The sequence below is a fragment of the Pseudidiomarina tainanensis genome (assembly GCF_004214835.1).
Taxonomy (GTDB): domain Bacteria; phylum Pseudomonadota; class Gammaproteobacteria; order Enterobacterales; family Alteromonadaceae; genus Pseudidiomarina; species Pseudidiomarina tainanensis.
The window spans coordinates 115,344-223,408 of record NZ_PIQJ01000003.1 but is presented as its reverse complement, the minus strand read 5'-3'; the positions used below and the strand labels follow the sequence as shown (position 1 = coordinate 223,408).

Annotated in this window: 86 protein-coding genes, 1 tRNA gene, 1 rRNA gene, 1 other RNA gene and 1 pseudogene (1 of these 90 only partly in view); 30 read left to right on the top strand and 60 right to left on the bottom strand. The window is 47.8% G+C overall.

The window, feature by feature from the left end; genetic code table 11:
- The 5 genes from CWI82_RS11075 to rluD form a co-directional block, all read right to left on the bottom strand.
- Positions 1–87: ribosomal RNA gene (locus tag CWI82_RS11075) — 16S ribosomal RNA — on the bottom strand; the annotation flags it as partial.
- Between the two features lie 369 nt (positions 88–456).
- Complete coding sequence (gene pssA, locus CWI82_RS11070) at positions 457–1,305, bottom strand: CDP-diacylglycerol--serine O-phosphatidyltransferase (protein ID WP_092858271.1); 849 nt, start codon at positions 1,303–1,305, stop codon at positions 457–459.
- Between the two features lie 100 nt (positions 1,306–1,405).
- Positions 1,406–3,979, bottom strand: coding sequence for an ATP-dependent chaperone ClpB (gene clpB / locus CWI82_RS11065; protein WP_130203578.1), 2,574 nt, complete (start codon positions 3,977–3,979; stop codon positions 1,406–1,408).
- A gap of 76 nt (positions 3,980–4,055) precedes the next feature.
- On the bottom strand, positions 4,056–4,751 hold the full coding sequence (pgeF, locus tag CWI82_RS11060) for a peptidoglycan editing factor PgeF (protein WP_199286270.1): 696 nt from the start codon (positions 4,749–4,751) through the stop codon (positions 4,056–4,058).
- A 1-nt stretch (position 4,752) separates the two neighbouring features.
- A complete protein-coding gene (gene rluD / locus CWI82_RS11055) occupies positions 4,753–5,721 on the bottom strand; it encodes a 23S rRNA pseudouridine(1911/1915/1917) synthase RluD (RefSeq protein ID WP_130203577.1) in 969 nt (322 codons plus the stop codon).
- Between the two features lie 120 nt (positions 5,722–5,841).
- Here rluD and CWI82_RS11050 point away from each other — a divergent pair, with 120 nt between their 5' ends.
- Complete coding sequence (locus CWI82_RS11050; RefSeq protein ID WP_130203576.1) at positions 5,842–6,603, top strand: outer membrane protein assembly factor BamD; 762 nt, start codon at positions 5,842–5,844, stop codon at positions 6,601–6,603.
- A 19-nt stretch (positions 6,604–6,622) separates the two neighbouring features.
- On the opposite strand, the gene glnB is transcribed toward CWI82_RS11050, so the two are convergent.
- From glnB to CWI82_RS11030, 4 genes are all read right to left on the bottom strand, one after another.
- On the bottom strand, positions 6,623–6,961 hold the full coding sequence (gene glnB, locus CWI82_RS11045) for a nitrogen regulatory protein P-II (protein WP_092858279.1): 339 nt from the start codon (positions 6,959–6,961) through the stop codon (positions 6,623–6,625).
- Positions 6,948–8,603, bottom strand: a complete 1,656-nt coding sequence (locus CWI82_RS11040; RefSeq protein ID WP_130203575.1) for an NAD+ synthase — start codon at positions 8,601–8,603, stop codon at positions 6,948–6,950. Before CWI82_RS11040 ends, glnB begins: the two co-directional genes overlap by 14 nt.
- Before the next feature lie 79 nt (positions 8,604–8,682).
- Positions 8,683–9,204, bottom strand: a complete 522-nt coding sequence (locus CWI82_RS11035; RefSeq protein WP_092858283.1) for a DUF1285 domain-containing protein — start codon at positions 9,202–9,204, stop codon at positions 8,683–8,685.
- The gene (locus CWI82_RS11030) at positions 9,205–9,831 is read right to left on the bottom strand and encodes a LuxR C-terminal-related transcriptional regulator (RefSeq protein ID WP_092858285.1); all 627 of its coding nucleotides are present in this window, start codon (positions 9,829–9,831) and stop codon (positions 9,205–9,207) included.
- A gap of 190 nt (positions 9,832–10,021) precedes the next feature.
- Here CWI82_RS11030 and CWI82_RS11025 point away from each other — a divergent pair, with 190 nt between their 5' ends.
- Positions 10,022–11,701 carry an amidohydrolase gene (locus CWI82_RS11025; RefSeq protein WP_177203836.1) on the top strand — a complete coding sequence of 560 codons (1,680 nt, stop codon included), beginning with the start codon at positions 10,022–10,024 and terminating at the stop codon, positions 11,699–11,701.
- Between the two features lie 33 nt (positions 11,702–11,734).
- Positions 11,735–12,373, top strand: coding sequence for a pyridoxamine 5'-phosphate oxidase (pdxH, locus tag CWI82_RS11020; RefSeq protein ID WP_130203574.1), 639 nt, complete (start codon positions 11,735–11,737; stop codon positions 12,371–12,373).
- Here the strand turns inward: pdxH and CWI82_RS11015 are convergent.
- Positions 12,370–13,440 carry an Ldh family oxidoreductase gene (locus CWI82_RS11015; RefSeq protein WP_092858289.1) on the bottom strand — a complete coding sequence of 357 codons (1,071 nt, stop codon included), beginning with the start codon at positions 13,438–13,440 and terminating at the stop codon, positions 12,370–12,372. The genes pdxH and CWI82_RS11015 overlap by 4 nt on opposite strands.
- Before the next feature lie 68 nt (positions 13,441–13,508).
- Here CWI82_RS11015 and CWI82_RS11010 point away from each other — a divergent pair, with 68 nt between their 5' ends.
- From CWI82_RS11010 to CWI82_RS10995, 4 genes are all read left to right on the top strand, one after another.
- Positions 13,509–14,534, top strand: coding sequence for an ATP-dependent 6-phosphofructokinase (locus tag CWI82_RS11010; protein ID WP_092858291.1), 1,026 nt, complete (start codon positions 13,509–13,511; stop codon positions 14,532–14,534).
- A 94-nt stretch (positions 14,535–14,628) separates the two neighbouring features.
- The gene (speB, locus tag CWI82_RS11005; protein WP_233340261.1) at positions 14,629–15,579 is read left to right on the top strand and encodes an agmatinase; all 951 of its coding nucleotides are present in this window, start codon (positions 14,629–14,631) and stop codon (positions 15,577–15,579) included.
- Positions 15,579–17,486, top strand: a complete 1,908-nt coding sequence (gene speA, locus CWI82_RS11000) for a biosynthetic arginine decarboxylase (RefSeq protein ID WP_092858293.1) — start codon at positions 15,579–15,581, stop codon at positions 17,484–17,486. Before speB ends, speA begins: the two co-directional genes overlap by 1 nt.
- Positions 17,487–17,591: 105 nt before the next feature.
- Positions 17,592–17,667: transfer RNA gene (locus CWI82_RS10995), tRNA-Phe, on the top strand.
- Between the two features lie 130 nt (positions 17,668–17,797).
- Here the strand turns inward: CWI82_RS10995 and CWI82_RS10990 are convergent.
- The gene (locus CWI82_RS10990) at positions 17,798–20,515 is read right to left on the bottom strand and encodes a TonB-dependent receptor plug domain-containing protein (RefSeq protein ID WP_130203573.1); all 2,718 of its coding nucleotides are present in this window, start codon (positions 20,513–20,515) and stop codon (positions 17,798–17,800) included.
- Between the two features lie 77 nt (positions 20,516–20,592).
- Positions 20,593–22,182 carry a hypothetical protein gene (locus tag CWI82_RS10985; protein ID WP_130203572.1) on the bottom strand — a complete coding sequence of 530 codons (1,590 nt, stop codon included), beginning with the start codon at positions 22,180–22,182 and terminating at the stop codon, positions 20,593–20,595.
- A 233-nt stretch (positions 22,183–22,415) separates the two neighbouring features.
- Here CWI82_RS10985 and CWI82_RS10980 point away from each other — a divergent pair, with 233 nt between their 5' ends.
- From CWI82_RS10980 to nhaD, 5 genes are all read left to right on the top strand, one after another.
- Positions 22,416–23,696 carry a hypothetical protein gene (locus CWI82_RS10980; RefSeq protein WP_130203571.1) on the top strand — a complete coding sequence of 427 codons (1,281 nt, stop codon included), beginning with the start codon at positions 22,416–22,418 and terminating at the stop codon, positions 23,694–23,696.
- Between the two features lie 24 nt (positions 23,697–23,720).
- A complete protein-coding gene (locus tag CWI82_RS10975) occupies positions 23,721–24,512 on the top strand; it encodes an SDR family oxidoreductase (RefSeq protein ID WP_130203570.1) in 792 nt (263 codons plus the stop codon).
- Positions 24,513–24,735: 223 nt separating this feature from the next.
- Positions 24,736–26,313, top strand: a complete 1,578-nt coding sequence (aceB, locus tag CWI82_RS10970) for a malate synthase A (protein ID WP_130203569.1) — start codon at positions 24,736–24,738, stop codon at positions 26,311–26,313.
- 29 nt (positions 26,314–26,342) lie between these two features.
- Positions 26,343–27,677 (top strand): isocitrate lyase, encoded by a 1,335-nt coding sequence (aceA, locus tag CWI82_RS10965; protein ID WP_130203568.1) that lies wholly within the window; start codon positions 26,343–26,345, stop codon positions 27,675–27,677.
- Between the two features lie 175 nt (positions 27,678–27,852).
- The gene (gene nhaD, locus CWI82_RS10960) at positions 27,853–29,292 is read left to right on the top strand and encodes a sodium:proton antiporter NhaD (RefSeq protein ID WP_130203567.1); all 1,440 of its coding nucleotides are present in this window, start codon (positions 27,853–27,855) and stop codon (positions 29,290–29,292) included.
- Positions 29,293–29,316: 24 nt separating this feature from the next.
- Here the strand turns inward: nhaD and aceK are convergent, their stop codons facing one another.
- From aceK to CWI82_RS10930, 6 genes and pseudogenes are all read right to left on the bottom strand, one after another.
- Positions 29,317–31,059 carry a bifunctional isocitrate dehydrogenase kinase/phosphatase gene (aceK, locus tag CWI82_RS10955; RefSeq protein WP_130203566.1) on the bottom strand — a complete coding sequence of 581 codons (1,743 nt, stop codon included), beginning with the start codon at positions 31,057–31,059 and terminating at the stop codon, positions 29,317–29,319.
- Positions 31,060–31,061: 2 nt separating this feature from the next.
- The gene (locus CWI82_RS10950; protein ID WP_130203565.1) at positions 31,062–31,997 is read right to left on the bottom strand and encodes a LysR family transcriptional regulator; all 936 of its coding nucleotides are present in this window, start codon (positions 31,995–31,997) and stop codon (positions 31,062–31,064) included.
- An 87-nt stretch (positions 31,998–32,084) separates the two neighbouring features.
- On the bottom strand, positions 32,085–35,252 hold the full coding sequence (locus tag CWI82_RS10945) for an amidohydrolase family protein (protein ID WP_130203564.1): 3,168 nt from the start codon (positions 35,250–35,252) through the stop codon (positions 32,085–32,087).
- A gap of 15 nt (positions 35,253–35,267) precedes the next feature.
- On the bottom strand, positions 35,268–35,426 hold the full coding sequence (locus tag CWI82_RS10940) for a YqaE/Pmp3 family membrane protein (RefSeq protein ID WP_092858317.1): 159 nt from the start codon (positions 35,424–35,426) through the stop codon (positions 35,268–35,270).
- A gap of 18 nt (positions 35,427–35,444) precedes the next feature.
- Positions 35,445–36,956: pseudogene (locus CWI82_RS10935) on the bottom strand (S10 family peptidase).
- Positions 36,957–37,059: 103 nt separating this feature from the next.
- Positions 37,060–38,304 carry an NRAMP family divalent metal transporter gene (locus tag CWI82_RS10930; protein ID WP_130203563.1) on the bottom strand — a complete coding sequence of 415 codons (1,245 nt, stop codon included), beginning with the start codon at positions 38,302–38,304 and terminating at the stop codon, positions 37,060–37,062.
- Positions 38,305–38,430: 126 nt separating this feature from the next.
- Here CWI82_RS10930 and CWI82_RS10925 point away from each other — a divergent pair, with 126 nt between their 5' ends.
- Both CWI82_RS10925 and CWI82_RS10920 read left to right on the top strand, forming a co-directional pair.
- The gene (locus CWI82_RS10925; protein ID WP_233340260.1) at positions 38,431–40,299 is read left to right on the top strand and encodes a GNAT family N-acetyltransferase; all 1,869 of its coding nucleotides are present in this window, start codon (positions 38,431–38,433) and stop codon (positions 40,297–40,299) included.
- Positions 40,300–40,302: 3 nt separating this feature from the next.
- Positions 40,303–41,226, top strand: coding sequence for a histone deacetylase family protein (locus CWI82_RS10920; protein WP_130203562.1), 924 nt, complete (start codon positions 40,303–40,305; stop codon positions 41,224–41,226).
- Between the two features lie 7 nt (positions 41,227–41,233).
- Here CWI82_RS10920 and vapC read toward each other — a convergent pair whose 3' ends face one another.
- From vapC to gcvT, 11 genes are all read right to left on the bottom strand, one after another.
- The gene (gene vapC / locus CWI82_RS10915; RefSeq protein ID WP_130203561.1) at positions 41,234–41,683 is read right to left on the bottom strand and encodes a type II toxin-antitoxin system tRNA(fMet)-specific endonuclease VapC; all 450 of its coding nucleotides are present in this window, start codon (positions 41,681–41,683) and stop codon (positions 41,234–41,236) included.
- Positions 41,680–41,922: a type II toxin-antitoxin system VapB family antitoxin gene (gene vapB, locus CWI82_RS10910; protein WP_130203560.1), complete on the bottom strand. Its 243-nt coding sequence runs from the start codon at positions 41,920–41,922 to the stop codon at positions 41,680–41,682. The genes vapC and vapB overlap by 4 nt, the downstream gene beginning before the upstream one ends.
- A 74-nt stretch (positions 41,923–41,996) precedes the next feature.
- Complete coding sequence (locus tag CWI82_RS10905) at positions 41,997–43,940, bottom strand: cytochrome c/FTR1 family iron permease (protein ID WP_130203559.1); 1,944 nt, start codon at positions 43,938–43,940, stop codon at positions 41,997–41,999.
- A 110-nt stretch (positions 43,941–44,050) separates the two neighbouring features.
- Positions 44,051–44,560, bottom strand: a complete 510-nt coding sequence (locus tag CWI82_RS10900; protein WP_130203558.1) for a hypothetical protein — start codon at positions 44,558–44,560, stop codon at positions 44,051–44,053.
- 202 nt (positions 44,561–44,762) lie between these two features.
- A complete protein-coding gene (locus tag CWI82_RS10895; protein ID WP_130203557.1) occupies positions 44,763–46,232 on the bottom strand; it encodes an AAA family ATPase in 1,470 nt (489 codons plus the stop codon).
- A gap of 450 nt (positions 46,233–46,682) precedes the next feature.
- Positions 46,683–47,921: an IS110 family RNA-guided transposase gene (locus CWI82_RS10890; protein ID WP_130203556.1), complete on the bottom strand. Its 1,239-nt coding sequence runs from the start codon at positions 47,919–47,921 to the stop codon at positions 46,683–46,685.
- 324 nt (positions 47,922–48,245) lie between these two features.
- The gene (locus CWI82_RS10885) at positions 48,246–48,653 is read right to left on the bottom strand and encodes a hypothetical protein (RefSeq protein ID WP_130203555.1); all 408 of its coding nucleotides are present in this window, start codon (positions 48,651–48,653) and stop codon (positions 48,246–48,248) included.
- Between the two features lie 22 nt (positions 48,654–48,675).
- Positions 48,676–49,494 (bottom strand): NERD domain-containing protein, encoded by an 819-nt coding sequence (locus CWI82_RS10880; protein WP_233340259.1) that lies wholly within the window; start codon positions 49,492–49,494, stop codon positions 48,676–48,678.
- A 104-nt stretch (positions 49,495–49,598) separates the two neighbouring features.
- A complete protein-coding gene (gene gcvP, locus CWI82_RS10875; protein WP_130203554.1) occupies positions 49,599–52,484 on the bottom strand; it encodes an aminomethyl-transferring glycine dehydrogenase in 2,886 nt (961 codons plus the stop codon).
- A 94-nt stretch (positions 52,485–52,578) separates the two neighbouring features.
- Positions 52,579–52,968 carry a glycine cleavage system protein GcvH gene (gene gcvH / locus CWI82_RS10870; protein ID WP_092858340.1) on the bottom strand — a complete coding sequence of 130 codons (390 nt, stop codon included), beginning with the start codon at positions 52,966–52,968 and terminating at the stop codon, positions 52,579–52,581.
- A 38-nt stretch (positions 52,969–53,006) separates the two neighbouring features.
- Positions 53,007–54,089 carry a glycine cleavage system aminomethyltransferase GcvT gene (gene gcvT, locus CWI82_RS10865; RefSeq protein WP_130203553.1) on the bottom strand — a complete coding sequence of 361 codons (1,083 nt, stop codon included), beginning with the start codon at positions 54,087–54,089 and terminating at the stop codon, positions 53,007–53,009.
- A 184-nt stretch (positions 54,090–54,273) separates the two neighbouring features.
- Between gcvT and CWI82_RS10860 the strand changes: the two genes are divergently transcribed.
- Positions 54,274–55,131, top strand: a complete 858-nt coding sequence (locus tag CWI82_RS10860) for a LysR family transcriptional regulator (RefSeq protein ID WP_130203552.1) — start codon at positions 54,274–54,276, stop codon at positions 55,129–55,131.
- A 1-nt stretch (position 55,132) separates the two neighbouring features.
- Here the strand turns inward: CWI82_RS10860 and CWI82_RS10855 are convergent, their stop codons facing one another.
- The 4 genes from CWI82_RS10855 to CWI82_RS10840 are packed head-to-tail and all read right to left on the bottom strand — an operon-like array spanning position 55,133 to position 59,392.
- Positions 55,133–56,293 carry a UbiH/UbiF/VisC/COQ6 family ubiquinone biosynthesis hydroxylase gene (locus tag CWI82_RS10855; RefSeq protein ID WP_130203551.1) on the bottom strand — a complete coding sequence of 387 codons (1,161 nt, stop codon included), beginning with the start codon at positions 56,291–56,293 and terminating at the stop codon, positions 55,133–55,135.
- Positions 56,290–57,468, bottom strand: coding sequence for a 2-octaprenyl-6-methoxyphenyl hydroxylase (ubiH, locus tag CWI82_RS10850; RefSeq protein ID WP_130203550.1), 1,179 nt, complete (start codon positions 57,466–57,468; stop codon positions 56,290–56,292). Before ubiH ends, CWI82_RS10855 begins: the two co-directional genes overlap by 4 nt.
- Positions 57,453–58,775: a Xaa-Pro aminopeptidase gene (gene pepP / locus CWI82_RS10845; protein WP_130203549.1), complete on the bottom strand. Its 1,323-nt coding sequence runs from the start codon at positions 58,773–58,775 to the stop codon at positions 57,453–57,455. Before pepP ends, ubiH begins: the two co-directional genes overlap by 16 nt.
- 29 nt (positions 58,776–58,804) lie before the next feature.
- Positions 58,805–59,392, bottom strand: a complete 588-nt coding sequence (locus CWI82_RS10840) for a UPF0149 family protein (RefSeq protein WP_130203548.1) — start codon at positions 59,390–59,392, stop codon at positions 58,805–58,807.
- A 138-nt stretch (positions 59,393–59,530) separates the two neighbouring features.
- On the opposite strand from CWI82_RS10840, the gene CWI82_RS10835 reads away from it, so the two are divergent.
- Positions 59,531–59,836 carry a cell division protein ZapA gene (locus CWI82_RS10835; protein ID WP_092858354.1) on the top strand — a complete coding sequence of 102 codons (306 nt, stop codon included), beginning with the start codon at positions 59,531–59,533 and terminating at the stop codon, positions 59,834–59,836.
- Positions 59,837–59,850: 14 nt separating this feature from the next.
- A non-coding RNA gene (gene ssrS, locus CWI82_RS10830) (6S RNA) lies at positions 59,851–60,034 on the top strand.
- A gap of 117 nt (positions 60,035–60,151) precedes the next feature.
- On the opposite strand, the gene CWI82_RS10825 is transcribed toward ssrS, so the two are convergent.
- Entirely contained in the window at positions 60,152–61,711 is a 1,560-nt protein-coding gene (locus tag CWI82_RS10825) for an amidohydrolase family protein (protein WP_130203547.1), read from the bottom strand.
- A gap of 53 nt (positions 61,712–61,764) precedes the next feature.
- Here CWI82_RS10825 and CWI82_RS10820 point away from each other — a divergent pair, with 53 nt between their 5' ends.
- From CWI82_RS10820 to serA, 3 genes are read left to right on the top strand one after another with little or no spacing between them, the layout of a single operon-like run.
- On the top strand, positions 61,765–62,349 hold the full coding sequence (locus CWI82_RS10820) for a 5-formyltetrahydrofolate cyclo-ligase (RefSeq protein ID WP_165383927.1): 585 nt from the start codon (positions 61,765–61,767) through the stop codon (positions 62,347–62,349).
- Positions 62,350–62,394: 45 nt separating this feature from the next.
- Positions 62,395–63,057, top strand: a complete 663-nt coding sequence (rpiA, locus tag CWI82_RS10815) for a ribose-5-phosphate isomerase RpiA (RefSeq protein ID WP_130203545.1) — start codon at positions 62,395–62,397, stop codon at positions 63,055–63,057.
- A gap of 2 nt (positions 63,058–63,059) precedes the next feature.
- Entirely contained in the window at positions 63,060–64,316 is a 1,257-nt protein-coding gene (serA, locus tag CWI82_RS10810; protein ID WP_130203544.1) for a phosphoglycerate dehydrogenase, read from the top strand.
- Positions 64,317–64,324: 8 nt separating this feature from the next.
- Here the strand turns inward: serA and phoU are convergent, their stop codons facing one another.
- The 5 genes from phoU to asnA form a co-directional block, all read right to left on the bottom strand.
- The gene (gene phoU / locus CWI82_RS10805) at positions 64,325–65,041 is read right to left on the bottom strand and encodes a phosphate signaling complex protein PhoU (protein WP_130203543.1); all 717 of its coding nucleotides are present in this window, start codon (positions 65,039–65,041) and stop codon (positions 64,325–64,327) included.
- A gap of 14 nt (positions 65,042–65,055) precedes the next feature.
- Positions 65,056–65,874 (bottom strand): phosphate ABC transporter ATP-binding protein PstB, encoded by an 819-nt coding sequence (gene pstB, locus CWI82_RS10800; protein WP_092858366.1) that lies wholly within the window; start codon positions 65,872–65,874, stop codon positions 65,056–65,058.
- Between the two features lie 11 nt (positions 65,875–65,885).
- Positions 65,886–67,541 carry a phosphate ABC transporter permease PstA gene (gene pstA / locus CWI82_RS10795; protein ID WP_130203542.1) on the bottom strand — a complete coding sequence of 552 codons (1,656 nt, stop codon included), beginning with the start codon at positions 67,539–67,541 and terminating at the stop codon, positions 65,886–65,888.
- A gap of 14 nt (positions 67,542–67,555) precedes the next feature.
- The gene (locus CWI82_RS10790) at positions 67,556–69,799 is read right to left on the bottom strand and encodes an ABC transporter permease subunit (RefSeq protein ID WP_130203541.1); all 2,244 of its coding nucleotides are present in this window, start codon (positions 69,797–69,799) and stop codon (positions 67,556–67,558) included.
- 111 nt (positions 69,800–69,910) lie between these two features.
- Entirely contained in the window at positions 69,911–70,900 is a 990-nt protein-coding gene (gene asnA / locus CWI82_RS10785) for an aspartate--ammonia ligase (RefSeq protein WP_130203540.1), read from the bottom strand.
- A gap of 295 nt (positions 70,901–71,195) precedes the next feature.
- Between asnA and asnC the strand changes: the two genes are divergently transcribed.
- Positions 71,196–71,642 carry a transcriptional regulator AsnC gene (asnC, locus tag CWI82_RS10775; RefSeq protein ID WP_130203538.1) on the top strand — a complete coding sequence of 149 codons (447 nt, stop codon included), beginning with the start codon at positions 71,196–71,198 and terminating at the stop codon, positions 71,640–71,642.
- Between the two features lie 40 nt (positions 71,643–71,682).
- Here asnC and CWI82_RS10770 read toward each other — a convergent pair whose 3' ends face one another.
- The 4 genes from CWI82_RS10770 to CWI82_RS10755 all read right to left on the bottom strand — a co-directional run bounded on the left by CWI82_RS10770 (position 71,683) and on the right by CWI82_RS10755 (position 76,005).
- Positions 71,683–72,654 carry a PstS family phosphate ABC transporter substrate-binding protein gene (locus tag CWI82_RS10770; RefSeq protein ID WP_130203537.1) on the bottom strand — a complete coding sequence of 324 codons (972 nt, stop codon included), beginning with the start codon at positions 72,652–72,654 and terminating at the stop codon, positions 71,683–71,685.
- 122 nt (positions 72,655–72,776) lie between these two features.
- Positions 72,777–74,078 carry a phosphate regulon sensor histidine kinase PhoR gene (phoR, locus tag CWI82_RS10765; protein ID WP_130203536.1) on the bottom strand — a complete coding sequence of 434 codons (1,302 nt, stop codon included), beginning with the start codon at positions 74,076–74,078 and terminating at the stop codon, positions 72,777–72,779.
- Positions 74,079–74,096: 18 nt separating this feature from the next.
- Positions 74,097–74,783: a phosphate regulon transcriptional regulator PhoB gene (phoB, locus tag CWI82_RS10760; RefSeq protein ID WP_130203535.1), complete on the bottom strand. Its 687-nt coding sequence runs from the start codon at positions 74,781–74,783 to the stop codon at positions 74,097–74,099.
- 85 nt (positions 74,784–74,868) lie between these two features.
- Positions 74,869–76,005, bottom strand: a complete 1,137-nt coding sequence (locus CWI82_RS10755) for an endonuclease/exonuclease/phosphatase family protein (RefSeq protein ID WP_233340258.1) — start codon at positions 76,003–76,005, stop codon at positions 74,869–74,871.
- A gap of 496 nt (positions 76,006–76,501) precedes the next feature.
- Here CWI82_RS10755 and CWI82_RS10750 point away from each other — a divergent pair, with 496 nt between their 5' ends.
- On the top strand, positions 76,502–79,666 hold the full coding sequence (locus CWI82_RS10750; RefSeq protein WP_130203533.1) for a TonB-dependent receptor: 3,165 nt from the start codon (positions 76,502–76,504) through the stop codon (positions 79,664–79,666).
- Between the two features lie 84 nt (positions 79,667–79,750).
- A complete protein-coding gene (gene tadA / locus CWI82_RS10745; RefSeq protein WP_130203532.1) occupies positions 79,751–80,200 on the top strand; it encodes a tRNA adenosine(34) deaminase TadA in 450 nt (149 codons plus the stop codon).
- 67 nt (positions 80,201–80,267) lie between these two features.
- Here tadA and purL read toward each other — a convergent pair whose 3' ends face one another.
- From purL to guaB, 5 genes are read right to left on the bottom strand one after another with little or no spacing between them, the layout of a single operon-like run.
- Positions 80,268–84,164: a phosphoribosylformylglycinamidine synthase gene (purL, locus tag CWI82_RS10740; protein WP_130203531.1), complete on the bottom strand. Its 3,897-nt coding sequence runs from the start codon at positions 84,162–84,164 to the stop codon at positions 80,268–80,270.
- Between the two features lie 28 nt (positions 84,165–84,192).
- The gene (locus CWI82_RS11515) at positions 84,193–84,315 is read right to left on the bottom strand and encodes a hypothetical protein (protein ID WP_267899179.1); all 123 of its coding nucleotides are present in this window, start codon (positions 84,313–84,315) and stop codon (positions 84,193–84,195) included.
- Positions 84,315–85,718 (bottom strand): membrane-bound lytic murein transglycosylase MltF, encoded by a 1,404-nt coding sequence (gene mltF, locus CWI82_RS10735; RefSeq protein ID WP_130203530.1) that lies wholly within the window; start codon positions 85,716–85,718, stop codon positions 84,315–84,317. The genes CWI82_RS11515 and mltF overlap by 1 nt, the downstream gene beginning before the upstream one ends.
- A 3-nt stretch (positions 85,719–85,721) precedes the next feature.
- Positions 85,722–87,296 (bottom strand): glutamine-hydrolyzing GMP synthase, encoded by a 1,575-nt coding sequence (gene guaA, locus CWI82_RS10730; protein WP_092858394.1) that lies wholly within the window; start codon positions 87,294–87,296, stop codon positions 85,722–85,724.
- A 6-nt stretch (positions 87,297–87,302) separates the two neighbouring features.
- Positions 87,303–88,772: an IMP dehydrogenase gene (gene guaB / locus CWI82_RS10725; protein WP_092858396.1), complete on the bottom strand. Its 1,470-nt coding sequence runs from the start codon at positions 88,770–88,772 to the stop codon at positions 87,303–87,305.
- 98 nt (positions 88,773–88,870) lie between these two features.
- Here guaB and xseA point away from each other — a divergent pair, with 98 nt between their 5' ends.
- Entirely contained in the window at positions 88,871–90,196 is a 1,326-nt protein-coding gene (xseA, locus tag CWI82_RS10720) for an exodeoxyribonuclease VII large subunit (RefSeq protein ID WP_092858398.1), read from the top strand.
- On the opposite strand, the gene CWI82_RS10715 is transcribed toward xseA, so the two are convergent.
- The 9 genes from CWI82_RS10715 to CWI82_RS10675 all read right to left on the bottom strand — a co-directional run bounded on the left by CWI82_RS10715 (position 90,174) and on the right by CWI82_RS10675 (position 98,599).
- Positions 90,174–91,100 (bottom strand): AEC family transporter, encoded by a 927-nt coding sequence (locus tag CWI82_RS10715; RefSeq protein WP_092858400.1) that lies wholly within the window; start codon positions 91,098–91,100, stop codon positions 90,174–90,176. The two genes, xseA and CWI82_RS10715, sit on opposite strands and share 23 nt — an antisense overlap.
- A gap of 51 nt (positions 91,101–91,151) precedes the next feature.
- A complete protein-coding gene (locus CWI82_RS10710) occupies positions 91,152–92,096 on the bottom strand; it encodes a porin (protein WP_092858402.1) in 945 nt (314 codons plus the stop codon).
- A 129-nt stretch (positions 92,097–92,225) separates the two neighbouring features.
- Positions 92,226–93,497: a tetratricopeptide repeat protein gene (locus tag CWI82_RS10705; RefSeq protein ID WP_130203529.1), complete on the bottom strand. Its 1,272-nt coding sequence runs from the start codon at positions 93,495–93,497 to the stop codon at positions 92,226–92,228.
- A gap of 11 nt (positions 93,498–93,508) precedes the next feature.
- On the bottom strand, positions 93,509–94,117 hold the full coding sequence (locus CWI82_RS10700; protein WP_130203528.1) for an energy transducer TonB: 609 nt from the start codon (positions 94,115–94,117) through the stop codon (positions 93,509–93,511).
- Positions 94,118–94,119: 2 nt separating this feature from the next.
- Entirely contained in the window at positions 94,120–94,527 is a 408-nt protein-coding gene (locus tag CWI82_RS10695) for an ExbD/TolR family protein (RefSeq protein WP_055439561.1), read from the bottom strand.
- Positions 94,528–94,539: 12 nt separating this feature from the next.
- Positions 94,540–95,085 (bottom strand): MotA/TolQ/ExbB proton channel family protein, encoded by a 546-nt coding sequence (locus CWI82_RS10690; protein ID WP_177203841.1) that lies wholly within the window; start codon positions 95,083–95,085, stop codon positions 94,540–94,542.
- Between the two features lie 8 nt (positions 95,086–95,093).
- Complete coding sequence (locus tag CWI82_RS10685) at positions 95,094–96,461, bottom strand: MotA/TolQ/ExbB proton channel family protein (protein ID WP_130203527.1); 1,368 nt, start codon at positions 96,459–96,461, stop codon at positions 95,094–95,096.
- A gap of 2 nt (positions 96,462–96,463) precedes the next feature.
- Positions 96,464–97,237 carry a DUF3450 domain-containing protein gene (locus tag CWI82_RS10680; RefSeq protein WP_130203526.1) on the bottom strand — a complete coding sequence of 258 codons (774 nt, stop codon included), beginning with the start codon at positions 97,235–97,237 and terminating at the stop codon, positions 96,464–96,466.
- Between the two features lie 81 nt (positions 97,238–97,318).
- On the bottom strand, positions 97,319–98,599 hold the full coding sequence (locus tag CWI82_RS10675; RefSeq protein ID WP_233340256.1) for a mechanosensitive ion channel family protein: 1,281 nt from the start codon (positions 98,597–98,599) through the stop codon (positions 97,319–97,321).
- A gap of 128 nt (positions 98,600–98,727) precedes the next feature.
- Between CWI82_RS10675 and CWI82_RS10670 the strand changes: the two genes are divergently transcribed.
- Genes CWI82_RS10670 through CWI82_RS10660 form a run of 3 tightly spaced genes read left to right on the top strand, consistent with a single transcriptional unit; the run spans position 98,728 to position 103,074 of the window.
- Positions 98,728–100,458, top strand: a complete 1,731-nt coding sequence (locus tag CWI82_RS10670) for a sensor histidine kinase (RefSeq protein ID WP_130203525.1) — start codon at positions 98,728–98,730, stop codon at positions 100,456–100,458.
- 40 nt (positions 100,459–100,498) lie between these two features.
- The gene (gene rdgC / locus CWI82_RS10665) at positions 100,499–101,404 is read left to right on the top strand and encodes a recombination-associated protein RdgC (protein WP_130203524.1); all 906 of its coding nucleotides are present in this window, start codon (positions 100,499–100,501) and stop codon (positions 101,402–101,404) included.
- Entirely contained in the window at positions 101,401–103,074 is a 1,674-nt protein-coding gene (locus tag CWI82_RS10660) for a dipeptidyl-peptidase 3 family protein (protein WP_130203523.1), read from the top strand. The genes rdgC and CWI82_RS10660 overlap by 4 nt, the downstream gene beginning before the upstream one ends.
- 71 nt (positions 103,075–103,145) lie before the next feature.
- Here the strand turns inward: CWI82_RS10660 and CWI82_RS10655 are convergent, their stop codons facing one another.
- Complete coding sequence (locus CWI82_RS10655) at positions 103,146–103,853, bottom strand: tRNA1(Val) (adenine(37)-N6)-methyltransferase (protein ID WP_165383926.1); 708 nt, start codon at positions 103,851–103,853, stop codon at positions 103,146–103,148.
- 55 nt (positions 103,854–103,908) lie between these two features.
- Between CWI82_RS10655 and srmB the strand changes: the two genes are divergently transcribed.
- The gene (gene srmB, locus CWI82_RS10650) at positions 103,909–105,126 is read left to right on the top strand and encodes an ATP-dependent RNA helicase SrmB (protein WP_092858422.1); all 1,218 of its coding nucleotides are present in this window, start codon (positions 103,909–103,911) and stop codon (positions 105,124–105,126) included.
- Here the strand turns inward: srmB and CWI82_RS10645 are convergent, their stop codons facing one another.
- Positions 105,127–105,480, bottom strand: a complete 354-nt coding sequence (locus tag CWI82_RS10645; protein WP_233340255.1) for a VanZ family protein — start codon at positions 105,478–105,480, stop codon at positions 105,127–105,129.
- 39 nt (positions 105,481–105,519) lie between these two features.
- Positions 105,520–107,007: a tRNA uracil 4-sulfurtransferase ThiI gene (gene thiI / locus CWI82_RS10640; protein ID WP_130203521.1), complete on the bottom strand. Its 1,488-nt coding sequence runs from the start codon at positions 107,005–107,007 to the stop codon at positions 105,520–105,522.
- Between the two features lie 126 nt (positions 107,008–107,133).
- Here thiI and CWI82_RS10635 point away from each other — a divergent pair, with 126 nt between their 5' ends.
- Together CWI82_RS10635 and ispA are read left to right on the top strand one after the other, a co-directional pair.
- Positions 107,134–107,370 (top strand): exodeoxyribonuclease VII small subunit, encoded by a 237-nt coding sequence (locus CWI82_RS10635; protein ID WP_130203520.1) that lies wholly within the window; start codon positions 107,134–107,136, stop codon positions 107,368–107,370.
- Positions 107,367–108,065, top strand: partial view of a (2E,6E)-farnesyl diphosphate synthase gene (gene ispA / locus CWI82_RS10630; RefSeq protein WP_130203519.1) — the 5' portion only. 189 nt of this gene lie beyond the right edge of the window; only the first 699 of its 888 coding nucleotides appear in the window; it begins with the start codon at positions 107,367–107,369; its stop codon lies beyond the right edge, outside the window. The genes CWI82_RS10635 and ispA overlap by 4 nt, the downstream gene beginning before the upstream one ends.

Here is a 108,065-nt window from a genome sequence, read left to right as displayed (position 1 = left end):
GCAAGCTACTCCCCGCTGCCGCTCGACTTGCATGTGTTAGGCCTGCCGCCAGCGTTCAATCTGAGCCATGATCAAACTCTTCAGTTTAAAGTGTTTAATCGACCCATTGAATCAATGACTTAATAAAATCTAATTTGTTAAGCACTTTTCCAATCAGTCAGGTGTATCCGAAGATACTTTTTTGCATCCGAAGATGCTTCTCTGCCTGAATCCGGTAAGTGCCCACACAGTTTGCTTGGCTTGGTATATTGTTAAAGAACATTCGCTTCTTCGTGAAGCGGGATGCGTATTTTACGCCATCCTTGGTTCAGGTCAAGATCCTTTTGGATCTTTTTTTTTGACTTGCGTCACTTCCTAAACCCGCGTCATCACTCGGTGACAACGGCGGCGAATTATAAGGATCGCCGCCAGCTGTGCAAGATCTTTTTTGACGTTTTTGAACTGACTGCTGAGTTTTTAATCGGTTGTGCTTTTAGCACTCGATTTCGGCTCAGTTTCTGAACTATTTTGTTGCTTTTTGGTTGGTTCTTCACTTTCTTCGCAATCTGAGTCACCGACCACATGTTCCAACTTTATTTTCTTTACGGTTCTGAAAGTCGTAATTGGACCTGAAATCGCATAAAGAAGGAAAATCGAGAACAACACCAACGAAGGTTCAGTTGCGACGACGACAAATGCCAACACAATTAAAAGAATGGCGATAAACGGAACACGGTCACGCCAGTCGACATCTTTAAATGAGTGATAGCGGAAGTTACTCACCATCAGTAAGCCCGCAGCTATAGTTAGAACAGCTGCAATATAACTGACATTTGACGGGTCAATTTCGTATTTACTACCAACCCAGACAAACCCGGACACAATGGCTGCCGCACTTGGAATCGCTAAGCCTTGGAAGTAGCGCTTGTCAGATGTACCAAGATTGGTATTGAAACGTGCTAAACGTAATGCGCCACCCGCAACAAAGATGAACGCTGCTAACCAACCGAGTTTACCCAAATCAGAAAGGCCCCAGTTATACATGACCAATGCAGGCGCCATACCGAACGAAACAATGTCGGCCATGCTGTCATATTCGGCACCAAAGGCACTTTCAGTATTCGTCATTCGAGCAACGCGTCCGTCAAGACCATCAAAGACCATCGCAATAAAGATTGCGACAGCAGCTGACTCAAAGAGGCCATTCATAGACGCAACAATTGCGAAGAAGCCGGAAAACAGTCCCGCAGTTGTCAACAAGTTGGGCAACAGGAATATTCCGCGGTTCTTTGCGGTAGCTAATGACTGTTCTGTTTTATTCGGCATAGTTTGATTCCCTAATCATAGTGGCCGCACAGCATAACATAGCTTATTCATAGCAATAAATAGCCGAACTTTGGCTTAGCTCGGCTATTACACTTCATCATTACTGCGAAATCACCAATTCATTATCTTGGTAGTCAACATGAATGACCTGCTTTGGAATCAGCTTGCCAGCTAATATCTGCTGCGCCAGTGGGTTCTCAAGCTCTTGCTGAATCGCACGTTTTAGCGGACGAGCACCAAATACCGGATCGAAGCCAGCGGCAGCCAAATGTTCTAACGCAGCATTTGAAAGCTCAAGAGCGTAATCGCGTTCAGCTAAGCGTTGATACAAGCGTTGTAACTGTATCTTCGCAATATTTTTAATATGTTCCTTCGCGAGCGGATGGAACACGACAGTCTCATCAACTCGATTCAAGAACTCTGGACGGAAATAATGAGAGAGAATTTCCATCACCTCGTCTTTCATTTCATTATAGGTTTGTTGATGCGCTTTTTCTTGTATCACATCGGAACCTAAGTTGGACGTCATGATGATCACAGTGTTTCTAAAATCGACTGTTCGCCCTTGGCCATCCGTTAAACGGCCGTCATCCAACACCTGTAATAGGATGTTAAAGACATCAGGGTGAGCCTTTTCCACCTCATCCAACAGAATCACTGAATACGGACGGCGGCGAACCGCTTCGGTAAGATAGCCGCCCTCTTCATAGCCAACATAACCTGGAGGTGCGCCAACGAGCCGAGCAACCGAATGCTTCTCCATAAACTCCGACATGTCGATACGAACCATCGCTTCATCGGTGTCAAACATAAAATGCGCTAAAGCTTTGCACAGCTCTGTTTTACCGACACCTGTTGGCCCCAAAAACAGGAATGACCCAATCGGACGTTGCGGGTCGGATAATCCGGCGCGTGATCGACGAATGGCATTGGCAACAGAAGTTACCGCTTCGTCTTGACCAACAACGCGGCTGTGCAATTGCTCTTCCATTTTCAGTAGTTTGTCACGTTCACCTTCAAGCATCTTGCTCACCGGGATTCCAGTCCAACGTGATAACACATCGGCAATTTGCTCTTCGGTGACTTTATTTTTGAGCAATGACATACCTTGTTCATCAGCTTCTGAGGCAGCTTTTAGCTGACGCTCTAATTCCGGAATTTTGCCGTACTGAAGTTCCGACATGCGATTTAAGTCACTTGCTCGGCGCGCAATTTCCAAGTCTGTTTTGGCTTGCTCAAGCTGAGCTTTAATATTTTGCTCACCTTGCACCACGGCTTTCTCGGCTAACCAAACTTCCTCAAGTTCAGCGTACTTGCGTTGCTGATCTTTCAGCTCTTCTTCTAACAACTCAAGACGCTTCTTACTCGCTTCGTCCTTTTCTTTTTGCAGTGCTTTTTGTTCCAGCTGCAACTGAATGATGCGGCGTTCTAACCGATCTAAATCTTCCGGTTTTGAATCAATTTGCATGCGAATACTTGATGCCGCCTCGTCAATAAGGTCAATCGCCTTATCCGGTAACTGACGATCGCTGATATATCGATGCGACAATGATGCCGCAGCAACAATAGCTGGGTCAGTAATTTGCACTGAGTGATGTACTTCGTAACGTTCTTTTAAGCCACGTAAGATTGCAATGGTATCTTCCACCGATGGCTCATCAACCAATACTTTTTGGAAACGACGCTCTAAAGCAGCATCTTTCTCTATATATTGACGGTACTCGTCTAAAGTCGTTGCACCAACACAGTGCAATTCACCGCGCGCTAGAGCAGGTTTCAACATATTCCCGGCATCCATTGCGCCATCGGCTTTACCGGCACCCACCATCGTATGCAACTCATCAATAAACAGAATAATGCGGCCTTCTTCTTTACCCAGCTCATTCAAAACAGCTTTTAAACGCTCTTCAAATTCACCGCGATATTTCGCACCAGCAAGAAGTGCGCCTAGATCTAAAGAAAGCACACGTTTGTGCTTAAGACCTTCAGGCACCTCGCCGTTAACAATGCGCTGCGCCAATCCCTCAACAATGGCTGTTTTACCTACACCAGGCTCACCAATCAGTACAGGGTTATTTTTAGTCCGACGTTGCAACACTTGAATCGTACGGCGAATTTCATCGTCACGACCTATAACCGGATCAAGTTTGCCGAGCTCTGCACGTTCGGTCAGATCAATCGTATATTTCGACAACGCTTCGCGTTTGTCTTCGGCATTTTGGTCATCCACAGCTTCACCGCCTCGTACTTTTTCAATTGCTTGTTCAACTTTCTCGCGAGTCACACCCAGTTTCTTCAAGATCTCGCCAAGTGCGCCTTTATCTTCGGTTGCTGCTAACACAAACAGCTCAGATGAAATGAATTGGTCATTGCGCTTTTGAGCGAACTTATCGCAGAGATTTAGCAGCGTTCCAGTTGCCGCCGAAACTTGCACATCACCACCAGTGCCTTCAACTTGCGGTAGTTTTTCCAAAGCGGCCGATAACTGCGTTTTTAAATCATTTGAATTGACCTGAAGCAAGGTCAATAAAGGACGAATTGAACCACCGTCTTGCGTCATCAACGCATGCATTACGTGAACTGGTTCAATAAATTGATGGTCGCGACCCAACGCCAAAGACTGTGCGTCTGCAATCGCCATTTGGAATTTGTTGGTTAATTTATCGAATCGCATGGTTACCCCTTAAAAAATCTCTAATATCCTGATTCTTTATGTGGGTATTACTGAACGAATTTCAAGCGCCAGTGAATTATTTTTTCCAAATCAATGACGCAATGCGACCACAACTTGAATCACGACGATAAGAATACCAGCGCGAATCAGTGTAAGTGCAATGAGCGCTTTGCTGAACAGATAGACAACCTTGCTGTTCAAGGATGCGTTGCGCCAACAAAGGAAGATTCGCGTGCCATTTCCCTTGAATATGGGAGCGAAAAGTATCGGAATCAACTGCCTCAGTGGATAAAAATGCTTCACGCACTTCGTCGCCAACTTCAAAAGCTGGCATCGAGATTGCTGGGCCTATATAGGCTAACAATTCGCGGGGCTTGGCTTGAAAACGCGCCAGTGCATTTTGGATAATACCGCCAGCCAGACCGCGCCAGCCGGCATGCACTGCGGCAATTTCTTGACCATCTTGGCTACACAAAAGAATAGGTAAACAATCGGCGGTGAGCACCGCGCATACTGTTTGGCCACGATTCGCATACACTGCATCGGCTTCGACGGTTGGATAGGCCGCATCGAAATCAACAATGTGCGTGCTATGCACTTGTCGAAGCCAACGCGGTGAAGCTGGAAGATTTAATTCGCGCTGTAATTGGCGTCGATGGCGGATAACCGTCGCCGGCTCATCATTCACATGCACAGCTAAATTGCCCGGTTCAGCCACTGAAGTGACAGCGGCGAAAACGCCTTCGGGTAATTTCCAATCGAGCTGTTTCATATTAATCGATTGGATGTTCTTTTCTATCAGCGCGCAAGGCCGCAATTAATTCGACCATGTCATCTGGTGTTGGCGCATCCCAACTCATCCATTCACCTGTAATCGGGTGGTGCAGAGACAAACGTGCGGCATGCAAGGCTTGCCGACGAAAGTTTCGCAGCGTTTCGAGCAGCTCAGGGCTGGCTTTCTGCGGTGGTCGCGGACGCCCGCCATACGTAAAGTCACCCACCAACGGATGACGCAAGTGTGCCATATGCACGCGAATCTGATGCGTGCGCCCGGTTTCTAATCGTAAGCGCAAATGGGTATGTGCGCGGAAGCGCTCAACTACACGATAATGGGTTACTGCTGGCTTACCTAATGCAACAACCGCCATATGCGTGCGCTTCGTTGGGTGACGCGCAATAGGTTCGTCAATCATACCGCCGGCAGTCATTGGCCCATTGCAAACAGCTTCGTACTCGCGGGTAATCTCGCGCTCTTGCATGGCGGCAACCAAATGGGTTTGCGCTGGAACCGTTTTCGCTACTACCATCAAACCCGTCGTGTCTTTATCTAAACGATGAATAATGCCCGCACGCGGCACTTGATCAATGGCAGGGAAATGATGCAATAAAGCGTTTAACAACGTGCCATCAGGTGTGCCTGCGCCTGGATGAACAACCAAACCGGCAGGTTTATTGATGACGAGAATATCATCATCTTCATACACAATATTTAATTCAATGGGTTGCGCTTCAAAGCGTTGTTCTTCCACCAATTCCGCGGCGACTTCAATAACCATACCTGCGAGAACTTTCTCGCGCGGCTTATCAACAACCTGCCCTTCCACCTTCACTTGGCCATCGGTAATCCAACTTTTTAACCGAGAACGTGAATAGTCAGGGAACATCTCTGCGAGAGTTTGGTCCAATCGCTTGCCGTTCGCTGAAGGGGGGACATTTCCTGTTAGTGAAATCTGTTCGCTCATAAATTCGTATTCGGACCTGTGAAAGCAGCCAGTGCTGCGCTAGAATGCGTGAATATGTATAGTGTACCTGTTTGGGACGCTGCACCAAAGTTAAATCAACAGAGATAAATAAAACACATTATGAAATTTCGTCTAATTGTAGCCTGTGTAACCCTCATGACCTTGAGCGCTTGTTCAAGTTCGCCGGATGAATTTGAAAATACGCGCATGACCGATATCGAAGTCGGCTACGAGCGGGCACAACAAGCAATTCAAGCTGGTAACTTCAGTAGTGCATTGCAAACGTTAGAAGCCCTGAATACGCGCTTCCCGTTCGGTCCGTTGACCCATCAAATTCAGCTCGACTTAATTTATGTGTACTACAAAACTGGTGATATTGATAAATCACTCGCTGCAATCGACCGTTTTACGCGTTTGAATCCGAATCATCAGTCGATTGATTACGCACTTTACATGCGTGGATTAACAAATGAACGTGCCTCTGAGAATTTGTTCCAAGATTTAGTTGGCATCGACCGCTCAGATCGTGACCCAACCAAAGCGCGTGAAGCATTCGATGATTATGCAGAACTCGTCCGCCGCTTCCCAGATAGTAAATACTCAGCCGATGCGCGCCAGCGTATGATTGGTATTAAGAGTCGTTTGGCGCGTCATGAACTTGCAGTTGCGCAATATTACATGAAGCGTGAAGCGTTTCTGGCAGCGGCGAATCGCGGTAAATATGTACTTGAGAACTTTAGTGATACGCCTGAAGCTGAACACGCATTGGCAATTATGGCGGAAGCCTACCGAAGCCTAGAGTTGACTGAGCTGTATGCTGACGCAGTAGCTACGCTCAAAACTAACTTCCCGCGTAGCGACTATCTGTCACAACTTGACTAATCAATACAGACGCGGTGACTTACACCGCGTCTTCGTTTTCCTCACCTGTACGAATTCGAATAACACGCTCAACATTAGTGACGAAGATTTTGCCGTCGCCGATTTTACCTGTTTGTGCTGTTTCTAAAATCGTATCGATGCAACGCTCAACTTGATCGTCTGCAACAACAATCTCAAGTTTCACCTTTGGTAGAAAATCAACCATGTATTCTGCACCGCGATAGAGTTCGGTGTGGCCCTTTTGTCGACCAAAGCCCTTAACCTCGGCCACTGTCATACCCGCAATACCGATTTCCGATAGTGCTTCACGTACATCATCCAGTTTAAATGGCTTAATGATGGCTTCAATTTTCTTCATGCGAACTCCGAGCTTGCACTTGTCGTTCTAGTTCGTAACGAAAGTGATTGGTAATTGGAAAACGACGATCTTTGCCAAAATTGCGAGCTGTAATCTTCGGCCCAACGGCACCTTGGCGCCGCTTATATTCATTAATATCAACCAAGCGCACAACACGCAAGACATCCGCCTTATCAAATCCGCAATCGATAATGGCACTGGGTGACCAATCTTGTTCAACATAAAGTGTTAAAATTCGATCAAGCACATCATACGGCGGTAAACTGTCCTGATCTTTTTGATCTGGTGCCAGCTCGGCAGATGGTGGACGCGTGATCACTCGCTCCGGAATCACTTCTTGCTCTAAATTACGGAAGCGTGCCAGCTCAAACACAAGTGTTTTAGGCACGTCTTTTAACGGCGCAAAACCACCGTTCATGTCACCATAGAGCGTACAATAGCCCACCGCCAGCTCGCTTTTGTTTCCCGTTGTGAGTACCAGTGACCGGGTTTTATTCGACACCGCCATTAACAACGTACCGCGTGCGCGAGCTTGTAAGTTCTCTTCCGTCGTGTCTTTTTCAGTACCCGAAAATAGTGGATCAAGCTGCTGCATAAAAGCATCGTACATCGGCTCAATTGCTACCACGTCATACTTCACACCCATGCGGCGTGCTTGTTCGGCGGCATCATCTTGACTCATTTGTGAGGTATAACGAAACGGCATCATAATGGCGTGAACTTTATCAGCACCTAACGCGTCAACCGCAACCGCCATCGTAACAGCAGAATCAATACCGCCCGATAAGCCAAGTGTTACGCCCTGAAAACCATTTTTGTTTACATAATCGCGCACAGCCAGAACGAGTGCTTGATAAATTTCTGCCAACAACGATTGTTGACGTGGTGTGAATGCTGTATCGATGAGCTGTATGCCGTTACTATCAGCACGAATACTTGCACAGGCTGTTTGGCAGTGCGGCAGCTCCGCAATGAGCTCACCCTTGGCGTCCATGACTAACGAATGACCATCGAAAACTAACTCGTCTTGACCGCCACAATTATTCACGTAAAGAATTGGAATGTGCGCTTCACTTGCGCGTTGCTGCAAAATATGTAGGCGTTGTTGGTGCTTTTCTACTTCATACGGCGATGCGTTCAGAGAAATAACCAAGTCGACATTCTCGGCAGCTAAGCTCGCTAAAGGCGCTGCGTGCCAAAGGTCTTCACAAATTAGCAAACCAATCCGATGGCCTTGCCATGTGAAAATGCCATTGTCATGACCAGGAATAAAATAGCGCTGTTCGTCGAATACGCCATATTGCGGTAGGCGTTGCTTGTGGTAGCGCGCAAGGCACTTCCCTTTATGTAACACCGAGACACTATTATAAAGCTCATCGCCGACTCGCTGCGGATGTCCGACAATCGCAAGATTAGTATCTGCCGCGACGGCAATTTTATCTAATGCTTGGTAAACCAGCGTTTCGAAATCGTCTCGGAATAGCAGATCTTCTGGCGGGTAACCGGTGATCGCGAGCTCGGGGAATATGACTAAGTCACTATCAGCGTACTGCTGTAACGTTGCGATAATCGACTCGGTATTTCGAGTGATAGCACCCACCGTAAAATCAAGTTGGGCAAGCGTTATCGTTATAGGCTTCATGAACGGTATCTCAAGCTCGGCTACAAATAGGATGCGTATGATAGAGCAGCGTTATGTTTCGCGCAAATTCAGAACAACATTACTGATTTAAATCAAATCGAGTGCCGGCACTTTCAATAGTATAAATATCGCGGCCATTCCGTTGCTGCACTTGAGCAATCTCTGCCCACTGGTACACCACGTTACGGTGCACCTTAGCCCAAAGCTCTCGACCGCAGTCTACATAAAGTTGTTCGTTGCGAACCACAAGTGGATGTTGTTCGGACAGGGCGAACCTCTGATCAATATTGGTGGTAACCTGAATAACAGGTGGCGTTAACTCGTCGACTTTGGCCCAAGTCACCACTATAAACGGCACATCAGCGACACTTATTTTGACCTTCTCGGCAGGTGTTACTAAAAAGTAGTTACCCTGTTCGTGCACTAACACGCTAGCAAAGAGCTTTACCAGCCGATCTCGTTTGATCGGCGAGCCCTGATAATGCCATTGGCCATGCTCATCGATATGAATCGGAATCTCACCACAATAAGGTGGATTCCAACGTTCAGTTGGAGCATGCTTCCCCTGCTCTAGCGAGCTTAGGATTTGCTCCAAACTCATTTAACCCACCAAACGTTTTTGGCGCAGCAAGTACCAAAGCGTGGCTTCCGTTCGGTTCGATACTTTAATCGCCTTAAATATGGCAGAAAGGTGAACCCGAATTGTTCCTTCAGTAATGCCAAGGATGGTGGCGATTTCTTTATTCGACAAACCTTGCGCCAACAACTGCATGATCTCTAATTGACGCGGTGACAAAAAGTGTTCTGCACTCCCTTGTCGATTCATATTGTCATTTAGTCGCGACTCTTCTGGTAAATAGCGATCGTTTTGCAACAAGATGCGTATGGCTTGTTTAGCCTCTTCTGCACTGGCGTCTTTCGGCAGATAGCTGCGCACACCATTACTTAGTGCCTGGCGCACTTCAGATAGCGGACGAGGCCAACTAAACAGCACGATATGCGAACTTGGCGCCATCTTTTTTAAGGTCTGTAAGGTCGGACGGATTTCCGCGTCGGGGATATCCATATCAAGGAAAATTAGGTTATAGTCATTTTGGTGGCGCAGATATTCTTGCGCAATATCAAAGCTCGGGGCTTCGTAAATAGCGAGCTGGTCAGAAAAGCTAGTTAGTACTTGGATTAGCCCAGCACGTACAAAAAATTGCGAATCTATTATTAATATTTTCATCTAAAACCACGCGCTTTAATTGATTACTAACATTTAGCGTATTGTACACGCTTTAACGAATGTTTGAAGTTATGGTGTTACTAAATTGTAAATTTATGTAAAAAAGCCAAATTTTCAGTATCTGATATAAACAATGGTTCAAGCTAAGAGTGTGCTATAGCGCATAAAATTCAATAAAAAAGAGAAATTTATGAGAATTTTACGTTTAATTGGTATTGTTTTATTAATGTTGCATTCTGCCACCGTGTTTGCGCAGACTGTTTTCTTTCATAATTTTAACGGCTATACCTTAACCGGAAACCCTGGAAACGAAGCTGTTTTGGTGAAGTTTGACGCCATGTTGATTCGTGATGGCAAAGTTGCGGCGATTGGTACACTGGCTGAATTAGAAAGCGTTTACGGCGCACTAACAAAAGAACAACGTGTCAACTTAAACGGCAAGTTCGTGTTACCGGGCCTTATTGATGCACACGGTCACGTGCTTGGGCTTGGTCAAAACCTGATGCTGGCCGATTTACGAGATGCAACATCACAAAGCGATGCAGTAGCAATGGTCGCGAAGTTTGCGCAAGGTACACCCGGCGCAGACTGGATTTTAGGCCGCGGATGGAACCAAGAAAATTGGACTGTCAAACAGTTCCCAAGTGCTGAATCACTTGATGAAATCTCTTCGGATAAACCAATTTATTTAACCCGCGTTGACGGCCATGCGGCATGGGCGAATAGTAAAGCATTGGAAATTGCCGGTATTACCGCAGACACTGTTAGTCCCGACGGTGGCGAGATCATTCGCGATGCGCAAGGTAATCCAACCGGCGTACTTATCGATAATGCGATGAACTTAGTCGAGCAAAAAATTCCTGCAACGTCAGCGCAACAGCAAGAAGAAGCATTAAAGCTAGCCTTTAATCATCTGTTAGAACGCGGCATTACCGGTGTTCACGATGCTGGCGTTGATGCACTCACCTTGAGCGTTTATAAAGACTTAGCGGCCAAACAGAACATGCCATTACGCATTTATGCCATGCTCTCGGCAACTGAACCCAAGCTACCTGAACTGCTCGACGCTGGCCACTATGTATCAGCTGATGACAAGCTGACCGTGCGCAGTGTAAAAATCTACGGTGACGGTGCACTCGGTAGCCGCGGTGCCGCTTTGCTGAAGCCTTATCACGATGCGCCTGATCAGCACGGCTTAATGGTGACTTCGCAAGAACGTATTCGTGAGTTATATGAGTTGATTATTCCGCACGGTTTCCAAATTAATACACACGCTATTGGCGACCGCGCCAACCGTATTGTTTTGGATGAATATGAGCATGCTTTTGAAACGATTGGTGGGCGTAATTTACGTCATCGGATTGAGCATTCTCAGATTGTCCATCCAGATGATATTCCACGATTCAAAGAATTGAACATTATTGCTTCAATGCAACCAACGCATGCAACCAGCGACAAAAACATGGCAGAAGATCGTCTGGGCAAAGCGCGCATGAAAGGTGCTTATGCTTGGCAAACTTTTGAAAAACAAGGAACGATTATTGCTGCCGGCTCGGATTTCCCAGTTGAACTTGCTGACCCGTTCTTTGGTTTGCACGCAGCGGTAACGCGTCAAGATCGTGAAAATCAACCTGAGGGTGGCTGGTACGCGCATGAAAAACTAAGCCTAGAGCAAGCTCTGCGCGCCTTTACCCTTGATGCCGCTTATGCTGCTGGTCAGGAACAAATTCTAGGCACCTTAGAGCCTGGAAAATGGGCTGATTTCATTGTGTTAGATCATGATCCGTTTGCGCGTGAGGCCGCTATACTATGGCAGAATACAGTCAACGCAACCTATGTTGCCGGTAAAGCTGAATATCAATCGAAATAAGAAAACAGGATTAACCTAAGGAAACAACGCAGTATGGATTTAAAAAACGTTCGACGTGATTATGAGCAAGGTAAATTGTGCCGCGATTCTCTTGCGAATGACCCGATGCAACAGTTTGCACAGTGGTTTGCTGCTGCTAAAGATCATCCGTCGCAAACCGATCCAACTGCGTTTACGCTAGCAACGGTCGGTGCGGACAATCAGCCGCACCAACGTATTGTATTGCTTAAAGAACTCCGCGACAACGGCTTCGTATTTTACACCAACTACGACAGCCAAAAAGGTCACGACATTAGCAACAATAGTCGTGTCGCGATGCATTTTTCGTGGTTAGCCATTGAGCAGCAAGTTCGAGTTGAGGGCTTTGCAAGAAAAATCTCACGTGAGGATAGCGAAGCGTATTTCTACAGTCGGCCACGCGAGAGTCAATTAGGTGCCTTAGCGTCAGCGCAAAGCCACCCGATTGCTAGTCGTAGCGAATTAGAAGCGCGTTACCACCAACTCACTGAGCAATACAACGACCAACAAGTACCTATGCCGGCAACTTGGGGTGGTTACCTGATTGTGCCAGAGCGATTTGAGTTCTGGCAAGGCGGTCGCTATCGCTTACACGACCGCTTCACATTCACCAAAGCAAATGATGCTTGGGCAATTGAGCGCCTCCAACCTTAGTTAGTTGATGTAGGTAAAGGTTGCTGCATTAGATCAGCAACCTTTTCTAACTGACGCCACAATTCTGGACTGTACTCAACGCCAAGCTGCAGCTGTCGCGCACGAGTTGTCATAGCTCCCTCACCCGGTATCCGAACCGGATAATTTTTATCAATGGGTGTCGCGGCTTTCATCCCATCAACGAGTGCTTGAGCCTGCGCCTTAAATTCCTCAGCATCACCAAACGCACTTGGGTCAATCACTTGAATCCATACCGTATTCGCATCAAGGCCTGGTTGCTCTTGATGGCGACCCAATTGGCTCAATGCTAGGGTCCACAATTCGCTAAACAAACATAAGCCCGAACCTTTGTAGCCCAACTGCTGCCCACCTAACGGCGCCAAAACACTGGCAGGATCGTTTAGAAATGTAGTGGCGTCGGTCGTATAATCGCCATCAGCAGTAATCAATGCGGGATACGGCAACGGTTGTTGTTCGGCAATCGCTTTACGGACTTTACCGGCAGCGGTCATCGAGAAGCTAATATCAAATAAAATCGGTTGTGACTGCGTTGGCGCGCCAATGGCAAACGGATTTGGTGAGAACCAAGCTGACTTCGCACCGTGCGGAGCAACAACTTGCTGCCCCGGCGTTGCGCACATCAATTGGATGAGCATGCCGGCATTCACCGCTTGCTCAAGATAAACCGCGAGCGCAGCGACATGCTGAGCTCGTTTGATAATCACAGTTCCGGTACCGCATTCGCGTGCCATCTGCATGGCTGCATTAACTGCTTTAGGCACCACGTAAAGCCCAGATAGCAAATCTGCATCCCACAGCTGCACTGCTGCACGCTGCCTCAATACCTGATAATCGCCGCTTGGCCGTGAGCTACCATCACGCAAGCAGTTAATGTTATAGCGCAGCCGCATTAAACCATGCGTTCGGAATCCCATTAAGTCGGCAGCAACCAAGTTTTCAGCCATAGCAGCGGCAACCGCTGCATCAGCACCGGCGTGCTGTAAGCAGTTTTGTGCCCACTGGCGGATTAAATCATCGGAAATATGAATATTTTTTTGCTCTGACATGTGCGCTTCGTTGTAAATTGAGTTAAGTTCGATAAGCTTATCAGACAATAGGAAAGAGGAGTATAGAGGTGTCTGAAACATCGACAAAGCAACGGATTGGTGTGTTAACCAGCGGTGGTGATGCTCCTGGTATGAATGCCGCTTTGCGTGCAGTGGTATTAGCCGCTGAACATTATGGAATGGAAGTTGTAGCATTTAAACATGGCTACGAAGGCCTTTTAAATAACGAACATCTGCCGCTTAAGGCCGCAGACGTGCTACACGTTTTACAGTATTCAGGAACAATCATTAAGAGTGCACGCTGCCCACGTTTCAAAGAAGTTGAAAGTGCGCAATTAGCAGCTAAAAATTTGACGGAGCTTGGCATTAGCGCTCTTGTTGTCATTGGTGGCGATGGCTCGTTTCGTGGCGCGCACCACTTAAGCCAACACTGGAACGGCCAAATTATTGGGGTGCCGGGCACCATCGACAACGACTTATATGGCACCGACGCAACTATTGGCTACTCAACGGCCGTCGCGATTGCGATGGATGCGCTCGATAAAATTCGTGACACCGCTGATGCGATGGACCGGGTGTTCATAGTTGAAGTGATGGGACGTCATGCTGGTTTTATCGGTTTAAAAAGCGCGATGGCCGCAGGTGCCGAACGCATGATTTTGCCAGAATTACAGAAAGACAAACCGTTGACCATTGCCGCTCTAGTGAAACATATCAAACGCGTTGAAGAAGTTCGCGGCGCGGGAAGTTACGTCATGGTATTGAGCGAGCATCAATGGCCAGGCGGTGCCGTGGCACTCTCTGAGCAACTTGAAGCAGAGTACAGTATGCCGTGTCGTCCGTGCTTACTAGGCCATATTCAACGCGGCGGACCGCCAACAGCGACCGACCGTGTGCTCGCCTCAGAACTTGGGGTACACGCTATAGAGCTTATTTTGCAAGGCAAAACAGCGGTAATGACGGGAATTAAAGCCGGTCAAATGGTTGAAGTGCCACTCGTTGATACATGGACCAAAAAGAACCCTCTCGATGCGAATCTTTTACGTATTCAACATGAGATTTTTAATCCAGTAAAAAAGTCGGCGCGTAGTTAATGAGATAGTGGCAATTGGGGGCAATTATAAGGATAATATGCCCCTTTTTAATTTGCCGAAATCAACCCTGTTGAACGAACGGAGGTGAGTCACCTTGAGTCAACAAAATCCAAATCAACATACCGCTCAGACCAAAGTTGCTGAAGCTATCAAAACCGACGCCCCTGTGCGCGAGTTTTTTGGTGCAACAACCGATAACACTGTGTATGCCAATGGCACGCATATTATCGGTTTTGGATTTGATGGTACTGCCTGTTTTCGTAAAGGAACCCGCAACGGTCCTGATGGCTTGCGCGCGGTTTCAGAAGATATCGAAAGCTATTCGCCATATTTAGATGCGGATCTGTTTGATCACGCGTTTTATGATTTGGGTAATTTATCGCTTGGCTCAAGTGATGATGTGGAAGCGCAATGGCAACACGCCAGCGATCAGTTTGATGAAATTTTTCAACCACTCGATTTGCAAGCGAACAATGTGCGCGTGCTCACGCTTGGCGGCGAACACTCTATTTCGTATGCGCCAATTCGCAAATATTTGCAGCAGTACCCTGACTTAGTGCTACTGCATCTTGATGCACACGCTGACTTACGTGACGGCTTTTTGGGTTATCACTATTCGCATGCGTCGATTATTCGTCGCTCGCTTGACCATTTTGGTCCGGGCCATGAATTGATTCAGTACGGCATTCGCTCAGGAACCCGCGAAGAATATCAGTACATGAACGAGCACGGAACGGTGCGTAAATCACGTAAAGATTTCTTAGATAGCGTGGCGGCTATTGCCGACGACCGTCCAATCTATTTGACGCTTGATTTAGATTACTTTGACCCGGCGTTTTTACCGGGCACCGGCACACCTGAACCAGGTGGCGAAGATTTTCATTCGTACGTGAGCTTAATGAAGTTGTTGCGCGGCAAAAACCTTGTTGGCGCCGACGTCGTTGAGCTATCGCCGGAAATCGATCCAACCGGCAACTCAGACGTGTTTGCAGCAAAAATTGTGCGCGAACTGTTGATCATTTTGAACGAAAAAGGGGCTCGCTGATGGCTCAGAACTGGACAATCGACGACGCCGAAGAACTCTACGGTGTGAACCGCTGGGGCGCAGGATATTTCTCAATTGGAGCGAACGGTAATATCCAAATCGCTCCGAATCATCGTCTGCCGGATGTCACCATCGATATGCAGGAAGTTGTCGACGAAATCTTAGCTGAAGGTATTCAATTGCCGGCGGTTATTCGTTTTCACGACATTTTGCGCTCGCAAGTTGAAATCCTCAACGAAACCTTCGCCAAGACGATTGCCGATGCGGACTACCAAGCTCGCTATGTCGGCGTGTTCCCAATTAAAGTAAACCAAATGCGCGAAGTGGTTGAAGAAATCATCGATGCTGGCGAGCCATATGACTACGGCCTTGAGGCTGGCTCAAAGCCAGAGCTGATGGCGGTGCTTGCGTACAACGAAAATCCGAACGCGCTAACCGTTTTGAATGGCTACAAAGACGAAGATTATCTCACGCTTGCCCTACTCGGCCGTCAATTGCGTCGTAAGATGATCATCGTGATTGAGAAATTCAGTGAACTTGAAATGCTAATTCCATTGGCGAAAAAGCTCGGCGTAGAGCCAATGATTGGTTTGCGTAGCAAAATGATGGTACGTAGCGCCGGCAAATGGGCCGGTTCTAGTGGTGATCGCGCGAAATTCGGCTTAAGCATCACTGAAATTCTGAATATTGTTGAGTTGCTGAAAAAAGAAGACATGTTGCACTGTGCGAAGTTATTACACTTCCATATCGGCAGCCAAATGTCGGATATCCGCAAAGTCAAAGAAGCGGTATCAGAAGGCGCGCGTTTGTACGCCAAACTGATTCAAATTGGTGTACCACTTGAGTATTTAGACATCGGTGGTGGTCTTGGTATCGACTACGACGGCACCAGCTCAACAACCGACTCGTCACGTAATTACTCTACCGAAGAATACGTGGCTGACGTGGTTTATGGCGTCAAACAGATTTGCGACCTCGAAGAAGTGCCACACCCAAATTTGGTGAGCGAAAGTGGCCGTGCCATTACCGCGCACCATAGTTGTGTGGTAACCAACATTGTTGGTGAAATCAAAAATACCGGTGCAAAATTTGATATCAGCGCCAGCGAAGGTGAGCACATTCTCGTAAGCAACATGCGCGAGCTCGTGAACGCAGCTGACATGCATCCGCAAGAACGATACAACGATGCCGCCTCATTCAAACAGAGCGCGTATGAAGCGTTTAAGCTCGGTATTTTGTCATTGGAAGAGATGGCGAAGCTCGACACCATGTACTGGCGCATTTTGAGCGATATTCATCAATCGCTTGATCGCGAAAGCTTCGTGTTCCAAGAACTCGAGGAGCTCGAAGACATGTTGGCAAGTCAGTACTTGTGTAACTTCTCAATTTTCCAATCGGCCGCCGATACTTGGGCTATTGGGCAAGTACTGCCGATTGTGCCAATTAGCCGCTTAAACGAGAAGCCGGAAGTGCGTTGCTCTATTGTCGATATTACCTGTGATAGTGACGGTAAGCTGAGCAAATACATCGAAGGCACCGAAATCAGCGATAACATTCCAATGCATGCGTTGCGCAAAGGCGATGACTATCATGTGGGTATGTTCCTAACCGGCGCTTACCAAGACGTGATGGGCGATATGCACAACCTATTCGGTCGTTTAACCGAAGTGCATATTTATTGCCACGACGACGAACCAGGCGATTTTTATATCGAAGAAGTCGTTCCAGGCACCGCCGCAGAGAAAGTGCTTGAAACCATGCAGTACAACACCGATTTCATGGCGAAAACGGTGAAGAAGTCGATTGATCGTGAAGTTCGTAAAGGTCACATCGCACCACGTGAAGGTGTGAAGTGGACCGACTATTACGAGAAGTGTTTGGCGGGTAGCACCTACTTAAAGGTGTAAAACCAACCAAATTGCGTATTTACTGAGCAAACGGTCTGAATTCACCGATTTTCCTTAAAAAAGCGGTTGACTCAGACCCGAAAAACTCGTTTAATACGCCCCGACGCCCAGATAGCTCAGTCGGTAGAGCAGGGGATTGAAAATCCCCGTGTCGGTGGTTCGATTCCGCCTCTGGGCACCATTATTGATAAGGCCTCGCTAGCAATAGCGGGGCTTTTCTTTTTGTGGCTTTGTGCCAGATTTGTGCCAGCAACAAACACAAAAAAAGGGCGCATCCTGCGCCCTCTCCTTTCGTCATGTCGTGCTGCGAATTAGAACTCGTAGCTGTAGCTTAAGCTGAACACTTGCCCTACTTCACGGGTTTGAACAATCACGCCAGACTGCGTCACTTCTTGGTCTTCGCCAAGTAAGTTTTGCACTTTAAAACTGATTTTCGAATTAAAGTCTGGGTAATAGTTATAAACCAAATCAAGTGAGTGGAACGGTTGTTCATAAGCATCACCGCGGCCACCGATACCAGCAGCCAAGATACGCTCACCAAACACGTTATACACTAACGAGCTTGAGTGATTGCCGTTCAGTGAATCGTAACCTAACTGGAAGTTAGCAACGTACTTTGAATGGCCAGTCATACGCTTGGTTGGGTTCGTTAAGTTACCCGCTAGCGCTGGGTCAATCACTGCTTCGGAATCACTCAAAGTAAGGTTACCAGCGGTGAAGAAGCCGTCAGCTAAGTAGGTCAAATCATGCAACCACTCGAACTCAACGCCGTATACTTCAGCTGAAATACCGTTCACGTAGTTCAACGTGTACTCTTCATCACCCACACTTAAAACGGACTCAATTGGCTTTTCAATATCCTTGTAGAAAGCCGAGATGGTGTAGTTATCACCGTTATCAGCGAAGTACTCGAAACGCGCGTCAAAGTTCGTCATTGGGCTGCTTTCAAGGCCCGCACGACCGATAGTACGGATATCGGTGATTGGGTCATAGTAAGCAACTGGCACGGTTTCACGAAGATCAGGGCGAACCACCGTTTCAGAGAAGCCGAAACGAAGCTGATAGTTATCATCACTGATATAAGTGAGTGACAACGCTGGATAGAAATCGTCTTCAATGGTGGTGCCGTTCATGATGCGGTCCACTGAATAGAAGGTTTCTAAATCTTCACGGGTGAAGATCAAGCTCGAGGTTGCCAATGATACTTGCTTGAACTCTTCCCAACGTACACCGCCGGCTAAACGCCAGTTTTTAGTCAGGAACGCATCAAATGTTCCGTAAAACGCATCGATTTTCTGCACTGCCAAATAATCGTCTGCATCTGGCGACGTTGGCTCGCGATAAGACAACAAGAAGTTGTTCTCTGCAATGCGCTCGTCGGTTAAGTAATCCGTTACGCCCAGAACATCGTTCGCGTCTTCATTGACGGTTACACGCAGGCCAGAGCCGTTATCCATGGCAAAGCGGTCAGTAGTGTAATAACGAGCTTTGTCAGTAAAGTCGTAACCGGCTTTCAATTCGATATCCATGCCGCCGACATTGGTCGGCAAACTGAAGTTACCGCTGTACGATTTCACGTTATCTTGCATATCAACGTACTGATAAACCGCTCGGTTATCGTCACCAGTCACAACAGTACTAAGGTAATTACCCTGACTGTCATACAAATCATCAAAACGATACGAAATATCGGTAGGAATATCCGTTTCAGCTTTTGACTCCGTGTATTGCCAGTCAAAACCGATACCCCAGTAATCTAGGAACGTGTGCTGACCACGAATTTGATCAATATCAAGCGTACGCTCTTCGTATTTAAATTCGTGTTCACGATTCGCCAAGCCAGAGCCAAAGATAGTCTTTAAGTTACTTCCGTTCGGGCTTTGCATAATGCCGAATTCAGATTCGTCTTCTGAGTCGGTCAAATATAGTTTGGTATAGCTGACACGATGCGTATCAAGCTCATAACCAACGCTAAATACGCCATTTAAACGTTCGGTTTCAGTGGTAAGCGTGGTCTCACTCAACGTGTTGTAACACGAGTTTGAGACTTCTTCGGCGTTGTTGAGTGTCGTCGCACAGCCCTCAGTCGCATTCTCACTCAAAACCGCATTGGTACGCTCTGAAACATCCCATTTGGTATCATACGCGCCAGCTAATAAGAAACCGATGTTGCCACCGAACAACTCTTCATCAAAGCTGTTACCAATGCTGGCTTTGATGCTGTAGTTCTGGTTGAGCGAGTCTTCTTGCAGGGCGATATCACGTGGTAGCGATTGTGCTAAACCAGAATTTATCGCGCGCGCTTGGTCACTTGCTGAGCCCGTTTCATTGGCAACAAGCCCTTCGCGGCTGACAATGTTTCGCAAGCTGAAGTCGCCACGATATTTCACAATTGCTTCGCGAATGTTTTGCGGCACGCCTGCTTCGTTACGGCTATATGTGTAACCATCAGAAGCATTGGTGTTTTGACCGACTCCAACTTCAAGATTAACCTGAAAATCAGACGGTAAGGATTTGGTACGGATATCGATATTACCGCCGCCAAAGGCTGCTGGCATAGCTGGTGAAAATACTTTCTGTACCGCTAAGCTTTCGATAATCGTTGAAGGAATAATATCAAGCGGAATAACGTTGCGGGTTAAGTCTGGGCTTGGAATACTTGCGCCATTTAAACGAGCGCTTGAGTAACGCTCACCCAGGCCACGAACGTAAACATATTTGCCGTCAACCAAAGTTAAGCCGGTTACTCGGCGCAATGCCGAAGCCGCATCGCTATCGCCGGTTCTTGATAACTGTTCAGCACCAAGAATATCTGCCACGAACGCTTGGTTTTTACGCTCATCAACAACTGCAGCGGCACTGCCTTGTAAACGCGTACCTGTGGTCACAACTTCTTCAATAGCTGTATCTGTGGCGGTTTCGGTTGCTGTTTGCTCGGCCTCTTGCTGCTGCGCGTAAGCTTGACTACTCGCAAGAAGGGCAATACTGACCGCTAGAGCTAGCGGCTTGAGTTTATAATTGGTGCTCATCGTCAACTCCTGCGTTATCGGTAATAGCAGGCGTGCCACCAGCACGCCTGCCATAGATTGCTATGCAACAAGTGTGATTAATCTTGTTCTGCAGCAGCTAACGCAGTTTCAACCCACTGGTACCATTCAGATGATGTATCCGTGCTTGATACCGCACCAATGTAATCAACTGCTTCAAAGAAGCTGTTACCTAAAGCGCTCAAGTCATTTGCAGTCACCGTGATATCAGACGATGACATATCCGTTGCGAAGCCATCAGTGCCGAATACAGTTGCATTTCCGCCTAAACGTGCGTTCACACCGCTGTTGTCGAACCAAGCTTGACGGCTGGTGCCGTTGGCAAACAAATCAGCTGAAGTGAATTCGTTTTCAGCAACACACGCCATCGCTGAGTTGAAGAAGTTCAAGTCACCATCGGTTACACCCAGTTCGCCGTCACCAGTAAAGAGGATGCAGCGGGTGTCGTTGGTTGTAACGTCGGTTTTAACTAACAAGAAGTTATACAGTTGGCCTTGGAAGTTATCGTCAAACTTCATAGCGGTTGATGGATCGTTATCACGAGTTGATAAGCCGTCAGTTGTCACAACAGTCACGTTCGCGATGTTTGGACGTGATGTTGGTGCTTGTGAGTATTCTGCGCCTGAGTTTTTCTCACCGTCAGCTTCAAAACCGCCGTTACCCATGTATACGTCAGTACCGTCAACGTTAACGGTGCCGTGCTTGATATATAGGAATTGTGCGTTACCTTGCCAACCCGCATCGATATCCATTGAATCGTCTTGGGTGTCAGTGAATACAACGCGTTTCACATCAGCTGCACCACCGAAGAATTCGATACCGTCGTCGTAGCCTTGGTGAATGTGAATAAACTCATAAGAAGAGCCTGAACCAACTGCGTTTAATGTCAGTGAGTTCAAGTCATCGCCGTCGCCGCCTGCACGTGGGCCTGAACCGGCATACCAGATTTTCGCATACTTCATCGAGCCGCTATCATCCGCGTTATCGTTACCGCCGTAGTAGCTCACGATGCCTTCAGAAGCAACATTACAGGTGCCTGCATCACGCTGCGCATCAGTACACTGGTTGGTGATACCTTCACCATTAATGATAATACCGCCCCAATCTGCAAAACGTGGGCCGTTGCCAACCACATCAAAACGTGTAAAAGCGTTTGCTGAAGTGAAGGTTACTGGCTTGTCGAAGGTACCGATTGCATTTAATTTTGCACCGCGAGCAACGCGAATGATTGCTTCACCGCTGGTAAATGCCAAAGTCGCACCTGGCTCAACTGTCATCACAGGACCATCTTGATTGATAGTACACGAGGTGGTGGTATCACAATCTTCACCAATTAATAGTGCGCCATCGAATACGTGCACACCGCCATCTGGCAATTCAGCAAATGTGATGTCTTCAGTGATTTCGATATTACGGCTTGCAAACTCAAGGTTGTATTCACAGTCACGACCGTCAAATGCACCTTGCACACCGTTGTTGGTTGCACACAGGTTATCGGCGGTAGTGTCGCCACCTGAGCTACCACCAGAACCGTTATTTACAACGCTGTTGTCATTCACGGTTGGTGAAATTTCAATATCACCGCCACAACCGGCGAGAGCTAATGCTGAAGCAACAGCGGTAACTTGGAAAAGAGTTTGCAATTTCATTGTGTTCTCCTGGAAGGAACGAATGTAGGTAATTAAACGACGCAGGCAGATTAGTGAGTTGACATGACAAATTTGTGACAAAACCGGTTTGTCACGAAAGATTCACTGAACCGAAACAGAACTGTCACAGTAAAAATAGAGAAAGGGTCATCCAAGCAAGTCAAAGATCATGGAGCCAATGCAACACTGGTGCTACATTGATAACAGAGGTTACATAACGAGGCTTAAATAACGTGCGCTATTTCATTGCTATTGCGGCTGTGGTTCTTGTGCTGTTGCTGTGGTTTGCACCGGCAGACTCGCAGATACGATTGATTACGCTCAGTAAATCCGATCTCGGCTGGACGGTGACCTATCAATTAAATGAACCGGTCACGCGACTTGAGTTTGTGCGTTCACCGAATCAATCGCGGGCTGAGCGTTGGCAACCGCTTACCGACAACATTCAGATTGGTTGGCAAAATGGTTCTGAAGTGATCCTCAGTAAAAACGGCCAACCATTTTCCGAAGCGGCTTTTGTGCTCGACGCCAGTTACACCCCACTTCCCAAAGATTATGCGCCGTTTTCTCCGTTTAGTGACGGTGGCATGCTGATTCACACTGCACGCTTTTTTGCCTGCGCCGACACGTGTGGCGCTGCGCATCATGAATGGCCAATGGCGGTCAATTTAACCACCAATGATTATTTGTTAGTCGACGGGCAATTACGTCTTGGCTTTCACGAATGGCTTGATCGAGACAGTGGCCGTGCGATTTATGTTGGTTCACAACCGCCAGAGACCTTTGCCGCTTTGGTTGCCATCATTGATCCGGTGTTGCCACAATCGTTACAACACGACATGGTGACCGAGTTACCGATGATGATGAGTTATTACACCAAGCAACTGGGTGCACTGACTCAAACGCCGACATTGTTTGCGTCTTATAGTGACTACGAAGGCGGCTATTTTGGTCATCAAGGCGGCGTTTTACCCAATCAAGTGTTTATGCATTGGTATGGCGAGCAAGCGCTACAAAACGTTGACGAGAAGAATACCCTTTGGTTTTTTGCGCATGAAATAGCTCACTTGTTTCAAGGCGCGGGGCTCAAGTACTCAAGTTCTGATGAGGCATGGATTCACGAAGGTGCCGCAGAGCTGATGTCATATTTGTATACCGATACGAAGCTGAATCAAAGTAATCAACTGGTACAAGAAGCCGTGCGTAAAGCGCAACAAGAGTGTATTGCTTCGTGGCCGGCGAGCGAGCCATTTATCAATGTGGGTCGTGTTAATTTTCGCGCACACTATAGCTGTGGGTTAGTCGCTAATGCCGATTTACATGCTCAGTTACAAGCCAATGGCGTTCGTGCTGGTATCTTCGCCTTATGGGAAACCTATTCACGACTGGTGAAAGACGGTGCCGCCGCGAACTCTGAAACCTATTTTGCGGCGTTTGAGGAGCTCACCGGTTATCAGTCGATGTCACTTCGGCAATTGATTGATCGCCCCGTATCTGCTTCTATAGCCCCCTAAGTTTAATTTATTCAGGAACAGTTCATGAAACCGCAGCGAATTTTCATCACCGGCGGCGCCAGCGGCCTTGGTTTTGCTCTTGCGCAAATCTGCGCAAAAGGAGGTTGGCGCGTATGTATCGGTGATCGGGACATTGAACGCGGCGAAGCCGTGATTGGTAGCTTGCAAAAAATTCAACCGCAAGCCATGTTCATGCCGTGCGATGTAACACGCGTGAGCGACCTTGAGCAGGTTGCCAAAACCCTCGAAGAAAAATGGGGCGGCGTAGATGTCGTGGTTAATAATGCCGGTGTGGCGCAAGTTGGCCAACTCACGCAAACCACACTCAATGACTGGCAGTGGATTATCGATATCAACTTATTAGGTGTGGTGCGCGGTTGTAAGGTATTTACGCCAATGTTTAAACGCCAAGGTCACGGTCATTTTATTAATGTTGCGTCGATGGCGGGACTTTTAGATGTGCCAAATATGACCGCTTATAATGCGACGAAAGCTGCGGTCGTCAGCTTGTCAGAGACGCTGCAAAACGAACTTAAGAAAGATAATATTCATGTCACGGTGGTGTGTCCGAGCTTCTTTAAAACCAATTTAGGGCAAGGCATGCGTACTTCCATTGATGGTATGGAGCAAAAACTCGATAAGTTAATGCGCTCGAGTAAATTAAATGCGGTTGATATTGCTCGTCTGATTATGAAAGCAGTCGAGAAGAAGAAAAGCCACGTACTCCCGCACCGTCAGGGCCGTATGGCATGGTATATGAAGCGCTTCTTACCACGCAGCTGGTATCAAAAATTGCTTTATTCACGAATGAAATAGTCAACACATCCGTTTTGATATAACGCCCTCTCGATGAGGGCGTTATTGTTTAAAAATCCTCCAACATGCGGTTATTGGCGCATTGTTTGATTAAATCCGTTCGTTTGATTTAATTAATCATTCATTCGATGAATGATTGCAATCAACTTCATTCATTTGTTGTATTCGATCAATTCAGTCTAGCCTTGAGTTCGTTAACACACGAACAACAACTGGATAGATTATGAACGGACTAAAGCTCCCAAAACTTGAGCAACCTGCTGCAGGTTTGATGGATCAAAACTGCCAACAATTTTTGGTCGAATTGGTACGCAAATTTCGCCCACAATTACACAACCTATTGGTTAATCGACAACAGCGTCAGCAACAAATCGATGCCGGTGCCCTACCCGACTTCGCTCCTGAGACAGCGTCGATTCGTGATAGTGACTGGCAAGTAGCCACACTTCCTAAAGATCTCACCAAACGTCGTTTGGAAATCACCGGCCCCGTTGATCGGAAGATGGTCATTAACGCGCTCAATGCAAATGTCGATTGTTATATGGCCGACTTTGAGGATTCCCAATCACCAACTTGGGAAGGTGTGTTGCAAGGACAAATCAACTTGTTCGATGCCAATACGGGCCAAATGACCTATACCGACCCCGTTTCGAATAAACATTACAAGTTGCAAGAAAATCCGGCACTTCTGATTGCACGTGTGCGCGGCTTACATTTGCCGGAGAAGCACGTGATGCTAGATGGCGACGTGGTTCCAGGAAGCTTATTTGATTTCGCCCTATATTTTTATCTCAACTACCAACAACGTGTGGCACGTGGTACCGGTGTCTATTACTACCTGCCGAAACTTGAGCATAGCAGCGAAGCACAGTGGTGGGCGGATGTCTTCACGTTTACCGAGGACTATTTTCAACAGCCGCGCGGCACCATTCGCGCCACCGTATTGATTGAAACCTTACCGGCGGTGTTCCAGATGGATGAAATTCTTTATGCCATGCGCGAACACATCGTTGCCCTCAACTGTGGCCGCTGGGATTACATTTTTAGTTACATCAAAACCTTAAAAAATCATCCCGATCGGGTTCTTCCCGACCGTCAAGTGGTCACCATGAACCAACCGTTTTTGAACGCCTATTCACGCTTGTTAGTAAAAACCTGTCACAAGCGCGGGGCTCTAGCGATGGGCGGTATGGCCGCATTTATTCCAAGCAAAGATCCAACCGAAAACGCCGCTATTCTTGCCAAGGTTAAAGCTGACAAAGAACTTGAGCGTGCCAATGGACATGACGGCACCTGGATTGCTCATCCAGGTTTAGCTGACACGGTTCGAGAAGTCTTTGTGGCGGGTCTCCAAGGCGATAATCAATCGCACATTTTACGTGAGGATGATGCCCCAGTTAATGCTGCCGATTTACTTGAACCCAGCGTCGGTGAGCGCACCGAAGCTGGCATGCGCACCAATATTCGGGTGGCGCTGCAATACATCGCAGCCTGGATATCCGGCAAAGGTTGTGTGCCTATTTACGGCCTCATGGAAGACGCGGCAACAGCGGAAATCTCGCGCACCTCTATATGGCAGTGGATCAAGCACGGAAAAACCCTCGATAACGGCGAAGTGGTTACCAAAGAGCTGTTCCGTACTTACCTCGAGCAAGAAGCACAGATTGTTCGCAGTGAAGTCGGTGATGAACGTTGGGCTGCCGAGAATTTCCCAAAAGCGATGCAGTTGCTCGAACAAATTACCACCGCCGATGAGCTAGTGGCGTTTCTCACGCTGCCTGGCTACGACCTTATTCAATAATAAATCAATCACTTAACAGGACAACAACCATGACAACTTCAATTCACCAAGCAGAAGCCGCGAAACAACTTGAACAAGATTGGCAACAAAACCCACGCTGGACCGGCGTTGAACGCACCTATTCAGCGCTGGATGTGGTGCGCCTGCGCGGCAGTGTTCAGCCTGAATGTACCTATGCACAAAACGGTGCGGCGAAACTTTGGCGTTTAGTCAACGGTGCCGCGCAAGAGAAATTTGGCAAAGACTATGTGAATGCACTCGGTGCGCTCACCGGCGGGCAAGCCGTTCAGCAAGTAAAAGCTGGCTTACAAGCTATCTATTTATCCGGCTGGCAAGTCGCCGCTGACAACAATACCTCGCTCAGCATGTACCCTGATCAATCACTGTATCCGGTCGACTCCGTGCCAACGGTGGTAGAGCGTATTAACAATAGCTTCGCACGCGCTGATCAAATTCAATGGTCAAAAGGTATCGGTCCAGAACAAGAAAGTTATGTGGATTACTTCGCACCGATTGTTGCGGATGCCGAAGCTGGGTTTGGCGGCGTATTGAACGCCTACGAACTAATGCAGGCGATGATTCGTGCCGGCGCTGCGGGCGTACATTTTGAAGACCAGTTAGCGTCGGTAAAAAAATGTGGTCACATGGGCGGGAAGGTATTAGTGCCTACCCAAGAAGCCGTGCAGAAATTAATTGCAGCGCGCCTCGCGGCAGACGTTGCCGGTGTGCCAACGCTCATTCTCGCTCGCACTGATGCGAACGCCGCTGATTTGCTCACGTCAGATGTTGACCCGAATGACCAACCGTTTTGCACCGGCGAGCGCACGGCCGAAGGTTTTTATCGTGTAAATGCTGGTATCGATCAAGCCATTTCACGCGGTTTAGCTTATGCGCCGTATGCTGACTTACTTTGGTGTGAAACTGCCAAGCCCGACTTAGAAGAAGCACGTAAGTTCGCCGAAGCAATTCATGCACAGTATCCTGGTAAATTATTGGCGTACAACTGCTCGCCGAGCTTCAACTGGAAACGTAATCTGGATGACGCAACTATTGCCAAATTCCAACGCGAGCTCGCCGCTATGGGCTATAAGTTCCAGTTCATCACTCTAGCTGGCGTGCACAACATGTGGTATCACATGTTCGAACTTGCGCATGATTACGCGCGCAACGATATGTCAGCATACGTGAAACTGCAGCAACAAGAATTTGCAGCCGCCGACAAAGGCTATACGTTTGTTGCGCATCAACAGGAAGTTGGTACTGGATACTTCGATGACGTGACGAATGTGATTCAAGGAGGGAAGTCGTCGGTAACAGCACTTACCGGCTCGACTGAAGAAGAACAGTTCAAAAAACCGGCGTAAGCAAAGGTTTACGAATACCTCTTTAGCATTACCTCGGAAAATACTGGGTATAAGCCGCCAAGCACAGGTGTTTGGCGGCTTTTTTGTGGTAGTATGCGCGCGCCTGAACAGACGATTCATCTTAAAAATTGTGCTGTTCACCCCTGAAGCCTCGCATGTTGAAGGAATAACAATCATGTGGAAAGTACTGCTGTTGTTGTTGGGCGCGAGCCTATTCTCCCCCGCCGCTTTCGCGGCCGCTGGTCAACTCGACTTGACCTCCGCTAACGTTGGTATTGCCGCCATCATTATTTTCACCGTTGCTTATATTTTGGTGATGGGTGAAGAAAAGCTACACATGCGCAAATCAAAGCCCGTGCTGCTGGCCGCCGGCTTAATTTGGATCATGATCGGTTTTGTCTACATGCAAAACGATCTGCCAGGAGTAGCCGAAGAAGCGTTCCGCCATAACTTGCTCGAATTTGCGGAATTGATGTTGTTCTTGTTAGTGGCAATGACCTACATCAATGCCATGGAAGAGCGCCGGCTATTTGATGGTTTACGCGCATGGATGATTAAAAAGGGCTTCACGTACAAGCAACTGTTTTGGCTTTCAGGATTTCTCGCATTCTTTATTTCACCCGTTGCCGATAACCTCACCACCGCGTTGTTAATGTGTGCGGTCGTCATGAAGGTCGCCGACGGTGATAAGAAGTTCATTAGTGTATCGTGTATCAGTATTGTCATTGCCGCGAATGCTGGCGGTGCCTTTAGTCCGTTTGGTGACATCACCACGTTGATGGTTTGGCAAGCTGGCATGGTCGAATTCCACGAGTTCTTTGTGCTGTTTATTCCATCGTTGCTGAACTACTTGGTGCCGGCGGTTATCATGAGTTTCTTCATCGAAAATCGTAAGCCAACAGCAATTTATGAAGAAGTTGAACTCAAGCGCGGAGCGTTGCGCATCACTGCCCTATTCTTGCTGACGATAGCAACAGCGGTTGCTTGCCATATGTGGCTACACTTACCGCCAGTGCTAGGTATGATGATGGGCCTTGGTTATCTGCAATTCTTCGGTTACTTTTTGCGTATGACATTGCCGGGCTCATTGGCACGCAAACGTGCCATGGCCGAACGTGCTGGCGATATGGCCCGCCTTGAGCGCTTGGGTGGCGTGGTGCCGTTCGACGTATTTAACCGCGTGCAACGCGCCGAGTGGGATACGCTCCTATTCTTCTACGGTATCGTCATTTCGGTCGGCGGCCTTGGCTTTATGGGCTACCTATCGTTGCTCTCAAATACCTTGTATCTCGACATGAGCCCAACCTTTGCCAACGTTGCCTTAGGCTTAATGTCAGCCATTATTGATAACATTCCAGTGATGTTTGCGGTGCTATCCATGCAACCTGAGATGTCGCACGGTCAGTGGTTATTGATTACCCTAACAGCGGGTACCGGTGGTAGCTTGTTATCAATTGGTTCAGCTGCAGGTGTGGCACTTATGGGGCAAGCGCGTGGTTATTACACCTTCGCTAGCCATCTCAAATGGACCCCAGTCATCGCTCTTGGTTATATCGTCAGTATCCTGGCCCACATGTGGCTAAACGATAGTTTATTCACCGTGTTTAATCACTAACGAGTAACGAATAACCAAAAACGCTTATTCCGAGGTCGTGCGCACACAACGCATAAAGCGCACGGCTTCTGGATACGGAAATACATCCGTAATCACCCCACGCGCTAAATTATCTTGTTGTTGACGCCAAAACTCTGCATCGATTAACTCTGGATGATATTTCAGTAGGATATCTCGTAGCTTCGGTTGTGGTACTGCATAAGTTGCGAGTTGTTCAGGAAATACGTCGTTGGGGCCAACAGCATACCAAGGCTCGGGCGCTATCATTTGCTCATAAGTTTCCGGTTTTGGTAGCTTCCGAAAATTCATTTCGGTGAGGTACTGAACTTCGTCGTAATCGTAGAATACCACCCGTTTGTGGCGCGTGAGACCGAAGTTTTTCAGCAGCATATCGCCGGGGAAAATATTCGCAGCCAACATGTCTTTAATAGCTTGCCCGTAATCTTTCATCACCAGCTCAATTTCAGCGTCAGTGCCGTATTCCAAGAAGATATTCAGCGGCATCATCCGCCGCTCAACGAATAATTGGCTGATCACGAGCTGACCGTCTTCAATCGTTAAACTGCCAGCCACGGTGGTTTTCAGCTCTTCAAGTAAATCCGGCGAAATGCGGTCTAACGGAATCGCCACGTTGGCAAACTCATAAGTATCAGCCATACGCCCCGCACGATCATGGCGTTTAACCATGCGATAACGGTCAATGACCGTTTGTCGGCTCATTTGTTTGCCGCCACCGAACTGGTCTTTGATTACTTTAAATACATAAGGATACGACGGTAGCGTGAATACCGTCATCACCATCCCTTTAATACCTGCAGCGGCCACTAACTTGTCGTCACTAGCATCTAAATGGTGCAGAAAATCGCGATAAAATTCGGTTTTACTTTGCTTATGTAAACCAATTGCTGAGTATAACTCTGCAATCGTTTTCTTCGGCATCAGGCCTTTTAAGAAGCGCACTAACGCCGATGGCGCACGGGTATGCACCATAAAATACGAGCGCGCGAAGGCAAAAATAATCGCCATCTGATCGGTATCAGTTATCAGGGCGTCCAAATAAAGTCGCCCTGCGCTATTGCGTAGCACCGGCACGATAAACGGGAAAATGCGATTGGCACTCACAATTCGGCCCACCACATAGGCCGCTTTGTTACGGAAGAATGGCTCTTTCAGCACATCAATGCGTAACTGATAGGTTGATAACTCCCCGGCTGCTGTTTGCTCGCGAAAGGCTTTGCGTAGCAAGCGAATGTCTTCTGATAAGTCGTCATATTCGGCGCCAAAATCGATATCGCCCATGATGCGCGCTAACGTGCGGCGCATGCCCTGCACCACCGGGAAATACGAACGGAATTCGGTTTCCAGCGCCAGCGGAATGCTGTCGCTTAACGTGGTTTCGACAAAAATATAGGCGTTGTTGAAATAGCGCCGATGAAAGAGATTACAAAATACCGAGTTATAGAAGGTTTCAGCCAGCTCGGCCTGCGGATGGAACTGTAAGAATTGTTGGTAGATTTTGCGGGTTTCTAACCAAAGCGCTTCGTTGAGTTCACCGCCGGTAAGCTGATTCAACACAGCGGTGGTTTCGCGCACGCGTTGGTCATAAAAGCTAATGCGCACAGTGGCTGCATACTGGCCGGCATGCCAATCGCCATGGGCAAAACGATCGCGAGCTTGGCGAGTCACGTCCTGAAATAATGCATAGTGCTTGTGAAAGCCTTGCAGTATTTTTCGAGCGAACATGCCCGCGCGCTTCGCATCACTCATAACTAATGATGCGCGGCTGTGTCGGTAATCAATTGGCGGAACCAGCGATGACCAGCGTCATGCTGCAGGAGTGGACTCCAAATCATAGTCAGCTCCAGCGCCGGAATCGTGAACGGTGGTTGTAGCATCACCAGCTCATCATCATCTTGGTATAATGCCGCGGCCTGACTTGGCAATGTGGCGATAAGCCCTTGCCGGGCTAAGTGCATGGCTACATGGTAGTTACGGGTAAACACGCGGATTTCACGTTTGTGGCCGAGCTTACCGAGAGCTTCATCAACCCAACCAAGTTTCTGAACATCGTGCGGATCCATCCCCACCCCGACACCAAAACCGGTTTTACTCACCCACACATGTTCGCCTTTAAGGTAATTCTCAAGCGTGTAGTTTTGCACGAGTGGGTGGTCTTTGCGCACTAAACAACTGAAGTCATCTTCCCATAAGTTCTTTTGGTGAAACGACTGCGGTAATTTTTCAAAGCGGTTAATGGCAAGGTCAACTTTACCGTTTTCAACGTCATGAAAGCTGATGTCACTCGGTGTCATGATGTCCAAGGCGACATGAGGCGCTTGCTGTTTCAGCTTTTCGAGTAATCGCGGCATCAATGTCGATGCGGCATAGTCTGACGCCATAATACGAAATACGCGGTCACTGGTGGCGGCATCGAACTCACGGGCCGGTTGCACCATTTCTTCCACGGAATACAGGATTTGGCGCACCGGTTCTTGCATACGCAAGGCGGTTTCAGTTGGTAGCATACCTTCACTGGTACGCACTAGAATCGGATCATTGAGCAAGGTGCGTAAACGCTTTAAGCCATTGCTCATGGCGGGCTGAGTTATATTGAGTTGCGCGGCGGCTTTGGTCACATTTCGCTCGCGCAATAACACGTCGAGGTAGACCAATAAGTTGAGGTCGATATCTTTAATGTTATTCATAAAAAAAATAAATCCCGCTATAAGAATATAGCGGGATTATAGACATAATTTTTCTGAGATACATCAATTGTGTGATGCGACTATGGTCTATTCCCAGAAAAACGGCTTGCGTGGTTCGGCTTTTGGCACCAGTTGGTTCATGGTTTCCGCATCAAACAAGCGGCCATTCACCATGGTATGCGTCACGCGATCAGTGACTGAGATATCCGCTAACGGATTACCATCAATCACAATAATGTCAGCCAATTTACCCTCTTTCAGCGAGCCGATATATTTGTCCATACCGAACTCTTTGGCTGGGTTAATGGTTGATGTTGCCAATGCTTGCAGTGGTGTCATGCCACCTTGCGCCATCATCCAAATTTCCCAATGCTGCGCTAAACCTTCACGCTGACCGTGCGCACCAGCTACTACATCCACACCCAAGTCTTGTAGCTTTTTAGCTACATCGGCATTGTTAAAGTGGTTGTAGTGGTTATGTGGTGCTTTTTCGCGGCGCACAGAACCGACTAATGCATCGTCTGGTACAAACTTCGATAGCTTCGGATGCTTCCATACGTCGGTTTCGGCATACCAGTAGTTTTCACCCCAGATGCCGCCATATGCAACGCCCAACGTTGGCGTATAGTTCACGTCGGTTTGGCTCCAGAACTGTTCGATGTCATCGTAGATTTTCGCCACTGGAATCGAGTGTTCAATCGTCGTGTGACCGTCGGCAACCATGCTCAAGTTATGTTGCAGCAATGAACCACCTTCTGGTACCACCATCATGCCTAACTCACGACCGGCTTGAATAATCTGCTGACGCTGATTACGACGCGGTTGGTTGTAGCTCTTCACCGAGAATGCACCCACTTTTTGCAGACGTTCAAGGTGGAACTTAGCATCGTCTAAGTCATCCACGTGCGCGGTGTAACCCGGGCCATTCGCACCGTACAAAATCGTACCGGTTGAGAAAGTACGTGGCGCAGCAATTAAACCAGCCTTTTGCAATTCACTGGCGGCAAAGATTTCAGTCGTGTCATTTGACGGATCATGAATCGAGGTAACACCAAACGCCAAGGTGGCATAAGTTTTCCAGTTTTGCTCTGGAATAATCTCGTTGTCACCTTGCGGGCCATGCGCGTGACCATCAAACAAGCCAGGCATCACGGTTTTACCGTTGGTATCTATCACCGTTGCGCCGCTTGGTACGGTCACGTCATCGACACTGCCGACCGCAACAATTTTGTTGCCTTTGACAACCACGGTGCCACGTTCAATGACCTGCTCGCCTTCCATGGTAATCACCTGACCACCAACAAAAGCGACGGTTTCATCATGCATGCCGGCATCGGCTGTGAAGCTGATATCCAAACCATTCGCCACTTTCTCGAACTCTGAATCGCCATCAATGCCGAACAAGCCATTAACTGACGCATGATAAAGCTCTGGGCCAAGTGACCAATATAGCGCTTGCCCATCACCGCTCCATGAGATGTTTTCGCCGGCACGCACTGACAATTGCTCAATAGGGAACTGTTTGTCAGTTGGGCTGATACGAATTGGCGCACCGCGCTCAACAAATGGCGTCACAAATACTTTAAAGCGCTCAGCAAACGCCAAGTGCTCACCATCCGGAGAAACACGGAACTCGGTTGCGTGCTCAGCGGTGTACAACGTACGTGATTCTTTGGTGACCAAATCAACGCTCATTAACGACGGTGAACCATTGAATGCCATCAAATAAACGCGATCGCTGCGTGCACCAAATTGTGGCGAGCTGCCGCTTTCACTGATCAAACGCGGTTTCGCGCCTTTGTTCAGCGATAAATGATAAACACCTGGGTTTAAACCATAAGTATCTGAGGTGATATAGCCACCACGAATTTTACGATACACCACAGCGTTACCATCTGGGCTAAATACCGGCTCAACGAATTTACCTTCGCCTGTCGCCAATACGGTTTCTTTGCCTGACTTCACATCACGGACAATCAGCTGACCCAGCTTTTGGTCATCCCATGTGGCATAAACTAATTTATTGCCGTCGCGTGAATAGCTTGGATAAAGCTCCCATGCACCTTCACGCTTGGTGAGACGTTTCGGTTCGCCATTTGGCAAGCTACGTACATAAAGCTTACCCAGTGCCTCGAACACAACTTGCTTGGCGTTTGGTGCAACTTGCACCATACGTAGCATTTTCACCTTAAACTGGTCTTCATCTAGGTTGGTTTCGAAGTGCAACGCAGTTTGGACTTTCTTGGTGGTTTCCACGCTAAACGGAATCACGCGAGTACTGCGGCTAGCAACATCGAGTTGCATGATTTTACCGTCAGCCCAGAAAATCATTTTCTTGCTATCTGGGCTCCAATCCATGGTCGGATACACGCCATGAATAGCCCACGTTTCTTGCATGTCGCGATCAAGCTGATTGTACAGACGTGTTTTTTCGCCTGACTCTAAGTCGTACAAATACAGTACGCTGTTGAAGTCTTCACGCTTGATGTAAGCCAAATACTTACCATCAGGCGAAGGCGTTGGACGAATCGCACCACCGGCACCGCTTAAAATCACATCGATATCACCGGTTTCGCGATCATAACGTTTGATTTTGTAAATGCCTTCCAGAGAATCTTTGCTATAGTGGAAGGTTTTGCCTGGGGTATCGTCTTGCGAGAAATAGATATAGCGCCCATCTGGCGAAAACGCTGGCTCACCTAAATCTTTTTGATCATTCGGGCGCTCGGTTAACATCACACCCGAACCGCCTGAACGGTGGTACATCCATACTTCACCTGCGCCTAGAGAACGACTTGCGGTAAAATGTTTGCGGGCGACGATAAATTCGCTGTCTGGGCTCCATGCTGGGCTGTTCAACAAACGAAAGGTTTCGTCGGTTACTTGGCGCGGGTTGCTACCATCCGCATCCATAATCCAAATATTGTCGCCGCCGTCAGCATCTGAGGTATAAGCAATATATTTGCCGTCCGGTGAATAAACCGGCTGCATGCTCCAAGCAATACCACCAACCAATAATTCAGCATCGCCGCCGCTAGCAGGAATACGATAAATATCACCAAGCATATCGAAAACAATGAACTTGCCGTCTGGGCTCATGTCCACGTTCATCCAAGTACCTTCAGAGGTTTTGATCTGAATGTCTTTGAACTCACCTTGAGGATTATTGACGTCCCAGCCGTTTTCGGTTTGGGCTTGCGCAGAAAAAGAGAGTGCGACGCTGACCGCAAGGGCCAGCGTAGATAATTTTTTCATGGGTAAACCTTATTGTTATTTTTTGGCGATAACCCAAACCGCATGCACGATGCCAGGAATATAGCCGAGCAACGTCAGTACAATGTTTATCCAAAAATGCTTACCAATACCGACCTGCAAAAACACGCCCAGCGGTGGTAACAAAATTGCGATAATAATCCGGATTAAATCCATGGGTTATCTCCTTGGTCGTTAGTATTTCGCTGCTTCGTCCTTAGCAGGAATAGTCGCTTTTATGAATTCACGCAAGTCGTTGTTCGACAATTTCAAATCTTCTGCGCGCAAATACATCATGTGACCACTACGATAACCTTTGAAGCCAATACGGTCAGCCATACGACCGCTTGGATCGATGTGCCACATATTGTATTTCGCATCAAAATAATTGGTTGCGCCGTCGTAGTAACCTGACTGAATTAACACATTCAAGTAAGGGTTCTGTGCCATTGCTTGGCGCAGATTTTCACCAGTATTGTCGTTGCTGCGATCCCATGGGTGTACAGGGCCAAACATGTTGTATTTCACGTCAGTTTTGTAGCCAAGTTCTTCGCGCAAGTAATAATTGATCGCTGGAGTAAACGAATGTAACCAAGAGGTCAGCTCAGAGTTGTAATCTGGGCGTGAACCCACGTCATCACGGTCAATACCGAGGTAGCGCGAATCTAAACGACCAATGGTTTGACCGCGATCACGCAATAACTCTTTCCAGAAAAACGAGGTGCTGATATCAAGGTTGGCACGCATTACAGTTTGCTTGTCTAAACCTGAATACTTCGCTACTTGCTCAGCAATTTGCTCTTTCTCAGCGGCAGGCAACATGGCGCCTTTTGCTAAAGCTGGCAAGTAAACGTCAAGCGTATACTTCTCAACTTCCGGCAATAGCTCGAGTAAGTCTTTGCTTTGCAGATCAGAACTCAATGCATCGTGATACCACGCTGCCGCAGCAAAATACGGTAAGCGGTTCGCTGCTTTTACTGGGCCGTTACGCTCAATGCCGATATCCGTTGGCGATACCAAGATGACACCGTTCAAATACATCCACTGACGGTTTTGCAGCTCAAGCGCTAAACCTGATACACGCGTGGTACCGTAGCTTTCACCAATCAGGTACTTCGGTGAGCGCCAGCGTTCATGACGGGTCACAAAGGTGTTGATCCAATCAGCTAAATATTTCACATCGGCATTCACACCAAAGAACATTTTTTGCAGTTCATCACGCGAATACTGTGAGCCGTCTTTCTTTGGCAACGGGCGTGAATAGCCGGTGTTCACTGGGTTCACAAACACAATATCAGCGACATCGAGTACTGAATGCGGGTTGTCTTTCACGCCGTACGGCATGAGTGGGAAACCTTCGTCATCAACACGAAGTGATTTTGGACCGGTGTAAGCCACATGCATCCAAACAGACGCAGAGCCAGGGCCACCATTAAATCAAATTAATAGCGGACGTTCTTCACGGTTCTTAACGCCTTGGCGTTCGTAGTACGTGAAAAACAACGCGGCGGTTGCTTCGCCGTTTTCGTTAAACACTGGCTGGGTGCCGGTGGTTGCGGTGTATTTAAAACGCTGACCGTTGATGGTGGTGCTGTGCTCAGTCACAACCGTTTCGTCTGCGGCGATTTTTGCTTCTGGGAGTTCTGTTGCGGTTGCAGTTACAACCAAGCTTGACCCCATCATCACTGCGAAAATGAGATGTTTCATGCCCTTCATGATTACTTCCTCTGGTTTTATTGTTGTTCCATTTAATGCAATCGCTTGGTAAAGCTCAAGGCGAGTGAGCCAAACGTACTGATTTTCAAGATGGTCACGAGCCCATGAACAGCAAAAAGTACAAATAACCTAACGCGAAGACAATTAAGTAGGTTAATCCGATCCAGCCATAGGCTCGCATGCGCTTCGACATGGCATTTTTTCGCGCCAGCTTAAAGTTGAGCCAAGCGAAAAACGGCGTGGTTAAGAACGCTAACGTCATCGCAAATGTCAGCATTGGCCCGAGCGCGCTTTGAAAGTAAATAATCACTAGCATACCGGCGATTGACTGTCCGATGACCCACCAAGTGAGGCTGTCAGACTTAGCTTGAGACTCGCTCTTCTTCTTTGACGGTGCTAGAAGCGAACGGCATTCTTTGAGGGTTCGTGCGTAGCCATCGAGTACAGCCAGTGTGGTACCAAACATACACAAGAAAGCGATACCGCCGACTAGATATTCCGACCAAGCGCCAATGGTATTGCCATACATGCTGACAAATTGCTGCGCAAACTGCGTACCGGCTAATGCAATCGGTTGGTCACTACCGAATTGCACCAAGGCTCCAAGCGAAAGGAACACGACTGCCAAAGCCGCGGTTACCCAATAGCCTAAATTGAAGTCGAATAACCCGTGCTTCAAGCTGATTCGGGTGAGCTTTTGCTTGCTTTGCAACCACAGCGAATTAATTGCTGACAGCTCAATGGGAACAGGCATCCAGCCCATCATCGCTACTAAAAACGCCAGTGCTGAGAGTTGCCATGGAGATGGCGCAACAAAGTCGGCTGGTGGCGGCGGTGCGCTTCCCCATGCGATGATTACGGCCACCACAGTGGCTAAACTCAAGCTTGCCATAATCCATTTCGAAAGGGTGTCGAGCAGGCGATATTGGCCACCTAAAATAACCAACAGACAACCGAGCAAAATCAGCCAGCACAGGGCTAACAGTGACAATTCAGGAATAAATAACCTTAATAAGCTCGCAGTCAGCAACAACACGCCGGCCGTATTCACCACCGCCGCAATGGTATTCAAAATCGTGAAGAGCCACAGGTAAATCTTGCCTTCACCGTAGTATCCAGCAATTAAGTTTTGCTTACTTTCGAGTGTGTAGGTAACGGCAAAGCGGAAGAACGGATACTTCAGCACATTCACCAAAACAATCACCCACCAAAGTTGCCAACCGAATAAAGCGCCCGCTTGGGTTGAGGCGACAAGATGTGACGCGCCGACAGCTGCTGCCGCTAAAATAATGCCTGGACCAAGAGCGTGTCGCCGGGACGATTCTGTGAGTTGTGTCATAGGTTTATTCTTATTGTTTGAAAAATGACGCCCCACAGCATAGCGCCAATTTCGTCGAAGCCAAAATTATGTTTATACTGCCTTAGTAACTCATTGCAGTATTAGTACGGCATAAGGAATGAGACCATGGGTAGCAATGAACGACAGTTGATGGTTGATGGCCAACCGGCAAAGTGGCAACAGCTACTAAAGTCTGGTGACCGTATTTTTATTGGCACCCACGCAGGCGTTCCTCACGCATTGCTGCACGACCTTGCCGATCACAGTCAACACTTTCACGATATCGAAATTGTGCAGATTTATGCGCTTGGCGATAACCACTGGGTGAACCCCGAATACAACCAGACCTTCAAGGTCAACTCGCTGTTTATTGGTGGCGAGAAAGTACGCAAAGCCGTTGCCGAAGGCCGTGCCGATTACACCCCTGCATTCATGTCTGATATTCCGTCGTTATTTAGCGAAGAGATTCTGCCTCTTGATGCGGCGCTCATCATGGTGAGCCCGCCCGACCAATACGGTTACCATTCGCTTGGCGTGTCCGTAGATATTGTGTCCTCGGCCTTGCGTTCAGCGAAAAAGGTTATTGCCCAAGTGAATCCGAAAATGCCCGTCACTTTTGGCCAAGCATTCGTTCACAAAGGCCAAATTGATGCCTTTTTTGAAGCCGAGCAAGACCTGCCAGAAATTACCGCGCCTGAGCTCGATGCCGTGACCGAGCGGATTGGCCAGTATGTATCGTTGTTGGTGGAAGATGGCGCCACCATTCAAATTGGCTTTGGCAAAATTTGCGATGCCGTTTTGCGCTACTTGAGCAATCACAAAGACTTAGGCGTACACAGCGAGCTGATTACTGACGGAATTATGGAACTGATGCTTAGCGGCGTGATCAACAACCGCAAGAAGACCTATCACCAGCACAAAGCGGTGACTAGCTTTTGCATTGGTAGCAAGAAGCTCTATGACTTTGTGAACAACAACCCGCACATCGGCTTTTATCCATCGGAATATGTGAACTCACCAGCGAACATAGCCCGCAACGAAAAAATGGTCTCGATTAACAGCGCCATTGAGGTGGATTTAACCGGGCAAGTGGTGTCGGATTCCATTGGTCATCATTTTTATAGTGGAATTGGCGGGCATGTGGACTTTAGCCGTGGCGCCAGCATGAGTCCTGGCGGTAAACCAGTGATCGCCCTGCCCTCAACCGCCAAAAACGGGACCGTCTCACGGATTGTGCCATTTATTAGCGAAGGCAGTGGCGTCGCCACCTCGCGCGCGCATGTGTACTACGTGGTCACCGAGTTTGGCGTGGCATCGCTGCGCGGTAAAAGTATTCGTGAACGTGCGTTGGAATTAATTCGTGTTGCGCATCCAAAATTCCGCCAGCAATTATTAGAAGAAGTGCGTAAGCATTACTATGTGCCCCACTATCAAATTCTGCACTCGGTTGAAGTGCCTGAGCTTGGCCCGGTTGGCTTTAAAGAGATCTCCATTAATGGTGAGTTCTTTGACTTGCGTCCCCTGAATCCGAGTGACGAGCGCCGCCTGCAAGAGTTCTTCTATTCGCACACCAAAGAAACCCTGCAGATGCGCTATAACACGGTGCCTACCAGCATGAGCCGGGAAAAATCATGCACCTTGGTGAGTGTCGATCAGTCGCGTGATTTGGCGTTATGTATTGTGCGACAAAAAGGCTCAATGGCGCAGATTCAAGCCGTTGGTCGCTATTATCTGCTACACGACGAAAAAAGCTGTGAAGTGGCCTTTGTAACGCGAGAAACTCAGCACGGTAAAGGCATGGCAACCCGCCTGTTGGAAGAAATGAAGCGAATTGCCCGCGAGCGTGGCCTTGAGCGCATGCTTGCTTACGTGCGCTCAGAAAACGGCAAAATGTTGGCGGTGTTTGAACGCGCCGGATTTGTGCGTAAGCCTTCAGAAGAGCCTGGCGAAGTGTATTTGGAGTTGGTGCTTAGCGCACCCGCAGACAGTGAGTGATGTATGTCGATAACCGTATTTAGTCATCAATATTGCAGCTTGCATCGCGTTTCTGAGGTGCACCCAGAAGAGCCGGCGCGTATCGCCGCCATTAACGATCAGATTATTCGCTCGGGCATGGAATTTGCGCTTACGCAAAAAGACGCCAAACCAGCAACACGTGAGGACTTACTCCGCGTGCACGCCGCAAACTATGTCGATGACGTGTTCGAACGTGCGCCCACTGAACCCGACCAACATATTTGGCTCGACCCCGACACCATGATGACCGCCGGTACCCTGCGTGCAGCTTTGTATGCTGCCGGCAGCGGGATTTGCGCCGTTGACGAAGTGTTTACCGCCGAGAATCGCCGAGCATTTTGCTCGGTACGCCCGCCCGGTCACCATGCCACATGGGATGCCGCCATGGGCTTTTGTATATTCAACAATATCGCCGTGGCCACTGCTTACGCTATGCATGCTTACGGCATTGAGCGCGTGGCAATTGTTGACTTTGACGTGCATCACGGTAACGGCACCGAAGACATTTTTCTAAATGACGAACGCGTGCTGTTTTGTAGCTCGTTTCAACACCCGCTGTACCCGAATTCAGGTACCGAAACCATTAGTCACGAAGTGATCAATATTCCGTTGCCAGCCGGCTGCGATGGCCCAACGTGGCAAGCAGCCGTGCGCGAACGCTGGTTCCCTGCCATTGATGCCTTTGAGCCGCAACTGATCATGGTTTCCGCGGGTTTTGATGGTCATTTAGAAGATGACATGGCGCAGTTTAAGCTCACCGAAACGGACTATCACTGGATAGGACGTGAACTGAAGGAGTTGGCTGAACGCTACTGTGAAGGCCGCATTGTTGCGACTTTAGAAGGTGGTTACGACCACAGCTCGCTGGGGCGAAGTGTGGTCGCATTTTTGAAAGGCATGCAGTGACGTCAGGCTAGCGGTAAGCTGGTAGAGGTTCGTTAACCGTTGATTGTGGCGATTGCTGTAGCCAATTTTCGATCATTAGCCCAGGTACACGAATAAACTCACTGACATTATTGGTGACTACCGTTAATGAATGAGATCTTGCGTGTCCGGCTATCATCCCATCATATGAACCGATTGGTGTTCCTAATCGACGCAGCTCAGCACGAATAATCGCAGTTTGGTAGGCTGCCGCCGTGTCGTAATCCAGTACTTGAAGGCGCGACAAAAAGCTCTCTAGTTTATCTGCGTTGCTGACACGCTGCGCAGAACATTCAACGCCATAATACAGTTCCATGACGGTAACAGAACTAACGCATAACTCTCGTGCGTGGGCATCAAATAAATCGGCCAAAAACTCAGGTCGATTTTTCATGACATAGATACAAATATTCGTGTCGAGCATGTAACGCAGATTCACAGCGTTTCTCGCTGTTGTTCATCTGGTTGATCTCGTTCAGTCATGAAATCTGAGCTTGCCGGTTCTCCTGAAAACCAACTACGCCAACTCGATTTTGCTGGCGTTATGATACGACTTTCTCCAACCACTAAGACTTCCACTTCCCTAACATCTTCAGGGAAGGCGACATCTTTCGGCAATCGCACCGCCTGGGTTTGATTACTTTTAAATATTTTGGTTTTAGCTTTCGTTGATTTCATACGCGCCTCCTTTATCCAATTGTATATTCAAAATGGATATACCTAAGTATAGGCCGTAATTCAAATCCCGCTAGCTAAATTTTTCTTTGTTTAAGAAAGAACACGCTAAACACAATCAGCACAAGCACCTGCGCACCAAGACTCTCCCACGTGGCGGTCATACCGAGCCAGTCGATATTCAACGACACAGGGAATGGTGTGGCGCTAAGCCAACCTGCCTCTTGGAATGCGATCATTGCTTTACCGGCTAACACGAACGCAAGTATCAGCAGCAAGTACGTGGTGTAAGCAAAGAACTTGGCAATTGGCAGTTTCACGCTAAAGCGTAAGATAACCCACGTGATCATTGCCAATACCACGGCGGCTGCGATAAATCCGCCCCAAACGCTGGTGTGCTGCGCGCTTTGCGCTTGAGTCAGTAATGACTGATAGAACAGCACGGTTTCAAACACTTCGCGATACACGGCAATAAAGCTCAACAGGGCAATACCCCACAACGTCCCGGCCGCTAAATGAGCATTGAGATTTTGCTTGATGTATCGCTGCCATGCCTGTGCATTGGTTTTGCTGTGCATCCATATACCGACGTACACCAACACCACTGCGGCAATACCCGCAGCCACACCTTCCATGATCTCGCGGCTCGCACCACTAATTGAAATCAGTGACTGCGCCGCCCACCAGGTCAAACCGCCGAGCACAAGCGCAGCAAGCCAACCTGAGTGCACATATTTCACGGCATCGTTCCGCTCAGTACGACGCAGTACGGTAATCAGCGCCAGCACCACCAACAACGCTTCTAAGCCTTCACGCAGCAAAATCACAAAGCTCGCTGTTGCTAACGCAGTATTTGAAAGCTGCTGCTCATTCATGGTGGCTTGGGCACGCTCCAGGGCCGCTAGGGTGTCACTAATCGCGGCGCTCACTTGTGTTTGCTGATTCGGCGTTGCAATAATGCGACGCAAGTCCATCATTTGCGCTTCAATGGCTTTGGTTTGTGCGGCATCGTATGCACTCAAACCGTTCTCCATTAATTCAAAGCCATCTAAGTAAGCACTGACTGCGAGGTGGTTTGCACGCTTTAATTCACCTGCTTTGTAGGCCTCTTCCGCCGCTTGTAGGCGCGCTTTTGCCACCGCAAATGGCGATATTTCAGCTTGGAAAATTTGTTGCGGATTCGCCCGTAAAATAGTGACCAAATTCGCTTGAGAACTCGGTAGCTCAGCACGTAATTGTGCTGGGCTCGTATTAACCATTTGCTGTAAATCAATCACATCCATGCTGGCTTGCGGCGCAACCACGGTACCGTGTTGAAACGCGAGCGAGCCCACATAAAATGCCAGCGACCAACGCTGCTGCTCGGTCAAATCGGTGAAGGCCATCATGGCGGTGTCGTCAATGCCCTTCGTAATAGCATCGTATAGACCAAGTAGCGAGCGGTTTTCAGCGCGCTCCAAATCAGTAAAGTTGGTTGGCGCAGGTTCTAGGTTTTGCCCTGCAGGGCCGTCACCTTGACCTTGCTGGCCATGACATGCACTACATTGCGCTTGATATATCTCTTTGGTTTGCGCCGTTGGCAACAATGCTTTTGGCAGTTCCACTTTCGGTAACAGCTGCAAAATTTGCGCGCGTAACTGCGAGGTTGCACCGCGCACCTCAGCCAAATTCGCTTTACTCATGATTAATTCGCGTAGCTGTTGCGCCGGCTGGATTAACGTTTGTAGCGCTGGATTGTCAGTTGCGAGGGTGTTGATATTGCGCAGAATAATTGACGAGAACTCTTCCATTTCGGCATATTCGCCAGCGTTAACTACTTCGCCGTTGGCAACCGCCTCGCTGTAATCCACTCCAACATATTCCACCAACTGCGCAATTTGACGCATGTATTCTTGTTGCAGTTCTGGTTGATTGGCTGTTTGATTCGCTAAGGACTGGGCTTGTATCTGCGGGCTTAATACAGCCAGCGTGGCAAAAACAACAACCGCCAACGCGGCACGAGTAATGGCTTGAAGCGTCATGAGGTTCGCTCGTCAATTTGAAACGTTTAAAAGATAGAAACAAAGTGCATGTTATGACGAGCGATGTTACTACTAATGCGAATGATTCGCAATAATGCTGACGAGTATTTTTAGCCTATTCCTACATAGCAATAGACATCGTCATTCGATATTTCTTTGAACGTGTGTGACTCAGTGTCGATAATGAATACTTGTGTCGCTTTTAACCATAGCTTGTTGTCTTTATCTTTCTCAGATGCGGAACTAATTAAAGCGACAAAGTTGTCGCTCGATGGCATCACGTCTGGCATGCTCCCATATAATTGTTTAAATGAAGAATAATTTTCCGTACAGTTTGATACAGCTGCGCGCCCCTGAGGACCTTCTAGTACGTCGACTATTTCCCATCGTTTAGAGCCCTGCGTTTTTTTGGATAAAATAATCAGGCGCTCTTCGGTACTGAGATCTTTAACGCTGCCAAGTGAATACATGCAGCCTAAAAGACAACTTCCGGATAACTTCTTAAACCCAGGAAAATCTTTCTGAAAGTCCTGATAACGCTGACCAATTAAGTCCGTTGCTCCAGCTATGCAAGTTACATTGGCTAGAGAGAGTAACGCTGCAATCCATTTGGTTTTCATGTCATTTCCTTATTCAAGGCGTGTCTACGAATTACAATATTGAATAGCCCCTTGAAATACAAAATACTATGCTTGGGAAATGACTCGGAGCGGGACTGCTTTGTGCCAACAGCGGACGTTAACGCCGCGCTCTGCGGTAATTTTGGAGCGCAGCGGAGAAATTGTCCGACAGCAGCGCCTTGTTAGTTGCCTCATTCTAGGCTTATTTCATAACTGACAAACACCGGCTTAGAATCTGTCTATTTCCTATTATTATTAGTTTTAGCTTTTTTCTAGTTCTAGTTATATTTTGAAATAACATTTTCACTGAATCATAGTATGTTCTTGAGGTATAGATTAGCTTTCCATCAGCTCCATAAGAGAAGTATTCATCTATTACCACTGCAACATTGTCAAACTCTTGGCCAATGACCCGATGTGAATTCTTACTAGTAACTTCAGAATATGACTCATGGTGTTCATTGTTATATTGAGATGGCGTCAACCGTAGAACCTCCCAGCCCTCACTACTTATCAGGGAGATATAATTTTTAACATTTGATGAGTCGGTAAAGTAATCGAAGTCAATATTCCCACAATTCGATACAGCTATATTGTTTCTTTTATTGTCGAATAGCACTTTAATGAAATTCGCAATCTCTTTGTTTGTCCTTATTTTGTCCGACAAGCTATATTTGTAAGCACCAACAATAGAATTAATCTTGCCTTCAATATTTGTATGCGCTTCGGACCTTGATAGTGTTTGCTGCCTGTCATATGAAAAAATACAATGGGTATTTTTCGACGCTGCTTCTGCTATTAACTTGTCGAACTGATTTGCGTATATTCGTTGTGTTTCATCGACTACAACTAGATCGACATTGGTCAAGTCGTAATTTCTAAAATCTCTTATGGAGACGATATGCCAGCCTGAGTTGATTAGCCTTTGGTGCCCATCATTCAACTGCCCACAATGCACAACTACGGTTTTCATAGCCCCCATACGAGACTTTACAATATCGTATGTCAACAAAGTTTTTCCTGTGCCTGCTCCTCCAGTTAGTGAAATAACAGAGGCTGAAGAGCTCGTGATGTTTTTAGTAATTTGATTTTTTATTGTCTCTTGCTGTCCAGTCAGAAAATACTGTCCAGCTAGAAACTTGGTCGTTGAATTAAATGGAGAGACCAGATAGTCAGAAGGGTTGAAAAGAACATCAGGGCTTTCGAGCTTAATTAAGTTTTGACTAGTCAACAACTGGACTAGCGATTCTAATGGTACGGTTTCGATATCACCCGAAGAGTTCAATTGATATAAAACCTTGCTTGTAGCAACAAAACAATAGTTGTGGATGACTTTATTAATATGGTGAAGATAATATTTGTTTCTCGTTAACTGATTTTTTATCTTTTCTTCAGTGCTTTCATTCTTAATCTCAACATTTACTATGTAATTTGACCCAAAGCGGAGCAAGTCAAACTCTTTGCTTATGTGTTGTATTTTATAGCCAACATAAAAATCATTGTAAATATTGACAAATGACAACAGAGATAACATCTCGTTTATCAATACTTTTATATCACCCAACTCTGCATCATCAATATCTATTTCATAGTGCTCTCTGAATGACTTGTACTCGTCAGGAGCTAATGATTCATGAGCCTGAGAAAGAGATAATAAGTTAATACTTTTCATAAAATTTAATAAATTTCCAACACCGAATTTAGATATTTGAATTCTCAGAACCCTGTGAGATAGTCAGATAGCTTGCCTTAGCAACTAACATTTGTATATTGTGCGTGCGCACTTGGAAACTCGTCCCATTGATAGTTTTCGGATGTTAACTTACTGATCAAGCAGGCATTCCTGACTTGAAAGATTTCGAGTTAGGAAAGGCAATTTGAGCATGATCAGTTATACTCTACCGAGCGCATAATATCCAACCTTTATTTTTTGTTATGTCATTGACAGTAAACGACTTAAATACACAACAGAACAACAAAACGGGCATTATTCCCCAAGTGAATGTGCCGTGCATCGCTAAGGATACCCAAAACTATTAGTAACGGGACGGCTATTAACTAGTTGGAAAAGACTGAAAGTGAGAGGGTCCGCTTCACGCCCTGAGACTTTCAACAAGCTTTTTTATACCATTAGTAGCGGCGAATTTCGCTCTCGCAATGCCTTTAAATATTTTGCTTCATCGTAAGGTGTTTTGTTCTTCCAACAACGGTAAATAATGCGTATCCACTTAAATGCCAATGCTCTAACGGCAGACTGATGAGATTTACCCTTTTCTCTTTGCTGTTGGTAATATAGCTCAGCCCAATAAGATGAATACACCGTCTTAGCAGCCCACTCCACGAACGTCTGCCTCACGAACTTGGCACACTGCCATCGCCAATGCACCCATGATTTCTGTCCGCTCCGCTCGGTAACAGGAGCAATACCTGCGTAATTTTGTATCTCTTCGGCACTGTTAAAACGATTTCGATCATCACCAATTGCCGCCAGCATCCTCGGCCCCATGCAAGGTCCCATACTCGGTAATGATTTGAATAAGTTAGCATCCGGCAATGTGTCAAATAGCGCTTCAATTCGTTCGTCATAAGCTTTGATATTTGAAGCCACGAGTTTGATTTGTTTAGCTAGAGCGACCGCCATCAGCGCGTTAGCTTCGATGACACTGACGTCCGTAGTCAGTGGAACCGCATCTGCAATGTGCTTAATACGCTGCTCAGTATGAGCAACTGCTGTCCCACCTTTTGAATTGAGAAATATTCTAACCGTTTGAGCTCGCGCCCGTTTTAGTTGCTGGAGACTAGGCCATCGTATAACCAGATCACAAAACAGCTCACTGTCCCGATGGGAGAACCATTCCAGAGGTTGGGGATAATACTGTTTCAGTGTATTGATAATACGGTTCACAAAACGACGTTTATCTTCCACCAACAGACGGCGTTGCTCGACAAGCTGCTGTAATAACCGGATCTCGCTATTGCTCGGCTCAATAGCTTTTATCTTATTGGGATAGCGCAGCATCAAATCGAGAGCTAACTCAGCATCAAGTGGATCATCTTTAGCGCCACTGGGCCAAAAAGTTTGTCGATAACGGGCTAAAGATAACGCATGAACAGGAAATACAGTCACATAGGGATACTTTTGCAGTGCGTAAACAATCGGCCCTTTCTTCAGCTCAAGAGCAACCGCAATCGTTCCCTTTACCTGCTTGTGCAACTCTCTGAGCCAAGTATCAAGAGCTTCTGGCGTGTGTTTTATTACTTGGAAGCGACGTTCGCCACTCTCATATTGAATACACACATCGTGTTTTTTATCTGCCCAATCCAATCCGACATGGGCAGCAAACTGATTAATCGCAGTCATAACCAACTCCTACTTACTGAAGATTGGTATGCTTTCCACGCTCTTCGAAAGAAATATAGCCAGCAATTTGTATGCATGCCCTGAGTATTCGTTAGCGAGCTGTGGAGCACTTATTGGATCGAAAGAAAAGCGGTGATCGTCGAGTGATTCTCGCTCAATATTCGTATCCAATAAGCGCATACCCTGAAGCATATTTGATTGTAGCCCCCAGGGTGGGAATGACTATAGATCGCTCAAAGCTGACATTAATTCCAGCGCGAATTTTTTCCAAAAAAATGCAAATGCCTTTTGCCCCCAAGAAAATTTCGGCCAGGTACTAGAAACCTAAACCTTTACATCCATGAGGTGGAATGCCTTTAGAAAGCTCTTTTTGTTTTGCTCGAATATATTATGGTCTGGATGATTTATTGAGCGTTTATCTTCAAGAAATGCTGGTGCGACACAACCCCAGTTCGAATTTCTAGCGAAGTAGACAACACAATCGACATTACTTTCTTTCCATTGGTTCGAGACGTCGTGTTTGAGATCAGAAGCGGCGACTGTTTTAACTTGAATTCGATAGTAGTTTGGTCCATCAGAAATCAATAAATCAGTTTGATGTCCGTGATCTAAAATAGGTAAGAATACTTGCCATCCATCCTGCATTAGCCATGAAACCACCATGCTTTCAAATGATGTATTTTTTAGAGTTTGATGCGTACCTTTTTGCGTTTTCGTTAGTCGACGTGGCATTTCACTATCCTCTGTAAGCCTTTCAAGCGACCACACCTCGGCACTTAGGAAATGCCGAACATCCCCAGAACTGTCGCCCTTGATGTTCACCTCGTTTTACCAATCGCTTTACCATCTGTGCTCCACATTTTGGGCACTGAACGCCCTCATCAGCGGAATTTGATTTATTGGTCTTCTGCTCAATAATTTCTTTAACGTGCTGGCGATGCGCACGAGAAGTTTGAATTGAACGTGTTAGCGCATTTGATTCAATCTTATCCCGAATTACACGCACTTCCTCAGTGCTCAAGACAGGCATTTTCTTGGCTTGGATAAAATTAATATAACGTGCACCAAAGAAAACATTATCCGGCATTTGTGACTTAAATTGGCTATCACCGATAAATACAATCAGCGAGTAAATTTGTTCATCGGTTAGTTGCAGTATTTCTTTGAGTACTTGAGTATGTTTGTAGTTTTGATGCAACGGATTTTGAAAGTTATATTTATTCCGATAAATAACCTGAGTCCATGTCTTTTGCTTCTCAGAACCGAAAATCCAACCGCGGAAGTACTTCGTCTCGACAACAAATACGCCATAAATCGAGACAATAATATGATCAATTTGTGTGGTGCCGTCATCAGTAGGTAACGTCACATCTTTTATGAGGTGGTATTGGTCTTTATCTAAATGAATTTTCGCGGCAAGGTTCACTAAAAACTCACCGAGCTTTCCTTTGAACCACGATGTATTGAAGATTTTGATAACAACAAGCAGCAACGCCATAGCACCAAGATACTTAAACATATCGGTGTTTTGCTGAAACGCTGACAGCAGAATATCCATATTAATTTTCTCCATTTTCGTCTCGTGACTGGCTAATATATCGCCATAGAACCGCTAAGCAGTCAAACATAAAAAAAGGCGAGCTAAAAAGCTCGCCTTTTTCATCACATCAATACCAATTAACGATACGTATCAACCGCAGGGCAGCTACACATCAAATTCCGGTCGCCGTATACGTCATCAATACGGTTGACGCTTGGCCAGAACTTGTTGATTTTAACCGCAGCGACTGGGTATGCAGCCACTTCACGGCTGTATGGGCGTTCCCAGTTGGCGTCAACAATGTCTGCCAACGTGTGTGGTGCGTTGTGCAGTGGGTTGTTGTCTTCAGCCCACTCACCCGCTTCGACGCGCTTGGCTTCTTCACGAATGCTAATCATGGCTTCAATGAAGCGATCTAGCTCAGCTTTCGATTCCGACTCGGTTGGCTCAACCATTAACGTACCCGCTACTGGGAAGCTCATGGTTGGGCTGTGGAAGCCGTAGTCTTGTAAGCGTTTTGCCACGTCCATTTCGGTCACGCCACAAGCGTCTTTTAATGGGCGCAAATCGATAATACATTCGTGTGCAACGCGGTCGTTACGGCCTTTGTACAGAATTGGGTAGTGCTTGCTTAAGTGCTTCGCAATGTAGTTGGCGTTCATTATCGCCACTTCCGTTGCTTCGCGTAAGCCGCGTGAACCCATCATCACAATGTACATCCACGAAATTGGCAGAATGCTCGCGCTACCAAATGGTGCTGCTGAAACCGCACCGTTGTCGGCACCAGTACCGTCAATTTTCACCACGCTGTGGTTTGGCAAGAATGGCGCTAAGTGTTGTTTCACGCCAATTGGTCCCATACCTGGGCCGCCGCCACCGTGTGGAATACAGAAGGTTTTGTGCAAGTTTAAGTGCGATACGTCAGCGCCGATGTAGCCTGGTGAGGTGACACCCACTTGGGCGTTCATGTTGGCACCGTCAAGGTACACTTGGCCACCATGCGCGTGCACGATCTCACAAATTTCCTTAATGCCTTCTTCGTACACACCGTGAGTCGACGGGTACGTGACCATGATGCACGACAAATTGTCGCCGGCTTCGGCAGCTTTGGCTTTCAAGTCAGCCAAATCAACGTTACCGTTCTTGTCACAATCAACTACGACCACGTTCATGCTCATCATCTGTGCTGACGCTGGGTTAGTACCGTGTGCAGAACTTGGAATCAAGCAGATGTTACGGTGCGCATCGCCACGGCTTTGGTGATATTTCTGAATCGCTAACAAGCCGGCGTATTCGCCTTGTGCACCTGAGTTTGGTTGCATTGACATCACGTCGTAACCGGTGATGTCCACCAGCCACTCTGACAAGGTGCTGAGTAGTTCAGCGTAGCCTTGTGCTTGGTCTGCTGGGCAGAACGGGTGCAATTGACCGAACTCTGGCCAAGTCACTGGAATCATTTCAGCGGTGGCGTTGAGTTTCATGGTACATGAGCCCAACGAGATCATGCTGTGGTTCAACGACAAGTCTTTGTTTTCTAGCTGCTTGATGTAACGCAGCATTTCGGTTTCTGAGTGATAGCTGTTGAACACTGGGTGTTCCAAAATCGCGCTTTCACGGCGCAATGCAGCTGGAATTGATTCAACCTCGCCTGATGCAGCGCGTGAATCCAGTACGTCGATTTCTAAGCCGTGGTCGTCACCGAAAATTGCAGCGAACAACGCATCAACGTCGTGGCGAGTTTTGGCTTCGTCTAAGCTCACACCGAATTGGCCGTTACCATCAACGCGCAGGTTTAGCTCAAGCTTGTCAGCGCGCGCTAATACGTCAGAAGTGTCACGTTCAAGTTGGAAGGTTAAGGTATCGAACCAATGGTTGTTCAATACTTTAACGCCTTTCTCTTTCAAGCCAAGCGCAACGATATCGGTCAGGCGGTTAATGCGCGACGCGATGGTTTTCAGACCCTGTGGGCCATGGTATACCGCGTAGAACGATGCCATGTTGGCAAGTAATACCTGCGCGGTACAGATGTTTGAGTTGGCTTTTTCACGGCGAATGTGCTGCTCGCGCGTTTGCATTGCCATACGCAATGCTTGGTTGCCGCGGGTGTCTTTTGACACGCCAATAATACGGCCTGGCAGTGAACGCTTGTACTTGTCGCGGGTTGCGAAGAAAGCAGCGTGTGGACCGCCGTAGCCCATTGGTACACCGAAGCGCTGGGCTGAACCGAAGACCATGTCAGCGCCCATTTCGCCTGGCGATTTCAACAACACTAAGCTCATGATATCCGCAGCTACTGCAACGATACCTTTGTTGGCTTGAATGTCGGCAATCAGTTTTTCGATGTTGTGGATTTCACCGTTGCGATCTGGGTATTGCAACAAGGCACCGAATACATCGTGATTGTCCGCTTCACGCGCTGGCCCAACAATTACGTCAAAGCCAAACTGCTCGGCGCGCGTTTTCACTACGTCGATCGTTTGTGGGTAGACGTTGTCAGCCACGTAGTAAGTATTTGATTTGCTCTTGCTCACGCGCTTCGACATGGCCATCGCTTCAGCTGCGGCAGTTGCTTCGTCTAACAACGACGCGCTCGCAAGCTCAAGACCAGTTAAGTCCATGGTCATTTGTTGGAAGTTCAGAATCGCTTCCAAACGACCTTGCGCGATCTCTGGCTGATATGGCGTGTAAGCGGTGTACCAACCTGGATTTTCCAGCACGTTACGCAAAATAACGTTCGGGACTAGGGTGTCGTAGTAACCCATACCGATAAATGACTTATACACTTTGTTTTTGCTCGCGATACCTTTGAGCTTAGCCAACGCTTCGCGCTCGTTCATTGGTTCGCCAATAGACAAAAATGGGTCGCGACGAATCGCGCCAGGAACGGTGTCGCGCGTTAGCTCTTCAAGGGTGTTCACACCCAATTCAGCTAACATAGCTTTGGTTTCATCAGCGCTTGGGCCAATGTGGCGCGCAATGAATTCACCGTGATTTTCTAACTGTTTCAGTGTAGTAGTCGTCATTTACTTCAGGTCCCCTAGCTTCCGGGTGGATACAAGACATTTGAAACACAAAACCCCGGTGCGAGTGACCGGGGCTTAGCAACAAAACGAGCTGTTATTCTTCGTCGATAACTGCTTGATAACCTTCAGCATCAAGCAAGCTTTCAACTTCACTTGGGTCTTCGGCTTTAATTTTAAACAACCAGCCGTCACCAAATGGGTCATTGTTTACAGTTTCTGGTGCGTCTTCTAAGTCTTCGTTGACTTCAACAATTTCACCAGCAATTGGTGCGTAGATGTCAGACGCTGCTTTTACCGATTCACACACGGCTACGTCATCACCTGCGGCTACGTTGGCGCCAACTTCTGGCAACTCAACGAATACCATGTCGCCCAACAAATCTTGTGCGTGCTCAGTAATGCCTACCGTAAAAATGCCGTCACCTTCGTTGCGCACCCATTCATGCGTTGATGCGTACTTAAGTTCCTTTGGGATAGTGCTCATGTTCTGTTCCTCGTAATCTCATTCTAAAAAGTGATTGCTTAGGCAAGTACTGATTTGCCTTGACGCACGAAGCTTGGTTTGACCACGCTTACTGTAACTAATTTCTTGCGAATTTCCACCTCTGCAGTATCACCCACAGATGCTGGCACGCGTGCCATGGCAATAGAGAAGCCCAGCGTTGGTGAGAACGTACCTGAGGTGATCTCGCCTTCACCGCCTTCTACGATAACTTTTTGGCCGTGGCGCAATACGCCTTTGTCTTTCATGACCAAGCCAACAAGCTTCGCATGGCCAGCAGCTTTTTGCTGCTCAAGGGCTTCGCGACCGATGAATTTGCGATCTGCAGGCTCAAACGCCACGCTCCAACCCATGTTCGATTCAAGTGGTGTCACTGATTCGTCCATGTCTTGGCCGTACAAGTTCATGCCGGCTTCTAAGCGCAGAGTATCACGAGCGCCCAAACCACATGGCTGCACGCCAACATTTAAGAGGTCGTCCCAAAGTTTCTCAACTTTGTCGCCTGGTACAACGATTTCGTAGCCTTTTTCGCCGGTGTAGCCCGTTGTAGCGATGAAGTAATCGCCCACTTGCTCAGACATAAACGGCTTCATACCCGCAACCGGGGCAAATGCGTCATCGCCTAGCACCAATTTCAGCTTTTCTTCGGCTTTTGGACCTTGCAAGGCGACCATGCCAAGGCTTGGTTGTTCGGTAATTGTGACTTTGAAGTCACTCGCAACGCTGTGAATCCATGCCATGTCGCGCTCACGCGTCGCTGAGTTCACCACTAAGCGATACGATTCGTCAGTGAAGAAATATACGATCAGGTCATCAATCACGCCGCCCTTTTCATTCAGCATGCCGCTGTAAAGCGCTTTGCCAGGAACAGTTAACTTAGCGACGTCGTTGGCTAATAGGTAACGTAAGAAAGCTTTGGCGTCGATGCCTGCAACATCAACGATGGTCATGTGCGATACATCAAACACACCTGAATCATTACGCACAGCATTGTGCTCTTCAATCTGTGAGCCGTAGTTCAGCGGCATGTCCCAGCCGTGGAAGTCCACCATTTTCGCGCCAGCTTTTACGTGCGCGTCATACAAAGGAGTGCGATTTGCCATGACCTAGTTATCCTTTTTTGTTGTCGAGATGCGAGTTTGCTCACATTCAAAAAATTACGCGAATTATAGAACTCAAAGCGCCTTGCAACAAATGAATATTACTTATACATTTATAAAAATATTAAATACGAATTTATAATGTATTAAATTAAATTATGAATTCGGTGATTTACAGGAGCTCAAGATGCAACATTTACCCTTGGAAGCCTTACGCGCTTTCGTCAGCATTTATGAGCTTCAGAGCTACACTGCTGCTGCACAGCAACTAAACCGTTCACAACCGGCCATTAGTCTACAGTTACGTCGCCTCGAAGAGTTACTCGATACCTCACTGCTGACACGCAGTGGCGGGCGTATTCATTTAACACCGAGCGGTACTGAGTTGCTCGAACAAGCGCGAACGTTGTTGGGCTTGAACGATCAAATTATTGCGCGCTTCACCGAGCCTGCCGTATCTGGACAAGTTCGCCTTGGGATTCCCAGTGAGTTTGCGAGTAAATTATTACCGCAGGTTCTCGGCCAATTTGCGCATGCGTATCCGAACGTATCGCTTTCAGTGACATCGGCGCTTAGCAAAGACTTGTTGAAAGACGAGCAAGCGCATTTTGATTTGGTGATTGCGCTCAAAGAGCCAGATAAGCGGATTACCCGCCCCGGTTTAGTCATTCTCAAACAAGAGCCTCTCGTATGGGTTGGTGCAACAGCGGAGTTGAGCTATCTACAAGAAGATTTGTCGCTGGTGGTCGCACCTGAGGGCTGTATTTACCGCCGCCGCGCATTAGGTGCTTTACGGCAGGCGAATATTCCTGCGCGCATCAGTTATACGAATGCGGACTTTTCAGGGTTAACCGCCGCGATAGAAAGTGGGCTTGGTTTGACGGTTCTGGCACAAAGCACCGTACCCGATAACTTGTCGCGCCAGCAGCGTATTGGTCAAATTACGTTGCCCGAACTTGGTGAAGTCAGCGTGGCGATGTGGCAAGCCGATACCACCAATCAGGCGGCGCGGCAGTTAGCGCAGTTTATTCAGGAACGTATTTAGCTTATTCGCCCAGCGCGGCTTTAATCAATTGGCGTTTTAATGGCTGAATGCTGTTGGCAGCTTTAAAGCCAATGCCACGCACCAGTTTTGCCAGTGGATTCGCGGTGCCAAAACCACGTTTGAAAGCTTCCATGGCGCCAATCATCGTTACCGCCGCGGCCTTACGCTTGCGCTCCCACGCACGCAACTCGCGGTGATTCGGGTTAGCGGCAAACACCGGCAGCAAATCAACCACGTCGCCGAAGCCAAGGTTTGCCCCCTGCCCAGCTAGCGGATGAATGCTGTGCGCAGCATCACCAATCAGTATGAGACGTTGCTCTAGCCAACGCTGAGCGTATTGCATGCGCAGCGGAAAACCGGCTCGTACCGAATCTAATTCCAATTTACCGAGACACTGATCACTGGCTGCCTGCAGTTGGTTCATAAAAGCGTGTTCATCCAGCGCTAATAATTGCTGCGCCTTTTCGGTATCCGCTGACCATACCAACGATACCAAATGCGCATCGTTCAGCGGTAGCCACGCAATCGGTCCGGTTGGCAAAAACACTTGGCGGGCAATGCCATCGTGGAGCTTTTCGGTTTTAATCACCGCCACAATGCCAGTTTGTTCGTAATCCCAAAAGCTTAGCGGAAGCTTGGCGCGTTCACGGGTAGGTGAACGGTTGCCATCTGCAGCAATCAGATAATCCGCTTGCAATTGTTGCTGTGACCGCAGTTTCACGGTGACTTGGCTCTCGGTAACCTGATGCTCGACCACTTCGTCGTCGGCAATAATCTGCACGCCTTGTGCAATGGCGGCGTCCCACAAGGCTTGCTCAAGCACTTTGTTTTCAACAATAGCGCCCAAATCATCAGCACCCACTTCAGCAGCTTTAAATTCAATTTCTCCGAAGCTGTCATGATCCCACACCTGCATACCGGTATACGGGCCCAGACGCTGTTGCGGTAATTGTTGCCACACGCCCAATTCACACAATAACTTGCGGCTGTGGTGCGCTAAAGCGCTGACTCGTAGCTCAGGTGACTCGCTATATTCTGGGCGCCCACTGCGCTCGATGACAAACAAACGATGCCCTTGTAACCGCAGACCCAACGCGGCGCTGAGGCCAATCATGCCGCCGCCGACAATCACAATTGTTTGCGCTTTAAATGGTCCACTCATGCGTTACGAAACCCCATGGTTTGACGTGCGAAAAGATGACGTATGGGTGGTAGGTTATCTAACCCAAACAACGCTAGATTACGACCAATGAGAAGCGGTACATATTGATTTGAGAACCCACGCACCAAGCTATCCGTTAGCCCAATAATGCGCTGATAGTCACTTTGGCGCTGCTGGTTATACTCGCTTAATAGGCGGTAACTGCCTGGGTCATCTGCCACAATCAACAACGCACTCAATTCAATCGCATCACGCACGCCGAGGTTAAAACCTTGGCCGGCAATCGGGTGCAATGTATGCGAAGCGTTGCCGATGATCACGCTTCGGTGGCAAATGTTGGATTCAGCTAAATGCAATTGCAAGGGATATTGCACCCGGTCTCGCACCGCAGTAAAACGCCCGGCGCGATACCCAAATGCACGCTGACATGCTACTAAGAATTCGGCGTTTGAGAGTTGCATGGTTTGCTCGGCTTGCTCAGGGCTTAAGCTCCACACCAGCGAGGCTTGTTGATCGGGTAATGGCAACAACGCGATTGGTCCGGTGTCAGTGAAGCGCTCATAGGCCCAACCACCGAGATCATCGGATAGCCTTAAAGTCGCAATAATCCCCACTTGCTGATAGTCAGTGTGCTTCATAACAATGCCGGCGTCTTCGCGCACTTGCGAGCGTTGTCCGTCGGCACCAATCAGTAACTGCGTGGTTAATTCGGTGGCGCTATCATGCTGTTTAAAATGAACGGTAACAGCGTCACGCGTGCGTTCGGCATGCTCAAACCACGCACCACCAAGCCACTCGATGTTTGCCTGTTGTAAACAGGCGTCATACAGCGCCCGATTTAATAGTGCTGCGGATATCACTTGTCCCATTGCGGCAACGCCATGCTGAGTAGCATGCAAACGGGTCATACCCAGATGTCCGCGATCACTGACATGAATATGTTCAATTGGGCTGGCTTCGGTAGCTAGATTCTGCCACACGCCAATTTGTTCCAGCAGGGCAACTGTCGCCGCCGCTAACGCAATGGTGCGTTTGTCTTGCGCAGGCCCTTGAGCCTGCGGTTCTAATACCGCAATCCGCCAATCCGGCCGACCGCGCGCCAATAATAATGCGGTGAGCGCGCCGACTAGCCCGCCCCCAGCAATGGCGATTGGATAGTTTACTGTGCCATCCATGCTTCAATCTCTGCCACGGTTTTCGGAACAGCGCTGGTCATGTTTTCATGGCCATCTTCGGTAATAATCACATCATCTTCAATACGAATACCAATACCGTGCCATCTCTCATCCACATTCGGCATGCCTTGTGGAATATAAATTCCTGGTTCGATGGTTAGCACCATACCTGGCTCGAACTTACGCTTTTTGCCTTCTTGGGTGTACGTGCCCACATCGTGCACGTCTAAGCCAAGCCAATGTCCTAAACCGTGAATCATAAATGGGCGGAAGGCTTCATCAGCAACCAGCTTGCTCAGGTTGCCTTTTAAGATTCCCAGCGCATGCAAACCTTCGGTTAGTGCTTTACCTGCAGCTTTCATGGCGGTGGGTAAATTACTGCCGGGCTTCAAGGTCGCCAATGCAGCTTCTTGAGCCGCGAGCACCACATTGTAGAGCTCTTTTTGCGGCTCAGAAAAGCGCCCATTCACGGGGAATGTGCGCGTGATATCACCGGCGAAGCCTTGATACTCAGCGCCTGCGTCAATCAACAGCAAATCGCCGTCGCGGAGCTCTGATTCATTTTCGGTGTAGTGCAAAATGCAGGCGTTTTCGCCACTGCCACAAATGGTGCCGTAAGCTGGGGACAGCGCGCCATGCATCGCAAATTCATGATGAATTTCAGCGGCGACCTGATATTCGAACTTACCTGGCTTCGCAAATAACATGGCTCGCTTGTGCGCTAACACGCTGATTCGTGCAGCTTCGCGCATTAAGTCCAGCTCTGCGTTACTTTTAATAATGCGCATATCGGCCAACCACGGATTGATATCCACCCAAGCTTGTGGTGCCTGATGACCTTGCTTCGATGACGCCCGCAATTCATCCGCAATGCTATATAACTGAGCAGCTAAATCAGGCTTATCATGTGAATGATAAACCTGCTCGACTCCATCGAGTAAGGCATACAAATGGTCGTCGACATCGTCAATGCTGGCAGCAAAGTCAACACCTAGCTTTTCGACAGCTCGGTCAACGCCTAAACGACGCCCGTGCCACACTTCTTCTTGCGGACTAGTTGGCTGGCAATAGAGTTGTACCGGCATATCAGCATGGGGTGCCAACACCAATAACGCGTTCGGCTCGTTGAATCCGGTCAAATAAAAGAAATCACTGTCTTGTCGAAATGGAAATTCGGTATCACGGCTGCGCGTTTGCAATTGGGCACTTGGAATAACGGCGACAGCATGCGCGGATACTTTTTTGAGGCGCGCCAACAGGTGCGCGCGGCGCTTTTGGTACTCTTCAATAGCAATAGCGTGAGACATGTGAACCTACAGCAGATTAAGGTGATGAATTAATGCAATACTTTGTTGGTTGTGCAACTTGCGCCGACCTTTCGGCCCAGCTCGTTGAAGCATAACATAGCGGAGATTCGCAAATACTCGACGACCTCAAAGTATGCGCGTTCGCCTTCTTCGTCTTCATCAACGGCAAAATCTAGCTTAGCAATTTCAACCATATCGTCGATGACTTCGCGGACATCGTCTGAGAGCCCCGTCAGGTTAGTTTGATTGACACCGAAACCAACGAGAAAGGATTGCACCCAATTAATCATACTGGTTAAACGTTCCAACAATGATTCATGATCACTTGGCAGTAATAAATTAAAACCGAGGTCGGGATCGCGCATGCTGGCACAAATGTCGTTGGCCATTTCGATCATGCGTTCGCGCACCGCGGGTTTAAATGACTGTCCTTCATGAATTAAATCACTTAATAGCAATAACCAGTCATCACCCTCAATACTTGCACCACCCGCTATCATGCCGGTGAGAATGCCGTGTACTTCGGCGGCGTTGGATAAAATTCCGTTTTGTTCAAAAAATTCTGATAAACGGTCGTAACTCAATGGGTTAGCTGAACTGCTACCTAAGTCTGACATAAGCGTTGTACTCTTTACGTTCTTTACGCACATCCTACCATTGCAAAGCTGTTCAGGCTAGCTGACAAAGCCCCGTAGGACGTGCCATAATATGGTTAGTTCTAAACATAAGAATAGTACAAGCACAGAGGAAGCGGCATGAGTCAACGCGCCATGGACATAAGATTGATGGAACGTCACTACAAAGTGAATTGCCCACCGGGGCAAGAGGTTGCTTTGCAGCAGGCTGCTGATCGCTTGAATAATAAGCTAGAAACGATTCGTACCAACACCAAGTTGTCGAATCCCGAGCAAATTGCAGTGATGGCCGGGTTGAATTTGTGCCATGAATTTGCCCAAGACGAGAAGCGTCAGCAACAACGCATCGCTGATCTCGAAGAAAAATTGAAACTACTGCAAGAAACCCTCGAACAAGTCATGGCAGAACAACGCCCCGGACGTTAAAATAGTCAGATTATGACTGCCTGGGATGTGCGCCAGCACGCCGATGTCCCTGAGCCGATGCTAGCAGTAAAGGGGCTCACTGGGCGGCTATTGAGCAAGCTCGACTAGTATCGAGAAGCCTGCGGCCGTTTCAATTGCGCCCCGCCTTGAACCAGTGGGTTCAAGGGCCAAGGCACGCAGCGGCATTCCGGGTAGTCACCCTTTCAAAAAACGTTATTCGTTATTCGTGCGCTCACTTCGTTCGCTGTTAGTACGTTCGCTACGCTCACTATTCGAACAGCGAAGCGGACGAACAGCGAAGCGCACGAAACACGATTAACGCTTTTGCTTTTCGCTTTTCACTATTTCGCGGACGTCGGCGAGGAGTTGTTGGGCGTCGTAGACAATGCCATCTTTGATGGTGTAGCGGATGCCTTTGGTGCGCATCGGCTGATTATTGTCGTCAAGCCTATAATGACCTGTGCCGTATAACACTTTGAAATTGGCCAAAGGATTTTCGTCGACGATGATCATGTCGGCCTTTTTGCCGGGCACTACGCTACCAATTTGGTCATCGAGACCAAGCGCTTCAGCGCCATTTAACGTTGCTGATTGAATCACTTCCAATGCGTTAAAGCCGGCTTCACGCAATAATTCCAGCTCGCGAATATAGGCAAAGCCATAAATTTTGTAGATATAACCCGCATCAGAACCTGTGGTGACACGGCCGCCATGATTTTTAAAGTCGTTTAAGAACGTCATCCATAACTGATAGTTTTTACGCCACGCGACTTCTTCATCGGTGGTCCAATCAAACCAATATGACCCATGGGCATAGCGGCTTGGGGTGAAAAAATCCCAAAGTTGCGGCAAGGTGTATTCTTCGTGCCAAATCGCGCGGCGTTCACGCATCAGGTCACGACTTGCTTCATAAATCGTCAACGTTGGGTTGATTGTAAAATCCAATGCAATCAGTTCATCGCGTACTTTATTCCACTGCTCCGAACCCGGCTCAGCAGCTTGCGCCCAAAGCCGCCCAGCTTCGCGGAAGCGGTCTTGCTCGTTGTTGTAGTTGTAATCGGCGGGATAATTCTGAATCCGCTGACCGGTAAATAACGCTTCTGGTAAACCGTACCAGTGCTCCATACTACCAAGACCTAAACGCGCCGAATCAATCACGCTGGTACGCACGACATTCAGCTGCGCATGGTGCATCATGGTGCCAAGGTTTTGCTTTTTCGCTTCATCTAACGCTGCCGCCATAACTTTTGGCGTGGCGCCAAAAAACTTGATACCCGAAGCGCCTTGACGTTTGATTTTACGCACCCAATCACGGGCTTGCTCACCGTTGAAGATGGGATCTTCAGCCCCCATACCAAATCCTGCATAAGGAATAATGCGCGGTCCAACGATATCATTTTCTTCGGCTTTTTCTTGGTGCCATTTCGTCCAATCAAGGCCATTGAAGCTGCCCGGTTCGCGTACCGTGGTGATGCCGTGTGCCAGCCAAAGTTTCAGGACATACTCAGCCGGAATACCTTCGGCCGACCCACCAATATGGCCGTGCATTTCAACAAAGCCTGGCAACACGTACTTGCCATGTGCATCAATTTCTTGATCGTTCGGACCTGCCAGTGGGCGACGATCATCTTTAATCGGTACGCCCGGATAGCCAACACTCACCACGTTCACGATGCGGTCATCTTCAATCACGATATCCACAGGCCCCTGCGGCGGCGCACCTTCACCGTTAATTAACGTAGCGCCGCGAATGATTAAGCGATCATATGGGCCCGCCCCTTGGTCGCCGCGCTCTGGCGCTTTTGGCGGTGCTGCTTGCGCTGCCGTACTGATGGCCAGCGACAGGGTTAACATACTTAGAAATTGGCGTATCATGGAAAGCACTCACTATTATTTTAATTATGTTGTTCAGCAAGGATATCAGCGCCGTGACCCAACAGCAATTACGCCGCCAACTACTCGACGCACGCGCGAGTCTTTCTAACGCAGCTAGAGATGATGCGGCGTTGCAAGTCGGTGAACACTTACTGCAATTGCCGGAACTGCAGCAACCGTGCCACATTGGCAGTTATTTTAGCGTGAAAGCTGAGTTACCCACCCATGCCATTAACCAGCGGCTTATGGCACATGAACATCAGTTGTCGTTGCCGATTTTGCATCCGTTTCGCGCTTGGCATTTGCTGTTTATACAGCTCAACCAGACCACCCAATGGACACATAACCGTTTTGGTATCCCTGAGCCGGAACTCGACGTGCGTCATGTGACTCCACTCGACCAGTTGAATGTGCTACTGGTACCGTTAGTCGGGTTTGACGCCACAGGCAACCGCATGGGCATGGGCGGTGGCTTTTATGATCGTACCTTAAGTGCTTGGCGACAGGGTAAAATCAATGTGCTGCCAATTGGGCTGGCACTGGATTGCCAATATGTTCACGAATTACCAGTACAGCCATGGGACGTGCCGCTTTCGATGGTCATTACCCCCTCGAAAGTGTGGGATTTCCGAGGCTAAAACTGTATACTAAACCGCCATAGACAACTGACTATGGATTCCGCCATGACCACCTCGCAAGATGATCTAAAAAAGCAAGCTGCTGAAGCCGCACTGAAGTACGTCCAACCCAATTCAATTATCGGCGTGGGTACCGGCTCTACCGTTAATTTTTTCATTGATGCGCTGGCAACCATGAAAAATGATATTGAGGCGGCGGTATCGAGTTCAGAAGCATCCACCGAGCGTTTGAAAGCCCACGGCATTGAAGTGGTTGAGCTTAATAACGTAGCTGACTTGCCGGTGTACATTGATGGGGCTGATGAAATTGACGAGCACATGCGCATGGTCAAAGGCGGTGGCGGTGCATTAACCCGCGAAAAAATTATTGCCGCAGTCGCTGACAAATTTGTTTGTATTGCCGACCAAAGCAAAGTGGTTGGCCGCTTGGGTCGCTTCCCTATCCCGGTTGAAGTGATTCCGATGGCGCGCTCCTATGTGGCTCGCGAAATCGTCAAACTTGGCGGTGACCCAGTGTGGCGTCAAGGTTTTGTGACCGACAACGGCAATGTCATTCTGGACATTCACAACTTTGATATCTTAAACCCTGTTCAACTTGAGCAACAATTGAATAGTATTGTAGGTGTGGTCACTAACGGCCTATTCGCCAAGCGCGGCGCCAATATCGCGATTATCGCAAGCCCTGACGGTTTGCAATTCATGGAGTAACTATGAACACCCCAGCAGCACCACAGGTATCTCTGGCCAAAGAACGCATTCAAATTCTGTTACTTGAAGGTGTGCATGACAGCGCGGTCGAGGTGCTTAAACAGCATGGCTACAGCAATATCAAAACGCTGAAAACGTCACTGAATGAAGACGAGCTGTGTGAAGCAATTAAAGATGTGCACTTTATTGGCATTCGTTCACGCACTCAACTAACTGCTAAAGTCTTTGCAAAAGCCGAGAAGCTTGCTGCTGTAGGCTGTTTTTGTATTGGTACCAATCAGGTTGACCTCGAAGCCGCGCGCGATAACGGCGTGGTCGTTTTCAATGCACCATTTTCGAATACTCGAAGCGTTGCTGAGCTAGTGCTAGCGGAAATCATTATGTTGCTGCGCCGAATTCCAGAGAAAAACGCGGCGGCGCATCGCGGTGGTTGGGACAAAGCCGCCAAAGGTTCATTTGAAGTGCGCGGTAAAGTGCTTGGCATTGTTGGTTATGGCCACATTGGCACACAGCTGGGTATTTTGGCAGAGCAGCTGGGTATGCAGGTTCGCTATTACGATATCGAAACAAAATTATCGCTCGGTAACGCCTTACAGGTGAGCAGTCTAAATGAACTGTTGAAGCAAGCCGATGTGGTGACGTTGCACGTGCCAGAAACACCACAAACGCAATGGATGATTGGCGCTCAAGAGTTAGCCCAGATGAAACCAGGTGCGGTATTTATTAACGCTTCTCGCGGCACCGTGGTGAAAATCAATGCCTTGGCAGATTCGTTAAAATCAGGACATTTAGCCGGCGCGGCGATTGACGTATTCCCGGTTGAACCGAAAGGTAACGATGAGCAGTTTGAATCGCCATTACGTGGTTTAGATAACTGTATTTTGACCCCACACATTGGTGGCTCAACGCAAGAAGCACAAGAAAACATTGGCATTGAGGTGGTGGGTAAATTAGTGCGTTATTCCGATAACGGCTCGACTTTATCAGCAGTGAATTTCCCTGAGGTGGCATTGCCTGCACATGAAGGCTCGCGCCGCTTGCTACACATTCACCACAACCGCCCTGGTATGCTAACCCGCATTAACCAATTATTGGCCGAGCAAAATATCAACGTTTCGGGTCAGTATCTGCAAACCGATAGCAAAGTCGGTTATGTAGTGATTGATATAGAAACGCCGCCGAAAAGCACCATTGCCGATGATTTACTGGTAGCAATGCGTGATATCGACGGCACTATCAAAGCGCGCGTGCTGTATTAATTACAGCGTTAACGCGCGCCTTTTACCGTTTGCTCCATCGATTCAGGAGAAACGTGTCGTACGTCTTTACCTTTCACGAAGAAAATAATGTACTCGGCGATATTCTGACAACGGTCGCCGATACGTTCCAATGAACGTGCTGACCACAATACATTCATGACTTTTGGAATCCCGCGCGGATCTTCCATCATGTAGGTCATCAGCTGACGTGTCAGCGCCTCGTATTGACGGTCGGCTTGCGCATCCATTTGGTGCACTTCAAACGCCGCGTCCAAATCCATACGTGCAAATGCATCCAATACACCATGCAACATTGCTAATACTTGCTGGCCGAGATTTTCTAGGCTGACCAAGAATTGCTGTTGGTCGTTGTTGAAGCTCTCGAGTGCAACCCGCGCAATACGTTCTGCCTCATCGCCGATACGCTCAAGATCAGAAATCGTCTTGAAAATCGCGATGATTAAGCGCAAGTCACTTGCCGCTGGCTGACGTTTTGCAATGATTTGCACACACGCTTCATCAATTTGAACTTCCAACGCATTAATTTTGTAGTCACGCTGCAAAATTTGCTCAGCCAGTTCGTGGTCTGACTTTTCAATGGCATGCAGCGAGTCACGCAATTGCTGCTCAACCAAGCCGCCCATATTCAATACTTGGTTACGGACTGCTTCAAGCTCTTCGTTAAATTTTCCGGAAATATGCCGGCTCATATTGAGTTTATCCATTGCCTGCGCTCCTATTAACCGTAACGTCCGGTAATGTAATCTTCGGTTTGTTTTTGGGCTGGGGTCGTGAACAGCGTGTTGGTGTCTGCATATTCAATCAATTTACCCATATACATAAATGCCGTTTGATCAGACACACGTGCGGCTTGTTGCATGTTGTGCGTGACGATAACCACGGTATATTTTTCTTTCAGTTCAGTAATCAGCTCTTCAATCGTCAAGGTTGAGATTGGGTCCAATGCTGATGTTGGTTCATCTAACAGCAACACTTCTGGCTCAATGGCAATCGCACGCGCAATTACCAAGCGCTGCTGCTGACCACCGGATAATCCGAAAGCCGATTCGTTTAAACGGTCTTTCACTTCATCCCACAGCGCGGCGCCTTTCAATGAACGCTCAACCACTTCATCCAAGGTGCGGCGATCGTTCACACCTTGCAGACGCATGCCGTATACCACGTTCTCATAAATCGATTTCGGGAATGGGTTTGGACGCTGAAACACCATACCAACGCGGCGACGCAACTCAGCTACATCCACGTTTTTGTCGTAGATGTTCTTGTCATGCAACAGGATTTCGCCTTTGACACGGCAAATTTCTACGAGGTCGTTCATGCGGTTGATACAACGCAACAAGGTTGATTTACCGCAGCCCGATGGACCGATAAATGCGGTGACACGATTCTTCGGAATGTTCATCGAGATATCGTACAGCGCTTGCGCTTCCCCATAATGTAAGTTGAGGTTGCGAATTTCTAACGCGGTTTGCTCTGGCGTTAAGTTTGCTAAATCTAATGATTCGACATTGCTAGTGTTCGGAGTAACCGAAATCATAATGTTTAACCTTAATGTTCAAGAGAGCGATATTTTTCACGTAAATGGTTACGCACGCCAATAGCGGTCAGGTTTAACCCGACAATCACCGTAACCAGCAAGAATGAGGTGGCGTATACCAATGGACGCGCGGCCTCAACGTTCGGGCTTTGGAAACCGACATCATAAATGTGGAAGCCCAAGTGCATGAATTTGCGATCTAAATGGAAGTACGGGAAGTTACCGTCTACCGGCAACATCGGTGCAGATTTCACCACACCCACCAGCATCAATGGTGCAACCTCACCGGCGGCGCGCGCTACGGCCAAGATCAATCCAGTCATAATAGCCGGCGATGCCATCGGCAAAATAATGCGCCATAAGGTTTCAGCTTTCGTGGCACCGAGTGCCAAGCTACCTTCGCGCAATGTACTTGGTATGCGCGACAAGCCCTCTTCGGTAGATACAATGACCACCGGCAATGTCAGAATTGCCAACGTAATCGCTGACCACATCACCCCAGGCGTACCAAAGGTTGGGCTTGGCAATGCTTCTGGGTAAAAGATTTGGTCGAGTGTGCCACCCACCATGTATACGAAGAAACCTAAACCAAACACACCATAAACAATCGACGGTACGCCGGCGAGGTTAATCACCGCGATACGAATCAGCCTCGTGATAGCATTTTTACCGGCGTACTCGTGCAAGTAAACCGCAGCGATAACACCAAATGGCGTCACGATAACCGACATGAGCAGTACCATGAAGACAGTACCGAAAATCGCTGGGAATACACCGCCTTCCGTGTTTGCTTCACGCGGATCTTCCGACACAAACTTGCCGATTTGCACAAAGAAGTGACCGACTTTGCTCAGTACGCCCATATCATTCGGGAACGTTGCGTCAAGCACGCGATACATTGGAATCGTCACATCCACGCCGCGCATGTCACGCATCACCACGCTGTCACGACTGGCCGCTTCACGATATGCAAACAGCTCTTTTTCGAGCACTTTATACTGTTCGTTCAACGCCTGTTCTTCGGCTGCCAAACGTTGTTGCTCAGCTTCCGTCAACTGACCTTCAAGGTCCAGTGCTCGCGCTTCTAGCCGTAATTGGTTGAGCTCATAGTTAATCGCACCGATTGGCCCTTGCTGCAGGTCGCTGGCCTTTTCGTTGAACTCAACTGCGCGCTCGATACGTTCAAACAATACTTCGCGTAGATTTTCAGAGTTCGCCACTGACTCGCCATTTTCGAGCACATCCACCACGTAACCATAAAAGTTGCCGTCTTTTGAGCGTTCTAAAACGGCTAAGTCTTGTGGTGTTTCGTCGCGAATAATCTGCGGTTGCATCACCCACATAAAATCGAGTGGCACAAACTCGCGGTTACCCACTTTAAACAACTTACGCTCAAGCATCTCGCCCTCAAAGCCTTCAAGGGTAACGCCCGATTCTTGTAGTCGTGAAATCGGCACTTCTTCGCGGTCATAAACTTCGCCAATGATCACACGAGTTGAGCCATCGTTCGCCTGCACTTCAACTTCATGAATGGCTGCCGGCCAAAAGAATGACAAGCCCCGCCACGCTATCAGTGCCAATAAGCCAAGCACAGCGATTAAGCTGACACTTACCGCGCCCGCAGTAAGCCAAATATAAGGTTTTCCTGATTTAAACCATTTATTCATGGACATCCTCACGCTTACATCGAGCTATATTTTTCGCGTAGACGCTGACGCACAAGCTCAGCGACGGTATTAAACGCGAAAGTAAAAATGAACAATACAAAGGCCGCTAAGAACAAGATGCGATAATGCGAGCTACCGACCTCTGATTCTGGCATTTCAACGGCGATATTGGCCGACAATGTGCGCATGCCTTCGAAAATATTCCAATCCATAATCGGTGTGTTACCGGTTGCCATCAGTACGATCATGGTCTCACCTACCGCACGGCCTAAGCCCATCATGACTGCCGAGAAAATACCCGGACTCGCAGTCAATAGAACAACTTTGGTCAGTGTTTGCCAGGTGGTCGCACCCAATGCTAATGAACCGTTCGATAAGTGCTTCGGTACGCTGAACACCGCATCTTCGGCAATCGAGAAAATGGTCGGAATAACGGCAAACCCCATCGCAATACCAACGACTAATGAATTACGTTGGTCGAAAGTAATACCCAGTTCATTCGTTATATATTGACGCACGTTGCCGTCAAATAAGGCTTGTTCAACCCATGGTGACAACTCAAATGATAACCAACCAACAAAGGCAACAATTGGCAGTAAGATCAGTGCTGCGCGGCCATCGGTAAAACGGTTACGCCAAGTTTTTGGCAAGACTGTACTGATGGCAGCAAAGGCAATTATCGCCAGCGGTATCAGGATGATCGTCGCGACGATACCGGGTAAATATTGTTCAATAAGCGGAGCCAACCACAAGCCAGCCAAGAAGCCCAAAATAACCGTTGGCAAAGCTTCCATAATTTCAACAGTTGGCTTCACCACTTTGCGCACGCTTGGCGACATAAAGTAAGCTGTGTAAACCGCTGCGGCTAAACCTATCGGTACCGCAAATAGCATCGCGTAAGCAGCAGCTTTGATGGTACCGAATGAAATTGGCACAAGGCTAAACTTCGGTTCAAAATCATCTGAACCCGACGTTGACTGCCAAACGTATTGTGGCTCTGGGTAGCCTTCGTACCAAACTTCTTGCCAAATGCCACTCCAGGTTACCTCTGGATGTTCATTCTCAAGATTAAAGCTATGTAACTCATCGCCGCTTTGCATCAATAACGTATTGGCGCGCGGGTCAATCACTACGCGGTCGGCTTTGATGCCATCGATATTTTCGCGATATAAATTAGCCTCAGACGTGGTATGAAAAATGCCAACTTCGCCGTTGGCCGATACGGTATAAAAAGTACGACGGTAATACTCAGCGATGATGTCGGTAACTGCTGAAGTGCCAGCCTGAAACTCACGAATGTATTCATATTGGCGGCCATTGGCGCCAGCAACTTCGAACCATTGCGTGACACGCCCGTTGGCATGGCCAAAGAGCACGGAGCTGGCCCCTGCCAAAAGCTGCATGCTGGTGATATCGCCGTAGCGGCGACGGTCAATGGTTAATATTTGACGCTCGCTGACGTTACCTGTGCGGGAAATACCAAACACATAGAAACGGTTGCCTTGACGCACAAACACTTGCGACAAGTCAGGCGTGACTTTGACGTTATCAACCGCTCCAGTTATCGGCAGTTCAGCAAACTTTGATTGCAGTTCAACGGTTCCAGTGAGAAAGCTGCGGCTAGCTTGTAGGAAATTGACGATGACTTTGTCATCAGCTGTTACCGCTGCAAACAGTTGTGATTCGCCATCATATTCATAGGCTAACTGTTTCAAGGTGCGTTGTTGCGGATCAACTTGAACCAAATCACCATCGTTGGCGAAACCAACCACTGGCGTGGTTAAGCGGCGACCATTAGTGAATTGCGACCGAAACTTTGGCTCAATAACGCGCGCTTGACCGTTGGCCACTGCATAAGCGTAACGCTTGTTTTGCGGCTGAGTAGCTGCAAATGCGGTCGGCTCGTCGGCAACTTGTTCGGTCAGTAAAACTTGGCCAGGTTGCCAATCGGTGCCCGGCTTTTGCTTGAGTGCAAAGAAGCTCAGTTCACCGTTATCGGCAAAGCGATAGCCAATTTCAGACTGCTCTTCCATACCCATGGCAACGGTCTGACCTTGCCCTGGCACGGCAAACGATTGCTGGTGTTCAACTTCAACACCACGGAAAATAGGTTCAACCACATATAACAAGTAAAAGAATATCAGTAGCAGTGCCATTAACACTAAACCGCCGCCAAGAGTTACCCCCCAGCGAGCAGCTTTGTCTTTGATTAATCGCACATTACTGGCTCCCAACTCTGCACGTTGTGATGCCGCCATTGCTGCCTCTTCAAGTCTAAAAATGATCTAACATGAATTTGATGCAGCAGAGTATAGACCCTTTCTATGACAGTATTGTTACAGTGCTGTCATATTCCTGACATTTTTCTGTCATGCAGCACGAATTTTTTCGCCTGTTGAATACTGCCAATTTAGCTGTGGAGCTTGTGTTGCGGCGATATGAGGAAGTTGTAACACCCACATGGCAACACGCGACTGACCGATACCGCCACCAATACATTCTGGAAGAAGTCCGCTTAATAAATCTTGGTGCCATGGTTGCTGCAATATCGCCTCGCATTTGCGCTGTTCGGTTTGGCGTTTGAGTGCTTCAGCGTTGACCCGAATGCCCATTGATGACAACTCCAATGCGTCATCAATGGGCGCATGCCAAACCAACAAATCACCATTCAAACCGGGTAACGGTTGTGAATGTGTTGAATAGGAAACACAGGTACTCCAGTCATCGTAATCTGGCGAACGCGCGTCATGTAATGAACCATCAGCCAGTTCACCACCGATACCAATAATAAATACGGCTTTATGTAACTTGGTGAATTCGCGTTCACGTTCTTTCGGGGTCAGCAATGGATACATCTTGCGGAGTTGTTCGGCATGAATGAATACCACCTGCGATGCGAGTTGATCAGTATGTTCTGGTGCCACCTCTCGCATTAATTGGCTTAAGGATTGATAGATATCACTGACCGTTCTCTGCAATGTTGTTAGTGAGCGCTCACTCGATGTGATCACTTGCTCCCAATCCCATTGTTCAACCAGAACGGAATGCCGCTCAGTTAACTGCTCTTCGTGGGCGCGAATCGCCTTCATTTGTGCGATCACGCCCTCACCCGCTTGGCATCCGTAATGCGCCAACACGCTGCGCTTCCATTTCGCGAGTGAGTGCACAATCACATAATCTCGTTGTTCAGCTTTCACATGCACTGACACGCCGTGCTCTGCGCCACTTAAATTATCTTGTACGCCAGCATCGCTCGGCACCATCAGCGGTGCCTGCACTTCAGTCAGGTTCAAAGTGGTACATAACAATTCAGTCATCCGTTGTTTGATCTCGGCAATTCTCTGTTGCTGCTTCAACATGTCAAATCCTCGTCGCCCGGCGTTTCACGCCGGGTAGCGCAAAGCGCTGTTAATGGTGGTTACCCGATAATGGTCGTTATTCGTTATTCGTTATTCGTTATTCGTTATTCGTTATTCGTTATTCGTTATTCGTTATTCGTTATTCGTTATTCGTTATTAAACAAATTAAACCCTGATCAATACTTACTTCAATACCATCTAACCAATAAACTGTTGCACGATTATTTATTTGCATTCATAGTTAAAAATATTAGATATTATTTAAAACAATATAAGCATTCAGACGAGAAATTAGATGATCGACAATTTAGACAAAGCGATAATTAGCACGCTGCAAGACAACGCGCGGATTTCTTATGCAGAAATTGCCAAGCAACATAGCGTTAGCCCCGCCACAATTCATGTGCGGGTAGAGAAATTACGCCAAGCGGGAATTATTACAGGTACCCACGTGCACGTTGATGCACGCAAACTTGGTTACGATGTGTGCTGTTTTATCGGTATTAATTTAGCGCGCGCCGGCGATTACCCGAGCGCATTAGCGCAGTTGAATGCCTTGCCCGAAGTCGTAGAAGCCCACTACACCACCGGCCAATATAGTATTTTTATTAAAGTGATGGTGCGCTCAATTGATGATCTTCAAAACTTACTGATCAACAAAATTCAACCCATTGAGGAAATTCAGGCCACCGAAACGTTAATTTCGTTACAGCAACCAATTATGCGGCAGATACAGGTATAAAAAAAGCCCGCAATATGCGGGCTTTCGTCTTTCTTAAGTCTTAGTTCAAGCCAAGCTTTTCAAGCTCTTGCTCAACCACAACGCGTGGAAGTGGAATGTAACCGTCTTTATCGACAATTTCTTGACCAGTTTTAGATAAAGCCATTTTCAAGAATTCTGCAGTCGCTGGGTCAAGCGGTTTGTTTGGATGCTTGTTTACATAAACGTATAAGAAGCGTGACAGTGGGTATTTACCCGCTAACGCGTTTTCAGTGGTTGCGTCAACGTACTCGGCGCCTTCTTCAACTGCTAGAGGTACAGTTTTCACACCAGAAGTCATGTAACCAATGCCTGAGTAACCAATGGCGTTCAGTGAAGTTGATACCGACTGTACCACTGACGCTGAACCTGGCTGTTCGTTCACGTTATTGCGGAAATCACCGTCACACAACGCGACTTCTTTAAAGTAACCGTAAGTGCCTGATACTGAGTTGCGACCATATAATTGCAGGTCACGGTTTTCCCAGCTACCCGTTAAACCTAAATCGCCCCAACGGCGCACTTCTTCATTTGCACCACACAAACGCGTGCTTGAGAAGATTGCGTCCACTTCAGCAATGGTTAAACCTTCAATTGGGTTATCTTTGTGTGCGAATACGGCTAATGCGTCAATCGCTACGCGAACTTGCGTTGGCTTGTAACCGTGACGCTTTTCAAAAGCTTCGATTTCTTTCGCTTTCATCGCGCGGCTCATTGGGCCAAAGTTTGACGTACCTTCAGTTAACGCAGGTGGCGCAGTTGAAGAACCAGCCGCTTGGATTTGCATGTTAACGTTCGGGTATAAACGCTTAAACTCTTCTGACCAGAAGGTCATCATGTTTGCTAGGGTGTCTGAACCTACTGACGAAAGGTTGCCTGAAAGACCACTTACTTTTTCATATTCTGGTAGGTTGTCCGTTGCTTTTTGTGCGCTTGCAGAAAAACTAATTAAACCTGCAACTGCAGCGGTAATTAATGCCGATTTGAATTTCATAGTTGACTCCAATCGTGATGTTTTGTCGGTTTCTACCGACGGTTTTAATCAGTAACTGGAGTCAAGTTTAGTGAGTCAATGTGACAGTATTGTGACATTTATGACAAAAGTGTCATTTTTTATCACGAACGCTTAATGACCAACTCTTCAGAAATACGGAAAGAGAACTTGGATCCGCGCCCCACAACAGAATCAATAATAAGCCGGCTGTGATGATGTTCAAGCGCTTGTTGGACTATCGCTAAGCCCAATCCAGAGCCGCCTTTTTTACTATTGCGGTCTTTGTCCACACGATAGAAACGTTCAGTTAAACGGCCGACATGTTCGGCAGGAATACCCGGGCCATTGTCTTGCACCGCGAACTCGGCGTCTTGCCCGACCATTTTCCAGGTTACTTTGATTTCACCATGCGGTTGGGTGTAATGAATCGCGTTGGTGACTAAATTTGAAAATACGCTACGCAATTCATCTTCAATACCGTGCAATTGGATATCTGCAATATCAAACACCAACGTATGTTGCTTGTCTTGATTTAAGCGTTCGGCATCATTTTTTATAACCTCTAACATGGCCGGTACGTTGACAGTACGTTCAAACATATCGGTACGATGCACATCCATACGCGATAACGATAGGAGCTGATCAACCAAGTTGCGCATACGTTCGCTTTGCGCCTGCATGTCGGTAACCGCCTTAGTTAGCATCGCTGGTGGCAGCGAAGCCGGCTCATCCAGCATTTCGAGGTAACCTTGCAATACGGTTAATGGCGTTTTCAGTTCATGTGAGACGTTGGCCACGAAGTCTTTGCGCATTTGCTCGAGTTGTTTGAGCTGCGTCACATCACGTGCCATCAATAAATATTGGTCATCGCTATAAGGCATGATACGAACTTCAAGTTCTACATCTTCGCGCACCGGAGATGGCAGATGAATGTCGTCGCTAAAATCGCCCTTCTGCAAATAGGCAATGAATTCTGGGTGACGAATCAAGTTGGAAAGACGAATACCTGTGTCGGCCGGCCACTTCAGGCCAAAATAGAATTGGCCTAATTTGTTACACCAAATGAGGCCGCCGTCTTTGCGAAACACAATCGCAGCATCTGGAATTGCTTCCGATGCTTCACGAAAGCGTCGCAATAATCGCGCTAATGCACGGCGACGTTGTTGGCTTCGACGTTGGGTGCGATAAATACCATCGTAGATATAACTCCAGCTACCCGGTGCACTTGGTGGCAACATTGTGCGGCGATGCCACAGCCAATCAACTAATTTGTATTGGTAATAATAGTGCCAAACAACCAACGCAATAAGTGCTAGAGCTAACGTTGCCCAGAAGTAACCGAGCAACCAACCGAAAAAGCCTACTGGGACAATAAACCACAGTAGGCCTTTCAAAATAAAGAGGACGGAATAACGACGATCCATGCTTAAGGTCGGCTCCGTTTAGCTTTTTGAAAAACGGTAACCGACACCGCGTACGGTTTGTACCAAGCGATCATGTCCATGCGCTTCCAACGCTTTGCGAAGGCGACGAATGTGAACATCGACAGTGCGGTCCTCAACATATACGTTGGTTCCCCAAACATGATCTAGTAACTGCTCTCGACTATACACCCGATCAGGGTGCGTCATAAAGAAGTGGAGTAATTTAAATTCGGTTGGTCCCATATCAAGCCGATCGTTATATGCTGTCACTCGATGCGATACCGGATCTAAACGCAAACCTTCAATCTCAAGCGGTTCATCAAGCGCCGTTGGGGCAACCCGACGAAACACCGCACGCATGCGCGCCATGAGTTCTTTCGGTGAAAACGGCTTAGTCATGTAATCATCGGCGCCCACTTCTAGGCCACGCACTTTATCTTCTTCTTCACCACGGGCGGTGAGCATGATAATTGGGATAGCGCGGGTAAAATCATCGCCTTTTAGCTTCTTCGCTAACTGAATACCAGAGCCACCTGGAATCATCCAGTCGAGTAAAATCATATCTGGAAAAGGCTCAACAACCTTTTCTAGAGCGGCTTGATAATCACCCGCTTCAATTGCTTGATAGCCGTGCTGTTCCATGACAAAGCTGAGCATTTCGCGAATCGGCGCTTCATCTTCAACAATCAGTATCTTTCTGGACATCTGCGTCACCTAAATTTGTTTTTGGCACGGCTGATTATCACGATACTTTATGACACTTTTATGAAACTCACCAAATTTGTGTCATTTATTTTAATTGAATGTCTATCCACACCAGTCGATGATCAGAAGAAGCACCTCGCGTTTGCACCAGTTCTGCTTTCGGATCACCAGCGGCAGGCCAGAACACACCTGATTGAATTAATTCGATACCATATACCGATGGCAACACGTAATCGGCGCGTTTGCGCCAACCAGCGGTATGCGTTGCGGCTTGCTGATTATCAGGGGTATGTTGCGCGCCGCCCACACTCGTTGGCGTCTGTTCAGCATTGACTAACGGATGCTCTAATAATTGTGCAATCGCGCCAGGTACATTGTCCTCGCTCTCAACAGATGCATTTAAATCGCCGGCAATCACAAACGCCTGTTGTTCGCCTAGCCCACCTTTCGTGCCATTGTCATCATAAATATAGTCACTAAGATGTGGCTGAATGTAGTCAGCCCAGAAACGAATCTCATCGAAGTTCCGACGGCCGTTACGATCTTCTTTACCATCAAACACCGGTGGCGTTGGGTGACTAACCAAAAGATGCAATTGGTGCCCTTTGACTTCAATCGGTACATCCCAGTGCGACTTTGAGCTTAGTCGAAATTGTTGCCAAGCTTCTGCACTATAAAATGGTTCTGACGTATTCGGTTGCAACGGTGCTAGCGCACCCGGCATGTCTTTCCACTTGAATAGTTGGAACGTGCGCACTGCGTCGGTTTGAATTGGATATTTAGATAGCAGCACCATACCGTATTGGCCCGGATACCAACCAAAGCCCCAGGCATCATTGCCGGTGCCACTGGCCACGCCATCACCGCTTAAATCAAATGGGCTTGGCACACCGGTGTTCACCGGCGCTAAATATACATATGGGTAATCAATTGGCGATTCCCCGTTCTGACTTTGTTGCAGGTAGTCGCGGCGAAAAACATCAACACCTTGACTCGCATCAACATAATCGAACTCATTCAACACTAAAACATCTGGGCGCGTGTGCTGAATAATTTCAGCAATGGCTTTGATTTGTGGGTGTTGCTGCGCTAAAGCATCAGTAAGCGCGGTGGCGCCTTGGGTTTGCACTTGGTCATTCGATAAATAATTACTGGCATCCATGCTCACGTTAAACGTGGCAACGCGCAGTGAAGCGGGCTCTGAAATTTTTTCTGGGGGCATATCGCATCCTGCTAAATAAAGCGCAGAGAAAGATAAAATAAGGGCTGTACGGAATTTCATCGGAACGAACTATCCTTTTGCGGGCATGCTACGACAGACAAAAAGCATAAAGGTTCAATTTATACGATGCAATTGTAAAAAATATTGCGTAAAATAGTGTCATATTTTTGACACAGTACGATGCTATAAATCCACATCGGTGGATTCAGGTCATTATATTGCAGTTTTTACCTGATCTCGTCATTGTCTAGGTTATAGGACGAAAAAATGAGTCACGGGTGGCGAAATTCAACTTATCGCATGCAACGATATTGGAGCAATTCCTGTCGTTGGTGTGTATGTTTTTCGTTGTTCATCATTTCTTCTGTTACCTCATTTATTCATTCTGTAGTCGTAAACAACTCAAACTCTAATTCGGCAAAGAACGCTTCGTTCGAGCCAACCAATCCAGAAGTTTTTTCTTACTGTAAAACCACAACCCAAGGGAAACATCAACATGTTTAACTGCAAACAAACACGTATCGCAGCAGCTGTTGCTATCGCAATGGGCCTTTCGGCCACTGCATATGCGCAAGACACAGCCTCTGCATTGCGTGGTGTTATTACTTCAAATACCGGCAGCACGCTGGCTAACGCTGAAGTAGTAATTACCGATACGCGTACTGGCGCATCGCGTACTTTAACAACCAACGAGACAGGTACTTTCTCTGCTCGTGGTTTGGCTGTTGGCGGTCCATACGTTATCACGGTAACTGACCCAACAACTGGCGCGACCAAAGAACAAGAAGTTTACTTAACCTTGGGTGAAACGGCGAACGTTAACCTGATGGTTGAAAGCAATGTTGAGCGTATTGCTGTAACTGGCACCTCAATGTTGAACAACAACTATGGCGGCACCGGCCCAGCAAGCAACTTCAGCTTGCGTGACCTTGAAGAAGCGCCAGCTATCAACCGTGACATCAAAGATATCGTGCGTATCGACCCACGTATCTATATCGATGAAACCTACGGTGATGGTATTCAGTGTGGTGGTGCAAACCCACGTTTCAACAGCTTGACTGTTGACGGCGTTCGTATGAACGACAACTTCGGCTTGAACTCAAATGGTTACCCAACTGAGCGTATGCCGTTTGCTTATGATGCCATCGAGCAGGTTGCTGTTGAATTAGCACCATTTGATGTGAAATACGGTGGTTTTACCGCATGTAACATCAACGCTGTAACCAAGTCTGGTCAGAACGAATTCCACGGAAGCGTTTTCTTCGATTACACCAACCAAGATATGCGTGGTGACAAAATTGAAGATACCAAACTTGAGCAAGGCGACTTCAACGAAAAACGCTACGGCTTCAGTGTTGGTGGTCCAATCTTAGAAGACCAATTATTCTTCTTCGCTGCGTATGAAAAATACGAAGGTGCGGTGAAGTTTGATAACGGCGCTGGCGATGACCCAACTGCAGGTAACCCAATCTATGGTGTGTCGCAAGCACAGGTAGACGAAATTGCACAAATCGCTCGTGAAGTTTACGGCTATGAAGTTGGCGACCCAATCGCTTCTGCACCAGTAGAAGACGAGAAATTGTTGCTTAAATTAGACTGGCAGATCAACGATGCGCACCGTGCAGCGTTCACTTACAACTGGAACGACGGCGGTAACATCCGTCAGTCAGATTCTTGGGCATATGAATTCTCAAACCACTACTATGACCGTGGTACTGAGTTAACTTCATACGTTGGTGAATTCTACTCAAACTGGACAGATAACTTCTCAACTGAAGTTCGTGCTGGCTACCAGAAAGTTGATAACCGCCAAGTTACTTTGGGTCCAAAAGATTTCGGTGAAGTTCAAATCGAAACTCGTTTTGACCACGACAACGACGGTATCGAAGATAGCGCAACTGTATTCTTAGGTGCTGATGACTCGCGTCAAGCGAACAAGCTTTACTACGATACGCGCTACATCAAGTTAGCTGGTAACTACTTCATGGGTGACCACGTTATTACCGCTGGTTTCGAACGTGAAGAGTTAGACGTATACAACCTATTCGTGCAGCACGCACGTGGTGGTGAATACCGCATCTATATTCCACGTGATAGCAACGATCCAAATGCAGCTATCGACTTGTTCCGTCAAGGTATCGTTGACCGTATCTACTACGGTAGCGCTGCTGGCACCAACAACCCTGAAGAAGCAGCAGGTGCGTTCCAGTACGAAATCAATACCCTTTACGTACAAGACGAATACTACATGTACGAGCAAGACTTGACGTTGACTTACGGTCTTCGTTACGACTGGTACACCAGCGATGACTTGCCACGTGAAAACCAAAACTTCATCGATTTGTATGGTTACAGCAACTCAACCAACTTCGATGGCGAAGGTTTATTACAACCACGTGTCGGTTTCAACTGGAAACCAACGCTTGAGTTAGAAGTACGTGGTGGTTTCGGTCTTTACTCAGGTGGTAACCCGAACGTTTGGATTGCAAACAACTATCAAAACGATGGTATTACGCAAATCCAATTGCAAGAGCGTGGCGTTGATTTGAACGCTGTTGATTTGTCAGGTAGCGGCCGTCCATTCTACGACGTACCACAATCAATGTACGATGCAGTTGCTAACGCTAGCGGCAACAGCCCAGTGAACTCGTTTGACCCGAACTTCGAAATTCCAAGCGAGTGGAAATACGCATTAGGTGCAACTTACACCTTTGAAAACCAAATGGTCTTGATGGGTGACATTCTTTACACCAAGCGTAAAGACTCTGCAGCAATCATCGACTTAGCATTCGAGCAAGTTGGCGTGGCATCTGACGGTCGTCCTGTGTACACCAACCCGAATGGTCGTGAAGGTGATTATCAGTTAACCAATGCTGACGATGCTGGTAGCCAGTTGAACTTGTCACTTGCGTTGAGCCACTCTTATGACTTCGGTCTTGACTGGTCGGTAGCTTATGCATACACCGATTCAGAAGAGTCTCAGTCAATGAGCTCATCAGTAGCTGGTTCTAACTTCTCGCAAACTGCGACTTCAGACATGAACTACTATGCGTCTGCTCCAGCGAACTACGAAATTCCACATCGTTTCACTTTACGTGTTAACTATGGTGTTGAGTTCTTCGATGGTTTAGAGACTCGTTTCAGCTTGTTCGGTCAAGCGAACAAAGGTCGTCCATATAGCTTCGGCTTAAACGGTCGTGACCTGTTCGGTGACACTGGTAACCGTCAATTGTTGTACGTACCAACTGGTGCTGACGACAGCAAAGTTATCTTTGGCCCAGACTTTGATACTGATGCGTTCTTCGCATATATCCAAGAAAGCGGCTTAGATAAATATGCTGGCGGTATTGCTCCACGTAACAGCTTCTACAGCAGCTGGTGGAACAAATTTGACCTGAAAGTAACCCAAGAACTTCCAGGGTTTGCTGACGGTCACAAAGCGAACATGTTCTTCGTTATTGAAAACGTTGGTAACTTGTTGAACAGCGACTGGGGCGTGTTGTATCAAGCAGGCTTCCCACAAATCGAGCAAATCGTAGACGCATCTCTTGATGACGAATACAACTTGGTTTATGAGCAGTTTAACCAGCCAAGCCCACAATCACGTGAAACTGGTCCATCACTTTGGGAAATGCGCTTAGGCATTAACTACAAGTTCTAATTTGGATTATGTTTGAACAAAGCCCTCGCATCTGCGGGGGCTTTTTTTTATGATGCGCACATCGATCGACTGCAACAGTAGCTTATGAATCACGAACATTATATGCAACGAGCGCTCGAGCTCGCCCAAATTGCGGCCGAGCAATATGACGAAGTACCCGTGGGTGCGGTGCTAGTATTGAATGATGAAATTATTGGCGAAGGTTTCAATCAGGTTATTACGCTCAATGACCCTTCAGCGCATGCTGAAGCTCAGGCCATTCGCGCTGCCGGGCAGCGTTTAGGTAACTATCGCCTCGTCGATACAACGCTTTATGTCACGCTTGAGCCTTGCGCAATGTGTGCAGGCATGATGACCCATGCACGGGTGAAAACCTTAGTCTACGGCGCCAATGACCCGCGCACTGGTGCCACTGGAACAGCCATTGAGGTGATAAATCATCCGAGTATGAATCACAAAATTGAAGTGATCGGTGGTGTACTTGCCGACGAATGCGGTGATATCTTGCGGCAGTTTTTTCGTCAACGCCGGTAGTTAGTTAGTTAGTTAGTTATTTAGAAAAAAGCCCGGTTTAGAAACCGGGCTTTTCGATTGCGTCAACTTAGCCTAAATAGACGCGCGCGTTACGGAACATGCGCATCCAAGGGCTATCTTCACCCCACTCATCAGGGTGCCAGCTGTTAGCAACGGTACGGAACACACGCTCAGGGTGCGGCATCATAATCGATACTCGGCCGTCTTTCGTAGTTAAGCCGGTAATCCCCTCTGGCGACCCATTTGGGTTAGCCGGGTAAGTGCTTGCGATGTCGCCACGGTTATTGATATAACGCATGGTCACTAAGCCTTCAGCATTCACTGTCGCTAAATCGCTACCTTTGAATTCAGCACGGCCTTCACCGTGTGAAACCGCAATTGGCATACGCGAGCCGGCCATACCTTCAAAGAACAACGAGTTGTTTTGTTGCACTTCAACTAGGCTGAAACGTGCTTCAAAGCGTTCTGAGCGGTTCGTCACAAAGTGCGGCCAAGCTTCAGCGCCTGGAATCAACTCTTTCAGGTTTGATAACATTTGGCAGCCGTTACACACACCTAACGCAAAGGTTTTGTTGCGTTCAAAGAATGACGCAAACTCATCACGCGCACGGTTGTTGAACAAAATTGATTTCGCCCAACCTTCACCGGCGCCCAGCACGTCACCGTACGAGAAGCCGCCACAGGCAACCAGACCATTGAATTTCTCAAGGCTCACTCGACCACTTAAGATATCGCTCATGTGCACGTCAATCGCTGCAAAACCTGCGCGATCAAACGCTGCCGCCATCTCGACGTGAGAGTTTACGCCCTGCTCGCGCAGGATAGCCACCATTGGGTCACGCCCAGTATTGATATAAGGCGCTGCAATATCCTCACTAACATCAAATGACAAATCGGCAAACAAACCTGGATCGTTCAAGTTTTGTTTGGCTTCAAACTCTTCGTCAGCGCAAGCGGGGTTATCACGCATACGCTGCATTTGATGCGTTGTTTCTGCCCAAATAGCGCGGTAGTGGCTACGTAAGTGAGAAAGCACTTCTTCACCATTGCGGTTAAAGCGCACGACGTCTTCACGCACCGGACGCCCAATCACGTGAACACAGTCTTCGAGGCCATGCTCAGCATAAACTTTTTGCACGTGCTCAAGTTCTTCAACACTCACTTGCACCACAGCGCCGAGTTCTTCACTGAACAAAGCTGCTAAGTCGTCATCGCCCAGATTATCAAGCGCGACTTCAACACCACAGTGACCGGCAAATGCCATTTCCGCCACAGTTGTAAACAAACCGCCGTCTGAGCGGTCATGGTAGGCCATCAACTTCTTGTCATGAATAAGCTGTTGCGTTGCGTCGAAGAAACCTTTCAAAATTTCAGGGTTATCAACGTCTGGCGTGACATCGCCTAACTGACGATAAACTTGCGCTAAAGCTGAGCCGCCAAGGCGGTTTTTGCCGCGCCCTAGGTCAATTAAGAGTAACTTACTATCGCCTTTGTCCATGCGCAGTTGCGGCGTCAGCGTGCGACGTACATCGCGAACACGGCCAAACGCAGTAATGACGAGGCTTAATGGCGCGGTTACCGCCTTCGCGCCCTGCTCATCTTGCCATTGGGTTTTCATCGACATTGAGTCTTTACCCACTGGAATAGTAATCCCCAGTGCCGGACATAATTCTTCGCCCACTGCTTTTACGGCTTCATAAAGGCCAGCATCTTCACCCGGATGCCCCGCTGCCGCCATCCAGTTAGCAGAAAGCTTCACGAATTTCAGATCGCCAATATCAGCTGCGGCAATGTTGGTCAGTGACTCACCGACGGCCATACGTGCAGACGCTGCATAGTTCAACAATGCTAACGGTGTACGCTCGCCCATCGCCATGGCTTCACCGGCATAAGTGTCATAGCTGGCAGCGGTTACCGCCACGTCAGCAACTGGGATCTGCCACGGGCCAACCATTTGATCACGAGCAACCAAGCCGGTGACAGTGCGGTCACCAATGGTGATCAGGAAGGTTTTTTCCGCAATCGCGGGCAAACGTAATAAGCGTTTCGCGGCCTCGCTGAGTTTAATACCGTCGCGATCAATAGCATCACCTTTTACTTGCTTCGTGGTCACATCGCGATGCATTTTCGGTGGCTTGCCAAGTAATACGTTCAACGGTAAATCGATTGGCTTATCACCGAAATGTTCGTCGGTTAAGATCAGGTGCTCAGCTTCAGTTGCTTCGCCAATCACGGCAAACGGTGCGCGTTCGCGCTTACAAATTTCTTCAAATACGTCCATACGCTCTGGCGCAATGGCCATCACATAGCGTTCTTGCGATTCGTTACACCAAATCTCCAGTGGCGACATACCTGGTTCATCGTTGGGTACTTTGCGTAGTTCAAAGTTACCACCACGACCACCATCACTCACCAGCTCCGGCATCGCATTCGATAAACCGCCAGCACCGACATCGTGAATAAAGGCAATTGGGTTCTTGTCACCAAGCTGCCAGCAACGGTCAATGACTTCTTGGCAACGGCGCTCCATTTCAGGGTTATCCCGCTGTACCGACGCGAAATCAAGATCTTCGCTAGAGGTACCAGAGGTCATTGACGATGCGGCACCGCCACCCAAACCGATGTTCATCGCTGGGCCGCCAAGTACGACTAATTTTGCGCCGACTGGAATCTCACCTTTCTCGACGTGTTGCTCGCGGATATTACCCATACCGCCAGCAATCATGATTGGCTTGTGGTAACCACGAATCTCTTCACCATTGTGGCTGGTGACTTTTTCTTCGTAAGTACGGAAATAGCCTGTTAGAGCTGGACGACCGAATTCGTTATTGAAAGCTGCGCCACCCAGAGGGCCCTCAAGCATGATATCAAGCGCGGTCACAATGCGGTCAGGCTTGCCGAAATCTTCTTCCCAAGGCTGCTCAAAGCCCGGAATACGTAAGTTAGAAACGCTAAAACCAACCAAGCCAGCCTTTGGCTTAGAACCGCGACCAGTTGCACCTTCGTCACGAATCTCACCGCCAGAACCTGTTGCGGCCCCTGGATACGGTGAAATAGCTGTTGGATGGTTGTGCGTTTCCACCTTCATCAGAATGTGCACAGGTTCGTGGAAGTAGCTGTACTCGCCTGCGGCACTGGTGCCTGCTGGATATGGATAAAAACGCCCGGCTTCCGAACCGACCATAACTGCCGCATTATCTTTATAAGCGGATAAAACGTTTTCTGGCGTGACCTCGAAGGTATTCTTGATCATTTTGAACAACGACTTCAGTTGTTCTTTGCCATCGATAGTCCAATCAGCGTTAAAGATTTTGTGACGACAATGCTCTGAGTTCGCTTGCGCAAACATATACAGTTCAATGTCGTTCGGATTTCGTTTTAGTGCACTAAAGTTTTCAAAAAGATAATCAATTTCGTCATCTGCAAGCGCAAGGCCCATATCGATATTTGCGCGTTGCAGTGCGTCGCGACCGCCCTGAAGAATATCGATACTCTTCAGTTTTGCTGGCTCCGCTTCATGGAATAATACTTGTGCTTCATCGAGGTCGCGCAAGACCATCTCAGTCATACGGTCGTGAATAAGCGCGGCCGCTTGTTGTAGTTGTGCCGCGGTTAACTCACCCGACAAATAATAAGCAATACCACGTTCAATCCGGTGAATTTGGGTAAGGCCACAGTTGTGAGCAATATCTGTTGCCTTTGAAGACCATGGTGAAATCGTACCTTGGCGTGGCACAACAACTAACAGGTTGCCTTCTGGAATATGCGCCGCGAGCGCTGGTCCATAGGTCAGCAATTTGGTCAGAACTGTTGTCGCTTCATCATCGAGCGTCTGTTCGACATCAACAAAATGCATAAACTCGGCATACACTTCGGTTACCGGAAGCTCAGCATTTTGCAGGCGCTGCAATAATTTCTCAGTTCGAAATTCAGACAAAGCGGGAGCACCGCGTACTATTTCCACAGACAAGTCTCCAAAAATTTTAGGGCTATTAATCTTGCTTTTCAGTTAAACGAAACCACTTTTGCCGGCGTTCGGTTTGCAAATGGCGTTGTTTACGTAACCAGGCGCGGCGACGCTCTGGCGATACTAATCGACGACTCTTATTACGCATCAGTTGACTCCATCACCGCTCCCTTCAGGAACCGTGATTTCCATAGGTTTGGCTGGTATCCGTCCTCGATTATCGAGCCACACCAAGGTGTCATAATAGCGACGTATGTTCCCTACGTATCGCACCGGTTCATCACCACGTGCAAACCCAAAGCGGGTTTGTCGATAAAACTGTTTCTGTCTTAATAAAGGTAGACGTTTTCGCACATCAATCCAGCGGTCGGCATCGCCGCCTTGCTGCTGCGTTAAAATGCGTGCATCTTCCAAATGGCCGTAACCAATATTATATGCCGCGAGCGCAAACCAAATCCGATCGGGCTCCGGAATTCGCGCCGGTATGCGTTGTAACATACGCTCAAAATAGCGCGCACCACCCTGAATGCTTTGCTCAGGATTCAACCGACTGGCAACACCCATGGCTTTCGCGGTTGGTAGCGTCAACATCATCATGCCGCGCACTCCAGTAGGCGATATTGCACGCGGATTCCACAAACTTTCTTGATAACTTATCGCAGCCAGCAGTCGCCAATCTAACGCGCCTGCATGTTTTTCAAAAACATCGCGATATTTCGGTAATACCGTTTGCACGGCATCAATAAACAGGCTGGTATCAACATAATTAAAGTTGGCGACGTGGCCAAAATGCTGATCTAATAGCTGTGATAATTGCCCAGAGTGGCGAAGGTTGCCGAAAAAGGTAATCACTTCGGCATATAACGAAGCGTCCACTTGTTGATTGAGTAGCCATGCAATATCAACGTCGTCACGCACAGTAAAAGCAACGCTCAAATCAGGATAATAGCGGCGTTGCACATCGAGGGTATTACTGTCGGCAATGGTATAGGCAATGTCACCTTCAACCACTTGTCGCAGTAACTCATTCGCGTCATGGTCGTCTGTGGCGCGCCATTTAAGCTCAGGGTAATCTTCGGCTATTTGTAATAACCAATCATGGTGGCTTGAACCTTCAACAACCACTAGCTCAGCGTCGAGTTCCTCGAGGCTGCGTGGCCGATCGCGAGCACCTTGTTTAAATACAACACGTTGAGATATTTCAAAATAAGGTGGGCCAAATTGGAATCGCTGTTCACGTTGCGCGGTGCGATTCAAGCCGGCAGCAAGCAAATCGACTTCGCCTGACTCAAGCAAATTGAGAAGGTTTTTCACGTTGTAGCGCGACACCATCTCTACCTCAACGCCCAGTTCTTCGGCAAATTGTTTAGCGAGCACATATTCAATGCCCGCTTCGCCTTCAGCATCAAGGTAGTAGCTGGTTGGCCCAAGTAAGGTACCTACGCGCAACAACCCACGCTCTTTGATGGCGTCAAGCTGGCTCGGCTGCGGCTCGGGCGCACACCCGAGCAACAACCCAATTAACGACCAGCTTATAAGCCACTTAAGCACGCATTATTCCCACTCAATGGTCGCTGGCGGTTTGCCAGAAATATCGTACACGACACGCGAAATACCATCTATTTCGTTGATGATGCGGTTCGATACTTTTTCAAGCAACTCATACGGGAGATGTGCCCAACGTGCAGTCATAAAATCAATTGTTTCAACGGCACGTAGTGCAATAACCCAATCATATTTGCGAGCATCACCCATTACACCAACTGAGCGCACCGGCAAGAACACCGCGAACGCTTGGCTGACGTCGTGATAAATACCAGCGTTACGTAGTTCGCTGATGAAAATATGATCAGCGCGACGCAATAAGTCACAATATTCTTTCTTCACTTCCGCCAACACCCGTACACCAAGGCCAGGGCCTGGGAATGGATGGCGATACAACATGTCATACGGCAAACCGAGCTCTAAACCAATTTTACGCACTTCGTCTTTAAACAATTCGCGTAGTGGTTCAACCAAGCTCAATTTCATATCTTCTGGTAAGCCACCGACATTGTGGTGTGACTTAATCACATGCGCTTTACCGGTTTTTGATCCCGCAGACTCAATCACGTCTGGATAAATTGTGCCTTGCGCTAAGAACGATACATCTTTGATGCGACTGGCTTGTTCGTCGAAAATTTCGATAAATACCCGGCCGATAATTTTGCGTTTTGCTTCCGGATCTTTTTCTCCCGCAAGCGCGTCAAGAAAACGGTTTTCCGCATCAACATGGACAATGTTTAAGCCGTAATGGTCACCAAACATTTCCATGACTTGCTCCGCTTCCTGCCAGCGCAGCAAACCGTTATCGACAAATACGCAGGTTAGTTGGTCACCGATGGCACGGTGCAACAACATAGCTGTCACTGAGCTATCAACACCACCTGACAAACCTAAAACGACTTTGTTGGTACCAACTTGTTCGCGAATACGAGCAACGGCGTCATCAATGATGTGCGCTGGAGTCCAATTGCGTTCACACTCGCAAATCTCAACCACAAAGTGTTCGAGAATGCGCATGCCTTGGCGCGTGTGGGTCACTTCTGGGTGGAACTGAACACCATAGAAATCACGTTTGTCATCGGCCATTGCCGCGATTGGACAGGTCGGGGTTTGTGCGACAATGTCAAAGCCTGCAGGTGCTTCAATGACTTTATCACCGTGGCTCATCCACACATCAATCACTGGGTTGCCGCTTTCGTGCACACTGTCTTCAATGTGGTGGAACAACGGACACGGTGCGATGCGCTCAACCTGGGCATAGCCAAATTCACGCTCGAGTGAACCTTGCACTTTACCGCCCAGTTGCTCGGCCATGGTTTGCATACCGTAGCAAATACCAAATACTGGTACGCCCGCCTCGAATACATACTCAGGTGCGCGCGGCGAGTTGGCTTCGGTTACCGATTCTGGTCCGCCTGACAAAATAATGCCGTTCGGTTTAAAGTTACGGATGTCGTCTTCGCTGACATCCCACGCCCACAGTTCACAGTAGACGCCGAGTTCACGAATACGGCGGGCAATTAACTGCGTGTACTGCGAGCCGAAATCTAAAATCAATATGCGATGTGCATGAATATCTTGCATGTTGGCTTAACCCATCCGGTAGTTTGGAGCTTCTTTAGTGATTTGCACGTCGTGCACATGAGATTCGCCCATACCAGCAGCAGTTACTTTCACAAACTGCGGCTTGGTGCGCATTTCTTTCATATTGGCACAACCAGTTAAGCCCATCGCTGAACGTAATCCACCCATTTGCTGGTGAATAATGGTGGCAATTGGGCCTTTGTAAGCAACACGACCTTCAATACCTTCAGGAACCAGCTTTTCGGCTTCGTTGGTTGCTTGGAAGTAACGGTCTGATGAACCATGACGTTGGTTCATTGCGCCAATACTGCCCATACCGCGATATGATTTGTAATAACGCCCTTGGTACAGCTCAACTTCGCCTGGTGATTCTTCGGTACCGGCTAGCATGCTACCAACCATGACGCAGTCGGCGCCAGCGGCAATCGCTTTGGCGATATCACCCGAGAAACGGATACCACCGTCAGCAATGACTGGAATATTGGTGCCTTTAAGTGCATCAACAGCGTCAGAGATTGCGGTAATTTGTGGTACGCCACAACCAGTTACAATTCGCGTCGTACAAATTGAGCCAGGACCAATACCAACTTTCACTGCATCAACACCGGCGTCTGCGAGTGCTTTCGCGCCAGCACCGGTCGCTACGTTACCAGCAATGATTTGCAAATCAGGATAGGTTTTACGTGCCCATGTCACACGATCAATAACACCTTGTGAGTGACCGTGCGAGGTATCAATCAATAAGACGTCTACGCCGGCTTCTACAAGTGCTTCAACCCGCTCTTCAGTACCTGGACCAACACCAACTGCGGCACCTACACGTAAACGACCCAGTTCGTCTTTACATGCATTCGGTTTGTTTTCGGCCTTGGTGAAATCTTTTAAGGTAATCATGCCGCGCAAGTGGAACGCATCGTCAACCACGAGTATTTTTTCAATACGGTGTTGATGCATTAAATTTAGAATTTCTTCGCTTTGCGCGTTTTCTTTTACGGTAATCAGCTTGTCTTTTTGCGTCATAATGGAGCTAACAAGGCGATTGTCATCACGCTCAGCACGTGTATCGCGACCGGTGATAATACCCACCAATTCGCCTGATTTCTCAACGACTGGGAAACCGTGAAAGCCATGTTCAACTGCCAACGCACGGATTTCGCCAAGCGTGGTATCTGGGCTAACTGTGATTGGATCGGACACCATACCGCTTTCGTATTTTTTAACTTTACGAACGTGTGCGGCTTGCTCTGCAACGGTCATGTTTTTGTGCACAAAACCAATCCCGCCTTCTTGCGCTAAGGCAATCGCTAGAGCGGCTTCAGTTACGGTATCCATGGCCGCAGAAACCATTGGAATATTGAGTTCAATTCCACGGGTTAAACGCGTGCGCAGGTCGGCTGTATGCGGTAAAACGGTTGAATGACCGGGGACGAGCAAAACGTCGTCAAAGGTTAGGGCTTCTTGAGCAATTCGTAGCATGGCAACATCTCACTGGCTGACTTAATGTTGCGGGCAGATTTTACTCGCAAACGGCTTTTCAGTAAACTGATTTTTTTCATTCTTACCGAGGTTTTATCATGCAACAACCGCATATTTTTACTGTCTTTGGCCTGAATACCGAGGTAAGACAGGTGCTTGAGCAAGGCTTCGGTTCGATTTGGCTGGTTGGCGAAATTTCAAACTTCGCAGCACCAAGCTCAGGACATTGGTATTTTACCCTAAAAGATGAGCGCGCGCAGATCCGCGCAGCGATGTTTCGTAATGCCAATCAACGGGTAAAACTACGTCCGCAACACGGCATGCAAGTGCTGGTGCGGGCCAAACTGACTGTGTATGAACCACGCGGCGACTATCAATTAATTATTGAACACATGGAAGATGCCGGTGCTGGCTTGCTACAACAAAAATACGAACAACTCAAAGCGAAGCTGCAAGCTGAAGGATTATTTGCCCCAGAACATAAACAAGCCTTACCCGAAACAATTAAGAAAGTTGGGGTGATTACCTCACCAACCGGCGCGGCTGTGCGCGATATTTTGGCGGTATTAAAACGCCGTGACCCAAGTGTTGAAGTCATCATCTATCCAAGCTCGGTGCAAGGCCAAGCGGCAACCGGTGAATTGCTACATATGCTGCAGCGCGCCATTGCTCGTGATGAAGTCGATGTTTTGATTATGGCTCGTGGGGGCGGCTCACTCGAAGATTTATGGTGTTTCAACGACGAACAATTAGCTTACGCACTACACAGTTGCCCGATTCCGACGATTTCGGCTGTCGGCCATGAAGTTGACTTTACTATCTGTGATTTTGTTGCCGATGTGCGCGCACCAACGCCATCGGCGGCGGCTGAACTCGTGAGTCGTGATCAACGTGAAACTCTGGCGCGCATTCAACATTTGAGTCATCGCGTTGAACAAGCCTGGCTGCGCCAATTTCGACAGCGCTCGCAACACCATGGCTATTTATCACAACGTTTGCAACAACAGCATCCGCAACGGCAGTTGCAACAAAATGGTCAGCGCTTAGACGAACTGTCAATGCGCACGCAAAATGCGTTGCAACGCCACCTACAACAGGTCAAAAGTAACCAAATCCAATTACATAAGCGCCTAATTAATGTTCATCCAGAGCGTCGAATTGCGCCATTGAAACAGCAACAGCAGCAGTTGCAGCAGCGTTTGAGTCTCGCCATGCAGCAGTTACTCAAACAACAGCAGCAACGTTTTCAGTCGCTCACGCAAGGTTTGCATATGGTTAGCCCACTGCAAACCATTGAGCGTGGCTACGCAGTTGTGCGCAAAACAGACGGGAGCTTAGTGCGTAGCCCCGAGCAACTGACTCAGGGCGAAGCATTTCAGGTGAAAGTTGCCGAAGGTGAGTTTATGGCAACAAAAACTGAATAAAAGTGTACCAGAGTGGCAGCGTCACAAAGCACAGTAACACGCCATAGCCCACAATAGCTGCTGACAAAGTCGGCGCTAAGCCTGCCATAATAGCTAATGCGCCAGCTGAAATCATTGCTGGCATGGCGGCTTCCATTATCGTGACTTGCACGGCTAATTGGTCAAGACCAAAGCCATAGAGCACAGCCAATGCAATAATCGGTGTGGCAATCAATTTTAAACCAAGCGCCCAATACAATGGCCCGCGGTCTTCTTGTGGAAGTTTAAATTTCAACTGAAAACCAACCGCAACCATAATCACGGGCACCAACGTAATCGCCAGTGAGTCAATAAATTGGCTCATCACCTCAGGATAAGCTACACCACGCAACAGCAATGCGACGACTAACGCAATAAATGGTGGGAACTTGGCGATTCGCAGTGCAATGGCGCCAGCACTTGGTCGCTTCGCATCAGCACCCGGATCGTGACTGTAAATAGCGGCAATGATAGTGGCATAAATCGATAAAATGAAAAACGAACCGAGTTGATCATATAACAACGCGTATGGAATACCCTCGGGCCCAAAAAAAGCTTCAACCATTGGGAAACCCACAAACGATGTATTGCCAAGTGGCACCACAATCAACATCGCGCCAGTGGTCATACGCGACCAGTTAAGCCACTTGCTTAAACCGAGCAACACAGGCACTGTCAGCGCTAGTAATAGCCAAGGGATAAGTGCTGGATATAGTAGCTCTTTGCCAAACGTTAAACTGGGTATTTTTTGTAATACAACGGCCGGCAACGCAACATAAATCACGTAAGCGTTGAGAATTTGTCCGGTATTTTGCGGGAATTGCCGGCTACGTTGTAGCAATAAGCCAATAACAACGTAGCCCGCAATGAAGATAAAGTTGGCCATCGCTCGACTGTAATCCAATTGAGGTCAAAAGATGGCCTTAGTTTACCTTGCTTAGAACTTATGTTCGATACCCAGAGCCAAATAGCTTTGGTTAACATCGATAGCATCTAAGTCACGGCCTGTGTACCACGTATAAACTTTGGTGTTTTTACCCAGTTTATAATCAACACCTGCCGCCATAGAACTCTCAACACCGTCAACACTAAAGTCCATGCGCTGGTATTGTGCTTTGAAGGTAAAGTTGTTGTATGGATACTTGATGCTTGCGACATAACCATCAGCTTCAGCAGTGCCATCTACTTTTTCTTGTTGTTGCCACATGAGGCCAACAATAGTCGAGACTAACTTGGTATAACCGACAACCCGTTCAATGTCATAACCATCAACTTTACGATCAACCGCACCGCCTAAATAGAACGACGTGTCATCAAGGCCTTCGTCACCGTAACTAATTGCGGTAGAGATGCCGTCGTCGATCAGTGGATCGTCGCTTGCTGTGTAACTCACTTGGAAGCGAACTTGATTAAACGCTGGTGAGTAATAACTCACCGTGTTGCTCAGACGATTTTCACCTTCGAATAAGGCTTTCACGTCGGCCTCATAGTCGCTAAACACATCGATATCGCCTTGAATCGTCTTCAATACGGTGTCGCGACGGCCAATGGTGATTTCACCAAAGTTACCTTTCAAGCCAATGTATTGGTTACGAGATTTCAAGTTATCTGAGCCACCAAGGTCGGCTAAATCAACTTGCCATTCAAGTTTGTAGATAACTTCTAAATCATCATTTAACTGGGTGCCGCCTTGAATACCAAAGCGTGAAGAATTTGACACAACGTCAGTCTGTGAACCGTTGCCGTCATCAAGATCATTGCTTTGTAGCGATACGTTGATTTTACCGTAGATATCCCAAGTTAATGGTTGATCGTCAGCAAAAACAGCTGATGAACTCATCGCGAGAATCGCTGGAACAGTTACCAATAAAGTTTTTTTCATGACATAGCCGCCTAAATATAGGTGAACACACTGTGGACTATAGACCACACCCCCGATTTAGGCGCTATGTTATGTCAGAAATATGACAGTTTCATGACTATGTGTCAGTTTTTTGTCTTTTACGTGTCATTACGATGACGTTTTCATGTCAGCGCGCAGTTCCATCAACCGATTTTGCTGCTCTTGTTCTGCTTGAGCGTAGCGTTCCCACTGGCCTGCAGACTGTCGTGCATCGTCAAATTTCTTCGCAATAGCGAATGCTTGCAAGGCCGCATTAAAGTTTTCCAAGTTAAGCTCAGCCATACCAATTACGAGATGCATGGCACCCGGTTGCTTCAAACCACCTTTATCAAGCGCGGCACGGGCTGCTGAGATGGCTTCCTGATTACGCTCCGCATTGAGTAATAACGTGGCGCGTTGCGCATCGAGTTCACCATCGTCACTCAGCTTTGCAGCAGCTAACAATGCCGCACTGGCTTTATCCGTCTCACGGGCGGCAACCCAAGCTTGGGCTAATAACTTTAAGTTACGCAAATTACGTTCAACTGCGCCTTGTTGCAGCGCTTGCTCTAATACTTGGCCCGCTTTAAATGGAACGTCATTGAAAAAATAAGTTTGCGCTAAGTTCAGTAAATCTTGGCCTTTGGTTAAAAAGCCTTGCTGAAAAGCCGTTTCTAACATCGCTAGTTGCTTATGTTCTTGACCAAGCTGACCATAAATACCAGCCAACTGCACCCAATACTCAGGTTTGTTGTAGTAACGCACCATGTCTTCAAGCACGGCAGCAACGCTTTTGGTATCGCCTAGCTCAAAGTACACTGCACGCTGTAACACCAGCCAATTTTCTTCAGGCACTTGGCCTTTTGATTCCACTAACTCAATAGCTTTCGTAATGGGTGCTAAAGCCGACTTATAGTCCCCTTGCTGATACAGTGCTTGTGCTTTTAACACCCAAGCCTTTTGATGTTGCTCAGCCGGAGTAATGCGTTCCCACTTGGCTAGGAATGCAATGGTTTGCTCAAACTCACCCTGCCCCAGTGCTAATTGAGCCAAACTAAACAATGTATTTTGCTCAAGCGCTTGCGGAATGGCTTCTTCCTCAACCACTTTGGCAAAGTACTCAATAGCTTTTGCAATATTGTCCTGGCCGTAATACATGTAGCCATAGAAATTCCAGAGCATCGCGCGCTCGTAGCTGTTCATGCTGCTGAGCTTGCCCTCAACATTACGCAGAACTTCTAAGCCAGCGTTCACATCGCCGTCATCGGCTAGCTGTTGGGCTCGTGCTAACTGACTGTAAACTTGCTCACGCAGAGCTGGCGTCTTTTTCCGGTCTTCAGCCAAAGCCGAGGAGTTGAAAACCACCGCCACGACTGCAACAACAATGAGTAAATAACGCATAAGTTTGTCTCCTAACCATCAATGGCGAATGTTAAACGGTTCTGAACCCCTTCCACTTCTACGGGTTCACCATTCACAACGCGCGGTTTGTATTTAAACTTCAGCACCGCTTCCATGGCTGCTTGGTCAAAAATGCTTTCCGGTTGCGCTTCAATCACATAGGGGTCACGCACAGTACCTTGCTTGGTGACCGTAAATCCGACGACCACGTAGCCTTCGATACCACGTTGAAGCGCGCGACGTGGATAGACCGCTTGTACTTTCACAATCGGCAAATATTCGCCGTCACTGGTATCTAAGCCTACGCCGCCAGATAAGCTGGTATCGGTCTGAATATCCGCTGAAAAATCGAATCCTGCGGCATCTGTGTCAGCGCTTTCGTTCTGCATTTGTGGTTGCGGCATATCCGGCGGTGGCTGCTCAGGCTCGGGTGGCCGTTGCGGTTTGCGCTCTTTCTGCTGCACCACCTCTTCTGGCTTCACCCGAACAAAATCAAGCACGCTGCCGCGCGGCGGCTCTGACATAGCACCTTCACCGCCGACAATGAGCGATTGCATCAAATAGAAAAGCCCAGCTGTAATAGCAAAAGCGGCGATGAGTGCGAGCAATACACGTTTCATAACTAGTCTTCTTGCGTTGCAATCGAGACATCGAAGACACCGGCTGCGCGCGCGGCATCCATGACTTTAATCAACGTTTCCGTCGTGGCTTTTTTATCGGCTTGAATCACCACCGAACCTTGAGGGTTCTCGGCATACAAACGTTCAATGTTCGCCTGTACCGCGCGCGCATCGACTTGTCGTTTATTGATCCAGATTTCGCCCGAATCACTGATTGCCACTAAGATATTGGCGCGGTCTTTTTGCACCGCCGTCGCCGCCTCTGGACGATTCACATCAATGCCTGACTCTTTAACAAACGAGGCGGTCACAATGAAGAAGATAAGCATGATAAAAACAACGTCCAGCATGGGCGTCATATCAATTTGCGCTTCTTCTTCGTCCACTAAATTTGCAAAATGTTGTTTCATTGCGCCTTACCTCTATTTGCTTGCAAGCTTAGATACGCTTGCGTGATCGAGTAACAAACGATCTTCTAATTTAAGTCGTTCGCGTTTCGCTGTGCGTTGCAACCAGGTGGTGGCAAACACGCCCGACAATGCGCCAACCATGCCTGCCATCGTCGGAATTGTCGCTTTCGATACACCGGCAGCCATTGAACGAGCATTGCCAGTACCAGCGACGGCCATCACGTCAAATACCTCAATCATGCCGGTCACTGTTCCCATCAAGCCAAGTAGTGGACATAACGCCACCATGGCTTGCAGAATCGGCAGATTGCCACCTAACGCTAATGACACGCGTGAAATAATGGCACCGCGAATTTGTTCAGCTTGCCAAGATGAGCGATCCGCGCGGTTATTCCAGGCTGTTAGAGCCGCTTTGGTTGCTTGGCGATGCCCTCGCATGTAGTAAAAAATGCGCTCTAGAATCATCAACCACATCACGAAAATGAGTACCCCGATAACCAGCAGCACGTTGCCGCCGGTTTCGATGAAATCTTGGATTGCGTTACTGAATTCGAGCAGGAACATAATTAGTGACTCCGCTCAGAGCGCTCCGCAATAATGCCCGAAGCCTGTTCTTGCAATACATGAACGATGTTGCGGCTGCGCGTATTTAACGTGGCGAACAATAACGTCATTGGTATCGCTACCACTAAGCCGAGTACGGTGGTTACCAAGGCTTGTGAAATGCCGCCAGCCATCAGTTTCGGGTCGCCAGTACCAAACAAGGTAATCGCTTGGAAGGTATTGATCATACCGGTGACGGTACCCAAGAGACCCATGAGCGGTGCCACGACAGAGATAATCTTGATAAAGGTTAAGTTGCGCTGAATTTTCGGCACTTCACGCAAAATCGCTTCACTGAGTTTCAGTTCAAGTGTTTCGGTATCAACGTCTGGATATTTGCGTTGCACCGCCATCACACGACCGAGTGGGTTATCTTCGCGGGCTTCAGGTTGCTTCATTTGACGTTTCACTTTGCCACCCATGAAGGTGAGCGTAATGAACCGTTCAATAGCAATGATGAGACCGATAGCGCCAAGAGCTAGAATGATGTAACCGACTGTGCCGCCCTGATCGATGCGCTCACCTAAGTCAGGCGCTTGCACGAGTAAGCCCAAAATTGAACCACCGGTTGGGTCGAGCGCAAATTTCACTGGGTTGTCGTTGGCTTGTTCAAGTGCAGCCACGGTATCTAAATAGCGCCCAGATGGTTGACGAATGAGCTCAGCTACAGTGTCAGTGCCTGGCACTAACTCTAAATACTGACCGTCAGCAACCATATTGAAGGTACCCACGCGGGTCACTGGCTTGTTCACTTTCTCGCCGTTGGCAAGCGTTACTTCGGTTTCAAAAGAGCTAACTTTGCCAGACTCGGTCATTTCTTGGAGTAAGGCTAACCAAACCGACTCAATTTCCTCAATTGAAGCCAACTTTGAGCTGCTCCCCATTTTTTGCGCAAGCTCACTCATTTGCTCGCTACGGCCCGGAAATTCAACCGAAACAAACGAGGTTTGTAGCTTACTGCTGGTGTCACCGGCTACTTGCTGCAACACGCCGAAGAGTTCGCGTAATGAGCCCATACGCTGGGTCAATGTATCGGTCAAGCCAGCCAGTTCAATTTCGTTCTTCTCGAAATTGGTTTCTAAGGTTTCGCTAAGCTGTTCGAGGCGGTCACGCTCTGCAATGGCTTCGCGTAAAATGCGCGCTTGCTCATCCGCTTCTGCACGAAACCGCGCTTCGCGCTGCTTGTTCTCTTCGGTTTGCTCAAATTGCCCTTGCTGCAACTGTTGTAACAATTGGTCGAGGTTGATCGGATCTTGCGGGGCACTGAACGCTTGCTGAGAGAGTAATAAAGCAGTTGTTGCCACTGCACCGGTTAAAAATTGCTTCAACATGATTATTCTCCAGCACCGTTAGTTTGAGTGAAAACAGGAAGCATCAATAAGTCTGGCGCCAATTGCTTACGCGCAACTCGAATCGCTTCTTGAACATTGCTGGCATAACTTGAATCAAGCTCTTGCCACTCGCGCTGCTGTTGATTCCACACGCCCATGTGAGCACCATCACGGGTTTTATAAAGCAACACCGTGCGACCCATGCGTAAAAATTCAACGTCTTGGCTTTGGCCATTGACGCTCATTTCGCCGTTGTACGCTTCAATATTACGGCCATAATCGGCTTCAATCTGAAACGCTTCCATAACACGGCGAAACTTCTCAGAAACATCCACGTCAGCGCGGTCCATCAGGTCACGTAAACTGACGACGCGTTCAGCACGCTCTTCTGGCAAAAATGGCACATCCAATTCGACAAATTTGGCAAGGCTTTCAATCATGCGTAGCATCAGTGGCGTAATTTGGCGCTCAACCACGCTCACTTCATCAATCGAGCTGTTCAGCTCGTCCTTCTCAACGAGCTGTGCATCAAGTTGCTTCTGAAGTTGCTCGGTATAAACCTCAAGGCCCTGAATTTGGCGGGTGATTTGCTTATATTGCTGAATACGTTCTTGCGTTGAATCGGCAATTTTTTCAACGGTAAGCTGCGATGATTTTGCTGCTGCGTTGATCTTGTTGGCGGCATCAACCACCGGCTCTAGCGACTGCTCTTGAGCAAAAACCGGCGCGCTGGCCAGAGCCAGGAGAACCACAGAGGAAATTAAGGAATGCTTCATAACAATACCTTGCGCATCTAATGAATGATGCTGGGCAAGATACTGCAGTTATGTGACAGCTTGGTGACTGTATTATGTCACTTATGTGTCAATATGACGGTTTTGTTTGATTTCTGTGACCATCTCGCGCATGTCGACACCGCTTGGATGCTGGAATACACGTAAACCAAACTCTGGCAAAATCGAGATGAGATGATCAAAGATATCCGATTGAATGCCTTCATATTCAACCCACTCTGTGGTCGCGGTAAAACAATACACCTCGAGCGGCAAACCGTCAGCGGTTGGATTCAATTGACGCACCATCATCGTCATCTCTTGATGAATGCGCGGGTGATTTTTTAGATACTGCAGAACATAGGCGCGGAAAGTACCGATATTGCTAATTCGCCGCGTATTAACCGGCTCTTTGCCTTCGTCTTTTAATTTCTGATTCCAGTCATCGATTTCTTGCTGTTTATTATTCAAATAATCTTTTAATAAACGGAAACGATGGAGCCTTTTTTGCTCGTCTTGCGACAAAAAATGCACGCTATTTTGATCGAGCATGAGACTGCGCTTAATCCGGCGCCCGCCAGACTCTTGCATGCCGCGCCAGTTTTTGAATGGGTCTGAAATAAAGCGTTTCGTCGGAATCGTTGAGATGGTTTTATCCCAGTTTTGCACCTTCACGGTATGCAGCGCGATATCCGTGACATCGCCATCGACATTCAGATTGGGCATTTCGACCCAATCGCCAACGCGAATAATGTCATTTGATGTGATTTGAACACTGGCCACCAAAGACAGGAGCGTATCTTGAAACACTAACATCAGTACCGCCGCCATCGCACCGAGGCCAGATAATAAAATAATCGGCGAACGGTCAATTAACGCGGCGACAATGAGAATTGTAGCGACAGCATAAATAGCGATTTTGACAACTTGAATATAGCCTTTGATTGGCTTTTCATGGGCATCGGGTTGACGCTCATATAGAGTATTAACAACGGTCAATGCGCCGCTCATTGCGCGTCCAATTGTTAGTACAACGAATGCGTTGCAAACGTTGCTGATGACGATGGTCAGCTCCTCCGGCAGGTTAGGAACCGAACTGATGCCATAGGAAATAACCAGAGCTGGCACGACATTCGCTAGACGCGCGATAATATTGCGCTCGAATAATTGGCGATCTTTACCTGCAGGTGTGTACGACAGCACCGTCATCGCACCACGCATTAATATTTTCTTCACTACAAAATTAGCCAGCCAGGCAGCGACCAGGAGCAGCGCTAATTTGACCATGGTGTCAATGTCGGCATGTTCCGACAACCACTTTTGCCAACTGTCCAGTTGCTCTTGCATGCTTGTAATGACGTCCATTTTTGTGCGTTCCTGCAGCTAATGAAGAGCCCATAACATAGCCTAATGGGGGCGATTTCTCAATCTTTCACATATTGCGAAGCGAGTTAATTTACAGTACCTTGTGTGAATTGTTGCAAGGACTTTCAATGGCTACGTCGAGTATTTCAAAATCCCTCTTAACCAACGTACTTTCAGTCTATTTTGTACTGACTTTGATTGTGACGTCGGTACAAGTTGTCGGGGAATACTACGACACCAAAAATATGCTGGTACAAGAATTACATAACCAGCAAAGTACCTTTAGTCATTCATTGGCACGTTCATTGTGGGAATACAACACACCGCAAATTGAAGCCATTGCCGATGGCTTGATTAACATCCCAGCCATTGCCGGCCTCGTGATTCGAGACGATACCGGACGCATTGTTAGCCAGCTTGGACGAACCCCACCGTTACGCAGTTTTCCGACCATTTCAGCCGACAGTTATGAGCTACCCGAGCGTGAAGGTGTGTTCGGTTACTACTCCAAGCTCGTGTTTGAATTTTCTGGTGATTCGACTCAAGTGGGCGATGTCACGCTCTACACCACCCGCGACATTGCGATTCAGCGCATTAAAGTTAGTCTGTACTTCATTATTGGTTCAGCCATCGTTAAAAGTACTTTTTTGATTATGTTGTTCAGCGTTGCCTTTCATCGCATGCTGAATCGACCTATGCGCGATTTGATCAATCAAATTCAAAACTTTCGTTTAGACGACTTAGAACACTCGAAGCTACATATTCGTAGCCTGCGTAACACCGAATTTTTGCTACTTGAGCGCGCCTATAACCAGTTGGTTGAGAACCTTAAAGAATATCAGGAAGACCTCGACCGCGCCCAAAAGCAGTTGATACACGTTAACCAAAAGCTCGATGAACAAAACGGTATCCTCGAGCAAGAAGTTGCCCGTAAAACGAGCAATCTCAGTCGGGTGTTGGTTGACCTAGAGCGTCAAAAGAATGACCTTGAGCTACGCCAAGACACGCTCGAGAACGAAATTCGCCAGCGGCGGATCATCGAAACAGACTTGCGCGAAATTAATACGCGCTTACAAGAGTCATTGAGTGCCCTTGAACGTACTCAGGATCAGCTGATTGAGTCAGAGAAAATGGCATCACTTGGTGGTCTAGTTGCCGGCATTACACATGATGTAAATACGCCAATTGGTATCTCGGTTACCGCTGCAACGTATATTCGTGATCAACTGACTGAAGCCGAAGAAGCTTTGAACAAAAAAGCCCTTACCCAAGCGCAGCTCACCAAAGTATTTAAGCTCAGCAAAGAGTCGCTTGATTTATTGGAAAGCAATTTAGCACGCGCCTCTGACCTTATCAGTAGCTTCAAGCAAGTGGCTGTGGATCAAACCTCTGAAGTGGTTCGCGAAATCAATATCAAAGACTACTTAAACGGTGTGATTCAAACCCTAAATCCGCGCTTGAAACCGTTTAAACCGCGCCTGACCATTGAGTGCCCAGATGATATTGAAATTCGCTGCCCGGCAGGTGCGTTTGCGCAGATTTTCACAAATTTAATTATCAATTCCTTGATTCATGGCTTCGAAAATAAGCAAGATGGTGAAATTGATATCAGCATCAAACGCAAAGATGACAAGCTTGTCATTGTTTATCGTGACAATGGTAAAGGCTTGACGCAACAGCAACTTGACCAATTATTTGACCCGTTTTTCACGACCAAAGTGCAGCAAGGCGGAAGTGGCTTAGGCACACACATTATTCGAAATCTCGTGACGCAAACCCTCAACGGCACGATTGAAGCTGAAAGCGAAGTGGGACAAGGATTAACCTATCGCATGACATTAGCGGTGACATTTATCTAATTCAATTCGATATCTCGAAGTTAAATATCAAGGACATAACATGTGGTTCAAGAACTTGCGAATTTATACGCTCGCAGACGATTTTGTTTTACCTGAAAACCTCGAACAACGCCTGAGTGATCATGCGTTTCGCCCATGTGGTCGACAAGAGTTAGCAAGCTTTGGTTGGAGTTCACCGTTTGGCCAACACAGTGAAGTGCTGTTTCATCAAATTGGTAACGCTTATTTATTTTGTGCCCGTAAAGAAGAAAAAGTACTGCCGGCGGCAGTAGTAAGCGCTGAAGTTGATGAAGCAGTGAATCAAATTGAAGCCGAGCAAGGTCGCAAAGTTGCTGGTAAAGAGAAGCAGAACCTTAAAGAGGACATTATCCATCGGCTACTGCCACAAGCATTTACTCGCTTTCGCCTCACTTGGGGGTTACTTGACACCGATTTAGGTATTGTGGTGGTGGATGCTTCTGCCGCGAATCGTGCTGAAGACTTCCTAGGTATGCTACGCAGTAGCTTTGGTTCATTACCCGTGAAACCATTGTTCAGTGAGAACCCCAGCGAGCTTTATTTCACGCAATGGCTGAAAGACGGCACAGTTCCCGGCAACTTCGATTTTGGTGACGAAGTGGAGCTGCGTGATAACAGTGACGACGGCGGTATTGTGCGTGTGCGTCAACATGCGTTGACAGGTACCGAAATTGAAACTCACCTCGCCCATGGTAAACAAGCAACGAAAATAGGTTTAGACTGGAATGAGCGTTTAACTTTTGTGCTAGAACATGATCTAGCTGTAAAACGTTTTAAACCAACAGACTTATTGATTGATGAGCAAGATAAGCTTGTTGATGCCACACCAGAGCAAAAAATTGATGCTGACTTTGCCCTTTTGGCTGGTGAGATCCGCGCTTTCTATCCAGATCTTGTCAGCTTATTTGTTGAAAGGAACGAACAATGATTAAAACAATCCGTTTTCCACTAACAGCGTTAGCCGTGAGTTTAACGCTACTTGGTTGTAGCCAAGAGCCTGCGCCGGTCGAAAAAGCTCAATCGGATGCGCCAGCCGTTGAATTAGTTGCCGATGCGCAATCACGTCTCGACATTTATTACCCGATGGATCTTACCGCTGACTTAAGCCACCTGTCTGATCGTCAACGCCACGTTGTTGAGCTGTTGATTGAAGCATCTGAGATTATGGACGACTTATTCTGGCAGCAAGCATACGGCGCTAGTGCGGGTAGCCTTCTTGGTCGCATTGATGATGAGCGCGTGAAAAAATTTGCTGAAATTAATTATGGCCCTTGGGATCGCCTCAATAACGATAAGCCATTCTTAACTGGTTTCGGTGAAAAGCCAGCAGGTGCAAATTTTTATCCGTCCGATATGACTAAAGAAGAGTTCGAAGCTGCTGACTTTGAAGGCAAAATTGACCTCTACACACTGGTTCGTCGCAACGACCAAGGTGAGCTTTACGCGATACCTTACAACGAGGCGTATCGTGCACAGTTAGAAAAAGCAGCGGGGTTATTACGTGAGGCTGCTGAGTTTGCTGAAGACGAAGGCTTCAAAAATTATCTTAGCATGCGAGCCGATGCGTTTTTGAGTAACGAATATCAACCATCTGATTTCGCTTGGATGGACATGACCAACAACGATATCGATGTGGTGATTGGCCCAATTGAAAGCTATGAAGATCAGCTATACGGCTATCGTGCAGCGTTCGAGTCTTATGTGTTAATTAAAGACCTCGAATGGAGCGAAAAGTTAGCGGTGTATGCGCAGTACTTACCTGAGCTACAGCAAAATCTGCCGGTACCTGCTGAATACAAAGCCGAAGTACCTGGTGCAGGTGCGCAGCTTAATGCATACGATGTGGTTTATTATGCCGGTCACTCGAATGCTGGCAGTAAAACCATTGCTATCAACTTGCCCAATGACGAAGAAGTTCAGTTGGAAAAAGGCACGCGCCGATTACAGCTGAAAAACGCCATGCGCGCCAAGTTCGACGCAATCATGTTGCCGATAGCCGACGAGCTCATAGTGCCTGAGCAACGCCAGCACATTACCTTTGATGCGTTTTTCGCCAATACGATGTTCCATGAAGTGGCACACGGCCTTGGTATCAAAAACTTAGTTGGCGCAGAAGGCACCGTGCGTGAGGCCCTGAAAGAACACGCTTCAGCCTTAGAAGAAGGCAAAGCCGATATTCTAGGCTTATACATGGTGACGCAGTTGCTCGAAGCTGGTGTCATTACTGAAGGCGTGCTCGAGGATTATTACACCACGTTCTTGGCGGGTATCTTCCGCTCGGTACGTTTTGGTGCCTCAAGTGCCCACGGCAAAGCCAACATGATTCGCTTTAACTTCTTTGAACAAGCGGGTGCGTTTTCGCGCAATGAACAAGGTCAATATTCAGTGAATATGGATGCGATGCGCGCAGCGATGAATAGTTTGTCAGAGAAGATTCTGACGCTTCAAGGTAACGGCGATTACCAAGGTGTAGGCGAGCTCTTTGATACCATGGGCAATATTAGCCCGCAGTTACAAGCCGATTTAGATCGCTTGTCGGCTGCTGATATTCCTGTGGATATTACTTTCCGCCAAGGTAAGAGCGTACTGGGTTTATAAAATAAAAAAGGGAGCCAAAAATTTTGGCTCCCTTTCCCTGCCTTTTTATTGATAATTCACGCGCGCTCAAACTAGTTTAAATAAAAGTCTTTTGTTATTTGCTTAAAGCTCACTGTGTAATGCCCTACTTCATCACGAATCACGAGTTCTTCGAATTTCGCAGTCTGCTCTTCTGAATCTCTAACAAACTCGAACAAAACTAAGTATGGTGCTTTTTTCGGAGTGCTCTGAACCATGCACTGGCACGCCACTTGTAGGTTCATCGCGGCTAATTCAGCAACAATTGTATCTAGTGCTTGTATTGGTGCAACCACGGCAATACGACCGTTTGGTGCAAGTAACTGAGCGGCTCGTTGCAGCCACGCCTGCCAAATATCGCCGGTGCCTTGCCGTGCTAATTCACGCTCTTTGGATGCGCTCGCCAGATGGTTGGCGAAGTACGGTGGATTCATGACAATGAGGTCGTACTGATTCTCACGGTAAGCCGCGGTGATTACATCACCTTGTGTGATCACGATTTTGTCGGACCACGGCGATGCCAACACATTTTGCTGAGCTTGTATTGCTGCGTTTGGATCAAGCTCAACCGCCTCAATCATTGCCGTGGCTGCGCTACGTTGTGCCAACATTAATGCAAGAATGCCGCAACCGGTGCCCATATCCAGTATGCGTTGCGCCATGCCTACCTGAACCCAAGCACCGAACAGCAGGCTATCGGTGCTAACTTTCATCGCACATTGGTCATCTTTGAGGTAAAATTGCCGGCATTGAAAGCCCATTGGCTTCTCCGTAAGCATTTAGCGCACTACTTATCCGTAACGACAGGAACTAAGCATGACACCCGATTGGGAACAATTAGAACTGGATGACGAACTCATCGATGTTCTCAAGGCTGCAGACATTAACAAGCCAGCGAAAGTACAGCAAGCAGTTATTCCAGCAGCTTTGGATGGTCAAGACTTGTTAGTCAATTCACCAACGGGTACTGGTAAAACGCTCGCCTTTTTATTGCCGGCTATCCAGCATCTCTTGGATTTTCCTCGTCGCCAACCGGGGTCAGCACGCATTCTTATTTTGGCACCAACACGCGAACTTGCTCAGCAAATTGCTGAGCAAGCGGATGCGTTTGGTGAAACCACAGAACTCAAAACGGTGTTGATTACTGGTGGTGTGAATTATGGTTCGCAGCATCAACAGCTTCAGGCCAACCATGATATTTTGGTAGCTACGCCAGGGCGCTTATTGGATTTGATTGGCGCTGACCAATACGAACTTGAAAACGTCGAATGGCTGATTATTGATGAAGCTGACCGTATGCTCGATATGGGCTTCAGTAGTGCGGTGAAGCAGTTGGTAAATGAAGCGCGGCATCTCAAGCAAACTTTATTGTTCTCAGCCACATTAGAAAGCGCTGGTGTTAAACGCTTCTCTGGGGAAATTCAAAAAGAACCGCAGCACATTACCGTGGAACCACCGAAGCGCGAGCGCGGCAAAATCTTACAGCGTTGGTATCAAGCGGATACTGCCGAGCATAAGTTTAAACTTCTTGAGCGTGTGCTAGCCGAAAATACTGGACGCCGTATTATCTTCGTTCGTACCCGTGAGCGTGTTGAAGAATTGTCAGGCAAGTTACAATCGGCTGGTATTAAAACCTTAACGCTGCGTGGCGACATGCCACAATCAGACCGTCAGCGCATTATTGCACGGATGGAAAAGTTTGAAGACAGCACACTGATCGCAACAGATGTTGCTGCTCGAGGTATTGATGTGGAAGACATCGAGTTGGTGGTGAACTTTGATTTACCGAAGACTGCGGATGTTTACTTGCACCGTATCGGTCGCACTGGCCGCGCTGGTAAATCGGGTTTAGCTATTGCGTTGGTGGAAGCGCATGATGCCGAATTACTCGGTCGTATCGAGCGCTACCAGAAAGCCAAACTTGAACGTCGTGTGTTTGACGACTTACGGCCGCAATACAAGTTCCCAACGCCGGGGAAAGCGAAAAAGAAAAAGGCAAAGAAAAAAGAAGCGAACAAAAAGAAAGCGAAGTAACTACTTCGCTTTTTTCTTTTGACGAAACCTAAAGTAAGCATAGGCATAATAGGTTGAAGCGCCTGCCGCGTCGGCAATCAAATCACCCAAACTTGCGTCACGATACGGCAACATATCTTGCACCCACTCTATGGCAACACCATAAAGCGTCAGAATCACTAAAGCTGCCCAGATTGGAATCGGAAAAGCGCGATGGAACGTCAGAGCCAAAACAAAGAATGCCCCAAAATGCACCACTTTGTCAGCATTTTCAAAGCGCGGTACTTGATTAGTTGATACTTGCATTAAGAATGCAGCAGACAGCCCAATCAGTACGATTAAAAATATAAGCCGCGCAATGTTTCTTGACGTCATTCAATTTCCTTACTGCTTTTCTGATTTAAGCCACGTTGTTTACTTTGACGGCGGCTGATATACCGCTACATTTTGGTGCCCTTGCTCTTGCAAATACAAAGCCTGCAACTTGCTCATGACACCCTTTTCACAATACAACAAATAAGTTTTACTATTATCTAAATCAGCAAACGCTGTCGCCAATTTGAAAAACGGAATATGGCGAACCACAATATCGTCTTTTGGTGCGTTAAAAGGCTTATTATCCACTTCATCCTGAGTGCGAATATCAATGATTTCGTGAGTCGCACCGTTGACACTCTGCACTGCATCAACTTTTTGAACGCGTTGCTCAGTTGCTTCACCTATTTGGCTCACATCTTCAACACGCGATTGACGCACCACCTGCTTAATCAATTCAGTATCGAGCTGACTTTCCGCTTCAGCTAGCGCATCGCGCTGTGCCTTGACCGTTGGCTTATTCGAAATCACACCACAATATTCTGGCATACTTCGGGCAAAATCGGCGGTACCAATTTGTTGCGCAATGTTAATGATTTCTTGCTTATCCATGGTGATTAACGGGCGCAGCACCAATTTATCGGTTGCTTCATCAATCACACTTAAGTTACTCAATGTTTGGCTTGATACTTGTCCTAGCGCTTCACCAGTAACAATCGCCGCAGTGTGTAAGTTGTTCGCAACGATTTCCGCCGCCCGCAACATTTGCCGTTTTAACACCACGCCCATCAAGCCGTTATCAACCTTGGTAAGAATTTCTTCAACCACAGGGGCAAAATCAATACTAATAAACTTTAGCGGATGCGAACTCGCGTATTGCTGCCAAAGGTAATAAGCCGTTTGTCGAACGCCTGTTTCGTGTTGCGCGCCACCTAGGTTAAAAAAGCAAAAGTGAACTCGCGCACCGCGACGTAACAACTGGAAACTGGCAACACTCGAGTCAAAACCACCGGAGAGCAAACTCAACACATTTTCTTGTGTTGGTAACGGGAATCCACCTAAGCCTTGTTCTTTGTGCCCGAACACGCGCACAACGTCATGATCAATTTCAACGCGAACTTCAATATCCGGCTTCTTCAGGTTGACCTTGCTATCCGCGCAATGTTTGAGAATGGCACCGCCTAAATAGCGCTCTAAATCAAGGGAACGAAACGGATGCTCACCTTTGCGCTTCACTCGCACAGCAAAGCTTTGACCCGGAATGATAGCCTGCCAACACGCTAATACTTCTTCCATAATTGGCGTGAAGTCGGTTGGGTCGCCTTTGGGAAGTGGTAGCTCATGCGAACGGCTAAACCAAGAAATTCCAGGAACTCGTTGTAAAATATCACTCACTTGGTTCGCATCTTGTTGTGCGTCATCGGCGACAACAACCTCGATTCGATCCCAACACCAGATCACCTTGGCGTTAACGTCGTTACGGCGCAAGATACTTTTCAGATTATTTACCAGTACCTTGCCATAGCGTTTCCGAACGCCTTTACTTTTAATGGTGATTTCTGCGTGCAATCGAACTATAAATTTCATGAGATTATTTGATGCCGTTACTGTTACTGAGTGTAAAAAGGCGGCATTATACCTGATTTGACCACGCTACGGAATCAAGGTAACTTGTGCGCCATTATTCCACGTAGCTACTGGATACCATGCCTTATGAGTGATTTGTCTTTCGAACAAGCCATGCAACAACTTGAAAAAATTGTTGTGCAGTTAGAACAGGGTGAGTTGCCTCTTGAACAAGCGCTGGAGCAATTCGAGCAAGCGGTAAAATTATCTCGTTTGAGCCAACAGAAACTGCAACAAGCGGAACAAAAAGTCAGCCAGCTATTGCAGCAGCAAGGCCAAGAAAATCTCACGCCATTTCAACCCAATGCCGAGGATGAGGCGTGAATCTGACGCAGCAACTCAACGACACCAAAGAGCATATTAATAACTATTTGTCGCGCTTGTTGCAGGAACGTGTGGCAATAGCACCGCGATTAAATGAAGCAATGCATTATGCTTTGGTTCTCGGCGGCAAACGTGTTCGGCCATTTTTGACCTTGCACGTCGGTGCGTTATGCGGTGCTGATGCCCATAGTTTAGAGCGCGCGGCAGCTGCGGTTGAATGTATCCATGCTTATTCATTGGTGCATGATGACCTACCAGCCATGGATAACGATAGCTTGCGACGAGGCCACCCAACTTGTCATATCGCCTTTGATGACGCCACCGCTATACTCGCAGGTGATGCATTACAAACATTAGCTTTTGAGTTACTCAGTACACCAGATAAACAATTAAACGCCACGCGCCAACTCGAAATGATTCATGTATTGGCTGATGCCAGTGGTGATCGTGGGATGTGCGGCGGTCAAGCTTTAGATATAGCAGCCACCGGCAATGCCGTGCCTGAATCAGAACTCGCACAAGTGCACATTCATAAAACCGGTGCGCTGATTCGAGCAGCGGTACAACTGGGAGTACTCGCCGGCAACGACGATGCACAGCCATATCGCGCCCACTTTGATGCTTTTGCGCATTATTTAGGGTTAGCATTTCAAGTGCGCGATGATATTTTAGATGTAATTGGCAATACTGAAGCG

Bases quoted from the DNA above. Each gene is read 5' to 3' on its own strand.
- pssA (WP_092858271.1), bottom strand. From the start codon at position 1,305: ATGCCGAATAAAACAGAACAGTCATTAGCTACCGCAAAGAACCGCGGA.
- clpB (WP_130203578.1), bottom strand. From the start codon at position 3,979: ATGCGATTCGATAAATTAACCAACAAATTCCAAATGGCGATTGCAGAC.
- pgeF (WP_199286270.1), bottom strand. From the start codon at position 4,751: ATGAAACAGCTCGATTGGAAATTACCCGAAGGCGTTTTCGCCGCTGTC.
- rluD (WP_130203577.1), bottom strand. From the start codon at position 5,721: ATGAGCGAACAGATTTCACTAACAGGAAATGTCCCCCCTTCAGCGAAC.
- CWI82_RS11050 (WP_130203576.1), top strand. From the start codon at position 5,842: ATGAAATTTCGTCTAATTGTAGCCTGTGTAACCCTCATGACCTTGAGC.
- glnB (WP_092858279.1), bottom strand. From the start codon at position 6,961: ATGAAGAAAATTGAAGCCATCATTAAGCCATTTAAACTGGATGATGTA.
- CWI82_RS11040 (WP_130203575.1), bottom strand. From the start codon at position 8,603: ATGAAGCCTATAACGATAACGCTTGCCCAACTTGATTTTACGGTGGGT.
- CWI82_RS11035 (WP_092858283.1), bottom strand. From the start codon at position 9,204: ATGAGTTTGGAGCAAATCCTAAGCTCGCTAGAGCAGGGGAAGCATGCT.
- CWI82_RS11030 (WP_092858285.1), bottom strand. From the start codon at position 9,831: ATGAAAATATTAATAATAGATTCGCAATTTTTTGTACGTGCTGGGCTA.
- CWI82_RS11025 (WP_177203836.1), top strand. From the start codon at position 10,022: ATGAGAATTTTACGTTTAATTGGTATTGTTTTATTAATGTTGCATTCT.
- pdxH (WP_130203574.1), top strand. From the start codon at position 11,735: ATGGATTTAAAAAACGTTCGACGTGATTATGAGCAAGGTAAATTGTGC.
- CWI82_RS11015 (WP_092858289.1), bottom strand. From the start codon at position 13,440: ATGTCAGAGCAAAAAAATATTCATATTTCCGATGATTTAATCCGCCAG.
- speA (WP_092858293.1), top strand. From the start codon at position 15,579: ATGGCTCAGAACTGGACAATCGACGACGCCGAAGAACTCTACGGTGTG.
- CWI82_RS10990 (WP_130203573.1), bottom strand. From the start codon at position 20,515: ATGAGCACCAATTATAAACTCAAGCCGCTAGCTCTAGCGGTCAGTATT.
- CWI82_RS10985 (WP_130203572.1), bottom strand. From the start codon at position 22,182: ATGAAATTGCAAACTCTTTTCCAAGTTACCGCTGTTGCTTCAGCATTA.
- CWI82_RS10975 (WP_130203570.1), top strand. From the start codon at position 23,721: ATGAAACCGCAGCGAATTTTCATCACCGGCGGCGCCAGCGGCCTTGGT.
- aceB (WP_130203569.1), top strand. From the start codon at position 24,736: ATGAACGGACTAAAGCTCCCAAAACTTGAGCAACCTGCTGCAGGTTTG.
- aceA (WP_130203568.1), top strand. From the start codon at position 26,343: ATGACAACTTCAATTCACCAAGCAGAAGCCGCGAAACAACTTGAACAA.
- nhaD (WP_130203567.1), top strand. From the start codon at position 27,853: ATGTGGAAAGTACTGCTGTTGTTGTTGGGCGCGAGCCTATTCTCCCCC.
- aceK (WP_130203566.1), bottom strand. From the start codon at position 31,059: ATGAGTGATGCGAAGCGCGCGGGCATGTTCGCTCGAAAAATACTGCAA.
- CWI82_RS10950 (WP_130203565.1), bottom strand. From the start codon at position 31,997: ATGAATAACATTAAAGATATCGACCTCAACTTATTGGTCTACCTCGAC.
- CWI82_RS10945 (WP_130203564.1), bottom strand. From the start codon at position 35,252: ATGAAAAAATTATCTACGCTGGCCCTTGCGGTCAGCGTCGCACTCTCT.
- CWI82_RS10940 (WP_092858317.1), bottom strand. From the start codon at position 35,426: ATGGATTTAATCCGGATTATTATCGCAATTTTGTTACCACCGCTGGGC.
- CWI82_RS10930 (WP_130203563.1), bottom strand. From the start codon at position 38,304: ATGACACAACTCACAGAATCGTCCCGGCGACACGCTCTTGGTCCAGGC.
- CWI82_RS10925 (WP_233340260.1), top strand. From the start codon at position 38,431: ATGGGTAGCAATGAACGACAGTTGATGGTTGATGGCCAACCGGCAAAG.
- CWI82_RS10920 (WP_130203562.1), top strand. From the start codon at position 40,303: ATGTCGATAACCGTATTTAGTCATCAATATTGCAGCTTGCATCGCGTT.
- vapB (WP_130203560.1), bottom strand. From the start codon at position 41,922: ATGAAATCAACGAAAGCTAAAACCAAAATATTTAAAAGTAATCAAACC.
- CWI82_RS10905 (WP_130203559.1), bottom strand. From the start codon at position 43,940: ATGACGCTTCAAGCCATTACTCGTGCCGCGTTGGCGGTTGTTGTTTTT.
- CWI82_RS10900 (WP_130203558.1), bottom strand. From the start codon at position 44,560: ATGAAAACCAAATGGATTGCAGCGTTACTCTCTCTAGCCAATGTAACT.
- CWI82_RS10895 (WP_130203557.1), bottom strand. From the start codon at position 46,232: ATGAAAAGTATTAACTTATTATCTCTTTCTCAGGCTCATGAATCATTA.
- CWI82_RS10890 (WP_130203556.1), bottom strand. From the start codon at position 47,921: ATGACTGCGATTAATCAGTTTGCTGCCCATGTCGGATTGGATTGGGCA.
- CWI82_RS10885 (WP_130203555.1), bottom strand. From the start codon at position 48,653: ATGCCACGTCGACTAACGAAAACGCAAAAAGGTACGCATCAAACTCTA.
- CWI82_RS10880 (WP_233340259.1), bottom strand. From the start codon at position 49,494: ATGGAGAAAATTAATATGGATATTCTGCTGTCAGCGTTTCAGCAAAAC.
- gcvP (WP_130203554.1), bottom strand. From the start codon at position 52,484: ATGACGACTACTACACTGAAACAGTTAGAAAATCACGGTGAATTCATT.
- gcvH (WP_092858340.1), bottom strand. From the start codon at position 52,968: ATGAGCACTATCCCAAAGGAACTTAAGTACGCATCAACGCATGAATGG.
- gcvT (WP_130203553.1), bottom strand. From the start codon at position 54,089: ATGGCAAATCGCACTCCTTTGTATGACGCGCACGTAAAAGCTGGCGCG.
- CWI82_RS10860 (WP_130203552.1), top strand. From the start codon at position 54,274: ATGCAACATTTACCCTTGGAAGCCTTACGCGCTTTCGTCAGCATTTAT.
- CWI82_RS10855 (WP_130203551.1), bottom strand. From the start codon at position 56,293: ATGAGTGGACCATTTAAAGCGCAAACAATTGTGATTGTCGGCGGCGGC.
- ubiH (WP_130203550.1), bottom strand. From the start codon at position 57,468: ATGGATGGCACAGTAAACTATCCAATCGCCATTGCTGGGGGCGGGCTA.
- pepP (WP_130203549.1), bottom strand. From the start codon at position 58,775: ATGTCTCACGCTATTGCTATTGAAGAGTACCAAAAGCGCCGCGCGCAC.
- CWI82_RS10840 (WP_130203548.1), bottom strand. From the start codon at position 59,392: ATGTCAGACTTAGGTAGCAGTTCAGCTAACCCATTGAGTTACGACCGT.
- CWI82_RS10835 (WP_092858354.1), top strand. From the start codon at position 59,531: ATGAGTCAACGCGCCATGGACATAAGATTGATGGAACGTCACTACAAA.
- CWI82_RS10825 (WP_130203547.1), bottom strand. From the start codon at position 61,711: ATGATACGCCAATTTCTAAGTATGTTAACCCTGTCGCTGGCCATCAGT.
- rpiA (WP_130203545.1), top strand. From the start codon at position 62,395: ATGACCACCTCGCAAGATGATCTAAAAAAGCAAGCTGCTGAAGCCGCA.
- serA (WP_130203544.1), top strand. From the start codon at position 63,060: ATGAACACCCCAGCAGCACCACAGGTATCTCTGGCCAAAGAACGCATT.
- phoU (WP_130203543.1), bottom strand. From the start codon at position 65,041: ATGGATAAACTCAATATGAGCCGGCATATTTCCGGAAAATTTAACGAA.
- pstB (WP_092858366.1), bottom strand. From the start codon at position 65,874: ATGATTTCGGTTACTCCGAACACTAGCAATGTCGAATCATTAGATTTA.
- pstA (WP_130203542.1), bottom strand. From the start codon at position 67,541: ATGAATAAATGGTTTAAATCAGGAAAACCTTATATTTGGCTTACTGCG.
- CWI82_RS10790 (WP_130203541.1), bottom strand. From the start codon at position 69,799: ATGGCGGCATCACAACGTGCAGAGTTGGGAGCCAGTAATGTGCGATTA.
- asnA (WP_130203540.1), bottom strand. From the start codon at position 70,900: ATGTTGAAGCAGCAACAGAGAATTGCCGAGATCAAACAACGGATGACT.
- asnC (WP_130203538.1), top strand. From the start codon at position 71,196: ATGATCGACAATTTAGACAAAGCGATAATTAGCACGCTGCAAGACAAC.
- CWI82_RS10770 (WP_130203537.1), bottom strand. From the start codon at position 72,654: ATGAAATTCAAATCGGCATTAATTACCGCTGCAGTTGCAGGTTTAATT.
- phoR (WP_130203536.1), bottom strand. From the start codon at position 74,078: ATGGATCGTCGTTATTCCGTCCTCTTTATTTTGAAAGGCCTACTGTGG.
- phoB (WP_130203535.1), bottom strand. From the start codon at position 74,783: ATGTCCAGAAAGATACTGATTGTTGAAGATGAAGCGCCGATTCGCGAA.
- CWI82_RS10755 (WP_233340258.1), bottom strand. From the start codon at position 76,005: ATGCCCCCAGAAAAAATTTCAGAGCCCGCTTCACTGCGCGTTGCCACG.
- CWI82_RS10750 (WP_130203533.1), top strand. From the start codon at position 76,502: ATGTTTAACTGCAAACAAACACGTATCGCAGCAGCTGTTGCTATCGCA.
- tadA (WP_130203532.1), top strand. From the start codon at position 79,751: ATGAATCACGAACATTATATGCAACGAGCGCTCGAGCTCGCCCAAATT.
- CWI82_RS11515 (WP_267899179.1), bottom strand. From the start codon at position 84,315: ATGCGTAATAAGAGTCGTCGATTAGTATCGCCAGAGCGTCGCCGCGCC.
- guaA (WP_092858394.1), bottom strand. From the start codon at position 87,296: ATGCAAGATATTCATGCACATCGCATATTGATTTTAGATTTCGGCTCG.
- guaB (WP_092858396.1), bottom strand. From the start codon at position 88,772: ATGCTACGAATTGCTCAAGAAGCCCTAACCTTTGACGACGTTTTGCTC.
- xseA (WP_092858398.1), top strand. From the start codon at position 88,871: ATGCAACAACCGCATATTTTTACTGTCTTTGGCCTGAATACCGAGGTA.
- CWI82_RS10715 (WP_092858400.1), bottom strand. From the start codon at position 91,100: ATGGCCAACTTTATCTTCATTGCGGGCTACGTTGTTATTGGCTTATTG.
- CWI82_RS10710 (WP_092858402.1), bottom strand. From the start codon at position 92,096: ATGAAAAAAACTTTATTGGTAACTGTTCCAGCGATTCTCGCGATGAGT.
- CWI82_RS10705 (WP_130203529.1), bottom strand. From the start codon at position 93,497: ATGCGTTATTTACTCATTGTTGTTGCAGTCGTGGCGGTGGTTTTCAAC.
- CWI82_RS10700 (WP_130203528.1), bottom strand. From the start codon at position 94,117: ATGAAACGTGTATTGCTCGCACTCATCGCCGCTTTTGCTATTACAGCT.
- CWI82_RS10695 (WP_055439561.1), bottom strand. From the start codon at position 94,527: ATGAAACAACATTTTGCAAATTTAGTGGACGAAGAAGAAGCGCAAATT.
- CWI82_RS10685 (WP_130203527.1), bottom strand. From the start codon at position 96,461: ATGTTGAAGCAATTTTTAACCGGTGCAGTGGCAACAACTGCTTTATTA.
- CWI82_RS10680 (WP_130203526.1), bottom strand. From the start codon at position 97,237: ATGAAGCATTCCTTAATTTCCTCTGTGGTTCTCCTGGCTCTGGCCAGC.
- CWI82_RS10675 (WP_233340256.1), bottom strand. From the start codon at position 98,599: ATGGACGTCATTACAAGCATGCAAGAGCAACTGGACAGTTGGCAAAAG.
- CWI82_RS10670 (WP_130203525.1), top strand. From the start codon at position 98,728: ATGGCTACGTCGAGTATTTCAAAATCCCTCTTAACCAACGTACTTTCA.
- rdgC (WP_130203524.1), top strand. From the start codon at position 100,499: ATGTGGTTCAAGAACTTGCGAATTTATACGCTCGCAGACGATTTTGTT.
- CWI82_RS10660 (WP_130203523.1), top strand. From the start codon at position 101,401: ATGATTAAAACAATCCGTTTTCCACTAACAGCGTTAGCCGTGAGTTTA.
- CWI82_RS10655 (WP_165383926.1), bottom strand. From the start codon at position 103,853: ATGGGCTTTCAATGCCGGCAATTTTACCTCAAAGATGACCAATGTGCG.
- srmB (WP_092858422.1), top strand. From the start codon at position 103,909: ATGACACCCGATTGGGAACAATTAGAACTGGATGACGAACTCATCGAT.
- CWI82_RS10645 (WP_233340255.1), bottom strand. From the start codon at position 105,480: ATGACGTCAAGAAACATTGCGCGGCTTATATTTTTAATCGTACTGATT.
- thiI (WP_130203521.1), bottom strand. From the start codon at position 107,007: ATGAAATTTATAGTTCGATTGCACGCAGAAATCACCATTAAAAGTAAA.
- CWI82_RS10635 (WP_130203520.1), top strand. From the start codon at position 107,134: ATGAGTGATTTGTCTTTCGAACAAGCCATGCAACAACTTGAAAAAATT.